Here is a 115,343-nt window from a genome sequence, read left to right as displayed (position 1 = left end):
CGCACATCTCGTTCTAGCCTGGTATCTGACTCAGTCGTCCATTGATGCGCTCATTCCTGGTGCCAAGAAACCGGAGCAGGTCATCAACAATCTGAAAACACTGGATGTTGAGCTCACAGCTGAGGAAATTGCAGTCATTGATCAAATATTTCGTTAAATAGTTCTGGTGAATCGGGAAATGCTAACAGGGAGTTTACGTTTGAAGATAAAGAGAGGACATAAACATGAACCTGAAGGCAGCCCGATGCATCGGATTGTGTGCGCTTGTTTTTTTGCTTGGAAGTAGCTCTGCCTACGCCAAACCTGTGCAGAAGAATCGACAGTATTATGAGGAACGGGGAGAGATTGTGTGGGAGGTTCCCACACATGATAAACTCATCGCACTTACCTTTGACGATGGGCCCGATCCGGTCCAGACCCCGCAGATTCTGGCTTTACTCGAGCAGTATCAGGCCAAAGGCACTTTTTTTGTGCTTGGCAAATGGGCGGAAAAATTTCCTGATCTGATAAAGCAGGAGCAACGGGAAGGACATGAAATCGCCAATCATACGTATGCACATACGTACGCGGTCAGGTCAACAAGGGCGGACAAGTACAGCCACGAAATGAACATAGCGGAGAAATCCATTGTTGGAGCAGGGGCGCAGCGTCCCACGTTGTTTAGACCCCCGGGAGGCTATTACAATGACATGGTCATTCAGGTCGCCAAGCAGCAAGGCTATACGATTGTGCTATGGTCCTGGCATCAGGACACACGTGATTGGGCTTCACCAGGTGTATCCGCCATTGTGAACAAAGTGCTGAAGAACGCACGTAACGGGGATATTGTTCTGTTTCATGACAAGGTGGAGGGCAAGTCCCAGACGGTTGCTGCGCTAAAAACGATTCTGCCCAAGTTGCAGGAACAAGGTTATCGTTTTGTAACTGTATCGGAACTGCTTGCCGTTAAGGCGAGAGAGGCTGCAAAGGATGACAATTCATCCTTACCACAGCATCCATAGTACAAGCCAAAAACCGCACGTCTCTGGATTGAAGAGACGTGCGGTTTTTTATTATTTCGTTTTATCTAAATAGGGTAGGTATGGTTTGCCCAAGGCCATTTTAGCGTTCAGGCTTGACTTTACGAGGACGGGAGCGAGCTCGCCGCAGGAATAATGAGAGAAACAGACCAATGATTGAAATCCAGGTCGCTACAATGAAAGCATCATTAATGCCTTCAATCGTTGATGTCTGAACAGCGATACCATAGAGCTGCTGTAATGCAAGGCTTGAACCTTGTTCAGGCGGCATTCCAGCCGCAGTAGCCATCTGCGTGCCGAGTATACCCACTTGTTCTGTCAGTGCGACATTGGTTGTGGTCACGGTGTTGCTGTAATCCGCCAAATGAATACCTGCACGTGTCGCCATCACGGTGATGAGCAGGGCGGTCCCGATCGAACCAGCGACCTGTCTGACCGTATTGGACATGGCCGTACCATGACTGGTGAGATGAGGCGGCAATTGATTTAGCCCCTCTGTCTGTACAGACATCATCAGCATGGACATGCCGAAGCTACGAAACGTGTATAGCATCATGATGTGACCATAGGGCGTCTCCCCCGTCAATTTGCTAAACTCAAAGGTTGAGATGGCGGTAATGATCAAACCGACAATGGCAAGCGGGCGAGAGCCAATCCGGTCAAACAGCGCTCCTGAGATGGGAGACATAACGCCCATTAGCAATGCACCAGGCAGCAGCAACAATCCGGATTGCAGGGGAGAGAATCCCCTTATATTTTGCAGATAGATCGGTAACAGCAGCATTCCGCCAAAGAGTGCCATGTTAATCGTTGCACTGACCAGCGTTGAGATGGTGAAAATATCGTATTTGAATACACGAAATTCTAGCAGAGGGTTCTTCATGGCCGTTTCTCTGAGTACAAAGAAGACGATGAAGAGCACGCCGATAATCAGTGTCAACAGCACAGTTGCACTGGTCCAGCCTTTATCTCCGGCAGAGCTGAATCCATATAGTAGAAAGCCGAAACCGATGGTGGAGAATAAAGCGCCAAAACCATCAAATTTCGGCGAAGTAAGTTTGGACACATTTTTCAGCCAAATGAAGGCAAACAAAATATCAAGCAAGGCAAGCGGGATGACCATATAAAACAGAATCCGCCATGTATAATGTTCCACGATCCATCCAGATAACGTCGGGCCAATGGCTGGAGCAAACATCATGGCAATGCCCATCGTGCCCATGGCAGTTCCCCGTTTCTCAGGAGGGAAAACAGTCAGAAACACGTTCATAACCAAAGGCATAATAATACCAGCCCCACTGGCTTGTACGATACGACCGATGAGCATCACCGTAAATCCAGGACTGATGGCACAGATCAACGAACCTAACGTAAACAACAGCATCGCAGTCACGAATAATTTGCGGGTTCCGAACGATTCAATCAAGTAGGCGGTAATCGGAATGAGTACCCCGTTCACCAGCAAATAGGCTGTGGACAGCCACTGCACGGTCGTTGCTGATACGTTAAAGTCATTCATCAGATGGGGGATGGCTACATTGAGCAAAGTCTGGTTCAGAATGGCGATAAAGGCGCCGAGCAGCAGGACAGCGATGGTTTTTCCAAGAGGTACTTGATTATCCATCAGCAGCCTTAAATATGAACGCGCACGGTAGCGCTCATGCCGGGAACCACACCCAGTCCTTTATATCCTTCGATCGTAATGATGATCGGGATGACTTGTGTTACTTTAGTGTAATTCGCATTGGTATTGGACGACGGTAGCAGCGAAAAGGAGGACGCAGTGGCAAGTCCGATCTGGTCTACTTTGCCTGTCAATGTCGTATCCGGAAAAGCATCGACATATACATCGACGATCTGACCCGCTTTAATTTTATCAATCGCGGTCTCGTCCACATTGGCCGTCACGTACAGGTTATTGAAATCATAGGCCCGTGCGAGGGGTGTACCCGCAGATACTAGTGAATTTTCGACGGCGGTCTGTTGTACAATGGTACCATCAACCGGCATTGTCACGGATGTTGATTTTCCCGCAGCGGTAACGGTGGCAACGGTATCGCCTGCATTAAATGTTGTACCTACCTTACCTTTCCAGGATCTAAGCTCACCGCCTACTGCGGAAGCCACGGAGATCGGCTGCCCGGCAACAAGCGCATTATCGGTTTTAACGTAACTGGTGGATTGGTTGTAATAGTAGATCCCGGCGGCCCCGGCTCCCAAAATCACCAGTATAACAATGATATTGATCAAAATGGCACGTGAATTCATGCTGATCATTCCCTCCTCAATTCGGTTTTCTGTAAACATTCTCTTCGCTAGGTGTTGAAAGTCTTCTGCTGACAATCCTGTTTGGAGCATTCCCGCTACTTTGTCGCTCTATACGAAACAAGATGAAATATTATTCGCAGAATAGGGCACCAATATATTGATTAAGGCTGCCTACAGGCGGATGATAAGGAGGATGCTCATATGTTGATCATTTTGGCGGTAATCGTTGTTATCGGGGTTGTGTTTCTGATGATATATAACTCCAGATCGTCCCGCAAGGCTGCAGAAGCACGAGCTTCCAAAATAGCAGAAGTGGATGAAGGGCCTGTCCTACTACATGAAGAAGACCAAGCCCGGAAGGAAGACCGAATTTACGCAGAGGCAGAGCATGCAGAGGTTTTGGAACATGCGGATCATAGGCAAACGGAGATTCATCAGATGGATTCTACATCGGAAGTGACCCCTTCACCACAGAAAAGAGAGACGCAGACTACAGATGGTGATCAAGCTTATCGCCAAGCATTGCTTCATTTCCGTAAACCTGCCGAAGTGGAAGACGAAACGGTGCTGACGGAGACAAAAGAACCTGAACAGAGTGCAGATGAAGTCTATCGATCAGCTCTGAAAGTGATGAAAAGCAAATCTTCTGATCCCTCTCCAAAGCGAAAATAACAGTTCAGTTATGTTTTTGAACATGGGACATGGCTTTCGTTTTCAATTCAAAACGTCTACAATAGATGAAGCTTTGTAAATTATGGCTACATGACATGGAATACGTTGAAGAGGAGAGAGAAAACCATGAATGGACAACAACGAGTAAATATCAAACCGGGTCTTGAAGTGGATATCGTGCTCAAGCAAGATCAGCCGACAGGCAAACTGACACGCGGTATCGTGAAGGATTTGTTGACCAAATCGCCCACACACCCGCATGGGATCAAAGTACGTTTGACCAGTGGACAGGTGGGACGAGTGAAACAAGTCGTTACAGGAGCGTCGGAATGAGCCGCTTCCCGAGGTTGTGACATGATTACAACTACGGATGTAATGGCACATCTGGCCTCGGGTAACGAGCGTCAGCAGGATGCGTATAAGGTGTTGCAATCCAGTGGATTGTTCAGCATATTGGCTGCTTACCAGCCTTATCCGGCTGGAACAGTGCCAATTGATATTGATATTCCCGGAAGTGATCTTGATCTATTATGTGAGGCAGCGGATCTGAAGGCGTTCGAAACCTTGGTGTACCAACAACTAAGCGGAATGCAGGGTTTTCGATGCGACCGGGGGGATGGCCGTGCTGGCCAGCGTCCTTATGTGACCTGTAGTATGGAAATTGGAAACTGGCCTATAGAGATTTTCGCTCAATCCCTATCTGTACGCAAGCAGAATGCTTATATTCACATGTTGGTAGAGTGGGAATTATTGCAACTCTGGGGTGCAGCAGGACATCGGGAGATTCGCAAATTGAAGCTGGAAGGCTGGAAGACGGAGCCTGCATTCGCTGCGGTCCTGGGACTTCAGGGAGACCCTTATGAGGAGATGCTTCATCTGGCCTCAATGAGCAAGGATGAGCTTTGGCAATGGGCACGCTTGCGTACGTCTTTTCAGTTCGAATAGCACGGTTAAGCAATTAGATTAGAAAGATAGCCACAATAGTTGTAACGGTTAACCCCAACAGTACAGGTTTCAAATTGCGGCGTGCCAGTTCAAATGGACTGACTCCGCAAATGGCCGCAGCTGGAATTAAGGCCCATGGAATTAAGGTCCCACCGCCTACCCATATGGCGGCGACCTGACCCAGTGCCGTCAATATAGGTGCAGAATCTGCCGATCCTGCAAACATGGACGCAATGGAGCCGACCAGGGATATTCCAGAGAACCCCGAACCATCCATTCCCGTGACCGCTCCGGTCACAGTCATCGTTATAGCACCTACCGTATTATTCAATGGCACTAGCCCTGCAAGAGCAACCCCCAAATCATTCACAATACCGTGTGATCCAGCAGGAAGCGGGTTGTTGAACAGTTCTGTGATCGCAGCATCCCCAAGATAAAAGAAAGCGGCAATCGGGATGACAGGACCAAACACCTTGAATCCGAATTGAAATCCTTCAATTAAATAGTTTGTTGTTTCTTCCGGACCTGTATGACGATGCGCGGCAAGTGATACGGCAATCAGAATGAGCACGGCCGTTCCACCAATTAGTGCTGTGGCATCACCGCCTTGTAATTTAAGTAAAAACATCAGAATGACGTCGACTAAGAATAACAATGGGATGATCAGAGCGAATGCCTTTTGCAAACGTGGGGGAATTGCTTGACGTTGAACGGCTGGCTCCTCGGAAATCGGCGCAGAGTCTGACGAAGGTGGATGAACAGTTACTGCTTCACCAGAGATCGGATCACTGAGTTTAACGTGGGAACCTGACTTCATCTCCTTGCGCAGCATCCAGAATGCCGTTACGGTAGACACCGTCCCCATCACTATGACAAGTGGGACACTTGCAGTCATAACAGCGGTAACGGGAAGGCCAGCTGCATCAGCTGTCAGTTTGGGTGCCCCTTGGATAATGTAATCCCCTGATAAGGCAATGCCGTGACCGAACAGATTCATGGCAATGGCAGCGCCAATGGGAGGAAGTCCGACTCGTACGGCTACCGGAAGAAGTACAGCCCCAACCAGGGCAACGGCAGGAGAGGGCCAGAAAAACAATGATACAATCATCATAATGAATCCAATTCCCCAATAGGCGACCTGTGGAGAACGGATGAACCGGGTGAGTGGTGTCACCATGACTTCATTGATCCCTGTCCGAATTAACACCCGGCTCATTGCAACAATGATCGAGATGATAAAAATGGTGCTGAGCAGCTCCTTGGCTGCGTAGATAAAACTGTTGAAGATTCCGGAAACCGATCCGCTTAATGTTTCAGTTGCCAGGAGTCCAATGGTCATGATACCTGCGACACAAATGATGGTTGTGTCTCTACGCCGTACCATGACAGCGATAATCAAGACGATAAATGCCAGATATACATAATGCAATGGGACGAGTTGAATATTCATCGGACATGCCTCCTTACATCCTTGGTGTCAATCCAAGGAGTGATATATCGTATGCATGTCATCACCGGGCGTTCGTGGAGGATGGAGAAGGATTTTTTTTACAGATGGAGAACTAATTAGAGCATGGGCCCTCGAACACGTACTAAAGCCAAGAAGTGCAAGTCACCAGAGTTGACAGTGACAGGTCACGGAACCACATAGACAGATGCAAGCAAGTATGACTACAATAAACATGCCATTATAAGGAATAAGATGGAAGAAAAGCAGAGGTACAGCATCAGAACACGGAAAAAATCGCTTGATATTGATAGCGGTTACAACGATGTGCAACAGAACTGAAATTCAGATTACACAAAAGGGCGGGAATTCATGAACTTCATCCGTTCACTGCGCTTTAAGTTTATCGTGGGTCTGACATTGATCATGCTGCCACTATTCATGCTGCTATATTACAACAACGTATACGCCATGAAAGTTGTACGTGATCAAGTGTCTCTCACCAATATGAATCATCTTGCAAAAAGTGTGGAGCAGAACGAGCGTGTGCTGCAGGAGACCAATCGTTATTTATACAGTCTGGGCGAGCGAGACCCGGACATTATCTCCCTGTTTTTTCTCAAATACGGCAGCGGCGATTATATTATTGCCAAACAGCGTATTATGAACAAATTCATGACCGATATCGGATTTTATAATCTGATCGATTCATTTTTTCTGTACGATGCTGTGAATGACGATCTGTTACTCGCTACTTCAGGCAATTATGATGTCAAAAAGTCGATTGTGCAGGAGAGCATGCCGGTCCAGATGCAGCAGCTGGAGGGGGAAATCCAGAAGCCAGAGTGGAGCATCGTTCGGGGAGGCACATGGAATGCCTTGGTCAAAACGGTGCGGATCAACGCCCAGTTCTATGCGGGGGCTCTTGTGGACATGAATGCACTGAATCACCCCGAACAATTTACGGAGTCCGGTGACCGGGGAGGCGCAGTCATCGTGGGAGCAGATGGCGGGGCACTGTCCGATTCAGCCCTGAACTCGGCACAAATCAAATTGGCCGCAGCCCATATCAATGGATTGAATAATCCCTACCAGGTGATCTCTGAAGTAACATCCACAGGCAGTGCACGTCAGTATCTGATGCTTGGCATTGCCTCAGCCATGTCTGAGATGAATTATATCGTCCTGCTGCCCGAAGAGGACATGATGCGAAACCTGCCATTTTTTCAACAGATCATTCGCCTGCTTCCAATTGGTGCAGCGGTCATCCTGATCACAGCTATGATTTTTCTCAGGCAGCTCCTATTCCGTCCGATGAATGTGCTCATACGTGGGATGAGGAGGGTTAGCCGAGGAGAACTTGATGTGAGGCTTGAGACGCCAGCTTCATCTGAACTGGAGTTTGTCACGCACAGCTTCAATCAGATGACAAGTGAGATCCAGCATCTGAAGATAGATGTGTATGAGGAGCAATTGCGCACGAGAGAAGCAGAGTTTAAACAATTGCAGATGCAGATCAATCCGCACTTTTACCTGAATTCATTGAATATCATTCATAGCCTGGCTTCGTTGCAAAAGCATGAGTTAGTGCAGCAGATGGCTGGTCATCTGGCAGATTATTTCAGGTTCAGCCTGCGTGCAGGCAAACGTGTCATTCGATTGGATGAAGAATTGGAACATATCAGTCATTATTTGGAGATCCAAAAGCTGCGGTTTCCCAACAAGCTGGATTTCGTACTGGATGTTGGACCGGATCTTGGGCAGTATGTGCTGCCGCCCTTAACGATTCAACCTTTTGTGGAGAATGCCATTATTCATGGCTTTCAGCGTCGCAAAGAACCTTTTGTTATTTGCATAACAGTACGGAAGTCGAAAACGTTATCTGATCCTGAAGCATCTTCGGTTCTTCAACTTTCGATTACAGACAACGGTGTTGGATTTGAGCAAGACATACTGGAGCGCCTGCAGCAAGGGCGATACGCCGAAGATCCGGGTGGACAGCACATTGGCATCTGGAACGTTATCCATCGGCTGCTTGTAAAGTACGGCGAACATGCCGGATTGCAGTTTAGCAATCAGACTGAAGGAGGGGCGGCAGTCCATATTCATATGCCTGCCCAGACGGAAGAAGAAGAAGGGAGAGCCTATGCGGAACCTGTTGATCGTGGATGATGAAGTATACGCCCTGCAAGCGATGGTGGAAGGGGTGGACTGGAGCCTGGCCGGAATTGACCAGGTATTCAGTGCTGGTGATGCGGAAGAAGCGAGAATGCTGATGAAAGCCCATCCCATTGATATTATGATCTGTGATATTGAGATGCCGGGTGAAACGGGACTGGATCTGCAGAGCTGGGTGTTAAAGCATGATCCCGGCATGCTGACGATTTTTCTTACGGGTCATGCCCTGTTCGATTATGCCCAAACGGCAATCAAGCTGAACAGCTTCGATTATGTACTGAAGCCTGCTCCCGCAGACCAGCTGCTCAAGGTTGTGAGCCAGGCAATGGACAAAATCAAGGATGACGAGCAGCGTTCCCGCACCAATGAAGTATATGAGACCGTGTATAAACGCTGGCAAACGCATAAACCACTGTTGACCGAGCGTTTCTGGAAAGACGCCATCTCACAGCGTGTAACCTTAACCCAGCAAAAGCTTCAGGAACTGGCCGAAGTATATGGAGCCGAGATTGATCCGCAAGTGCGCGTGTTGCCGATTGTTATATCCGTCGAAGAATGGGTGAGAGACTTCGATCTGCGTGACGAGGAGGTGCTGGAATATGCGCTCCGCAATGCTGCCAAGGAAATGCTGCTTGGTGACAAACCTGGGGAAGTGTTTCAGGATCACAGTGGACTAAATATTGTGCTTGCATACGAACAGGACGGTATCATACCTACGGCGAGTGAAATGGCACAAGGATGTCAGAGTTATATTCAGGAGTGCGGTACCTACTTTTATTGCCGATTGTCCTGTTACGTCGGAGTCCCGGTAGCAGTTACAGATTTACAGGGGATGCTGAATGAGCTGATGGACATGGAGCGTCGCAATATCAACGAGCTTGAAGGGGTCTTTATCTATGACGAGGTGGGCCGAGATACGGAGGATCGTTTTCTGCCAATACCGTGGTTCTCCGAGTTGTCCATCCTGTTCGAAACGGGAAAGTTTGACGACCTGCGCGAGCGTGTGGACGAAATCTTTGAATTACTGGCTTCACAGGAGCGTTTGTCACCCGAAATTCTGCGCTTGTATTATCATGCAATGCTGCATGTAATCTACCCATTGCTGCATCAGAAAAATGTATCCGTACGCAGCCTGTATCCCGGAGAACGGGAGCCGGAAGAAAACGTTGTGACACGTTCGCTACCTCAATTGAAGCAGTGGACATCAGACCTGATTAGTCGTGCCATCCCGGTATTGTACCCGGACGATCACAGTCCAATGACGATTGTGGACCAGTTATGCATTTACATTGAAAATCATATTGGTGAAGAGCTGATGCGAGAAGAACTTGCATCCTTTGCCGGATTTAATCCAGCCTATCTATCCCGCCTGTTTCGTAAAGAAAAGGGCATGTCACTTTCCGAATTTATTCTCCAGCGCAGAGTAGCCAAAGCGAAGACATTATTGTCCCAGTCTACCGTGAAGGTGACGGATATCGCAGGCAAGGTCGGGTATTACAATTACTCTCATTTTACGAAAATGTTCAAAAAGTGCACGGGCATTACCCCACAGGAGTTTCGCAAACAGTCCCGAACGGTACAGATTTGACGCAGCATGCTGCGTCTTTTGTTTTTTTGTGCCCTAAAGTCATAATTTGATAAGTGAACAGGTCACCACAGCAGATAGTGGACCTGAACGCCCCGCCGTATACTTGAACCACAGGAGACACAGCGGTGTTTCATCCTGAGGATGAAATTCAAGAGGAGTGAGGGAGAACAAGTTATGAAGACACAACCCCAGGCGGGTAAGGCAGCACGTCTATCGGATGGAAGGGACATACCGGTTCGAAAACGAAAGTCTGTCCTGTACAATCTAGGTAAATTCAAGGTTTTGTATCTCATGTTTTTGCCAGGCATTCTATTTCTGCTGGTAAACAACTATATGCCGATGTTTGGCGTTCTGATTGCATTCAAAAATGTAAACTATGCCGACGGTATTTGGGGCAGTCCGTGGAGCGGCTGGGATAATTTTAAGTATTTATTCTCCACCAGCGATGCTTGGGAGATCACACGTAATACGCTCGCTTATAACACGGTATTTATTGCGCTGAATTTATTTGTAGGTGTAGGGCTTGCGATTTTGTTGAATGAAGTGAAAAACAAGGCGATGTCCAAATTGTATCAGTCACTCATGCTGCTTCCGTATTTTCTGTCGATGATTGTAGTCAGCTATCTGGTGCTCGCGTTTCTCGGCAAGGATTCGGGCTTCATGAACTCAACGATTCTTCAGCTCTTTGGCGGACAACCAATTGACTGGTATTCAGAGCCTAAGTATTGGCCGTACATTTTGCCGCTGGTGAATACATGGAAAAATATTGGTTATTATGCCGTCATTTATCTGGCAGCAGTGGTAGGTATCGATGAGGAATATTATGAAGCGGCCGTGCTGGATGGCGCGAGTAAGTGGCATCAGATTCGCTTCATTACCGTTCCGTTTCTCGTACCGCTGATCGTGATTATGACATTGCTGCAGATCGGTCGTATTTTCTACGCAGATTTCAGTCTGTTCTACCAGGTTCCGCTGGAATCGGGCGCATTGTTCCCGGTGACGAACGTTCTGGATACGTATGTGTACCGAACCTTCCTTATTGGCGGCGATATCGGGATGTCCTCGGCAGCCGGGCTGTATCAGGCTGTTGTCGGATTTGTACTTGTTCTCGTATCCAATACCATCGTTAGGAGAATGGACAAAGATAATGCATTATTTTGAGAGGAGGCAAGCCAGCTGTGAAATCACGTGATCCATTAGCCGTGTCGCGGCGTTCCGCGTCTATCATACACGCTATGTTTATATTCTATGCCATTGCCTGCATCGTGCCGATCCTGCTTGTCTTCGCAATCTCATTCTCGGACGAGACGACGGTCATTGCGAACGGGTATAAGCTGATTCCGGAGAAGTTTAGCCTTACTGCCTATGAGTTTCTGTTCAAGGACATGGATCAGATCATCCATTCCTATGGTATTTCCATTATCGTAACCGTGATAGGTACAATAACGAGTGTAGCGCTGACGGCATTGTACGCGTACCCACTTTCCCGGAGGGATTTGCCGTATCGAGGATGGTTCGCCTTTTTCATCTTTTTCACCATGCTATTCAATGGCGGTCTGGTCCCGTGGTATCTCGTTTATGTGAACGTACTGGATTTGAAAAACTCGATTCTGGCACTGATCATGCCGCTACTGTTGTCACCATTCTTCGTGCTGGTCATGCGTACATTCTTCGCTAACTCCATTCCGGTATCGATTCTTGAATCGGCACGGATTGATGGAGCGGGTGAATTGAGAACGTTTACACGAATCGTGCTTCCGCTCTCCCTTCCAGTGATGGCGACCGTTGCACTGTTCAGCACATTGAATTACTGGAACGATTGGTATCTCAGCATGATTTTTATATCTGATAACCGGACGATCAGTCTTCAGTACCTTATGTACCGGACGCTGCTCGATATTCAATATTTAACATCCAACTCCAATGTCTCTTCACAGATTTCCTCGCAGGGCGGATTGCTGAATCTGCCAAATAAAACACTGCAAATGGCGATGGCTGTAGTCGGTATTGGTCCAATCGTACTGGCATATCCATTCTTCCAGCGGTATTTCATCAAAGGCCTAACCGTAGGCGCAGTGAAGGGGTAACTCCGGCCGGTTAGCGGAGAGGGCAACGGATAATTGAAGATGGACCTGAGAGGGCATATACAAAAAGCAGCGAGTACAGACACGCCGGAGGGCCGGCAAGCGAACGGACTTTTGCAGATTGGGGAACATTGCGAATTGGGGCAATCGGTTGCAGGGTCCAACATATGACGGGAGGGGTTCACTTGGTTAGAACGTTTAAGGTATGGCCGCGTTTCGCGGCAGCAGTTATGGCGCTGAGCCTGGTGCTGGCAGGTTGCTCATCAGACAAAGGCGGAACAACACCGGAAGCACAGGGTGGTGGTGCAGCGGAGAGTGGGGGCAAGCCCTATGAAGTGACGTTGTATTATCCAGGGACACCACAGAAAGATGTAGCTCTGGTCGAAGCCGAGATAAACAAAAAGATGGAGCCAAAGATCGGGGCAACTCTCAAGATCAATGCGATCGACTGGGGTCAGTGGGACAACAAGCTGAATCTTATGATCTCTTCCGGCGAAAAATCAGATATTATTTTCACAGCGGCTTGGCAGAATTATACGGTCAATGTAGCAAAAGGTGCGTTCTTGCCGCTCAATGATCTGCTTGACCAGTATGGGCAGGATATCAAGAAGAATCTCGATCCAGCCTTTCTGGAAGGTTCTCAGGTGGATGGCGTGAATTACGGCGTTCCTACCAACAAGGAGCTGGCAGCGACGCGTGGTGTACTGGTGCGCAAAGATCTGGCTGACAAATACAAGCTCGATCTGACCGCAGTGAAAACGTGGGCTGACCTGGAGCCGCTGCTCAAAACGATCAAGGAAAACGAACCAGGCATCACTCCATTCTATATGTCCAATACCAATGGTAACGGTTTGCTGGAAAATCTGGACTGGGATTATCTCGGTGATGCATCCGTTCCAGGCGTCATCTCCAAAACAGCGGGTACAACGACGGTACTGAACGAAGTGGAGACACCTGAATTTAAGGAAGCGGCTGAGCTTGCACGCAAGTGGTATCAGGCTGGATACATTAACAGTGATGCAGCGACTTCCAATGTGTTCCCAAAAGATCAGGCGAAGGCAGGTAAGGCTTTCCTGTGGACCGATGGCATGAAGCCGGGCAAGGATAAGGAAGAAGAAGGGTATGTCGGATATCCTCTGACCCAGATTGAGATGACCCAGCCTACGATTACAACCGGTGATGCTTCCGGTGCGATGCTGGCGATCTCCCGTTCCTCTGAGCAGCCAGAGAAGGCGATGCAAGTCATTAACCTGCTGCATTCCGACAAAGAAATTAACAACCTGCTCAACTTCGGTATTGAAGGCACACATTATGTGAAAAAAGACGGACAGGACAACATTATTACCCTCCCGGAAGGGGTGGATGCGAACAGTCGCACCTACAATCCGGGCGCACAATGGCAGCTGGGTAACCAGTTCCTGAACTATCTCTGGGATAATGAAGATCCGCAGAAATGGGAAAAGTTCAAGGAGTTTAATGCCAAAGGCGTTAAGTCACCTGCACTGGGCTTTACGTTCAATAGCCAATCCGTCAAAAACGAAATTGCTGCGGTCAACAACGTGAACAAACAGTTCAAACCGGGCATGACCTCGGGTGCAGTAGATCCGAACGAGATGATCCCGAAATATTTGGAGAAACTGAAAGCCGCAGGTATTGATAAAATCATTGCAGCCAAACAAGAACAGCTCGACGCATTCCTGTCCAAAAAGTAGACTTGAGTTGCAAAACCCAAGACGTCTTCGGTTAAAAACCGGAGCGTCTTTTTTTATTTGGATCACAAACCATAATAAGGAAAAATATGATATAATCAGGTGGTTGATTAGGGGGTGTTCGTGTGTCGAGAACCAGACTTGTGTTCTCTGCGATGTTATTGCTGTTTGGCATCATTTTTACGTTTAAGCATCACCTTGGTTTCTCAGTGGGGGACACGATGCTGTCTGCTATAGGCATGTCGCCTTATACCACATCCTACGTAAGTGGTGTGCATATCACGTTATTTTTTGGAATGGGCATATTAGCATCCAGCTACTATCTTACACGCAAAGAAATCATGTCATTACATCCTGTTCTGGCTAAACGGCTCTGGCTAATCGTTCTCGCTATCGTTCTCAGTTATTCCTACATGACGGATAAATTAATGTACGTAGCCAAATGGGGGGCTTCCGGTATCAATGGAGTTTCCTATGTCCAAAATGATAGCTCCTGTACCTATGACGTACTGGACAATGGTATTACACGAGTAAACTGTGACCTGACACTCAAAAATTACACCCGAGAGCCTGTAGCAGCTGTTCTCTTGCCTGACTTGGGCCGCAGTTACAAACAACATGATGATCCGCTCTATGAATCCCTGCAGTCTGTCGAGCTCAAACCTGTACATATAGAGATTGAGCCGTATGGAACATTTAAGGGTCAACTGGCGTTTTCCGGATTAGCTGACTCCCCGTTGCAAGTGAATGGAAAGCTAACCGATATTGTTTTGGATGTCGCCGTGGATGGAGAGAATACGGTGTTTGATTACGATATTCCATAATAGATACTGCGTTAGCAAGATAGAATGAATACATAATAAGAGTATTTGGATTAAAAGAGATTAAGCCATATATTGTGTTTAGAAAAGAGCTGACTTTTGTCAGCTCTTTTTTGCGTGGAAGTTGCAATTAGTGCAGAAAAGTTGGTTTTGTCACCTTTATGCATGTATATGGTAACGCTTACGATATATAGATAGCCTCTTTAAAGAGGTTAAGTCAGGAGTAACAGATGAGCTGTGAAGCGAATTCGCCCAGAAAAAACAGTTTATGTTTAACGCTTTCATCGTTAAAATTAGATTCACTGACTAATGAAGGCAAGGTGAGGTAAGAAGATGTCATACCGGACGAATCTATTTTCCAAAATGGTCATTTTAATTCTAATTATGCTGGTTCCAGTCGTACTGCTGTACTGGTATTCCAACCATAAAACAACAGCAGTTCTACGGGATGAACTCAATCGCTCCAACAGTAACCAACTTGAATTTTTTCAAAATCAGGTGAATACGCACATCGAGTTGTTGTCCTCATGGCCGAATCTGCTCATTCATGATCCCGATATTGCGAGCTTTCGGCGGATCTACGCGGATTCCAAATATTTCGATCTGGATACGATCAATTTGGTAAAACGTATTCAGAACAAGCTGAGTATCCAGGAAAGTTCATCCAATTGGACAACGAAATTGTACCTTTATTCGCCGACGCTTGGCAGGGTCGTCTCTGAACGAGATGCCGGTTATTACGATCAGCAAACGCTGCGAGGCAACATATCATCCGGATGGAATGTTCGAAAGACTCAGGAGGGGGAAGATGATAAATTCATCTTCAGCTGGATCACCGTATCTCCATACGGCATTAGCGATCCCGCAGCCAATGCGCAGACCGTTATTAAGCTTGAATTCGATAGTGACAACATTCGAGATATGCTGGACAAATTCAAGGATGATGGTCGCCATGACCCCTTCTATTACCGGGAAGAGACGGGGGTTATCTATAACCGAACCTCGGATCGAGCTCTGACAGGTGAGCTGATGGATAATCTGGCCATTGATAAGCTTAAAGATGTTGATAACCGGACGGTAGTTATCGACGGTGAACCTTACATGGTTAATACGGTAAAGTCCAGCACGACAGGCTGGTATCTGGTTGATTACATGCCACTATCAGCTATTCTGAAGCCGATTCATCAGTCCAATATTCTATTTTATTCGGCCATGATCTGTCTGCTATTGATGAGCTTTGCCGTAGCCTATCTGTTATATGTACAGGTTCAAGTCCCTGTCAAACAGTTGATCCGTGGATTCCAACGATTGAAGCAGGAGGATTATTCAGTCCGAATTACGCCCAAGGGACGCAATGAATTCAGCTTTTTGTCCGAACGATTCAACTCCATGGTGGCGCAGATTCAGCAGTTGTTTGAACACGTGTATCTGGAACAGATTCATGTGCGTGAAGCCCGGCTGAAACAGCTGCAATCTCAGATTAATCCACACTTTTTCTATAATTGTTTCTCATTCATTACGAGCATGGCCAAGCTGAAGCGTGTCGATGCTGTCGTTGCCATGTCGCATAATCTGTCCCGATACTATCGCTATACAACGAGGCAGGAACGTGATGTGGTGCCGCTCACAGAAGAAATCGAGTTCGTCACCTGTTATCTGGAGATTCAGCAGATGCGTATGGACCGAATACGTTTCAACATTGACTTATCCGAAGACATCCTGAGGCAGGAGGTACCACCTCTCATCGTACAACCACTGGTAGAGAATGCGGTTATCCACGGGATTGAAACCGATGCCGAAGCTGGGGAAATACGGGTGTCGGGAGAACAGAGAAATGGCATGATGATTCTTACCGTCGATGACGACGGACAAGGTATGGATGAACTGGCTCGGCAGATGCTGCTCCACAAACTCACAGGAGGTATGGATCAAGAAATGGGTTGTGGGTTATGGAACGTCAACCAGCGTCTTCAGCTCAGATATGGGGAGCAGGCGGGAATTAGCATTATGGAATCACCTCTTGGTGGGCTGCGTGTTACCTTGTCCTGGCCCGCTGACGAAGAACATCTTCTTGAATAGCAGGATAGAACTAGTGTGTTTATATGACTACAGCATAAGAACGATAGATCTCATTGTATAACGAAGCGGATAGGGAGTGACTGTCTTGATTGATATCTTATTGGTGGATGATGAAACGTATGTAACGGAAAGTCTGGAATTGACCATTCCCTGGGGAGAGCTCGGTGTTACGACGGTTTTGCGTGCGGCATCTGGCAAGGAAGCGCTGCGGATATTGGAAGAGAATGCAGTGGACCTCGTGGTGACCGATATTCGAATGCCGGGCATGTCCGGGCTGGAGCTGGTTGAGGAGGTAAGCAGTCGGTGGGCGCATATCCGCTGTATTCTGCTGACCGGACACAGTGATTTTCAATATGCCAAAAAAGCTATTCAACTGCAGGCTGCCGATTATATTCTCAAGCCGGTGAACGATGAGGAATTCATGGCTTCGGTCTCTGCTGCCATCACGTCCCTTCGGGATGATTGGGATGAATTTGATAAATACCATCGGTTGTTATACAGCCGGAAGTCAGATTATAAAATTTTGCGGGAGAATCTGATGCATGATTTGTTATTGGGCCGCGAAATTACAGCACGAGCACTGGGTGAACAGCTTGAAAAGTATGAGATTCTGCTTCAGCCGGATCAACCGGCAGTTATGATGCTAATTCGCCTTACAGGCCGGTTCTCTGCAATGGATCAGCAATCACTGGATTTGATGGAGTTTGCGGTTGGTAATATTGCAGAAGAGGTGTTTGGTCCGCATTTCAACGTGTGGTTTGGACGAGGTCCTCATGAGAGTCTAGTCATGATTATACAGAATCAGGGTTGGACGGAGCTTGCTCAGACCAATGTGGAAGAATTGAAGCAACCAGTTGGGACGTTCCGCGAGCATGTTATTCGATATCTGCAAGGCGATCTGTCCATGGTGGTCACAGCACCGTTTCAATTTGCCGATCTGACGACCGCTTATCGTAAAGGTTTGGGATCACTCGTTCTATCGGGCCCAGAGGAAAATACGATTATTTACATGGATAAAGAGCTGTCGAAACGGCCGGAAAACGATGCGGCTCAAGCGCTTGAAGAGCTCTATAAGCCACCCGTACTGCCTCAGTTGCTTGAAACCAAACAATGGGAGGCAGCGGCACGTAAACTGAATGCCGTATTTGATGCAGCAGAACGTGTATGTCTCTCAAGAGAGCATGTATATGAGATGTATTTATCTGTAACGAATGCCTTTATGTATATCGCGCATAAGCAGGGGCATCTCGTACATGAGATTGATCATGCGGGATTTGATCTGTTGCTCGCGCATCAGTTGATTCAATCACCTGACAAACTTCGCCGCTGGGCGACTGAGATGCTTGCCAAGTTGCAGGAGGAGCTGTCGGATCAGGAAGGCGTACAGAGCCGCAGACACGTCATCAAGCAGGTTCAGGAGATGGTAACGAGAGACGCAGGACAGGATCTGTCCGTGAAGATGATCGCAGACAAGGTGTATTTGCATCCGGTCTACTTGTCCAAGATCTACAAAGCAGAGACCGGTGAGGGGTTGGGCGATTATATGATTCGCATGCGGATGGAGCGTGCATTGTATTTGCTGAAAAACACCAACAAAAAGATATACGAGATTACGAGTGAACTGGGGTACCAAAATCCGCAATATTTCAGCAAAATGTTCAAAAAGCATTATGGGATGACACCGAATGAATATCGGGATCAGGCATAATTTCAACATCATTCCAATATATAGGTTGCCAAAGGTGCAGAAATCTTGTTTTCGTGACATAGGCTGAAAGACCCGGCAGGCCTATAATGAAAGGGTAACCAAAATGATTGAAGGGGGAACAACATTGAGAGCGAAATCCACGAAAAAGAGATTACTGTCGCTTCTCGCAACGGCGGTGTGTCTGACCGGCGTCCTTGCAGGCTGTACAGGAGGAAATAGCGGAGGAGATAGCGAGGCATCAAGTGCGCCAGCTGTTGAAAACGAATACAAAGAAAAATATGATCCTGCAGTTACTATTACAACGGCATGGGGAATTGACCCTGAGCTAAAATTCAAAAATGGCGAATCGATGGAAAATAACGTAGCAACCAAGTGGGCCAAAGATCAATTCGGAATCGACATCAAATCCTTGTGGTCTGTGACGGATACGAACAACGCATTCGCCACAAAACTTCGTCTTGCGATGTCATCCGGGCAGGAGATGCCTGAAGTGGTAGTGGTAGGGGACAACCTGCTTGCACAGGATCTGATTGATTCTGGCATGTATCAGGAAGCGGGTCCGCTGTTCGACAAATACGCTTCCGACACCTGGAAAAAAGCGATGGAGCAGGATCCCAATGTATGGAACCAGTATAGTCGTGACGGTAAAAGAATGGGTATTCCCGTGCTGGACTATGCGTACAACAATGATTACCTACTGTGGATTCGCCAAGACTGGTTGGACAAGCTGAATCTGGAGGCGCCAAAAACGATTGATGAACTGGAAAAAGTCATGGATGCGTTCAAAAATCAAAATCCGGATGGCTTAGCCCCAGACAAGGTCATTCCACTCAGCATCGGTTTCAAAACATCCATGAACACATGGATGGGTGATCCATCCTGGATTTTCGGTGCATACGGAACACTGCCATTCCAGTGGAATGTAGCTGAAGATGGCAAGCTGGAGTATGGTTCCATCAATCCTGGCATGAAGCAAGGTCTGACCAAATTGAGCGAATGGCTCAAAAAAGGTTACATCCCGCAGGAAGCAGCATTATGGGATGAAAACAAAACAGCAGAGCCAGCAGTGGCAGGTACAGCGGGTATTATCCCAGGTCCATACTGGATGAGTGGGTGGCCGCTTCTGGATACAGTGAAAAATGTGCCAAGTGCCGTTTGGAAACCGATTGAAATCCCGACCGGTCCAGAAGGCAAAGCTATGCGTCATGGTACACAGTTTGTTAACGGCGTCATTCTGATCAAGAAAGACATGGAGCACCCTGAAGCATTCTTCACGTATGAGAACTACCTGTTCGACAATTATGCAGACCCGGCACCAGGTAGCCAATATGATAACGGTCTATTTGCAAAGTATGACTATCAATTGGATGCCAATGGCAAACAAATGCCGATTGACCAAATTGAAGGCGGTTATGTGAACGTTGTACGTTATTTGCTCGTTCGTGACGGCGCCCGTATTCCGGATGCTCAGATGAAAGCCCTGCTGAATCTGGCAGATGGCAAAGAGCCGGAAACTAAGTTGGAGAAAGACGTAGCCGTTAACTATGGGCCAGAAACCCCTGCTGCTGCAAAAGTTTTGCTCAGTCAGGAAGAAATATCGTTCAAAAACATGTTCACAGGTCCTACAACAGCGACAATGAAATCCAAGCTCGACTACCTGAACAAAATTGAGAATCAAGCATTCAACGAAATTATTTATGGCAAAAATCCGGTAGATGCGTTCGATACATTTGTACAAACGTGGAAATCGGGTGGCGGTGACCAAATCACACAAGAGGTCAACGAATGGTATGACAGTGTGAAAAAATAAGGATCTAAGGGCGTGCAGACCAACCAGGTCTGCACGCTTTTTTTGTCGTTATGAGAGCCTGATTTGCTTGGGAAAGGTGTGGGTCAGCAGTGGATGAATGATTGAAAAGACAGCGAGTCCAAACTGGTTGCTTTTGTGCCATTTATATTGCTTTTATGTGCTGTTTGACCTATGCAAACGGTTGATATAATCGCAGTATAAGCCACTCAGGGAGCACTTGAGTAGGAAGAATTACAGGGGGAGCAATCATGAGAACTTTAAAACGAACTTGGCCATTTCACGTAATGCTGCTGCCAGCCATCATCTTTCTGATTATATTCAGTTATGTGCCTATGGGCGGAATCGTTATGGCATTTCAGAACTACAAACCATGGCTCGGCATCAGCGGCTCGGAGTGGGTCGGGCTAGATAATTTTAGATATTTGTTTGAACGCGAGGACAGTCTGCAAGTCATTTGGAACACACTGATCATTGCTGTGCTCAAACTCATCTTTAACTTGTTTGTCCCGTTTGTGTTCGCAATTTTGTTGAATGAAGTTCGCAAGATGGCGATCCAGCGAACGATCCAAACCTTGGTGTATCTGCCTCACTTCTTGTCTTGGGTTATCCTGGGCGGAATTTTGATTGATCTGTTATCCACTGGTGGACTGGTGAACCGGGTACTCGGAACATTCGGACTTGGGCCATACTTCTTCCTTGGAGATAACAGCTGGTTCCGACCAACAATTATTCTAACGGATGTGTGGAAGGAATTCGGCTATAACATGATTGTCTTCTTGGCTGCCCTTGCCGGCATTAACCCGGCACTGTATGAAGCAGCAGAGATTGACGGAGCGGGTCGTTGGAAGCAGACGCTGCATATCACCATCCCGTCTCTTGTACCGATGCTAATGGTGGTTGGAACACTGGCATTGGGTAACGTGCTTAACGCCGGGTTCGATCAGATTTTCAATCTGTACAACCCGCTTGTATATCAAACGGGTGACATTATTGATACATTCGTTTATCGCTCGGCGCTGGAAAATGGAGAGATGGGCTTCGCGACCGCAATTGGATTATTTAAATCGGTCATCAGCATGGTCTTGATCCTTGTATCATACAGCCTAGCCAAAAAATACGCCGGATATCGCATATTCTAATCGAATGAACAGAGAAAGAAGGGACCACGATGTATCATAAATCAATGCCTTACCGCGTGTTCAATGTCATCAATATTTGTTTTCTCATTTTGGTTGCCATTATGTGTATTGTACCGATGATTCACGTTCTGGCTGTATCCTTCAGTAACAAGGCTGCCGCAGATGCCAATCTCGTCAATCTCTGGCCGGTAGGGTTCTCACTTGAAGCATACAAAAAAACGATGAATAATCCGATTTTCCTAAACTCTCTCTGGATTTCCTTGTTGCGGACAGTCATTGGTACAGGAATTACGTTGCTGATTACCTTTTTGGCGGCGTACCCGTTGTCGAAAGAAAATAGTGAATTTAAAGGCAGAACCGTATATTCATGGATTTTTGTTTTTAGTATGATCTTTAATGGGGGACTCGTTCCTTTCTACATGGTCATTCAGAAGATCGGCCTGATGGATTCCTTCTGGGTGCTGGTGCTTCCGGGAGCTGTCAACACCTTCCTCGTCATTCTGATGCTAAACTTCTTCCGGGGCATTCCGAAAGAGCTTGAGGAAGCGGCGCTGATGGATGGTGCCAATCACTTCAGAACGTTGTTCAGTATCTTCCTGCCGATTTCCATGCCATCTATCGCAACGATTGCACTGTTCAGCATGGTGTTTCACTGGAACTCATGGTTTGACGGATTACTCTACATGAACAATGCCAAGGATTATCCGCTGGCTACTTTCATGCAGACCGTAATTATCAAACGTGATATGAGTACGATGGCCATGAACCCGAAAGAGATGGAAACCATTTCTCAAACCACAGTAAGAGCGGCACAGATTTTTATCGGAAGTGCGCCAATCCTCATCGTGTATCCATTCCTGCAGCGCTTCTTTGTCAAAGGTATGACCTTGGGTTCGGTTAAAGGCTGAGCCTGCATCTAAATTAAACGGAGGTTGATGAAGTGAGCAATTTAAAGGAAGAGGCATTCATTCTCGGAATGGATGTGTCATTTATGGATGAAATTGAGCAGCATGGTGGGAGCTATCGTGATGAGCAAGGGCAGCAGGCGGACCTGTTAACCCTTCTCAAGCTGGGTGATGCCAATGCAATCCGATTGCGAATCTGGAATGATCCTGTAGGCGGATTCTGTAATCTGGAGCGGACGGTAGCGGTAGCCAAACGGATTAAGGAACAAGGCTTGCAATTTTTACTGGATTTTCATTATTCCGATCGTTGGGCTGATCCAGCCAATCAATGGAAGCCAAAGGCGTGGGAGAAGCTCTCCTATGAAGAACTGCAGCGTGAGGTATGTACCTATACGGCAGATGTACTGAGAACACTCAAGGAGCATGATGCGTTACCGGACATGGTGCAGGTGGGCAACGAAATAACACCGGGCATGTTATGGGATGAGGGACGTGTGAGCGGAGAAGAGCATGATACGGATGAACAATGGGAACGTTTTGCCGGACTTGTGAAGTATGGGATAGCTGCGGTTAAATCCATCGATCCTGATATCAAGATCATGATTCATATAGACCGCGGTGGTGACAATGCAGAGAGTCGCAAGTTCTATGATCGGTTTGAGGCGCTAGGTGTGGAGTTCGATATCATTGGGCTCTCCTATTACCCTTGGTGGCACGGAACACTGGATGCACTGCGGGATAATCTGCATGACCTGGCTCAACGCTACGGCAAACCAATCAATGTGGTTGAAACCGCTTATCCTTGGACATTGGAGCAGCCTGAAGGCCACGAGTGGATTCTGAATCAGGAAGACCTGTTGCTGCCAGGATATCCGGCAAGTGTGGAAGGACAGACACGTTATCTGAAGGATCTGCTGCAGATTATTCGTGAGGTTCCCGGCGGTCTCGGAGCGGGATTCTATTACTGGGAGCCTGCCTGGATTCCTAGCAAGGAAGAGTGGTCTGTTGGACATCCGAATAACTGGGGCAACCTGACGATGTTTGACTTCAAGGGTCAGAAATTGCAATCGTTTTCAGCGCTGAAGGCTGGAGAGGAAAATGACACTACATTGGATGAGCAGCCGAGTGCTGCATTGATCAAATAGATTAATTAAAATGAAATGAATAAGGAGTTGTCAGCATGACATACAAATATCCACCTGTAAGTTCCAAAGCACCTCATATGTTACATGGTGCAGACTATAACCCGGAGCAATGGCTCCGCTATCCTGAAATTCTCGAAGAGGATATCCGCCTGATGAAGCTTGCCAAATGTAACGTGATGTCCGTTGGCATCTTCTCATGGGTATCCCTTGAACCAGAAGAAGGTGTATACACGTTTAACTGGCTGGATCATATTTTGGATACGTTTGCAGCGAATGGAATCTATGCATTTCTGGCTACCCCAAGCGGTGCAAGACCTGCCTGGATGTCGGCCAAGTATCCTGAAGTGTTGCGTGTTGGGGCCAATCGGGTTCGCAACCTGCATGGCTTCCGTCACAACCATTGTTATACGTCTCCGGTATACCGGGAGAAGGTTACGGCAATCAATACAAAGCTTGCAGAACGTTACTCGGATCATCCCGCAGTCATTGGCTGGCACATTTCCAATGAATTCGGCGGGGACTGCCACTGTGATTATTGCCAGGATGCTTTTCGTGGCTGGGTGAAAAACAAATACGGCACACTGGATGAGTTGAATCACTCCTGGTGGACGACATTCTGGAGCCATACCGTGACAGACTGGAGTCAAGTGGAGTCTCCTGCCCCGCACGGAGAGACACAGGTCCATGCGATGAATCTGGACTGGCGCAGGTTTGTCACCGATCAGACTGCTGATTTTATCGTGCACGAAACGAAACCGCTGAAGGCCAAAAATCCCGATCTGCCGGTAACGACCAACCTGATGGAATTTTATGAAGGATTGAACTACTGGAAGTTCGCTGATATTCTGGATTTCCTGTCATGGGACAGTTACCCGACATGGCATGATGCGGATGAAGAAGATACGCTGGCATCCAGAGTGGCGATGATGCATGATATCGTTCGTTCCATCAAGGGCGGGCAGCCGTTTCTATTGATGGAAAGTACACCAAGCTCAACCAACTGGCAAGAGACCAGCAAATTGAAACGTCCGGGCATGCATTTGCTGGCATCTCTGCAAGCTGTAGCACACGGCTCGGACAGTGTACAGTACTTCCAGTGGAGAAAGAGTCGGGGGTCCAGTGAAAAGCTTCATGGAGCAGTTGTGGACCATGTTGGACATGAACATACCCGTGTGTTCCAGGATGTTACTGACGTAGGAACGGCGCTGGAAGGAATGCAGGCGGTGGTTGGAACGTCCGTTCCGGCTGAAGTTGCCATCATCTTCGACTGGGAAAACCGCTGGGCAGTAAAGGATTCCCAAGGACCGCGTAACATCGGAGTGAAGTACGAGCAGACGGTAGAATGGCATTATGATGCCTTTTGGAAAAAAGGTGTGCCTGTAGACGTTATCGACATGGATGCTGATCTCTCCAAGTACAAACTGCTCATCGCACCTATGCTCTATCTGGTACGTGAAGGAGTCGGCGAACGCATTGAGCGATTCGTAGAAAATGGCGGTACATTTGTAGCCACTTATTGGTCAGGTATCGTAAATGAGAATGATCTATGCTTCCTGGGAGGATTCCCTGGACCGCTTCGCAAGACGCTGGGAATTTGGTCAGAAGAGATTGACGGCTTGCATGACCGTGATCTGAATGGGGTTGTGCCTGTGAAGGACAACGAGCTTCAACTGAATGCCGAGTATGATGCTTTCGAATTATGCGACCTGATTCATCTGGAAGGTGCAGAAGCGCTAGCGACATATCGCTCCGACTTCTATGCTGGACGGCCTGCTTTGACCGTTAATCGTCTTGGTTCAGGTAAAGCTTATTATATGGCTACACGTTTCAAAGCTCCATTTTACGATGATTTCTATGGCAGTTTAATCGCTGATCTGGGTATTGAGCGTGCTCTTGAAACTCAGCTTCCTGCTGGAGTTACAGCACACATTCGTACTGATGGAACAGCCGATTATGTATTTGTGCAGAACTACACACCGGAGCCGAAGCAAGTACAACTGGACAACCAGTCCTATCGTGATCTGCTGAGTGATGATGCTGTGGAGGGCAGCCTGGATTTGCAGCCATATGACATCCGGGTACTGCGCAGAGCGGCTGAGCGTAAATAAAATAATATTACTCAATTGACTGGAAAATCTGGGGATAAAACGAGTGGAAGGTTGTTCTGTCATCAGAGTGGCAAGTGTAAATATTCTTAGTTCAACTTATATATAGCACGCAGAAGGGTCACCCTTAACGTCTCGATCAGACGGAGAGGGTGGTCCTTTTTGTCGTATTTAGATCACGTTGAGTACTTTTTCTGGGCAAGATAAAGGATAAACGTGTCCGCGCAGCGAAGACAAACAGGTAACATTGCAACTCATGACTTTCAGTCTGGGAGGAATTGGAATGAATCAAAGGAATTTAGACGGTAACAGCTTTATTATTCGGCTGGAAATGACAACAAAAGACATCAAGTTTGGCGAAGTGGCTTCGGCCATCTCGGAAGCCGGCGGGGACATCATCGCCATCGACGTAATTTCGACCAATCAGGATGTTAGTGTGCGCGACTTAACTGTCGCTGTAACGGATGCACAAGATAACAACAAAATTATAGAAGGGGTGCGTCAGCTTAAAGGGGCATCCATCATAAACGTATCGGACCGGACGTTCCTGCTGCACTTGGGCGGCAAGATCGAGGTTACTCCGAAGGTCCCGATTCATAACCGGGAAGATCTGTCACGCGTATATACACCGGATGTGGCCCGGGTATGTTCGGCTATATCAGAAGAGCCTGGAAAGGCATTTTCGCTGACAATCAAGCGGAATACGGTTGCCGTAGTATCGGATGGCAGTGCAGTGCTCGGACTTGGCAATATTGGACCACGTGCCGCGATGCCGGTCATGGAAGGTAAAGCGATGTTGTTCAAACAGTTTGCAGGAGTGGATGCTTTTCCAATCTGCCTGGATACACAGGATACCGAGGAAATCATTCGAACTGTGAAAGCGATCTCACCGGCATTTGGCGGGATTAATCTGGAGGATATTTCTTCACCACGTTGCTTCGAAATTGAGCGTCGCCTGAATGAGGAACTGGACATTCCAGTATTTCATGACGATCAGCATGGTACAGCAGTTGTATTGTATGCAGGTCTGATTAATGCGCTCAAGCTGGTTGGCAAGTCCATCACGGATGTAAAAATAGTTGTCTGTGGTATCGGTGCAGCAGGTGTGGCATGCAGTAATATTCTGCTGTCCGCTGGTGCGAGTCGGGTTGTCGGCGTCGATCGTGAAGGTGCATTGGTACGGACGACTACCTATGAAAATGAAGTATGGAGCGACTATGCAGCGCGTACCAACCCGGAACTGGAGACAGGTTCACTTCGTGACGTGATTCGCGGAGCAGACGTCTTCATCGGCTTGTCACGCGGTAATCTGTTAACCCGGGAAGATGTGCAAACTATGGCCGCTGACCCGATTGTCTTCGCCATGGCGAATCCTGTACCGGAGATTATGCCATCTGTGGTAGAAGACATCGTGGCTGTCATGGCGACAGGCCGCTCGGATTATCCGAATCAGATCAATAATGTATTGTGTTTCCCGGGGATGTTCAGAGCCGTTCTGGATTGCCGTGCCAGTGAGATTAATGAGGAGATGAAGCTCGCGGCAGCTCAGGCGATTGCTTCAGCCATTTCGGATGAAGAGCGCACCCGTTATTATATTATTCCGAGTGTGTTTAACGATAAAATTGTCAAATCGATGCGCAATCGCGTGATTGAAGCAGCGGTCAAGACCGGTGTGGCAAGACGTATACCACGTGAACAAACTCGCGAAGGCGGGGACGTGTAAGATGCAAGAGAAATCCCCTCAACATCTGAACCTAGGCACGCAACAATCAGGGTATGGGGATCAGGTTGATGGAACGTTAACAGGAGAGGCTATTCTTCGGGCGGCTCGTGCTTTTGTACAGGGAGATGCGGCCGCACATACAGATGGTCATGACTGGCCTCATATCGAGCGGGTGACCGCACTTGCGGTCGAGCTTGCACACCGTATGGGTGCCGATCCCTTTATCTGTGAACTCGCTGCATTGCTTCATGATGTACCGGATGAGAAGTTGAACGAAAGTCTCGAAGCCGGGATGGCGAAGCTGAATGCATGGCTGGATACCCAGCCGCTTGAAGCGGGTACACGGGAAGCTGTGATACACATCATTAGTTCTATTTCCTATGCAGGAGGACAGCGCCCTGCTGTTTCATCCCTGGAAGCTCAGGTCGTGCAGGATGCGGATCGCCTGGATGCGTTGGGCGCCATTGGTATTGCGCGTACATTTGCTTTTGCCGGTGCGAGAGGTCGTGAGATGTATGATCCTGCCCTTCCGCCACGAGAGCAGATGACGCGGGAGGAATACCGGAATGGACGCAGTACAACGATCAATCACTTTTACGAAAAGCTGTTTAAGCTAAAAGATCTGATGAACACGTCCTACGGCAAGGAACTGGCGGAGCAGCGTCATGACTTTATGATGCAGTTTGTGGAGCAGTTCAAGCGTGAATGGGAAGGAAGGTTTTCATAACTTTCTCCGTTTGAGTTAAACATACAATACCCCCTACTTCCGAAAGTGGAGTGTGGGGTATTGTTTTGTGTACATAGAAGTAGTAGAAAATTGAATTTAACTCATCAACAGGATACAAGGCATGGTAACCCAAAGGCTTCCATGATACAATAAATCGTTCTCCTGAATTGATTCGGGCAAAAAAAGAAATATGGGGTAATAATGATAATGATCATCCAACGAATGAAATCAGTTTCGAAAAAGAGGAGGGGTCACCATGTCATTTGGTGCACGTGTACTTAAGACAGGGATTGCGGTCACGCTGGCCCTGTACCTTAGCAGCATGTTCCTGAACCCGCAATCTCCCGTTCCCGCCGCGATTGCGGCCATCTTTGCGATGCAGCCATCCATTTATCGTTCCTGGAAGTATTTCCTCGATCAGCTGCAAACCACCACACTTGGGGCAATTGTGGCCTTGCTGGGAGGCATGGTGCTGTCCAATGAGCCGATTGCCGTCGGGTTAATTATTGTGCTGGTTATTATGATTTGTCTTAAATTGAATATGGGCGAAACGGTTGGTCTGACGCTGGTAACCGTTGTATCGATTATGGAAGCGTCGGGTGACTGGCATTTTGCATTGAACCGTTTCCTGCTGACACTTGTCGGCATTGTATCTGCGTTTCTTATTAACATTACGGTATTTCCACCCAAGCCGAAGATTCAGTTCGTGAAGCAGATTCAGAGTGTGTTCAGTGGCATGTCACTGTTACTGCGTACTTCGATCTCGGATGAGATCAAGGAAGTAGTGTTCCGGGATGAGAAAAACAATCTGGGCGGTTCGATTAAATCTTTGTCAGATAAATATAATTTGTTTGAAGAAGAACAGAAGAAGATGAAACGTTCCAAATTCAGTGAGACCCGGCAGATGGTCGTATACAAACAGATGCTACTGAGCCTGCAAAAAGGATTCGATGTGCTGGATTCGGTAGAACGCCATTATTTTCAGGCACAGCGCACGCCCGAAATGGATCAGTTCTTTGATACACATCTGGAGCTTGTAATCAAATTCCATGAACATGCGCTGCTCAAATTCGAGGATAAGCTGAAACCGAACGGAGAAGAAGCGGCACAGTTCATTTTGGATAATGATCGTTTTATGGAGCAGGCCATATCCCAGTTTGATATCGATCAGGAAGGGATGCTGAGACTGTCCATCGTTGCAGCTGCAATCTACGATTATGGCTATCAGCTGGAACGATTAAACCGGCTTGCCGAACATGTGCATAGTGCCAGTGAAGACAAGGAGTCACAGGATAAAATTCTGAATTGGCTTAAATGGCCGTAAACATGGTAATACGGTTTGCGGTGATGTGGTTTGTCATATACAATGGAACCACAACCAGCCCGGACAGCGTGTCCGGGTTGTTTTGTATACATAGCGCAAACCTTGCGCAACCAACCCAATCGAACCGAGGTAGATACGTATGAATGTAACACAGCTTAGCACTGAATGGATGGAGTGGTTCAATGGACAGGATCTGGAGCAGAAGCAGCACGAAGCGATGCAATTGCTCACTGTGTCCGAAGATGGCTGGCCGCATCAGGCGATGATCAGTATGGGTGAAGTCATTGCTATTGCGCCCAACTTGCTGAGACTGGCTTTATGGCCGGGAACACAGACAAGTATGAATATGAGTCGAACAGGTAAGGCTACCTTGATTGCTGTCCATCAGCAAAGCTTGTTATCTATTCGTCTGGATGTGACTTCACTGCCACAACTCATAGAAGCTGTGCATCCGAGAGATCGTTTTGAGGCTCAGGTGTTAAACATTCGAGTAGATCATGCACCCTATGCGGAGATTACTTCAGGGATCACATTTCAATTAAAAGATGAGTCTGGGGCAATTACACGTTGGAGAGAGACCATTGAAGAATTACGACAATAGAATGGTAAACGTTCTATATTCACCCCATTCGAGGGTAATAATAGAATGAAAACAACAAAAAACGCCTCCGCTTGCATCGGGACGTTGTCACTGGTACAATAAAAAATGGTTTTCAGAAAATTAGAACTAATTAACATAAAATAAAAATGTTTACTTTCTAATTAATTATACCATAGCCTTTTCGGGCTTGTCAAATGGGCTTTTGAGGACACAATCCGGGGAAAGAGGGGCGTATTAACATATGAGTACAGACCAGCAATGGAGCGAGGAGCAACAGCGGGTCAACGTTGTAACGGAACAGATTAATCTGAAAATCGACATCCTAGAAAAAGAGGTAGGTTCCTTCAGGGACGAAGTTGTGGGGATGAGAAAAGACTTCTGGGACGAAGTCACCATGAACTTCAGCGAAGCGGATGACGTGGGTGAGACCTCCACCAGTATGAGGCAGCAATCGCAGGTTCTATCGGATCGGGAGCGCAGTCATCTGAATACGGCAGCAGCGCTGGACAAAATGAAACGGCTGCATCATTCACCGTATTTTGGACGCATTGATTTTAAGGAAAATGGCTATCCAAATGCAGAGCGAATCTATCTGGGGATCGCATCATTGTTGGATGAGAAGGAGGAATCCTTCCTTGTCTATGACTGGCGTGCACCCATATCAAACCTGTATTACGATGGTGCGCCAGGTCCGGTCACGTATCATACACCTAGCGGTGAGATAAGTGGCGATATTGAGATGAAGCGGCAGTTTGTCATTCGGGATGGACGTATCCGCTTTATGTTCGACACCGGAGTTACCATTGGGGACGAACTGTTACAGGCCGTTCTCAGTCGAACCTCAGATGCACAGATGAAAAGTATTGTGGCGACCATCCAGAAGGAGCAGAACCGGATTATCCGTAATGACCGGACTCGCATGCTGATCGTGCAGGGAGCTGCTGGCAGTGGTAAAACATCTGCTGCACTTCAGCGTGTGGCGTACCTTCTCTATAAATACCGCGAGCATCTGCAAGCGGATCAGATGGTTCTTTTTTCGCCAAACCCAATGTTCAACAGTTATGTTTCCACCGTACTGCCTGAGCTTGGGGAGGAAAATATGCTGCAAACGACCTTCCAGGAATATCTGGAACGCCGTCTGGGCCGTGAATATCAGCTGGAAGACCCATTCATTCAGCTTGAATACGTACTGACCGGAACAGAAGATCCTGAGTATGAAGCGCGTATGTCTGGCATTCGATTCAAGTCATCCGAATCCTTCCTGAAGGTGATAACGCGTTATAAGGACAGCATGATGTCTGAAGGTATGAAATTCAAGCCAGTTCGTTTCCAGGGACGGGCTGTGGTTACAGCTGAGGCCATGGCGGAGAAATTCTATAGCTTCGAGCCATCCGTCAAACTGGTGAATCGATTGGAAATCCTGCGGGACTGGATGCTGAAAGAGTTATCGGCCTTTGGCAAAGGTGAATTGGAAGCCCCTTGGGTAGATCAACAAATGGATCTGATGGAGCCGGAAGATCTGCAGCGGGCCTATCAGCGTCTCAAGCGAAAGCAAAAAGGGAAGGCAGACACGTTCGATGATTTCCAGCAGGAAAGGGAGATCCTTGCCCGGATGGTGGTCAGTGATCGGCTCAAGCCTTTGCGCAAATGGATCAAATCGTTACGTTTTGTCGATGTCCGTCAACTGTACGCCAACTTATTCAACGACCGGGCTCAGATGGTTCGCCTGTTGGGAGAGGAAGCACTGCCTTCACACTGGGAAGAGATTGGTGAGATGACACTTCGCAGATTAAAAGTACAGGAGCTGGCCTATGAGGATATCACACCATATTTGTATTTGCGTGAGTTACTTCTCGGCTTCCATATTAACTCCAATATCCGCCATGTGATCATTGACGAGGCACAGGATTACTCTGCCTTCCAACTGGCCTTTATGAAGAGATTGTTCCCGAGATCCAAAATCACCGCACTTGGAGATTTTAATCAAGCTATCTATGCACACTCTTCGGTATTAAGTGGGACGGGGCCGCTGACCAACTTGTATGGACCAGAAAATACGGAAGTGATCGAGCTGACGAGAAGTTATCGTTCAACACAGGAGATCGTGGAGTTTACACGCGGGATGGTTCCGGGTGGAGAAGAGATTGTTCCATTTAATCGGGGTGGGGAGAAACCGAAAGTGATCGTTTCCTCCAATGAACAGAAGCATCTGAATGTTATTACAGCCGATCTCAAACATCTGATTCAGGAAGGATATGAATCGGTTGCGGTCATCTGTAAAACCGCGGAAGAGAGCAAGGACATCCATGAAGCGTTAAGCAAAGTACTGCCTACGGCACCGAAGCTGATTAAGAAAACAACGTTAGCCTTTGAACGGGGTGTGCATGTCATCCCAGCATATCTGGCCAAAGGTGTGGAGTTTGATGCCGTTTTGATCTATGACGGATCTGCATCGCAATATGCGCAGGAACATGAACGCAAGCTGTTCTATACGGCATGTACCCGTGCCATGCATTTGCTGCATGTCTATTGCATGGGTAAACCGAGCCCATTCATTACGTCCCAGTCCGAGGAATTGTATGATATGGGTAAGGTGTCTGCGGTTCAAACCGATTGATTTTGTCTTTCATGTTCATGAAGAAGACTTCCGTTCGAAGGGACGGGAGTTTTTCTATGTATTGCGGAATACGATGTGGGGAATAAGAAGCTCCATGAGGTTGGGCTCTGCTGTGAGTGGTACGAAGTAGATCACTGGACATAGATAATTGCATCTCTTCTGACATGAGATCAGAAGGATTAGGTTTTATGGATAAAAAATGATCCATCCTTTGTGTGCATGCACAATAGGTGTGAATTTTCTTTACACATGACGGCGAGACTCATATAATCGTAACAATCTATTTTTTTGGATCGTTTATTTAATGAAGGAGGCAGCAGCATGAATACACCATCTTTTGAACGCCCATTAATGGCGGATTGCGTACCGGATATGGTGGCAACAGCACGGGGAGACTTGCCTGCGACCTTGGTCATTCGGGGCGGAACACTGGTTAATGTGGTTTCGGGTGAAATTATACCGGGCATGTCTGTAGCGGTACAGGGAGCCCGGATTGCATATGTTGGCAAAGATGTAAGCCATACGATCGGTGAGCATACACGTATTATTGAGGCAGAAGGCAAATATATTGCTCCCGGATTGCTGGATGGGCACTGTCACATAGAAAGTACACAAATGAAAGTAACCGAGTTTGCAAGAGCCGTTCTGCCTTCCGGTACAACGGGAGGATTCTTTGACCCGCATGAAATCTCGAATGTGCTTGGACTCAAAGGTTTGCGATTGATGCTGGATGAAGCTCGGACGACACCAATGGCTGCTTATATGCAGGTGGCTTCCTGTGTTCCTTCCACACATCCTGGACTCGAGACAACAGGCGCTTATATTGGACCGGAAGAAGTGGCCGAAGCCCTCTCCTGGGGTCCGGATATGATTGGTCTAGGTGAAGTAATGAACTTCCCTGGGGTCGTGTACGGGGACGAGACGATGATCGGTGAGATCCAGGCGACGCTCCGAGCAGGGAAGGTGGCAGATGGTCACTTTACCTGGGCAGCGGATGACTGGCGTCTGCCAGCCTACGCTGCAAGCGGCGTTACGGGGGATCATGAATGTGTTACGAAGGAAGATGTGGTGGAACGTCTGCGGCTTGGCATGTATGCCAAAATGCGTCAGGGCTCTGCATGGCATGACGTGGCGGAAACGATCAAAGCCTGCACAGAACTTGGCCTGGATACACGTCGCATGATGCTGGTGACGGATGACCGGAGCTCTGAATCACTGCTCAAAGAAGGTCATATGGACTTTGTTGTACGTTTGGCCATTTCTCAAGGGGTGAAGCCGGTTACCGCTTTCCAGATGGCGACGATTAATACGGCTGAACGTTTCGGCGTAGCACGCGACATTGGTGCGGTTATTCCAGGGAATATCGCCGACATTATTTTGCTGGATGGACGCTTGGCTGATGTCCATGTAGGCATGACGATTGCCGCAGGGCATGTCGTGGCAGAGAACGGCAAAATGACAGCAGTCTGGGACAGCTTCACATACCCGGAAGAGGCATTGAACACCGTGAAACTGCAAGCCAACATCCAGCCGAAGGACATGGAGCTGTCTGCGCCGATTACCGAAGGTACGATTGGAGCAAAAGTCATTCACGTGACGGAGAATCATGTGGATACCAAAGAGAAGCATGTTAATGTCATGGTGGAACATGGCAATGTCGTCGTCTCAACATCGGGTGGAATCTGCAAAATTGCGGTGTTGGAGCGTCACAAACAAACGGGCAATCGCGCGGTTGCTCTTGTTGGGGGAATTGGCTTCACAGGTCCTGCGGCCATTGCGATGACCGTTGCACATGACAGCCACAATCTGCTCATTATCGGTAATGATGACGCATTGATGGCCGAGGCGGGCAACCGGGTCGTTGGGATGCAGGGAGGCGTAGCCGTCGTGACTGCCTCTGGTGTGACCGAATTTCCGCTGCGCATTGCAGGCCTGATGTCCACGGAATCTTTTGAAGTGGTAGCAGCTCAATCTGCAGCTATAAGTGAAGCGTTACGGTCTGCTGGTTGTACGTTAAATAACGCATTTATGACGCTGTCTTTGCTGGCGCTTGTCGTTATTCCGGAATTGCGCTTGTCTGATAAAGGCTTGGTACGCATTTCGGCAGAAGGCATTGAGCTGGTATCTCTGTTTGATGACATAGTGGAGAATACACCGGCTGCTCCGGCAGGTAATTAACGAATTAAAGAATAATAGCGTGTCCATTCTTCCTTGAACCGGGAGAGAAGTATAGGTCGCCTTTGGGCGGCCTTTTTTTATTTTCACAGGAAAACGCTTACTAGGTCTTGAGTCGTCTGTTGTACATATGCAAAAAATGACCCATGTTAGGGAGAAATTAGGATAAAATTAAAAAGTTTTTCTTAAATGAGACTTTAGAACTATAAATACAGAAGTGTGAATACCCGAAATAATGTTATATGATTCTTTCGTCGTAAGTCTAAGAGATGATGTTGCATATAAAAGCAATGTAAATAGTCGTACATCGAAATTGTATCCAATGAATGAATATAAAACGACAGAATTTCATCGAGATTTGCACGATAGAGCTGCATAACATCAAAGGGAGTGTACAAATATGAAAAGCAAAAAGAGATACCAATTCATTTTGTTAATTAGTTGTTTCATGCTGTTTACGGGAAATACTTATGTTTGCAAAGCCACTGCACTTGGCTCAGTCGACAGTTATGAAACCATCCATGGAACGGTTCAGGGATCGGTAAGAGCAACCTGGGTATGGGATACCACACAGATTCAAAATAACCCTCAGCTAGTGCTGAGGTTTGCCACAACGAACAAAATCAATACGATCTACCTACAAATGAATCGGGATGTAAAACTTCCGTACTATACATCTTTCATTCGTCAAGCCAGAGAGAAAAATATTGCCGTGGACGTTATGGATGGAAGACCTGCTTGGGGACTGACGGAGAGTCGGGGTCAAATTGCAGATTTTCTGGACTGGGTTGAAGCGTATCAAAATCAAGTAGAGCCTAATGAGAAATTTGCCGGCATCCATCTGGACATTGAACCTCATGTACATCCAGAGTGGAAAACCAATCAGGCCAGTGTGATCACGCAGTGGCAGGGGAACGTTGAATACATCGTCGATCGGGCCGCACGGATGAAGATGCCGGTAGCCGCTGACCTGCCTTTCTGGCTGGATGGTTACAAGATTCCGGGTTCCACGATGAATGTAAGCAGCTGGATGATCCGCAAGTTTGACTCGATTACCATTATGGCTTACCGGGATACGGCTGCGGCCATCTATAATGTGGCGAAGGATGAACTTGAGGAAGCGTCACTTTTGGGTAAAACGGTATCGATCGCTGTGGAGACCAAGCAAAGCAAAGAAGGCGATTTTATTACCTTTTATGAAGAGGGTACAGCATATATGGAAGCACAGCTCAAGTTGGTAGAGAAAATGGCAAGTGTGCATTCGTCTTTTAACGGATTCTCGGTGCATGAGTACAGCTCATGGGAGACATTGAAAAAGTAAAATGAAATTCCAATACATCAGAAAGATAAAGAAGGTGCTACGGCCGAACGGGCTGAAGCACCTTCTTTGCATCTGTTAACTCATATAAAAGTGGAGAACAGTGAAGTATCATCAGTTCAGAGTGCCGAATGCTCGTCCTGAAAGATGTTTAAGCTTAGACCAGTGCAGGTTCCATCGCCACTTTCTCATAAAACATTTTGCGATATTGGGACGGGGTAATATTCTTGTGTTTCTTGAATGTTGTAATGAAGTAGCTCAAATGCTCGAACCCAACGTCCATGGCAATATCCACAATTTTGTGATCGGTATTCTCAAGCTGAACACAGGCCTGCTGGATGCGATAATAGTTGATATAGTCGACCGGACTTTTCTGCACCATCTGTTTGAAAAAGCGGCAAAAATGTCCTTCGCTCATATTGGCCTCATCTGCCAGTTCTTTTAGCTTGAGTGGTTCGGGGTAACGCTTGTGAATATAGCTTAACACTGATTTCAGACGCTCCACTTTATCATGACTGCCTGACGGAATGGTCCCTTTGAGTGCAGCAGGTCTCATATGTTCAAACATTTGTGCAAATATTAAATAGAGGTAAGCTTTGGTTGTCATCTCGCAGGTTGGTGTCCCGGCGGCATGATCGGCGAAAATCCGTTTCAAATGTAAAATGATTTCTTGGCCCCACGCTTCATCAGTTTGGATATGGTAAGGGGGGAGAACCGTTTTGTGCACCAGTGGGCCAACGAATTTCTCCTGTACAGCATCGAATGTACGGCTGCCTAATAGCTCCGGGTTAAATACGATGGATGAAAAAACACAAGGGACATCACCTTTCAGATAGCCGGCGTGAATTTCGCCCCGATTGATAAAGATGGCTTCTCCCGCTTGGACTTCTACCGTATTCATATCAATTTGAAAAACAGCACTGCCCTGAGTCACCATGGTGAACTCCATCTCATCGTGCCAATGGCAATCGAGAATGCTGTCCCCATTCAATTGTTGAATATCCGGGTATACACTGACTGGATACATGGCATTGCCGTGAATCCGGTCTTCCCGTAATCGTTCACGTTCCATATGAGAATCTCCTTTTGCATCATTATTAATGTAAACGTTCCCATAGATTGGTGGTGTTTATAAAGAATCGGATAAGAAATATCAGAATCGTGATATATTTGGTCAAAATATGAGAAGAAATTCGTTATTAATGTCAATATTATTATAGTATAACCGAAGGGGGAAAGAAAACATGAAATTTACTGATGGATTCTGGATGACTCGTGAAGGGTACCACATTCAAAACCCGACTGACATTCGTGATATTGTGCAAAAAGAGGATTCTTTGACCGTATATGCGGCAACTAAATATATTCGCACCAAAGGCGACACGTTGAATGGTACATTGCTTAAAGCAACGTACAGTTCACCTATGCCTAACGTTATTCGTGTAACTTTGAATCACCATAAAGGCGGAGTGAAAAAAGGGCCTGTATTTGAGCTTAATACTCAAGATGCAAACGTTGACATCTCGAAAAATGAACAAGGTGCTGTTTTGAAAAGCGGCAATCTGGAAGTTCAAATCGACAAAACGAACGGTTGGGACGTCAGCTTCCTGTATGGAGGAAAACGGATTACAGGTAGCGGTCAAAGAGCGGCTGGTTATATTACTGGTCCAAGTAAGGAAGCGTACTTCCGCGAGCAGCTTGATCTCGGCATTGGTGAATACGTATATGGACTCGGTGAGCGCTTCACGCCGTTTGTTAAGAATGGTCAAGTGGTTGACACTTGGAATGAGGACGGCGGTACAAGCAGTGAGCAGTCATATAAGAACATTCCTTTCTACTTGTCCAACAAAGGATATGGCGTATTTGTAAACCATCCTGAACGCGTATCGTATGAGATTGCATCTGAGAATGTATCTAAAGTGCAGTTCAGCGTAGAAGGGGAGACTTTGGAATACTTCATTATCGGCGGTGACAATCCAAAGGATGTACTTGATAATTATACGAAATTAACAGGTAAACCAGCGCTTCCACCAGCATGGACGTTTGGTCTGTGGCTGACCACATCATTCACAACGGATTATGATGAAGCAACGGTTAACCATTTCGTGGATGGTATGGCTGAGCGTGATCTTCCGCTGTCTGTATTCCATTTTGACTGCTTCTGGATGAAGGAATACCAATGGTCTGATTTTGTATGGGATGAAGCGATGTTCCCAGATCCGGAAGGCATGCTTGCACGTCTGAAAGAGAAAGGACTCAAAATCTGTGCGTGGATCAATCCATATATTGCAGAAAAATCCTACTTGTTCGATGAAGGCATGGAGAACGGTTATCTGGTAAAAACAGCCGATGGCAGCGTATGGCAATGGGATATGTGGCAAGCAGGTATGGCTCTGGTTGATTTCACGAATCCGGATGCTGTTAATTGGTATAAGAGTAAGCTGGAAGTTCTGCTTGATCAAGGTGTTGATTCATTCAAAACAGACTTCGGTGAAAGAATTCCGACAGATGTCGTTTACTTCGATGGCTCTGATCCGGTTAAAATGCACAACTATTATACACAGCTCTATAACAAAGCTGTATTTGAATTGCTCGAAGAAAAGATTGGCAAAAACGAAGCTGCCCTGTTTGCACGCTCTGCAACAGCAGGTGGTCAACAGTTCCCAGTTCACTGGGGTGGAGACTGCTCTTCAACTTATGAATCCATGGCTGAATCACTTCGGGGCGGTCTCTCGCTTGGACTTTCCGGTTTCGGATTCTGGAGCCATGATATCAGCGGATTTGAAAGTACAGCAACCCCTGACGTATACAAACGCTGGGTACAATTCGGACTTTTATCTTCTCACAGCCGCCTACACGGAAGCACTTCGTATCGTGTGCCTTGGCTGTTCGACGAGGAATCCGTGGACGTTGTTCGTGACTTTACCAAACTCAAAATCAGCTTGATGCCATATCTCTACAATTCTGCGGTGGAGTCGACTGTAAAAGGTATTCCGATGATGCGCGCTATGCTGCTGGATTTCCCAGAGGATCCAACAACATTCAGCCTGGATACACAATACATGTTTGGTGATTCGATCCTGGTGGCTCCAATCTTCAACAAGGAGGGTGATGTTCGTTATTACCTGCCTGAAGGTACATGGACCAACTATCTGACAGGTGCTAAAGTTGAAGGTGGACGCTGGATTAGCGAAAACCATGACTTCAAAACACTGCCAATGATGGTTAAGCCAAACAGCCTGATTGCTGTTGGTGCTGTGGATAGCAAACCGGATTATGACTTTGCGGATAATGTGTCCCTTCACTTGTTCGAACTGGCTGACGGCAACTCCGCTCAAGCGGTGGTTGTAAACCAAAGTGCTGAGCAGGAGCTGGTTGTTAACGTATCCCGTAACGGCTCTGTTCTGGAAGTTCGTGCTGAAGGTGCAGGCAAACCATGGAATATCGTGCTGCGTGGCATCGAAAGTGTATCCGGCGTAGAGGGCGGTTCCCAAGCGTCTGGTACAAATGGTGTTGTCGTTACGGCAGCAGCAGGTGCTAGCTCGCTTACAATTCAACTGTAAAATTTATTGGATAAACAGAAGGACGGTGCCGCAAGGTTCCGTCTGTTTGTCTACTGTCGTGCCATTGGAAGATATGGTTATAGAAAAGAAATGGTAGTATCATTTATAGATTGAACTAAACTTTTACATGATCGGAAGGTTGTTCTGTCATCGAGGTGGAAATGTAAATATTCTTTAGTTCAATTTATAAAGCGACAGATAAAGATAGGGGATTATATCTAATGAGTACAACGAATTCAGGTTTACACCAAACCATTACTGCCGAGATGCTGTATAAGTTGGTAGAGAACACTTTTGGAACCGCTACCATTGTGAAGAGTTTTGCACTTTTGCAGGGTGGACTTTTTAATACAACGTATCGAATTCAGCTTGAACATGCGTCATACGCGGATGTGATATTACGTTTGGCTCCAGAGCGGGTAGAGATGCCGCTCGGCTCTGCTGGCGATCCGTTATTTTCATTTGAACGTACAATGATGTCTGCTGAACCTGTTGTTTATGAATATTACCGTAAAGCAGGCATTCCTGCTCCGAACATTATTGCCTGTGATGACAGTGGATCGATCATTCCGAGAACCTATATGTTTATGGAGTTCATACCCAGTAAGCAGCTGGATCATTCATCGATTTCGGAAGCGGATAAAGAACGATTATATCATCAGCTCGGCGCTTATACGGCTGTAATGCATCAGATTAAGGGTGAATCGTTTGGCTGGCCGCAGGGCGATGGGACGATTAAAGGCTCGGATCATTGGTCCGAGGTGCTGCACGCTTTTGCAGGAGAGACGGCACTCAAAGCGTCACAAGTCGGCTATATGCCAGGTGTGGGAGAAGCAATCGCAGATATGTTCATAACAAATAAGGATTTATTTGATCAGGTGACTGTTCCGGTTCTTGTTCATAACGATCTGTGGGAAGCTAACGTGCTTGTTCATGAGGAGAACGGGCAGCCAAACATAGCCGCCATCATTGATGGGGATCGTTCCATGTTTGCGGACAGGCAGTTTGAGGCTATTTTATCGACAGAATCATCAGCTGGTTTTCATGAAGGCTATGGCCAGTCACAGAATATGACAGATGAGGGTCAGGCACGCCTTTTGGCCTACCGCATACTTTCCTCTTTCTTTAACGCATATGTGCATGAACATCAGGTTGATCAGCCGGAGGCAGGCCAGAAGTATCGCGAGCGTACACTGGATCTATTGGAAGAATGGAAGGGACTCAAACTTAACGAATAAGTAGGAGGGGTTAGTATGAAAGAGTATACTCAATATCCGATGTGGGACGCAACATTGCCATTGGAAGAACGATTAAATGACTTGATTGCGCGTCTGACAACGGAGGAGAAAATCCGATTAATTCCTACACGCGAAGCAGCAGTACCCCGATTGGGAATACCCGGCTACAATGTGGGTGGCGAAGCGGCTCACGGGGTTGCCTGGATAGGTGAGGCTACCGTTTTTCCGCAGCCGCTCGGTCTGTCGAGCACCTGGAATACCAAGCTCATGCGCGAAATTGGTTCCGTCATCGGAGATGAAGCCAGAGCATACCACCATCGTGCACCCGAGCGTCACGGCTTGACCTTATGGGCGCCAACCGTCGATCTGGAACGAGATCCGCGTTGGGGCAGAACGGAAGAAGGTTATGGTGAAGATCCCGTACTGACAGGTGAAATGTCAGCTGCTCTTGTGAAGGGCATGCAGGGTAACCACTCTTTCTATCTTAAAATGGTTGCGACGCTTAAGCACTTTTTTGCCAATAATAATGAGAAGGACCGGTTGAATTGTTCATCCAGCATCGATCCGCGTAACTTGCGTGAATATTATTTAAAAGCCTTCGAGACGCCTTTCGTAGAAGGTGGGGCCTTGTCCATGATGACAGCCTACAATTCGATCAACGGTACACCCGCCATTGAAAGCCCATATGTGAATGATGTGGTCAAGGGTGAGTGGGCCATGCCTGGATTTATCGTGTGTGACGGGGGAGATTTGTCCCAGACGGTCAATTATCACGGTTATCATGCCACGCATGCAGAATCGGCGGCAGGGGCTTTAAAGGCAGGTGTGGACTGTCTGACGGACGAGGTTGACTTAGTCGTATCTGCCTTGGAAGAGGCGCTTGAGCGAAACTTGCTGGAGGTCGAGGATCTTGACCGGGCCATTCGAAATATTTTTGGCGTGCGGATGCGGCTTGGACAACTGGATCAGACGGGACTTAACCCGTATGCTTCGATATCGGAATCTGTATTGTGCGCGCCTGAACATGCCAAATTAAGTTATAGAGCAGCAGCAGAATCTATCGTTTTACTTAAAAATAATGGACTGCTTCCTATCCAATCGGAAAGATTGCAGAAGGTTAGCGTAATCGGTCCCCTTGCGGATGTAGTCTATACCGATTGGTACAGTGGCACACTGCCTTATCGTGTTACCGTTTTGGAAGGGCTGCGTAAGAAGCTTGGCGGTGCGGAAGTATCTTTTGCAGATGGGAATGATCGCATCAGTCTGAAGACAGCCGATCGCAAGGTAATCACGCTTGGGGCGGAAGGAAAGCTTGTTGCCGTGCCGGAAGGCAGTGCAGAAGCTACTGAATTCATTCATCAGGACTGGGGCTGGGGAAGTCACACGCTTCGCAGTGTGAAAAACAATCGCTATGTCTCGTTAACCGAACAGGGTATCTATCAGGCGAATGCACCGGAGATTGGTGGTTGGTTCGTCAAGGAAGTGGTACAGATTGATTCACAGCCGGATGGAAAAAGTACGCTGCGAACGTGGAACGGACTGCCACTAAGGTTGGATGAACATCAGGGGCAACTGGTGCTATCCCCAGCGACGGAACAAACAGACGAAGACCTGATTTCATCTGGTAATCCGGACGCCGTAGAAGGGAAGAAGCAACCTGCTGTGTTTAAGCTGGACGTTGTTGCTAACGGAATAGAACAGGCGAAAAAAGCTGCACAGAATAGCGATGTTTCTGTCGTTGTTGTTGGTAATAGTCCCTATATTAACGGTAAAGAGGAAATTGATCGCCCAAGTCTACAGCTTCCGCCTGAGCAGGCCCGACTGGTAAGAGAAGTCTGCCAAGTGAATCCTAATACGGTCGTTGTCATTGTTGGCAGTTATCCATTCGCACTGCAAGATTTAAAAGACGTGGCTCCGGCAATCGTATACCTTACGCATGCAGGCCAGGAACTGGGGAATGCGGTTGCGGATGTTCTGCTCGGAAACTATGCTCCTGCTGGTAGACTGAACATGACATGGTATGAGGATGAATCGCAGCTTCCAGACATCATGGATTATGACGTTATTCATAACAGTACAACCTATATGTATCATGAAGGTCCAGTCCTGTATCCCTTTGGTCATGGATTGACCTATTCCGATTTTGAGTATAAGGCGATTCGAGTGGAGCGGGCAGAGGGATCTTCTGGAGATGATGTGCTGAAGATTGAAGTGCAGGTTGAGAACAAAGGGGAACGTGCCAGCGATGAAGTGGTGCAGCTGTATGGGCACGCCCAAACTTCACGGGTGAAACGCCCACAACGTCAGTTGATCGGCTTTCGGCGGATTCATCTTGCTTCCGGCGCCGTGGAAAATCTTTCTTTCGAGATTCCTGTTCAGAAACTGGCTTTCTGGGATGTCACTCGAGACAAATATTGTCTTGAAACCGCCGCCTGGTCGATCATGGCTGGACGTTCCTCAGCAGATATTCGTCAGACCGCAGAAATTCTCATCGAGGGTGAAACCATTCCTCAACGAGCATTGAACCTACCTACGTTTGCGGAAAATTACGATGCTTATGCAGGCGTTCTGTTGGATGAGTGTCTGGAAGGCCGTTCAGCCATCCGTGCCATTGTTCCAGGTGAACCGCTGTATAATGAAGGTCGTTCTTCCTGGATTTCATTCCACGACAATGCTTTCCGGCAAGCTAGTGGGTTTGAAGGTCGTGTGGCAGCCTTCGGAGTAAGTGGCGAATTGGAGATTCGGGCTGAAGGTCCAGAAGGCCCGCTGCTCGGCACTTGTGTCGTTCCCGGTTCTGCTGGAACAGTCAACGGAAAGGATCTTCAGTGGAGCACAGTTCGCTGTTCCCTGAAGGTAGAGCGTGAGATTGAACAGCTCTGCATCGTTTTCAAGGGCGGTGCAGCTCTTCAGCAATTTGTACTGAAATAAATGTTGATTTGTTGATCTTCATAATGATAGTGAAAAGGCTGTCCCGACACTGAATTTAGTGCGACAGTCTTTTTGCGCTGTCATCCCAAGTGACCTTTTTTACATAAGCCGTATATTCAACTGCAGAACAACCCACAATAACGTTGTTGTTTTCTGATTCTGTAAAGGTGGTTGAGGCATGAACGATAAAAAGTGGGACCTCGTCGCACTTGCTTCCATTCCGGTAATAATGACGCTGGGCAACTCCATGCTGATTCCCATCCTACCGCAAATTGAGCGTGAATTGAAAGTGTCCTCATTTAAGGTCAGCATGTTAATTACGGTTTATGCGGTCGTCGCAATCCTGCTCATTCCACTTGCAGGATATCTGTCGGATCGTTTCGGCAGAAAAGCCGTCATTATTCCCAGTCTCATCATTGCAGCTGTAGGAGGCGCGGTAGCAGGTGGAGCAGCCTGGATGCTGAATGGAAATGCGGCATACTGGGCCATTCTTGGTGGCAGACTTTTGCAAGGGATAGGAGCAGCCGGAGCTTTCCCGATTGTCATACCATTGGTTGGTGACATGTTTGATGATGAGAACGAGGTGAGTAAAAGCCTTGGCATTATTGAAACTTCGAACACCTTTGGCAAGGTACTAAGTCCGATATTGGGTGCAGCTCTGGCTGTGTGGATTTGGTATTTACCTTTTATGGCTATTCCGGTACTCTGTGTGCTTTCCCTGGTTCTGGTTATTTTCTTAGTGAAAACACCGAAGCGGAAGGAAGAACCAAAAAGTTTTCCCGAGTTTGTGGCTTCCATCCGCAGTGTACTCAAAGAAAAGGGCCGCTGGCTGTATGCGATTTTTGCGATCGGCGGTATTTGTATGTTTGTTCTCTTTGGTGTGCTCTTTTATCTGTCGGAGACATTGGAATCAGAGTTCAAATTAAAAGGGGTACTTAAAGGACTTGTACTTGCCATACCACTGGCTGCCTTATGTCTGGCGTCTTTTTTTGCTGGAAAATGGATAGGAAAGAACAAGACACGGATGAAATGGCTTGGGTTTATCGGACTTGCTGTTTTAACGGTATCCCTCGGTATAATCGGACTTTTTGACAACATCTATGTAGTCGTCGGTTTGTTCACCCTTGGTGGAGCAGGAATAGGTGCTACACTGCCATGTCTGGATGCTATGGTTACTGAAGGGGTGGACAAGGAACAACGGGGCACCATCACGGCGTTATTCAGCAGCATGCGTTTTATCGGCGTGTCTCTCGGCCCTCCTGTCGTGTCATTGTTGATCTCTTCCCACCATTTCCTTTTATTTGGTATTCTCGCCGCGTCCGGAGCGGTGGGAGGATTGCTCACGTTATTGGCAGTCAAGCCAGACCAGGGGAACCAGCCCACATCAGGTAGTGGTCAAAATAATCATGAATTTGAGTATGATGAAGTAAAACAACCCAGTGGTTATCTGCCAGGGAGACGGAAGAAAAGTCCATTCTGAATTATTTTAAGATAAAAAACGCGTTTACTCTGAGGAATGTATTTTCCCTCACAGAGTAAACGCGTTTTTAATGAATTGAAATACAGCAGTGTAGTTGCATCAACTATCTTTTTGCTGAGTAGTTGTGTTTTTTTCGGTTGCAGTCTCAGTAAGCTCATGCCGATCGGAATCCTGCGCAGCGATATGTGTATGAGTCAATAACGGATGCACAGGTACCGCAAAACCTCCATTACGTTTCCCTTGAATCAGGTATATCAGGAGAAATAGAATCATGAACACAACGGAATAACGGTACATATCGGTATAACTGGTTATAGATGCAATAGCGCCCAGCAGAAGTGCTCCCAGAGCAATCCCCAGATCCAGCGTATTCAGAAACATGCCGTTAGCCATACCGCGCTGTGAAGGGGAGACAATCTGAATCATCCAGGTCTGCATGGAAGACTGGATCGAACCATATCCGATTCCATATAAAAATGCAGCGACAAACAAAATGGACATCGACGAGGCGTATGAGAGCATGATCAGTCCAGCAGCGATGAATATCGCTCCGGGAATCAGTAATGCTTTGGGACCTTTACTGTCATAAATCCGTCCTGCAAACGGTCTGACCAGCAGTACAGCGAGAGCATTAAACAAGAAGAACAGTGCAGGATTAGCCAGGTTGGCTTCTTTTCCGTACAAAACGATGAATCCGACCAGTCCGCCATACGTGATGGATAATAAACAATTCAGTATACTTGGCAGAATCAATTTGCGGTTGAAAGGTGTCTTTACTTTGGTACCTGATATCGCAGCTGTTCCAACTGGTGGAGTGGGGACCACCTCATCATTGAGCCTGCGAGCTTTCTTGCGTGTCAGTGAATAGCTGAGCGGATAGATGACCGCGATAACACCTGCCGTACATAACATGAGTGTGACGAAACCGGCACCTTGAAGCACGGTGACCCCAATAATGGGACCCATGGACATAGCGAGACTTGTGGAAAGGCCGAAATAGCCCATGCCCTCACCCATTCGTTTCACAGGCACAATATCCGATGCCATTGTGGGGAAAGCCGTGCTACTCATACCGAATCCGATACCGAACACCATGCGCAGCAATAAAAGGACAGCAATCCCGGCGGCAAAGTAATATCCGAGTGTAGCGAGTAAGGCAATTGTCAGGCCAATATAGATCATGGCATTACGAAGACCCTTCTCCAATGCTTTGGCTGAATAGAGCCGGGCAGCAATGGCGCTAAGGGCAAAAAGACAGGTAAAGAGGCTGACTTCAAAGGCATTGGCGTGAAAACGGTCCTGCACATAAGAAGGCAGTGGGGATACAATCATGTGAAGTTGCAGAAAGAGTAGAAAGTTACATAACATGAGCAGAATAAAATCGGTGGTCCATAGTTTGACTTGTGCTGATTGTGATTTCATTAGTTGTTCATTCCCCCTGGTGTTAAAGTTCGTTACAAATTGCTGTTCATGAGGGAAAGAGTATGCCTAAATGCTTCCATCTGGTCTTCGGGAATACCTTCAATCAGATTTTTATTCATTTCTCTTTCGAGCGGAACAAGCTGGTCGAGCAATTTTTTTCCTTCTTCGGTCAAGTAGAGCAAGTAGGCTCTGCGATCCTGTTCGCTGGTCCGACGATCGACCCAGCCTTTCTTTTCCAACAGATCAATAATACGGGCAGTTGTGGGCTGATCTTTATAGACGCGAGTAGCGACTTCCTTTTGATTTACGCCTTCGCCTCTACCGATGTTGAACAGAACGGAAAATTGCTCTGTTGTAATATCATAGGGCTTGAAACGTATGGCTAGTAAAGCCGACGCCTTGCGATGTGTCATGCCCAGCATGAATCCAATGGATTGATCGAGCGAATAGTCGTTCCCCATATAATCCTCTCTTTCTTTAAGCAAAATAGCCTTAACTCATTTACTTGTTATAACAACTATATGCTAAACAATTAATTTTGTCAAAACGGATTTATGAACATCAGCGCAGTGATAAGATCCGTTCATATGTGAATTCACATTGGAATAACCGTTATGCGAACATTGAAATATGCAAACGTTGGAAATTACTGATAAAATGGAAGTGCCGCTGTATCGCGGTAAATGGGCTACATGATGGTGAGGTTACGAAGACGAATCTGCTCCAGCTAATTCTGGAGCTGACTGAGGAGAGCTGAGTATGCTGAAGAACATTCCCGCAATAATACCTCCGGAACTGCTAAAGATCATGTCTGAAATGGGCCATGGAGACGAGCTGGTACTGGCGGATTGCAACTTCCCCGCAGCTAGTCATGCCCAGCGGCTGATTCGCTGTGATGCGCTCGGTACAGTGGAGTTACTGGATGCCATTTTAAGCTTGTATCCACTGGATACGTACGCTGAGCGGCCGGCAGCCGTTATGCAGGTCGTCAAGGGGGATCAGGTGGTGCCCATCATTTGGGAAGATTACCGCAGGCTGATCCTTGACCATGAGGGTATCACGGAAGCATTTGATCATGAAGAGCGTTTCGCATTTTATGAAAGAGCTTCTCGCGCCTATGTCATTGTTGCAACCGGTGAACGTGCGCAGTATGCCAATTTGATTTTGAAAAAAGGGGTCATTTTCCCAGATACAGATCCTTACCCACAAGCGAAAAAAGTTGAACTGAACTGAATCCAAAGTCAAGGCGACGGGGCGGGAGAAGCCTCGCTCGTCTTTTTGCCTTTCCCGAAACGCAGCCAGTAAACAACAACATACAATATAGGCATGCATTCGATAAGCACGCCATATGTAGCAATGGCGAAAGAACGAATGGCTAATTCGTAAGAAGCCGCGTCTTTTGCATACTGAAGTACATATGAAGCCGCTGTTCCTGCCAGCAGATAGACGACCGTTCTATCCTTCCGGACTCCAGTAAGTTTAGCAAGACAAATGGATGCGACGTATAACAGAAACGAGCTGCGCGTGAACATGGTCGTAGACCAGATGGCAATCAGGAAGGGATCCAGGTTATCCAGAAAATCGCCGTAACGGGCAAAACGTATCATCTCCAGCAAAGGGTAGCGAAGACTGCTGGCTTCGTAAGGTCCAAAATTCATTAAAGTAAACATCCAGAACACGATAATGAATAATGCAAGTGTAGAGCCTGCAAATAACATACTTCGTAGAAGCGGCCGCCTGAAAGCAATGGCAGGGGCGAGGAACAGGAACATCATCCATTCTGAAAACCAAGGCATGGTTGAAATCGAGCCTGTCAATATTTCTTTCAGATCATGATGAGTTACCATGGCAAGAAGTACGTCAGGATTTCCTCCACCCATTACAGCAGGCATGAGAAAAGTAGATGTGAAGACTTGCACCAGAAATATCCCTTCTGATAAATAGACAATGGTAATTAAACCCGAGCGTGCTGAAAGGCTGATACATAAAATGGTTATAGTTGCTGTCAGCCATATTGGTGTCTCGGGTAGATACATGGATTGCAGAAAAACGATGAAATTCTCTACGTCAACTGATATCAAATACAGGCACAGCAACACGATGAGACCGAGGAACAGCTTGTGAACAACCTTGCCCACAATTTCTTCACCAAAATCAATCCAGGGTCGATCCGGGTGAACCGCTCCCAATCTGTATGTGAAAAAGAGAAGGATCAGACTGATTGCAAACCCACCAAGGATGGATATCCACCCTTGATACCCGCTCATTTTGAACAAGCGCTGCAGAAGAAAAGCAATGGGTTCGGAGTAAAGGTAGACAAACATAAAACGGTACGCTTGTCCGGCTGACAATTTGATCATGGCGTGTTCCTTTCTTAGCCAAACAAGCGGTCTGCCCAGCCAAAGACCAGCCTGATGACATCATTGGGATTAGGCCAGCCCGGTACAGAGACAGCCAACGTATTCCACAGCAGAAATATTCCCAGCAGAACGAAATAGGTCTTTTTCATTCCCTTTTTGCTGGACTTGATCATGGGCCACTCCAGTATGTACAATACGGCAAACAATACAACAGCAATCATTGGTTTACCTCCTAAAGTGGCCTGATGCTTCCTCTGTTCCTGTTAGTAGCTGGATTCCGAACCTACAAACTGGATGTTAATCTGGGCATGCACCTTAAACTGCAATTCGTTTTTGACATAATCATTCCAAACGGGACGTAACTGTTCCCAGATGCGAGGATATGCCCATTCCAGGCGATAACCGAGCATCAGAATATCAGCTTTTTTACGTTGGCCGGTTCGTATGGCGTCTGTCAGATGGGCACTTACTTTTTCATTAGCCTTTTGCTCGATCTGTTTGACACCCACAATATCTTTTACCTTGAGAATCGGAATTACGGAATTCAGTTCTGCTTGCCCCCGTAAAGTGATATCAAAGAAAGGCTGTCCATTTACAAGTCTAACCTTGATTTTGGAACTTGTATTATAGACCGTCATACTTGCTTTTTCATCCTCGGTTTCCACGGAGACAGCCAAGGTATCCAATTTACGATTGGCCCAGGCTATACCCCTTGTTTCATCGGCAGAGATTGAATCGACCATTTTCATCTGTTTGAAAAGAGCACCCCCTACCTGGCTGGTCCATTGCTTTCGTCTATTATCCTCACTTGCCATCGCGGTTGATTTTGATTCCAGTAAGGGAGCGACGAAGCCCTGATTCATTTTGTCAGCCATAAGTACACTGAGCATTTGCGTCTTTAACATGTTTTCTTCGGTTGCAAATTCCCTTAACACATCACTGGGTGTTTCTTCGAAAACCGGTGTCAGATCAGCCACGTCTCTGGCTCTGCCTTTGGCAACCATGACGTAACTGCTAAGATGGAACAAAGGTTCACGTGAGATCCATTCCATCGCATCTTGAATTCCCTCTCTGGCGTATGCCTCACCGAATACCACTACTCGTGTGTGCCCCCAGGAAATCTTTCGTGTGAGATCGGTTTGAATTCTCTCCATGGCATCAGCGATGGTGGATGCGGTAGCCGAAACGAGAGCATATGGGTTTTTTCCGGGTCCTCCCGTTCCTTCCGGAGAGATGCGGTTCGGCAGTGGCATACTTAGTGAAATATCAATTTCGCCCGGCTTTTCCCCTTTATCCACATACATGGTCGTAATAAATGTACGTTCATTTATCTCCACTTTGGACCAGCAGCCACTGCACAGTAAAACGCACATCAAAGCGACAATCAGTTTGGGTGTAATCATTAACCTTTTCATGTCTTTTGCCTTTTCTTATTAGCATCTTCGTAAGCTGCTGGTCGCTTCTTCATTAGGAACCAGGGCACACGAACGATCGTATCTTTGATATCACGCAGCACGAGGGGGGCAAATGGCTGCATATATGGCACGCCAAATGAACGGAGACTAACCATATACCAATAAATCATAAAGATTGAAATCACGATGCCGAACAGACCCAGCGTTCCACCCATAAAAAGCACCGGAAAACGAAGCAGCCGGAATGCCAGTCCGAGCTCGAAGTGCGGGATGATAAAGGCGGCAATCCCTGTGATGGACACCACAATGACCAGTGGAGCTGAGACTATTCCAGCCTGTACGGCTGCCTGACCAATAACAATCCCGCCAATAATGGACACCGTTTGCCCCAGCGGCTTCGGAATACGAATCCCCGCTTCGCGCAAACCTTCGAAGGTCACTTCCATAATGAGCGCTTCAATCAGGGCAGGGAAGGGAATGTTTTCTCTCGCAGAAGCGATCGTAATCAGCAGGTTGGTCGGAATGATTTCCGGGTGAAATGTAGTAACGGCGACATAAAAGGATGGAAGCAGAAAAGCTATAAAGGCAAACAAGAGACGAATAATCCTGATAAAAGAGGCAGAATAAAATCGTTGATAATAGTCTTCCGAGGACTGCATTAAAGAGAAAAAAGTAACCGGAATGAGCAGGGAGAAAGGTGTTCCGTCCTGCATGACCCCGATCCGCCCTTCAACCAGTGCAGCTGCAACCGTATCGGGACGTTCGGTATATTGATATTGTGGAAAAGGAGAGAGGGGATGGTCCTCCAGAAATTCAGATAGATAACTGACGCCCAAACTACTATCCATATCAATATTACCAAGGCTCTCCAATACATTTTCCAAAATGTCTGGCTTGCATAATCCTTGGATATAGACTACAAACACCTCGGTTTTGGTATATTTTCCAACTGTGAATTTGATCATCTTCAAATCAGGGTGTTTAATTTTGTGCCGAAGCAGAGACATATTCACATGAATATCTTCAATAAAGGCTTCCTGAGGGCCAACAATTACAACTTCGTTGGTTGATTCCGCTACGGAACGCCTTTGATAATTTTGAAGTGCAAAATGAATCATTCCCGAAATGCCTTCGATGTATAAGGCTGCATTGCCCGATACGATATCAGTAACGATAGCTTCTGGTGAATTCGAGTGATGGCTGTTCAGTGTGAAAAATGATCCGGTCACGACACGAGTAATGAATTGATGATCTATTTCATTTCGAGAGGCTTCCTCAAGCAATGGTTTAACGATGGCTTCTCGCATAGTAGGGGTATCCACAATGGACTGAATATAGATGAGTTCACAATGAAAAGGTCCAATTTGAAAAGGCTGATAGATCATGTCGGCAACACCCAACAGACTAGCTCTAACCTGTTCATAGATATTGTCTTTTTCCATTTCAGTTTCGCCTCCCTATGCTGTAATGCTGAGCCTGTAATCTGACTATAGTGTGCGACGCTTCCAATGAAATATACTTTTAAGTTTAGATTATCGAAATATATTACAAACTTTGATGCAGAAGATGAATGGGGAGATCGTGAAATCTGCTTTAAAATAAGAGGGTGGAATTAAGCAGGGAGACGTTTTATATAAGGAGTTGAGTTAAAGATGGCGTATCGGATTAGACGTGCCGAGCTTAGCGATGTTAACGGAGTAGCACAGTTGTTCAATGAGTATAGGATGTTTTACGATCAGCTTACTGATTTGAACGGAGCGAATGAATATATTAGAGAACGTATGGAACGCAATGAATCCGTTATTTTAATTGCAGAATCGGAAGTGGAGACAGAAAAGGAAGAGGAGTGCAGTTTGACGGATAAACTTTTAACGGGTGATTTTGGTGGATTTGTACAGCTGTATCCCAGCTTTAGTTCAGTGTCCATGAGGACAATCTGGGTACTTAATGATCTGTACGTACATGCGGATTATCGACAGAGGGGAATTGCGCGTAAGCTGCTGCAAGCTGCAAGACGATGGGGAAATGAGAGTGGAGCTGTGCGAATAGTGCTCTCTACGGCGATCAGCAACAAGAAAGCTCGGGCATTATATGAGTCGGAAGGCTATACGCTGGACACCAAGTTCATGTATTATGAACTTCAGATATAAGAAAGACTTGGAGAACCCTGAAGTTCAGGATAAGCAGGAGGGATTAACACAAAATGATGCAATGGATAGCCATGATCACGATGTTGATCGATCATATAGGGGCCGTCTTTTATCCACAGGTGGGGGAGCTAAGAATCATAGGGCGGATTGCTTTCCCAATCTATGCTTTTGCCGTTTATATCGGTTATAAACATACTCGCAACGTACAAAAATACATATGGCGGTTGTTCTGGATAGCAGTGATCTCTCAATTACCTTTTATGGCGGCTTTTAATCATTTTTCGCTGAATGTGGTATGGACATTATGGTCTGCTCTGCTTGTATTGCTTGTGCTCGATAAACTTCCGGTCCGTTTGCTGGGAATTCCGATTGTGATCGTGGCTGGTTTGGTCATGGAGATGACCCACATGGATTATGGTATGTATGGCCTACTGCTTGTCTTGCTATTCCGTTACTTCCAGGGCCCAGTACTGGTAATGGCTCATCTGCTCTTAAATGTGCTGTATATTTATCTGCACAGCAGCTCTATTCAGATGTATAGCGTGATTGCTACGGCAGGAATTGCAATGGCCCAGTATTATAACGCAGGCTTCCGCCTGAAGGGTCCGCGTTGGATTTGGCGTTATTTCTATCCTGCACATTTGGCTGTCATTGCTTTGATCCGCTTGATTTGAGATTTCTTTACGTAGAAAAGAAGCCACCTTATCCGTCATCATTGACGTTGAGGTGGCTTCTTTATATTCATTAATGGATGCAATATATGCATTCACTTTATTGAATTTATTCCATCGTTGGAGAAGTGCCAAACTGCGGTCGAACGGCCTTAGGGAAATAACCAATCTCGATGGCATGTTCCAGCATTTTTGAGATGAAACGGTCATCTGTTTTTGCACATATAATGCCGGCTGGTTCCACATAAGCAGTTGTTACAGGAGAGGCATACACGTATGCAGAATCCTTTGCACCGTCTCCTTCAAGCTGGGCGATAGCCAGTTGAAGCGCCTCAGGGTCCTTGCTGACACTGCCATCGAACAACCAGTTGGTATACTCTGCAAAAGGCAGAGTCTCCACTTCATAACCGGCCCGATTCACAGAACGAATCAGATCATCGTAGCTGATAGGCTCCGGATTACAGATGTGGAATACACGTCCTGCTGTATCCTGGCGTAATGCCAGATGTACAATGGCCTGACTTGCATAATTAATAGGTGTAAAATCAACCATCCAGTCGGCTGCCGGTGCTTTACCCAGCAATAACATTGCTTTAATCATACGATAAAAGGCATTACTATCGATATTAGATTGGAAACGACCCGTCTCGGAATGACATGTCAGGTTACCTGCACGATAGATGCTCACAGGTACACCTTCTTCAGCAGCAATCATAAGCACTTTCTCAGCTTCAAGCTTGCTGTCGGAGTATAGGTTTTCCACATGCAAGTCGGCTGGGAAGCGATCGTATTGCAATGAGGATTCCCACTGTCCACTGAGTGCAAGATCTTCCGGTATGCCCATCGTGGATACATGGTGGAAGGAGGCACCTGGCTTGCTACGAACGAGCTTAAGCAATGCGGTGGTTCCATCCACATTGGTTTTGGCGAATTGTGCTGCATCCCCGAAATGTCGTACATCCGCAGCACAGTGTATTACACGGTCAATTCGTTCTTGTACGTAAGTTGTCTGCTCGACTGAAAGACCGAGATTCGGTTGCTCCAGATCGCCTTCGATAATCTCGACGCGGGATACGAGGAGGGGTAGCAGTTCTGGTCCAAAGTAACTTTTCATAACGCTGCTCAGTCGTTCCATCGCAGAGCTTCCATCTGCTGGGCGGCGAACAAGAGTATAGATGCGTGTATTCGAAGTTAGAATCAACTGTTGCAGCACATGGGATCCAAGATATCCGGTAGCCCCGGTCAGGAGTACATGCTCGGGATTCAGAATTTCAGGATATCCAATCTGGGATTTCAGCTCTACAGGATGTTCAGACAATTGGGTAATTACGCCGTTATTCCCTGAGGAATGGGCAGTTTCTTCTGTAGTTTGAGCCAGCTTCTCCACGCGTTGCGCCAAGGCACGAATCGTCTTCTCGGCAAAAAAGTCGGCAATTTTCAGCAACGGATAATGCGGTTTAAGAATGACCAGCACATGGATGACCCGTAGAGAGTCACCGCCAATGGCGAAGAAGCTATCCTCCACACCAAAGTCATCGTGCTGAAGAATTTCTTTCCATGCTTCCAGAATAATCGCTTCGGTTTCCGTCTCTGGCAGTACCCGATCAGGTCGATCTTCATGACGCTCTACGTGAGGCAGAGCTACCATCGCTTTGCGATTGATTTTGCCTGTCGGTGCAATCGGCATTTCATCAAGCTGGCAGATCCATTTGGGTACAAAATAGGAAGGAAGCTTCACCGTTAGCTCCGCTTTAATGTCCGCAACGGAAAGTGTACTGCCATCTTTAGAAGTAAAGTATCCTACGAGCATGTTTTGACCATCAGATTCCTTCTTGGGAATCACGGCAACATCCTGAACCTGATCCAGACGGGCAAAATGATCCTCGATCTCTCCAATCTCAATCCGGTGACCCCGGATTTTTAACTGAGAGTCGCTGCGTCCTACATATTCCAGCAGTCCGCTATCGAGCATTTTGGCAATATCGCCAGACTTATAGATTTTCTCATCAATTGCAAATGGATTATCAACGAATGCCTGTTCTGTACGCTCCGGCTGGTTCAGATAACCTTTGGCTAGAGCGGGTGTTGCTATATATACCTCGCCAGGAACGCCTACCGGGCATAACTGCTGTTCTTCATTAACGATATACACTTTATAGTTATGAATCGGTCTGCCGATTGGAATGTTAACAACACTTTCCGGAACTTGCTCGCTAATTCGGTGAGTCGCTGTTGCTACTGTACATTCCGTAGGTCCGTATACATTGACGATATCAATTTGGTTGCCGAATTTGCGCTGGAAGGCGCGAACCTGCTCACCATACAGTGCTTCTCCAGCCACGGTAATGATTTTGACTTTGGCCAGCTTGTGGAAGCCTTCATCAGACAGGAAGGAAGCAAGCTGGTTGAAAAAGATGGTAGGCAGTATTGTAATAATCGTTGTACCTGTGCGCTCAATGGCACTTGCAAATTCTTCAACGGATACACGTTCTTCCGCCGACAACAGGTACAGTTCTGCTCCGTAGAACAAGGCGCCAATCGTATCCCACACTGATGCATCGAAGCTGTATGTAGCAAACTGGGTTAATACGTCACCTGGCTGAATATCGCAATCCCGTTGCACCACACTACCAAGATTGGCAACACCTCGATGGGCGATAAGTGCACCTTTCGGTTTGCCAGTAGATCCCGAGGTATAGATGATATACGCCAGGTCGTCTGGTTGAATATCCAGATTGGGATTGCTTGCTGCGAATCCGGCAAGGCGTCCATCCACGGCCAGGATTTGGCGAACGGTAGTAATTCCTGAGAATAACCGTGAAGCTTCAGGTAAAGAGGACTCTTTGGTTAGGACAAAGGATGAAGCTGTATCTTCGACAATATAACTGTTGCGTTCTTGTGGATGCTCAGGATCGACAGGGACGTATACTCCGCCAGCTTTGAGAATACCGAGCAAAGATATAATCGTTTCCAGACTCCGCTCCATAAAGATGCTGACGAATTCTCCTTTTTGCAATCCGTTGGATAACAGCACACGGGCTACCTGATTGGCACGTTCGTTCAATTCTCTATAGGTGTACCGGCCAGTTGGTGAAGTAATTGCTGGAGATTCAGGATATTCGGCTGCTGTTGCTTCGAACCAGCCATGAATTGTCTGATGCTCTGGTTCGAGAACGGCGGTATCATTCATTTCTCGGTATAGCAATCGGTCTGAGGCGGATAAAATGTCCACTGTACCGATGGCCTTGTCTTGGTCACGCAGCATAGCCAAAAGAAGAGTCTGATAATACTCTGCATATCTTGTGACCGTAGATTCATTTAGAAGTGAACTGTCATAGAACAGATCCAGTGTGAGCATATCCTGATCATCACGGATATTCCAATTTAACAATTGAGGAGCTTTAGGCAGCTGTACACTGTTATACATGAACAGCGTTTCCGGATTTCCTCCCGCTTGGAGCGTGTAATGAAGCTGGAGTTGATCGGAAATCTGATGAATCAGTTCATTAAAGGTTAATTTACCTTGAATTTGCAATAACACAGGGGAAGCTGCCTGATCGGGAGCCAGCGTGCCGATGGCAAGTTCCTGCTCAGCTGATAAACGGAACAACAGGGCTGCGTAGGCAGACAATAATGCTGGATACACACCCTCTGACCCGAATTTTTGTTTCAGTTCCCGACCCAGGGACGATTCCAGTGAAAGATGAGCAGACTCATAAGTGAATGATTGTTGACGGCGCCCAAAATCCAGTGGAATCTGAAGAACCGGCAGGCTAGATTCCACTGTTTGGGGAGATGATGATTGATTTTCGACCACTTCAGTTGTTCCTCCTTGGTTCAAACCGTTCAAGTTGTGGGTTGAATTATTGTTTACTTACATTAAAATGCGAAATCAGTTCTTGCAGTTCCTCAGACATGCTGTTCAAACGGGTAGAGGAATCAACAAGTGTAATCAGTGATGCTTTTTGTTCATCAACAGATGAAGAAATCCGTTCACTATTATCAGCTGTCTTACTCACACTCGCAGACAAATCATCCGCAGTTGCGGTCATTTCTTCTGTACCTGCAGATATTTCTTCTGTAGCACTGGATACTTCCTGGATCTGATTCGATACTTTCTTGGCTGCTTCCAGAATCTCTTCGAACAACTGACCCGTTTGATCAGCTACGCTGAGCCCTGTATCCACTTCAGACGTTCCTTGTTCCATCGCACGAACGGCTTGTCTAATTTCAGCCTGAATCTCCTGGATCAGTACGGCAACCTGGCTCGTGGATTCTTCAGACTGCTCAGCAAGCTTACGTACTTCACCTGCTACAACCGCGAATCCTCGACCTTCTTCACCAACACGTGCTGCTTCAATCGATGCGTTGAGTGCAAGCAAGTTCGTCTGGCTGGAAATGCCTGAGATGATACTTAGAATATCGCCAATTTCCTGCGAGCGGCTCTCCAGAACCTGAATGGCCGATGCGGTGTTTTTAACAGATTCCGTAATCAGATTCATCTGTTCGGATACCTGACGAACCACACTGTTTCCTTGTTGGGATCGACGTTCCATCTCATAGGCCTCGTCAGCTACACTCGCTGAACTGCTGGCAATAGTCTGAATGACGACAGCCATCTCGGACATCGCACGGGCACTATCGCGGGTCGCCTGTTCCTGCGCACGAATGTTGGATGTAATCTGAGTAACATTACTATTAATAGTATCAGCATTCTCGCTGTTTCTCTCGGAGACTTCATACAGTTCCTTGGCAGACTCGTTAACTTCTTGCGAAGTGATTTGTACTTTGACGATGGTATCGTTGATCTTGCGAACCATGGTATTGAACTTTTCGTTCACAATGCCCAGATCGTCTTTGCCTGTCGGAATTTTGACATTCAAATTACCCCGGCTTACGTCATCAATCCCTTTGATCAGGTGACGAATAGGGGAGAGCGTGTTTTTGACAACAAGATATTGGATAATCAGGAACAACAGCAGGAACGCTACCAGGATGATTATTCCGTTCTTAAGCAATTTGTTCAGTCCGGCAGGTACTGCTGATGCGTCTGCATCGACTGCAAAGTAAGAGTAAATCTTGCCATTACTATCCTTGATCGGATAAGCAATGGTTGTCCAGGTTCCGAAGTCGTCGGAATAAAATGTGGTGAACGTTGGGCGATCCGTATTCACCATTTCTTTCAGTGCATTTGCCACAACGACAGGCTGTTCATACATGTCGCCGATATTTACATTTTCACTCTGGAAGGCTTCCTTCAGATTGGTTGGCATGGCAACCAGGGAAGTTAACCGCTTGTTATCTCCACCCAGCTCTACACCAAAGATGTAGGCTTGTGCAATGTTGGGATAATATTGTTGCATTTCATCGAAATAGGCACGCAATTTGGTTTGTGCTTTTCCATCGTAATTGGCTTCTGTAATAGCAGCCTGTACTTCGGTGGAATCAATGCCCTCTGCCCATTTTTTGGTGATTTGTTCTACTTGACCATGTAGCTGGTCAACGAGAATCGTTTTTTGAAAGTAATAGCTGCTGGCAATAAGTGCCACGCCGATAATAATGATGTTAGTAAATGAAAGTAACAGATTTTTGGAGAAAAAAGACATGCTTTTCCAACTTAATGATTTCACTAAAGTCCACTCCTGATCTTCTTTGAATTGATAATATGCTGAAGTCTTCATGATGCAAATTAAGTCATTCCCGTATCCCCTCCAAAGGTATAATATGCGACCATGGTCTTGGGTTTCTAGTCGCTATGTAGAGATATTTTTACCTAGATACCCATGGGTGTCTAATTATTAAAACACATCTATACTTAATATGTCGTATAAAATGTCGTCAAATTGAATAGTTTTGTTAAAACTTTTTTAATATTTTACGTATTTATGGACATATGAAGGAGTGATTTAGGTATTTAGAACTGTTTATTTAAAATAATTCCCATTTTTTAGTTTCATTCTGTATTCTATAACATGGTGGGTTAAAAAACATCCTAAAACATTGAAAAAATAGTGAAAACGACAGAAAACGGACTTTCTTCTGCCACACAAATCAGATATCAGGGAGGAGAAGCTAACCAAGAATGTACATAAGCAACATCAATGATACATGTGAAGCGGAGAAACAGGCCAAGTTTTCCAGTTCAACAAGTCATGCACAGATATACATCGGAAGCGGTTTTATCTATAATAACTACAGTATGCATTTCTCAAATCATGAGCAGGCGGGGGTTTATAGATGAATCTTAAACAGATAGCAGCTGAACGCGCGGCAGAATATGTTCAAGATGGAATGAAGGTTGGATTGGGTACAGGATCAACGGCGTATTACGCTATTTGTCGAATTGGTGAGCGAGTACGTGAAGGGTTGAACATTCAGGCTGTAGCTACTTCGGAAGCATCGGACAAGCTCGCCAAAGAGTGGGGAATTCCGATCGTTCCATTTGATCAAATTGGACGTCTGGATCTTACCATTGACGGTGCAGATGAAGTTGATCCTGAGTTTAACCTGATCAAAGGTGGCGGCGGGGCGCTTTTGCGTGAGAAAATTGTAGCTGCAAACAGTGACAAACTGATTATTGTGGCGGATGGCAGCAAAGCCGTACAAAAGCTGGGGAAATTCCCGTTGCCAGTTGAAGTGGTTCCGTTTGCTTCAGAATGGACCTTCCAGGCGCTGGAGAAACTCGGATGTCATCCGGAATGGCGTATGGATGGGGATCAACGTTATCTTACGGATAATGGAAACCTCATTGCAGATTGCCGCATGGAAGCCATAGAACATGCTGCGGAGCTTAACGTTCAGTTAAATATGCTCCCAGGTGTTGTCGATAATGGATTGTTTATCAAAATGGCGGACACCGTCATTCTTGCGAAGGATGATGGCAGCATCGATGAGCGTCATCGTTCATGAACGGAAAGTGAGGTCATTGCATAGATGAGGGAAAACCCGTTAGTGGATGGTGAGATTGTTCTTCGATGTGTGGAGAAAGAAGATCTGACTGAACTCTATGAATTGATCTACAGTGAAGACGTACCGGAATGGAAGCAATGGGATGCGCCATATTATGCCCTTGAACATGAGAGCTACGAAGACTTCGAACGGAGCATGTTAAGAAGACTTGAAGCAACTCAGAGCAATGTTGATCCGGACTCCATTCGAATTATTGAGCTGAATGGACGAATCGTCGGTACAATCAGCTACTATTGGGAACATCGTCCATCCATGTGGCTGGAAATGGGAATAGTGCTGTATCGTTCAGCCCAATGGGGGCACGGGATCGGCACGCGAGTACTTCAGATATGGTCCAGCTACTTATTCGAGAAATTGTCCTTGGCCCGGGTTGGGTTGACGACCTGGTCAGGCAATGAACGGATGATGCGTTCAGCTTCGAAGGCGGGACTGCAGGTAGAAGGACGCATGCGCAAATGCCGCATCGTGGATGGCAAGCATTATGATTCGATTCGTATGGGAATGCTGCGCGAAGAGTGGGAGCAGATACGATCTTCAGGCGCAGCTCGAAATGTAAACAAGTGATGGAGGATTAAGAAATGCCGAACAACGAGGACAATCGGGAACTGTCTTTACAATTATTTGTGGTTCTCGCTCGCGCATATAATTCCGTTACATCCAGATCCAATCGGGATATCCAGAGTCATGGACTGAATACAACAGAATTTGGCGTGCTTGATTTGTTATACCATAAAGGGCCGCAGGCGTTGCAAAAGATCGGTGAAAAAGTGTTAATGTCCAGCGGCAATATCACGTATGTTGTGGACAAGCTTCAGAACAAAAATCTGCTGATTCGTCGAGCATCCAAGGAAGATCGGCGTGTCATATACGCTGAATTGACGGAGGAAGGAAGACATCTGTTCACACAAATCTTTCCTCAGCACCACCAGGTGATCATTGATGCGGTGGATGGGCTGGAACCTTCGGAAAAGGCGGATGCGATTCGTTTGTTAAAAAAGCTTGGTCTCGCCGCAGAGGGGAAAACTGACTTGCGTTAATAACGCAGGTCAGTTTTTTTATATGAATGTATGCCATTCGTCGTTCATGTATAATGAATAAATAGGTTGTATTTGAACGGGGACGATCGAGGCTGCTGAAGCTGCTGCAAGAGATTGAGAAAGCCTTTGTATAAGCAGTAGGGCTTAATTCGCGATTAGGAGAGTGATCATGTGATGTCTAATGAACATGGAGAGAAGAACTCATCGCACAAAACGATTGAACCGTTATCCAATCAGATGGTTCACGGCAAGGGGAGCCAAGAGCAGAGTTGTATATCTCTTCCGATATCAATCTTGCTTGCAGATGATAACGCCATCAATCGGCAAGTTGTGAAGATGCAACTCAAAAGGCTGGGCATGACGCAAGTGGATACCGTCTCTAATGGGGAAGAGGCTAGCGAGGCCTTTCTTAGCAATAAGTATAGTATGATCCTGATGGATAACATGATGCCTGTAATGGATGGACTGGAGGCTACACGTCATATCAGAGCCATAGAACAGGATAAGATGTGGCACCCTATTCCGATTATTGCGATGACAGGAAATGTGATGGATGGAGAGAAAGAGAAATGTTTTGAAGCCGGGATGAATGATTTTATTGGTAAACCCTTCACGCTTGAAGCTCTAAACAACGTGATTCAGAAGTGGCAACAAGCATCACAGCCCAGAGAAATTACGAAATGATAGATAGTATACATACTTGTTTCACGTGGAAGATCGACTGAAAGAGAGGGGGATGTTCATGTTATTATACAGCCTTGCGGTTCTGGTGCTGATCGTTCTTGCCTTACTATGGTTAGGTGGACTTTACTTCTTCAAAACCGCCATTCGGCGTGCTCCAAAATCATTTCTGGTTGACAATCCGAATCTGATGCCCGAACCGGATAACGAAATAATAAGCAGTGCGTCTGACTTGACGTGGCTTGATACGCAGCCAATCGAAGATATATATGTTGAATCCCATGATGGATTAAAGCTGCATGGAACATGGCTTCCTTCCCCCAACGGATCGCAGCATCCAACGGTTATCCTGGCGCATGGTTATTCGGGAAAAGGCAGAGAGATGGCGGGCTTTGCCCGCTTTTATGCTGAAAAGCGGGGCTACAACGTGCTGATGCCGGATGATCGGGTTCATGGTCAAAGTGAAGGCAATATCATCGGATTCGGCTGGCTGGACCGTAGAGATTATGTTCAGTGGGTCCATTGGGTTCTGGGCAAGGTCGGCACAGAGACGGAGATCATCTTGCATGGAATTTCGATGGGAGGCGCTACAGTATTAATGACAGGTGGTGAAGCTCTCCCTGATCAGGTGAAGGCCATCGTATCGGATTGTGCGTATACCTCAGTGAAGGATGAACTGACCTTCCAGCTCAAGCAGCTATACAAGCTGCCCGCATTTCCATTTATACCCGTTACCAGTCTTATCTCTAAATGGAAGGCAGGTTACTTCTTTGGGGAGGCATCGGCACTCAATCAACTCACCAAAGTTCAAGTTCCTGTTCTTTTTATTCATGGTGAGGCAGATAGGTTTGTTCCGACAGAAATGGTTTACAGACTATATGAAGCTTGTCCGACAGAAAAAGAACTGTTGACTATCCCCCGTGCGGGTCATGGAACAGCGTTTCAAGTGGATCGTCCCCGATACGAGGAGGTGCTGGAATCCTTTTTGACAAAGAACCTATCGAATTCTTCTGCAGTATCATCATTCATCTGATTGCAATAAAGCAACCTGGGTATTAAGTAGAAGATGTCCTTAAGGGGAGGTGCAAGATGCCATATACACCTAGAGTTTGTTCATATTGTCATGAAAAAATGGCAGAGAATGAGTTCAAATGCAAATCTTGCGGCAATCTGGTTACTACCAAAACGGTTCAGCCTGAACAACCGCACATGATTGAAAATGATGAATTGATATTGGATCGATATTCAATTGTGTTGCTTGTTCTGATGACACTGTTTCTTCCTCCGGTAGCCATGACCATCGGCGGCGTGATGTTATTTAGTGACAATACGTATAAGCAGGATACAGGTAAATTACTCGTAACTGGGGCATTTGTAGTGATGGTCATTCTCACCATTATTCTCTTTGCAGTTTCGGGGACATTGACGATTAATATCTAATCTATGGAGGTGCTTTTATGGCAAATGAACAATTTGAGGCTGCACGGAAAGCAGAGGCAGGTTACCATTCTAACTTCTATCAGAATAATGAATTATTCGCGTCCGGTACCTGGATGGCGAGGCCCATGCCTATGGTTATGGATATGTTGGAGCGTCTGCTTGCCCATAAGACGGAACTGCGAGTTCTCGATTTGGGATGTGGTGTAGGCAGACATACGATACCCATTGCACAGCGTCTCGGGCAAACAAACAGTGAAGTTATCGGGGTGGATTTGCTGGATGAGGCTGTAGATGGACTTCGCAAATATGCGAAAGAATATCAGGTTGATCATATCGTGCAAGCAGAGAAAGCAGATGTTGAGCATTACGCTATCGAGCCGGATCATTTTGATTATATTGCTGCTTGCTCTTGTCTGGAACATGTATCAAATAAACAAGCTTTAGTGGAAGCTATTGAACGTTTGCAAGCGGGAACCCGTACAGGCGGCATTCATTGTATCACGATGAGTACAAGTGTAGAGGAAAAGGAAATCAACACAGGACGGGAGCTTGAGCCGTTGATTGAATTGAATCTGCCCACAACGGAGGCTATCGCATTACTGGAGAAGGCTTATACGGATTGGAATATCCTTCTTCAGGAACATGTAACACAGACGATCGAAGAGGAAAAATATGATGAACCGACACAGTTCCGTTGTGAACTGCTTCGTTTCGCTGCACAGAAGCAGTAGCAGCCTGCCGGGATCGCGTAGTAAGGTCCCGGCAGTTCGTATTACTCGGTAGCTTAATAGGAACATCACGAGAAGCATCATGGGACAGGGGACATCATCACACCAGAACATGGGGGATCAGAATGAGTACATATGTGATTGGGATGGATGGCGGGGGAAGCCATACACGTGTAGCATTAGCCGATGAGAACGGAAAGGTTTTGACTTATGTGCAAAAAGGCGGTTGCAACCGCTATCATGATGCCAATGCAGAGCAGAATGTATTGGAGGGCATTGCTGAAGCCATTCGCGGAGCTGGGTTAGAAGTGAATCAGATTGCTTCTATTCAGGCGGGGATGGCAGGCCTGGATCGGCCTGAAGATACAGTCTGGGCTGAAGCGTTACTCGCCCAAACCGGTATATTAGGCAGAATCAGCGCAGTAAATGACACACATATTGCACATACGGCAGCTTTTGGCGGTGAGCCAGGCATTGTAGCTATTGGAGGCACAGGCTCTCTGATTCTGGGTAAAACGGAACAAGGGACCTGGCTCCGCAATGACCAGTTTGGCCACTATGCGCCAACAGCAGCTCGTTTTTTGGCTTATGACGCGGTGCATTCCATCCTTGCGGGACGTTATGGTCCGCAGGACCAACCCTGGATCGAACAGCTATTAGCCTATTGGAATGTAACTTCGATTCCGGAGCTTGCTGCACTGGGCGTATCAGGTTTTGCTGAAAATAGACAGGCCATCAATCGGATATTTGGTCAAATGGCTCCTTTAGTTACCGAAGCAGCAGCCGAAAATATTCCCCTTGCGGTCAGAGTATGTGATTCAGCAGCGGATACGGCCGTTGTGGGTATTCTCATGCTTGCATCATGTTTTGAAGATCAACAGGTGCGCATGACGCTTACAGGAAGTTGTCTGAGTACACCTTATATGGTGGAGGCCGTTCGAAAGGGGCTGGATGCAGCCTATACACCGGGTGGACAACAGATTCATTACATTACCAGCCATGTGCCGGCAGTCGGAGGTGCGCTGCTGGATGCATATCATTTGGCAGGAATTCAGGTGCCGGAAGGCATCACGTCTGATCTCCAATCGGAACTGAAACGGCATACGACTTGAACTTTTAAAGGCTAACGACTACAATACGATAACGGAATCAAGCAAGGTATAGGAGGAATCAGGGTGTTAATTCAATTGAAATCACGCATACAGGAGCCGGAAGTACAGGAGCTGTTGTCCTACTCGGTCTTTCCCGACCCGGATCACCTGAATCGTGCGTTACAACAGTATGTTGATAAGGAAGAGCTGCATTTGGACGGTTATGAAGACGAAGGCCAGCTGATCGGTCTGATTGGATATGAATCTACAGGAACGAGTGAGATCACCATTCATCATATTGCAGTTCTGCCTGAGAATCGTTTTAAAAATTATGGTCGTGGCATGATATCACAGGTGCTGGCCAAATATAACCCCGACAGACTGATCGCAGAGACCGATGTGGAAGCTGTGGAATTTTATCGAAATACCGGATTCGTAGTGTACAGCCTGGGTGAGCTGTATCCGGGTGTGGAGCGATTCCGCTGTGTGCTGGAAAAAGACGAGGAGCAAGACGAAGACTAGTAACTGTCTACTACTGTGTAACGTAAAGAGAGCATAATCATAACAGGATGTTGGATTTGGCGAAGCAGCTGAGTCGGACGTCCTGTTTTTTTGTCGTTTGTTTAAAAAAAATAGGAAAAACGTATTGCTTTGCAATATAGTTTCATTATAGAATAGTTTCATTGGAGAATAGTTCTATAAGTGAACTATATTTTGAGGGAAGGAGAATGAAGAATGAACACACCAGATGCTAGAAGTTTGGTTAACCGCTATTTGGATGCTTCTTTCCTGGTAACCAAACGGTTTGATACCCAGATACGTGAACGCTTGGGGCAAACGATTACTACTGATCAGTTCTGTGCACTTCGTTTGATCGAAGAGAAGCCGTTATGCACGCCCTCTGATCTGGCAGAGCTTTTATGTGTGGGCAAGAGCAGTATCACTGCTCTGGTTAACAAGCTGGTGGATCGGGATCTGGTCCATCGGGCCGGGGATGAGCGCGACCGTAGAGTGGTCTATTTGACTCTGACAGACAATGGACGTGAAGTATACAAGGAAACGGAACAGGAAATACAGCAGCTTCTGGAGCCGTATTTGGTCCATTTCAAACCGGAAGAGGTTCAGAATTTCATTGAATCTTTTGAGAAGCTGGCAGCTCTACTAACGCATGAAGGAGGACAGGAGAACGAATGAGAACGATTTTGAAAGCGCGATGGTGGTTGATGGGGCTATGGGTTGTTGTGGCTGCTGTATTAATGTTCACCGCCCCTAACATGAGTGAATTGATTCGGGAAAAGGGGCAGTTTTCGGTTCCTGAAGGACACTCTTCCACCCAGGCAGCGGCGATTTTGGAAGAAGCTGCAGCACAAAAGGGTGAGCAGCAGGGCAGCCAGTTGGCTCTTGTCTTTTATAATCCGGATGGTTTGGGTGCCGAGGGTAAAGAAGAGGCAGAACAGGCCGTTAAGAAACTGGAGGCAGAAAAGGAGAAGCTTGGCATTCTGTCCATACTGGAGCCTTTCTCTCAGCCTGAATTATCAGACAAAATGATCTCTGCGGATGGCAAGACGATCTTGACGTCGCTTTCTATTGATCAGGGAGACCGTACAGTCAAGGAAATGCGCGAAGACCTCAATGAAGCTTTGTCATCGGTCAATGTGGAACATTACATAACCGGTAAAGGTTTGATTGATGAGGATACGGTGGAAAGTTCCCAAGAAGGACTCAAAAAATCGGAGTACATTACTGTAGTATTTATTTTGCTCATCTTGTTTCTTGTATTCCGCTCTTTTGTCGCTCCATTTGTTCCACTGCTTACGGTGGGGATCAGCTACATTGTTTCACAGCAGATTGTCGCGTTCCTTGTGGACGGACTTGACTTCCCTATATCGACGTTTACGCAGATCTTTATGGTGGCAGTCATGTTCGGGATCGGTACGGACTATTGCATCCTGTTGATTAGCCGGTTTAAGGAAGAATTGGCTCATCATGAAAATACTTGGGATGCCATTATTGCAACGTACCGCACAGCAGGCAAAACGGTATTCTTCTCAGCACTGGCCGTGCTGGTTGGATTCATTGCCATTGGTTTTGCGCAGTTTATGTTGTATCGTTCCGCGGTAGCAGTTGCTGTCGGTATTGCGGTGATGATGCTGGCATTAGTCACGATTGTTCCATTTTTCATGGCAGTACTGGGCAAAAGGTTGTTCTGGCCTTCCAAGGGTTCACTGGAACATGCCGAGAGCAAGATTTATGGTGCAGCCGGCCGTTTCTCCCTAAAACGTCCATGGGCAGCTCTGCTCATCGTTGCAGCGGTATGTGTGCCTTTGCTGGCAACTTACGATGGCAAACTGTCGTTTAACAGTCTCGATGAGATTGGTGAGAAATATGATTCGGTCAAAGCATTCAATATCATTTCGGACAGCTTCGGTCCGGGTGAATCCTTACCTGGTCAGGTCGTGATCCAGAATGATGAAGCTATGGATAACGCCAAGTACATGGCGCTCGCTGAAAAAATCAGCCGGGAAGTGGAGAAGGTGCCAGGGATCTCTGGTGTCCGCAGTATGACACGTCCAACCGGTGATGAGATCAAAGATTTTGAAGTGACACAACAAGTAGGGACATTGTCTGATGGTTTGGGCGAAGGTAAAACGGGTCTGGATAAAATCCGTGATGGCCTGAGCGAAGCCAGCAGTCAGTTAAGCAAAAATGAACCACAACTTAAAGAAGCTGCGGATGGGGCTGGAGAACTGACCAAAGGTACTTCCCAACTGCAGTCTGGTATTACACAGTTGTCGGAAGGACTTCAGCAGATTGAAAAAGGAATTCGTGACGGCTCCTCGGGCGCCGGTGATCTAAAAGCAGGTCTGCAAAAAGCCAAAACGAGTGCAGATCAACTTGCACAGGCCAACAATCAGCTGCTTCAAGCCTATCGTCAGGCAGGAGCAGGTGTCGCAGCGCTGGGTGATGGTGTAGGTGAACTGCAACAACAACTCAAAGGTGTATCTACAGCGTTGACCAGCTTGAATGAATCGTTCACAGCGCTTGAAGAGCGCTATCCTGATTTGCTGCAAGACGCCGATTATCAGCGGGTCAAAGGCACCCTTGGTGAAACAGGTACCGGCACGGCACAGCTTGCTCAAGGTTTGGGTCAAATTCAAACCAAGCTGGGAGAAGCCGCGGCTGGAATTAATCAGGCGAACGTTGGCTTTGCCTCCGCAACTTCCGGACAGAAGGCACTTGCCGATGGTCTGGGTCAGATTGTGACGGGAATCAGTCAGTTGCAATCCGGTCTCAAACAGGCCGCTGACGGTCAAGGTAAAGTGATTAGTGAAATTCCTTCAATTCAGAAAGGACTTGGTCAGCTTCAGGGCGGCCAAGAAAAAATTCAGCAAGGCTTCTCGGATCTGAGTGGTCAACTGACTCAATTGACAGATGGTCTTAATCAGAGTGTAGATGGAATCGAACAGGTTTCAGGTGGACTCGATTCAGCACAGGACTACCTGACACAATTGCAAAACTCTCCTGATTCCGATCTGGCAGGCTGGTATGTTCCTGAAGAAGCACTGAATAGTAAAGACTTTACACAGGTATTCGATACGTATCTGTCCAAAGATCGGAAAACGATGACGATTGACGTTATTTTTGCGGAAAATCCATATGGAACTGAAGCGATTGATCGTGTTCCGGATATTGAAGCTGCTGTACATCGTGCCGTACAAGGTAGTGCACTCGAAAAAGCGGATATTGCAATTGGTGGGGTAACCAGTACCTTTGCAGATCTGCAGGAAGTCTCCAACAACGACTACACGCGCACAGTTATGCTGATGCTTGCAGGAACGTTTATCATTCTGGTTCTGCTGCTCCGTTCAGTTATTATGCCGCTGTATCTGATCGTCTCGTTGCTGCTGGCGTATTTCACATCGATGGCCCTGACTGAAGCGATCTTTGTGAATATACTTGGGTTCTCGGGTATCAGTTGGGTTACGCCGTTCTTCGGCTTTGTCATGCTGATTGCACTGGGAGTGGATTACAGCATCTTCCTGATGGACCGTTTCAATGAGAACAAAGGTATGAGAGTCCAGGATGCCATACTGTACGCCATGAAAAACATGGGTACGGTCATCCTGTCTGCAGCCGTCATTCTGAGTGGTACCTTTGCCGCAATGTATCCATCGGGAGTTCTTTCGATGATGCAAATTGCGACGGTTGTACTCAGCGGACTGATCTTGTATTCTCTGCTATTCCTGCCATTCTTCGTTCCTGTAATGGTGAAAATGTTTGGCCGTGCCAACTGGTGGCCATTCCCGAACAAGGAACAGGCAGATTCCGTTGATTCGGATCGTAATATAGGCATGTAATGTAAAATGATATATGAAAGCCCCGCTGGATCCCCGGCGGGGCTTTCTGTGTTGTTTTGAACAATCTTTTATGAAACGGACAAATAAATGTGTATGCCTACGGACACCATCCCGCGCCTTGTCTCCGTTACTCTCATACGATATATAGGAATTGTATATGGAGTGGTTTATAACACAGCAGAGAGGGGCGGCGGGATGGTATATCGATATGTGGCTATAGGAGATTCATTAACGGTAGGTACAGGAGCGCTGCTGGGCACCGGCTTTGTTCCTTTATATCGGAGAATGGCAGAAACGAATGTGCGTACGTTTGTATCCATGGAGAATTTGGGCGTGAATGGACTTACGTCAGGGGAAATGCTGCAGATGATATCCAACAATCCAAGAGTACGCCAATCACTGCGTGAGGCGGATATTATTACGTTGTCCATTGGTGGGAACGATCTCATTCGTACATTCAAAGCAAGTGGCGGGATCCCGAATGCAAGTAAAATGACACAGGTGCTTGGGGATACTCGCAGTAACGTGTCCCAGATTATGAGGCATATCCGGCAGTTGAAAGGAAACAGTGTATATATGGTCCGTACGATTGGGTTGTACAACCCGTATCCGCAAGCGGCGGAAGCTGCATATTGGGTGCGGCAGTATAATTCCTTTCTGAATAGTGCAGGATCGGGGAACTATGCCTGTGCTCAGGTCTATGACCGGTTTGAAGGGCGTGAACGTGAACTGTTATTTTGGGACAGGGTTCATCCAAATGCAAAAGGCTATCGCGTGATTGCAGAACAGCTGAATCGTACAGGGTACTATCCATTTGCCTGATCAGCAGGCAGTTAAGCTTAGAATGACTATTCACTTGGAGCTGACTAGACCGTAAGAAATACTTCCGTTAAGATGAGGACATATAGAGGTTGTATTATGTGAGGTAAAGGAGTTATTTTTGGTGCACATCATCGATTCAGGTTCCCTAAATGATTCAGAACAGCAGCTCATATCCACCGTTTTATCCTCATATGGCTTCACGTCCAACTGGAAAGCTCAGCGTGGAAAGGGAGGCATGAACAACTCTACCTTCATGGTAGAGATAGACGAAGAATGTTACGTGCTGAGGCAGTATGAAACGCATAATGATCAAATGAAAATTGCTTTTGAACATGAGGTGCTGTCTGCCTTGTCACGTTCAGAGTTTGAGCTTCATGTGCCTGCGCCCGTTAGCCTTCCTGATGATAAGCATGCAACATTTCTAGCTGTGCAGGATCGTTCCTCGGGCCGGAGCAAAATTGTGACGTTGTTCCATTATCGTGAGGGACATAATCCCGTGTGGAATACACCAGAGCAGCTGCGCGGACTGGGCAGGGCGGCTGGCATGCTGTCTTCCGTTATGGCGCACCTTCCCATATCCCTGGCTCCCGTTTATCCGCCCTATTATCAGATTCAGGAGGCTTACCCGCTCTGTTCACCGGAGAAATTGTTACAACTATGCACCTCACCCCCGGATACGCTGATGGCATGTGCAGATGATCTGCAGAAGCTGAAAGTTGTATTGCCAGACTTATTCAATACGCTGCGAGGTATGGAGCTTTTGCCACATCAATTGGTCCATGGGGATTTGAATGCATCCAATGTATTGGCAGACTCTCAGGATATCATATGTGCTATTTTGGATTTTGAATTTGCCACATGGGATCTGCGGGTAATGGAGCTTGCTGTGCCCATGTCTGACCTGCTGACGATGGACAAGGAGCAGGCATGGATGTGGGAGGCTTTGGAGGGAATGATTCAGGGATTCAGGCAACAGGTCAACTTAAAACCAGAGGAGCTGGACGTGATTCCAGCGCTTATTTTACTTCGAAGTCTGGATGTGGTGATGCATTTTATCAGTCGATTGTTCGAAGGTACAGATGGGCCTGAAGTGGCTGTGCAGCAAATCAGGAAGCTGAGGGATCGGATAGACTGGATGAAAGGTAATGAGGAACGGCTGCGTAAGCTGCTGATTTAACTCTGCAACATGTGGATGTATAACAAAAGAGCACTGATTTCTGCCTTGAGGCAAGAATCAGTGCTCTTTTTATTTGGTGAAATTTTTATCACGAATGAATGGAAGGGATGCGTTCATTGCAAATTCACGACGTCGAATCCAATGTCCAATCTAACGTAATCAAGTACCCTTACAGTCCACGCTTGCGGAACCAGCTGCGAACAGCCCAGCGACGTTCCTGGCGCTTCTTATATTTTGGCAGGGAGCGATACACGTTCAGTGATTGCTCATAGGCTTGCTTGGCATCTGCGGTACGTCCAAGGGAGCGGTACACCGAGCCGAGCAGATAATACGCTTCACTGGATGAGGAATGAATCTCTTGGAATTGCTGAACGTATGCCAGCGCTTTGTCCCGGTGGCTATCCTTGAATGCACCTGCAAGTGTCAGATAAGGACGTCCATATTTCACCCTTGGATTAATATCCAGTGCCTGCAAAATATGACGCTCGCCTTCTTCCGTTTGGCCCAGATGGAGTTCAGTTGTGCCTAGCGCCTCCCAATATTCGGCTGATTGTTCATAAGGACGCTCCAGTTCCAGCAGCAAGGCATGAGCTTCGCTATAACGTTTGCGTTCAATCAACAGACGGGCCAGATCCAGCTTGGAAGAGACTTCATTCGGACTCATGGCAAGCTGCTGCCGGAGCCGTGAGATGTTACGCATACGTTTAAGTGGCTTCATGAAGCTTGGCATCACCCCAACATAGCGACGATCCAGGAAATACAGAATGATGAGGAAAATAATAACCGCCAAGAATGGATTGCCTACAATCCGCCACAGCAGGCCAAAGATTAGAAATTTAATCAGCACGACAAAGTCAACTCCATTTATGATGTAATCGCATTTCGAACACTTAAAATATATTTGGATTGGTCCAGCGGGTTAACTCCTCTGCGCTTCCGCGTATGGGTCTGATCCGAAGGGCAATCCTGGTACCCGGCAAAAGAAGTCGTGAGTACCCCGCGTCCGCTCGTCTCTGAACGCAGCTTCACCGGATAATCCATGGAGCTTGCCAGAGGCATACGTCCTTCAACGATGCATCGTCCGCCTCCGATGATCGGCGCTTCAAAGGTTGCTCGCATATGTACCAGATCACTAAGCGCTTTGCCGCCGTACTCCTCCGGAACCGTTAACCGGAAATTCAGGATGGGTTCCAGCAGGGTTGTACCTGTGTTTGCCAACCCATCCATAATTCCCATCGGCGTAGCTACTACAAAATCCAGGGGATGGGTATGCCAGACATGGTGCTCTCCTTCGATTAGCGTAATGCGCAGGTCGGTAACTTCCCACCCCAACAAACCCTGAGATAGCGCTTCGGGAATACGGCGTTCTACTTCATTCTGATAACGGAGCAGGAGATGATCTGTCCGGACAGTGGATGAGTAGATCAGACCGCTGCCACGTGGCAAAGGCTCAATGCTGAATCGAAGAATGGCCCAGCAGGGCTTGGGCATCGTATATGCGATGAATCCTTCCCCGGAAGAACGAGGGGTTTCCTTATAGATGACGGACGGTGGGTCAAATACGACATCCAGTCCGAAACGACTCATCAACAGGCTGGACAGAATCTCAAGCTGAATGGTTCCCATGACTTTAAGATGCAGTTCCCGTTCTTCAGGCAACCATTGCAAATCGAGTAGAGGATCTTCATCCGTCAGCTCTTGCAATGCCGCTACAAGGTCAGGATAACGAGCTGTGTCTTTACCATGGACCTGCACGGTCAACAAGGGAACAGCCAGCTGGGGTACAGGAGGCACACCTTCGGGGCTGCCAATAATATCACCAACATGGGTTTCGCTTAGTCCGTACAGTGCGGCGATCTGTCCGGCATGAACAGCACCGGTATCCGCCCATTTCCGACCATCCATTCGGCGAATCTGTGTCACTTTCTCTTCCAGCTTCCGAGTGGAGTTATAGATCGTATCCCGATTATGCACGCTGCCACCATACATGCGAACATAGGCTGTACGGCCCATCGTTTTATCCCGTTCAATTTTGAATACAACCCCGGATACTGAAGGTTCTTGAGGCTGTGCAGGTGCTGGAAGAAATTCGATGATGGCATCCAACAGTTCGGTTACGCCGATCCCTTTGCCAGAAGCACCATAACAAATGGGGAACACTTCGCCCTGATGCACCTTTTTGCGAAATGCTTCATCTAGCTGGTCAGCAGGTAGCGTTTCACCATTAATGTAGGCTTCCATCAGATCTTCGTCCAGTTCGGCAAGTAATTCAAAAAGGCCAGGGATAGATGAAGAAGAACCCTTCACTTGCGTTTGGCTATCATTCCATAAGGAGTCAATGCCCTCAAATACATCTTCATTCATACGAAAGGATTGGACCTCGCATACGAAAGGAGATAGGCTGGAGCGGATCTGATCAATAACCGTCTCAGCAGAGGCACCAACCCGATCCATTTTGTTCATATAAATCAGGGTAGGAATTCCAAGCGAGCGGAGAGCATGCCAGATGGTCTCGCTTTGGGATTGGACCCCTTCCACGGCGGACACAATCAGTACGGCTCCGTCCATAACACGCAGGGCTCGCTCTACCTCAGAGCTGAAATCGATATGTCCCGGCGTATCAATCAGATCAATAATCGTATCTTTCCAGATCAAAGAGGTCATAGCTGCCTGCACGGAAATGCCTCGTTCCTTTTCAATATCCAGAGAGTCTGTGGCTGTAGTTCCGTCATCTACGCGACCTGGACTGCGTACGACACCGCTTTGAAATAACATATGTTCTGTCGTTGTTGTTTTCCCTGCATCGACGTGTGCGAAGATGCCGATATTTCTGCGATTCAATTCGTTTAACATGGGATGTAAGGCTCCTCTGGCAGCAGAAACGCATCGTTTCCGACATTGTAATTCAGTATTATAACATACCACACGAATAGTATGGAAGAATATGTTACACACAGACAAATCTCTACATTTCAGGATGTCGTGACAATCACGTTTGATCCTGATTCTTCATGGTTTTACGGTAGGCAGCGGGTGTGGTACCCGTCAGTTTCTTGAATTGTCTATAAAAATGGGGCAGGCTCTCAAAACCGCAAGCATCGGCAACAACGGCCATCGTCTCATCACTTCGAAGCAGATGCTCTTTTGCCATAATGACCCGGCGGGCCAATGCATAGTCAGTTAGCGTCATGCCGGTATATCTTTTGAAGGCACGGCTGAAGTGCGCCGGGGATACGGCTGCCTGCCGTGCCAGTTCCGGCAAGGAAAGGCCACTGCGCAGCTCTTCATCCATATGAATCAGCGTAGAGGAGAGCCAGCTTGGTCCAGGAACAGTTCTGGCAGGACTTGCAGGACCAACTGCCTCCAATCGCTCCAGATATATAAGTAAGAGCTGCAACCGCAGCAGAGCGGCGTGGGCACTCAGGTGATGTTCTAACTGGAATTCTGCATGAATGTCGTCAATTAATGCAGCCACCTGTGCTTGCTCCGTGGCTTCTAGATGCCTCTTGTACACCCTGCGTTTGCGGCAGCGTTCAAATAGAGAGAGCATGGCTGACGCACTGCCTCCCGCTGTGGAGGCCAGTAATCCTGGACTGAAGAACAAGGCCGACGAAGTCACCGGATTCCCGGCATCCGGTAATGCGCGGTGTACCGTGCTGCCAGGAATGATAAACAAATCGCCCTCCTGCATGTCTTCAAGACTAGTATCAATGAAAATGGTGCCCTGACCCCGATATACATAAATAATTTCATGCCAGTCATGAAGATGATCCGGCAACTCGTTCTGGGGGGACTTGGTATCTGCATACACCAGACGAAAGGGAATCCCCGATTCCGCCTGAATGGTTGTACGAACGGGCGAACGTTCCATTCGATCTCCTTTCAAAACAGTGCTAACAAAAAAGTGCTTACATCTGATCATGAAAGAGTACATTTACCGCAATATAAGCAATTAAATTTCCTTTTATTGATGATACAATGAATTTAAAGCGTTTTCAATGGAAGTGTAAGCAGCTGTTTCTGTGCAGCGTGACATCTGATATTGACAAATAAAACGATGAGGTGAGTGTTCATGTCGGCGAGCACGAAAAGGCCACGGCTAAAGCTGAATCTGCTTGGAAGTGATAACCAGCGCAAATGCAAAGAAGTGATGGAACGTCCCGTAAAGGTACTACAGATTGGGGAAGGCAACTTTTTGCGTGGGTTTGTAGACTGGATGCTTCATGAGAGTGCCAGACAAGGCAAATTCCATGGCAGTGTTGCCGTGACCCAACCTCGACCTGGGGGAAAGGCAAAGCTGGAACAAATTCGTGATCAGGATGGATTGTACACGATGATTACCCGGGGACTGTCACAGGGAAAAGCAGTGGAGCGTACAGAAATGATCTCGATTTTTTCACAGTGTATTAATCCGTACGAAGAATGGCAGGATTTTCTGAAACTAGCGGAATTGCCCTCCCTAGAGTTTGTCATCTCCAATACAACCGAATCGGGATTGAAATATACGTATTCAGAGTACACGCAGGGTGAGCCGGTACAATCGTTTCCAGGTAAACTGACAGTCTTCTTGCATCAACGTTATCTGCGGTTTGATGGGGACCCTTCCCGAGGATTGATTCACCTGCCGTGTGAGTTGCTTGAGGGCAACGGGGATGTACTGCGCAGTTGTGTGCTGCGGCATAGTGAGGATTTTGGTTATTCTGAAGGCTTTCGTTCATGGATTGAGAACCATAACTTGTTCCTGAACAATCTGGTTGACCGGATTGTCACGGGTGCACCGACTACGGAAGAAGCCGATTCCCTGACCAATCGCTGGGGATACGAGGATCAACTGGTCAATACGGCTGAGCCATATCATTTCTGGGCCATTCAGGCAGATGAAGTACTAGACAAGAAACTCCCCCTGAAACAGGCGGGGCTCAACGTACATTGGGTGAAGGATTTGAAACCTTTTCAGTTGCGCAAAGTTCGTATTCTGAATGGTGCTCATACTCTCATGTCATCGCTCGGCATTCTGCAAGGCAAGGAATATGTGAGAGAGACGATGGAAGACCCAGAGTTTGGCTCTTGGGTCAGAGAAGCGGTACATCAGGAGATCGTGCCTGCACTGGATATGCCGGATCATAATCTGGATCAGTACGCAGGGGAAGTGTTTGAACGTTTCCTCAATCCGTATATTAATCACAAGCTGCAGGATATTGCATTAAATACAGTAGGAAAGTTCAAGGTCCGTGTGCTGCCTACACTTTTGGCCTATGAGCAAAATCAGGGAACCTGGCCTTACCGGCTCGTAAAGGGATTTGCGGGATTATTGTGTCTGTATCGTCCAGTGAACACGCCGGATGGTTATATGGCACAGCGACTGAACGGTGAATCTGTCCTGCTTCGGGATGATGCGGATGTACTGGCTGCACTCGCCAAGCATTGGGATAGTTATGATCCTTTGAAGCGGGATAAGCAGCAATTAGACCAGAGTGTCGCTGCTGTATTATCTGATGTATCGATCTGGGGAGAGAATCTGGATGATCGAGAGGGGCTTCGCGAAGCACTCGTTCACGAAATTGGTTTGCTGGAAGGTGAGAGTTAATGAACACAACACGTACAGTTAATGACTGGATCGCGATTCAACCGCAGGATGATGTCATTATAGCTCTTCGGGATTATGTAAAAGGGGAACATATTACCCTGCCAGACAGCACTGCTTTTACATTAAGGGAAGACGTACCCAAAGGCCATAAAATTGCTGTGCATACCCTCGCACCGGGTGAGGATGTGATGAAATATGGTTTTTCCATTGGGATAGCCAAGGAACAGATCGAACAGGGTAGCTGGATTCACAGTCACAATCTAAAAACAGGACTTCACGGTTTACTTGAATACCAGTATCAGCCGGGACCACCTGTCCAGACGGACATGCCTCCTGAACATCTGCGTTCATTTGATGGATATCTGCGCCCTAACGGTGAAGCAGGTATTCGTAATGAAATCTGGATTGTAAATACGGTCGGCTGCATTAATAAAGTGTGTGAGGCTTTGGCTCGGATGGGCCAGTCTCAGTTCGGCAGCAGGGTGGATGGCGTATATCATTTCCCACACCCGTTCGGCTGCTCGCAGCTTGGAGATGACCTGAAATATACGCAGCAGGTATTGGCTTCCCTGGTAGAACACCCGAATGCTGGCGGCGTGCTGGTCATTGGTCTGGGTTGCGAAAATAATCAGGTAGACCAGTTCCGTGAATGTATCGCACCGGAATATCAGGGGAAAGTCCGTTTTCTCAAAGCGCAGGAAACTGATGACGAACTTGAGGAAGGACTTCGTCTGATGGAAGAGCTCGTGGAGCTCGTCGAACATGAACAGCGTCAGCCGCTACCTTTGAGCAAGCTCAAAATTGGATTGAAGTGCGGCGGTTCGGACGGTCTGTCCGGGATTACGGCGAATCCGCTCGTAGGCTCCGTTGCGGATATGCTGGTTGCTGCCGGAGGTACGGCTATATTGACCGAAGTTCCCGAGATGTTTGGTGCAGAGACCATTCTGATGAATCGGGCGGCCAATGAGCAGGTATTTGATGATTTGGTAGACTTGGTGAACGGTTTCAAACAATACTTTGTGAACCACGGTCAGAATATATATGAAAATCCTTCACCAGGGAATAAAGCAGGCGGGATTACCACGCTGGAAGAAAAATCTTTGGGATGTACGCAAAAGGGAGGACGTTCTTCCGTAGTTGATGTACTTCGTTACGGCAAACGTGTCACTCAAACTGGCCTGAACATTGTGGAAGCTCCGGGGAATGATCTCGTGTCTGTTACAGCACTGTCAGCTGCGGGTGCGCACATTGTTCTTTTCACGACAGGTCGCGGAACGCCGTTTGGAGGCCCGGTACCTACCGTCAAAATTGCAACCCAATCTGACCTCGCAAATCGGAAAAAGCACTGGATCGACTTTAACGCAGGTCAACTGCTGGAAGGGAAGACGATGGAGGACGTGAAAGTGCAGCTGTTCAGCCAACTGATCGATATTGCTTCAGGACGGGCGCATACACTCAGCGAGCAGCATGGATTTCGGGAAATTGCGATATTCAAGGATGGAGTCATCCTGTAATTGTATTCGTTCGTTGCTTTATATCTGTTGCATGTATGGTAAAAGTATATACAATAAATCCCGGTGGCCCTCTTCGGCTACCGGGATTTGTTGTTCAAAGGGCGTTTCAATTACTTTATGGCAAAGGATTTTTTGATTTTGATCAGTGCGGCAGCAGAAGTGTGTTTCTCCAATTGTTGTACCAGAAGTTCGCTCGCATCTGCAACGCTGCCCTCAAACGGTTCAATACCTTGACGCTTCATCCAGCAGCCTGAGGTCTCATAAGCAGAGCTGTTCCAAGCCACCTTGCCTTCAGCGAGGCCTTCTTTTTCTTTGGTGCCGCAGATGACAATGGCACACATGCTTTGAAGGTCCAGCAGCCCCTGATCAAATGCTTTTTTGTCCTCTTTGGCTCCAAAACCTGCCAGTGAACGTAATTTCCGTCCATCAATCCCCTCCTGCTTCTCGATTATCTCATACAGTTTGAATGCTTCTCGAGAGAGGAGACCCGCGTCATATTGTTCTTCCATGACTCTGGAGTCCGCTAGCAGACGGTGCACCCATGGGAAATATTCGCGTGAGACAAGAACGGCTTTCTTTTTGAGAAATTTGCCGTAGGCAGCGATCCCTTCCTCAGCCAGACGTGAACGCCACAACCAAGGATCAAGCTCGTTATCCTTGTGCCAGTTTTCTTGAGGCGTTATAGAGGACAATGAAGGGTATTCAGGAAATAAAGGGGCGAGTGGGAGCAGTCCCACAGCCTCTATTCGCTGCACAGCTTCTTCGTAAGTAACGATCGATTCATGCTCATTCATCATGATTTGGCAGGCTCCTTTTTAGCGTGTGTTACAACGATTATTGTTGGAAGTAAGATACTTCTGGTAGACTTCCTCGGCATGTTTGCGAATATCGCAGCGGAGGTTCTCGGGTTCAAGTACTTCTGCTTCACGTCCAAGTCGATAAAAGAATCGTACAGCCCAGGCCCACTCACCAGGAGGGCAAAGAAAGGACAGTTCCCAGACATCCGGAGCAATCTCGGTCATCCGTTCTCCAATATGCTTGTCCTGTTCTGCCTCGATCATTCCGCTGTAACTCAGACGTGCGGTAACACGGGTCGGAGAAGGATCGGGAGATTTCGGTTTGCTGCGCTGTCGCTTTGCCTTTTCTGCCAGCTGTTGTGATTCAAGCAGCTCAACTGGCGTAACGTCCAGAATGCGGTCTGCCCTGAACAGGCGCTGTTCACCGTGCTCCTCCGAATACGCTTCACAATACCAGAAACCGGCTGAAGCATAGACTCGAATGGGGCAGATTGTTAGCCAGCGTTGACGGGAAGCAGAGCGGTACAACATACGCAGCCACCCCTGTTCCGGGATACAAGCCAGAAGCGGTTCCAGATGATGAAGGATGTAGTTTCGCTCGGGAACATCATGCTGCAGTTGTTTGAGCATGGGGTCCATCCTTGCTTTGACATCATCCGGAATAATGCTTTTGATTTTGTCCATTAATGTCCAGCGCTTCTCTTGAAAAGGGGTATCTGCATAATGGCTTAGGCCTTCGAGAGCAAAGATGAGAGTAGCTGCTTCAACCGGGTCTAATTGCAGTGGGGGCAGTACATACCCCTCCATAAGTCTGAAGCCGCCTCCGGGACCGGAGATAGCAATGATCGGGACATTCATCTCTGAGAGAGATTGGATATCCCGCAGGATGGTACGGCGGGAAACTTCAAACTTTTCTGCAAGTGAATGTGCCGTTTCGTGACCGTGCTGCAATGCCATAACGATGGCGGCAAGCCGATTTGTTCTATTCATGTCAGCCACTCCGTTTCGAGGGTTGCGCCGCCGGAAAGGATGCTGGAGTGTTCCTCTCATTGTAGCAGTGTATAAGTGACATCATGATTGTCACCAATATTTCGCAGCATTATATTATTTATTTTTTACAGTGCAGCGCCTACTTTAGGAGGGTCGCTTCCTTTTCCCGGCGGGGCGTCGTTAAATTGTGTGTCTCGTCCAATTCGCTTCGCTTCTCGGTATTTCCTTCTAACCGATAGCCTCACAAATAATGACAAAAACCCGTATCCGGTCTAAACGGATACGGGAAGTAGCAGATTGAAACAAGTTCAATCATATAATACTTTAAATTTTAACAATTGACACGTTTTTAAGCCACGGATAGTGATCGGTGCGATTTCCATGTAACATGTTGTATCATTAATTTTCGAATATTATTTCATTTCAAGCAGCTGCACACCACGTCCTTCAATCTCGATCGTACCTGAAAGTGACCGATCTGTGAGCAAATCATGAGCCTTAGCTTTGCCCAAATCATAGGATTGAGTGGTAGCATTGTGATTCATGACAAACAGGTACTGTTGTCCATCCTTGGTACGAGCAGTCACTTCAACACCTTCTGGAGTATCCAGAAGAGAAGCAATATTTTTGTTTGCAGCCAGTTGTCCCAGCAAGCCGTCCAGGAATCGATCTTCCGGATCGGAAGCTACATACCAGGCTTCACCTTGACCAAAGGTGTTACGGGTTACCACAGGCATGCCTTTGTAGAAATCGTCCCCGTACTCGGCAATGATATCTGCACCTTCACTGTGCAGCAAGTCACACAACATGCCGCAACCAAATTCTCCTTCAAGATCCCCATAAGCCTCTTTCATGACAATACGGTTTCTTTGCTCAGGCAGCAGTGCATCAATTTCTTCGACCCAGATACCGAGCAGTTTGCGAAGTTCGCCAGGATAACCACCGGTTGTTACGATGTCACTCTCATTGACGATACCACTGAAGAAGGTTGTCAGGAATGTACCGCCTGCTTCAACATACTTCTCCAGCTTGGCAGCAAAGCCTGGTTTAACCATATAGAGTACCGGAGCGAGCACGATGTCGTATTTGCTGATATCGGTATCCACACTAACGATGTCCACCTGAATGTTGCGGCGGAAGAAGGCAGCGTAGTATTTGTGAATTTGATCTACATAGTTCAGTGCAACCGTAGGCCCGCTGGATTTCTCGATTGCCCACCAGTTATCCCAGTCAAACACAATCGCCACTTTGGCATCCACGGTAGCATCCAGCGTTTTGTCTCCCAGCAACTGCAATTCCTTGCCCAGCTCCGCGACTTCACGGAATACACGGGTATGTTCATGGCCGACATGTTCAATAACTGCACCGTGATATTTCTCGCAGGCGCCAACCGAACGGCGGAGCTGGAAGAACATGATCGTATCCGCGCCATGAGCAACGGACTGGTAGCTCCACAGGCGCATAACGCCTGGGCGTTTCAATGAGTTATAAGGCTGCCAGTTTTGCTGGCTTGGTGTCTGCTCCATGAGCATGAACGGCTGTCCGTCCTTCAATCCACGCATCAGATCATGAGCCATAGCTGTGAAACTTACCGGAGTCGCAAGACCCGGATAGCTGTCCCAGGAGACGATATCCATATATTTAGCCCATTTGAAATAATCCAGCTGTTTGAAGAATCCCATCAGATTGGTTGTAACGACCGAATCCGGGATATGTTTTTTGATCGCATCATATTCCAGACGGTAACAATCAAGCATACTGTCGGAGTTGAAGCGGGAGTAATCAAGCGAGATGCCCTGGAAGGTGGAATTGTTGTTTCCCCAGTGCTCACTCAGATTGCTTGGCAGTACAATCTCATCCCAATCGTAGAATGTGTGCCCCCAGAAATTGGTGTTCCATGCCTTGTTGAGCTGCTCCAGGGTCTGATAACGTTCTTTGAGATACACGCGGAACGCTTTCTCGCAGTTATCACAATAACAGTCGCCGCCATATTCGTTGGAGATATGCCATACAAGCACAGCCGGGTGATCCTTGTAACGATCCGCCAGCTTGTCTGCAATTTTCTCGGAGTATTTGCGGTAGGTTGGGCTATTCGGACAGGAGTTATGCCGTCCACCGAATTTGCGTTTGCGTCCATCGGCATCCACACGCAGTACATCCGGGTATTTCTTCGCCATCCATGCTGGATGGGCAGCAGTGCTTGTCGCGAGACAAATGTAAACACCGCTTTCATAGAGACTGTTAATTAACTGGTCGAGTCCTTCAAAATTATAAGTAACTTCATCAGGCTGAATCAGTGCCCATGAAAATACGTTGATGGTCGCAATATCAATACCTGCCAATTGGAACATGCGCAGATCTTCAAGATGTGTCTCATGATCCCATTGTTCAGGGTTATAGTCGCCGCCGTAGAACATTTTGGGTAACTTGCTGCTAATCAAATGTGTTCACCTCTTGTATAAGAATAAATCTATACTATATGATGGATATGACTTTTAAAATATAAGAAAAGTAATGAAACATATAAGAATATGGAACTGTAATTTTGGTTTTTGTTCAAAGGAGAGAATCCCTATGCTCATCACACCCGATCATCGGCGCTATTTTATGACCCCACGCGATCAGCCGCTTCCGCTCTACATCGAAAGTATAGGGTATAACGGCAATCAGGAGAATGTGTACAGACCTGCCGGATATCCTTGTTATCACTGGCTTCAGACGGTGAAGGGAGCTGGAGAGTTTAAGTTTGCAGGTTCCACTGTACTGCTGGGAGAGACTTCCGGCATTTTGCTACCGCCGAATGAGCCGCACGAGTATGTACGCTCGCAAGGAGAATGGGAGACACTTTACATTACATTTGGAGGCGGCCAGTGCCCGGCCATTACAGAGTCGCTTGGTTTGGGGGAGGCAGCCCTTCACCAGTGGGATTCAGAGAGCCCGCTTGAATACTATGGGAGGGAAGTGCTGGGTTCCATCAGCAGTGACCAGGATTTATCCGGGTTGGAAGCGTCAGCGGACATGTATCGATTTCTGATTTTGCTCAAAAAACATGGCATGACGGGCAGTCGTTCTTCGATTTCCCATGCCGTGGAACGGCTGGCTCCGTTAATTTTGTTTATGAATGAACACTATGCCGATCCCGAAATCGGTCTTGAACAGATGGCCGCCATACCCGGCATTACGCCTAGGCATCTGAATACTCTTTTTAAACAATCTTTTGGCATGACCGCCTACAGTTATTTCATTCTCCTCCGTATTCGTAAATCGAAAGAATGGATGACAGGGGACAGCAAACTGACCGTCAAGGAAACGGCAGCGAAGGTTGGTTTTCGGGATGCGAGTCATTTTGTGGCTACATTTCGGCGGATTGAAGGCGTAACTCCAGAGCAGTATCGAACGTTATATTAATCCGTCTGAGGTACAAATGTGCTATAAAACACTGTTCAAGCATGAGGATTCCGTGTAACCTGTTACAAATTGAACAAAAAGTGATGCCAGGAAGGTATTGATGCGCAAGGGTGCTACCCGTTATGATGATATCGATTCCTTAGATTGGAAAATGACTATACGGATCAACGTATCCGTTCAACTTAGAGAGGATGATTGAAGTGACATCAACTATACCATTGTGGGACCATGCAGCACCTTATGCGGCCAAGGGTCATGAGGATGAAATGCCCCATCTGATTCCATTTATTCAGCCTGGTTCCGAGAGCGCTGTCATTATCTGTCCGGGTGGAGGCTATGGATTTTTGGCCGATCATGAAGGAGCTCCAATCGCTGAATTGCTGAACCGTGCGGGAATTAGTGCATTTGTGCTGAAATACCGTGTGGCGCCTCACCAGCATCCGGCACCCATGACAGATGGTCAGCGTGCGATCCGTTATGTACGGGCTCATGCCGAGCAATATGGTATTCAGCCTTCCAAAATTGCCGTGCTTGGTTTCTCGGCGGGTGGTCATCTTACAGCCACGTTGGGAACCTTGTATGACGAGGGTCAACCAGATCATGAAGACCCTATTGAACGGGAGAGTTCGCGTCCGGATCGGGTTATTCTTTGTTATCCGGTAATTACGATGGACTCCTATGGACATGCCGGTTCTCGTGAAAATCTGCTTGGGTCAGATGTGTCTGCTGAACAGATCAAGGCTTTCAGTGCGGAGCAGCAGGTGAGAGCCGACGCTCCTGAAGCATTCATCTGGCATACGAGTGATGATCAGGCGGTCCCTGTAGAGAACAGTTTGCGTTACGCGCTTGCCCTGGGTGCACACGGCATTCCTTATGACTTGCATGTATTTGAAAAAGGTTCACATGGTTTGGGATTGGCAGAGGATGACCATGCCGTTCGGGCCTGGTCTGATCTGTGCCTGACCTGGCTTAAGAATCAAGGGTGGTAACCCGGCACCTGGCTGATCTATGTCTTTCCTGAATATGAAATATGAATACGAGTGAACTCACATATTTTAACGCTTATGAGAGCGAAGGAGAAAACGATAATGAAATTGCAAAAGAATGATAAGCTGCTTTTTATCGGAGATTCAATCACGGATTGTGGCCGTGAACATCCTGTTGGTGAAGGTAGTTCTGGACTGGGGCATGGCTATGTGGCGCAAGTGTATGCCTTGCTGCGTTCCATCTACCCGGAATTGATGTTACGGATTCAGAATGTGGGTAATAGTGGGAATACGATCCGTGATTTGAAGCAGCGTTGGGACCGAGATGTGCTAGATCTCAAACCAGATTGGCTAACAATCATGATCGGGATCAATGATGTATGGCGTCAATTTGACAATCCGTTATCCACAGACTCGCAAGTTTTTCTGGAAGAGTATGAATCCACACTACGAGATCTGGTTGCTTCTGTTCGTCCTGGGTTGAAAGGACTTGTTCTGATGTCTCCTTATTATTTGGAAGCCAATCCGGAAGATCCGATGCGGGCTACGATGGATATATACGGTGAGGCTGTTCGTAGAGTGGCCGCTGAATATGACGCCATTTTCGTGGATACACAGGCTGCATTTACTCCATTCTGGGATCATTTCTATACGTCTGTGCTGACTTACGATCGGGTTCATCCCGATGCAACAGGCCATATGGTGCTTTCCAAAGCGTTCTTGGATGCTATTGGTTTCGAATGGTCAGGCGACGTCAAATCTTAAAAAGGACGTGATGGCATGAGCGATTTGAACATTGCAGTACATACCCCGGCACTGCTGGGAGAAGGTCCAAGCTGGGATGCTGAACACAATCGATTATTATGGGTGGATATTGAAAGCTATAAGATCCATGTATACGTTCCGGCTACAGGAGAGGATCGAACTTATGATGTTGGCGAGCATGTAGGTGCGGTTGTGCCATACCATGATGATGAGGTTGTCGTTGCTTTGCGAAGTGGCTTCCACACCTATAACTTGCTCACGGGAGAGTTACAGCCGATTGAAGATCCGGAGAAAGGCAAGGACAACAACCGTTTCAATGACGGGAAGTGTGACGCTCTTGGACGCTTCTGGGCAGGGACGATGAGTATGAACAATGAAAGCAAGGCGGGGGCATTTTATTGCCTGGAGGAAGGACAGCCTGTTCGAACGTTGTTCAGGGATGTATCCACATCCAATGGTTTGGGCTGGAGCCCGGATCAACAAAATATGTATTACATTGATACGCCGACACGATCCATTGACCGTTTTGATTTTGATTTGGCTGCTGGAGAGATAACAAACCGGACAAGTATAATTGCTATACCGGAAGAATTTGGCTATCCGGATGGAATGACTGTAGACAGTGAGGGAATGCTGTGGGTTGCCCACTGGGGCGGAGGAAGAGTCACTCGTTGGAATCCGCATACAGCAGAGCTGATGCAACAGATTGAGGTACCTGCAGATCAGGTGACATCCTGCTGTTTCGGAGGACCTGAATTGGAGGACTTATATATTACGACTGCTCGCATTGGTATTCGAGAAGAGCGGCTGACAGAGACGCCGAATGCTGGATCTCTATTTGTAGTCAGACCGGGTGTGAAAGGGCAGAAAACCTACGCATTTGGCGGGGGAGCAGCAAAGTCGGATACGAAATGAGAGAAGGACCGTGTTACTAGAACGTTGTTCTTCGTCTATAAAATATTTATCAATGAAGAAGGATGCTGTTTTAAACAGCATCCTTTTTTTATATTTTTAAAAGCGATACGCAGAAAAAATCACAAAAAATAAATTGGAGCAGAAGGGGATTTTTAATTGCCATCGAATGTTATTTATTGCAAGTATAATCCAATGGATGGTAATCGTAATTTGATTTATGAAAGCGTTTTATAAAATTGGAGAGGAGGTGGGGCTGGTTGTCTGATCCAATGCATTAAATGTCTGACACTGCACTCATCAACATGATGACACAGCGGGGTTTACCGGATGCGATGAACATATTGAAGAGGAGGCTAAGTAATTATGAAAACGTTTTTGGGAAAGCTGCGGGTGATGAGCCTCACGGTTGCTGTTGCAGCAGTTTCGTTGGGAGTACTCGCAGGAACAACACATGCGGCACCTAGTGATCCATACCAGTGGAAAAATGTCGCGACCGGGGCAGGTGGAGGTTTTGTACCGGGGATTATTTTCAATGAGTCAGAGAAAGATTTGATCTATGCCCGGACGGATATTGGGGGAGCCTATCGCTGGAATCCTGCGAATGAGAGTTGGATTCCACTCACCGATTTTGTCGGCTGGGATGACTGGAACAAAAACGGAGTCGATGCGCTGGCAACAGACCCGGTTGACCCCAATCGAGTGTATATGGCTGTCGGCACGTACACGAATTCTTGGGACAAAAACAACGGTTCCATCCTGCGCTCTACGGATCGCGGTGATACTTGGCAGACAACAACTCTTCCGTTCAAAGTCGGAGGTAACATGCCGGGACGTTCCATGGGGGAACGCCTAACCGTTGATCCGAATAAAAATAGCATTTTGTATTTTGGTGCACGCAGTGGCAACGGACTCTGGAAAAGTACGGATTACGGCGTAACGTGGATCAAAGTAACGAGCTTCCCGAATCCGGGTACGTATGTGGAAGATCCGTCTTATGAGTATACGAGTGACATCGTGGGTCTTTCTTGGATCACATTTGACAAATCAACAGGTTCTGCTGGACAGGCAACACAGACCATCTATGTCGGGGTAGCCGACAAAAATCAAAGTATATACCGCAGTACGAATGGAGGCGCAACGTGGACTGCTGTTGCTGGACAGCCTACAGGGTATTTGCCTCATCACGGAGAACTGGATGCCAATGGAAATCTTTATATCTCTTACAGCGATGGTGCGGGCCCTTATGATGGGGAAAAGGGAGACCTCTGGAAATTAAATACAACTACAGGAGTATGGACCAACATTAGTCCAGTACCAAGCAGCAGCACGGACAATTACTTTGGATACGGCGGACTGGCTGTAGATGCTCAGCATCCTGGTACACTGATGGTGGCAACCCTCAACTCCTGGTGGCCTGATGCCAATCTGTTCCGCAGTACGGACAGTGGAGCTACTTGGACCCGCATTTGGGAATTTGAAGGATATCCAAACCGTAAAATGCGCTATACACAGGATATTTCGGCCGCTCCTTGGTTGACCTTTGGGACGAATCCTGCACCGCCTGAAGTTTCTCCAAAGCTGGGCTGGATGATTGGCGATCTGGAGATTGACCCGTTTGACTCTGACCGCATGATGTATGGAACAGGTGCGACCATCTACGGAACGAAAAATCTGACAGACTGGGATGACGGGAACAAAATCAATATTTCAGTAATGGCCAAAGGGGTCGAGGAGATCGCAGTTCTGGATCTGATCAGCCCGCCAAGCGGAGCACATTTGTTAAGTGGGGTAGGGGATGTCTCGGGATTCCGTCATAACGATCTGGATCAGGCACCAGCTACGATGTTTACCAGTCCCAACTACTCTTCTACGGAAAGTCTGGATTTTGCAGAATTAAGTCCCAACACCATGGTTCGCGTAGGGAAAGCAGACTACAGTGCTGATCCGAACGCAAAATCTATTGGTTTATCCAGCGACGGTGGGACCACGTGGTATAAGGCGAACGCAGAGCCTGCCGGTACAACCGGAGGAGGAACCGTAGCTATCTCTGCAAATGGTAACCGACTTGTATGGAGCACGTCAGACAAGGGAGTGCATTATTCTACTGGCGGCAACTCATGGACAGCGAGTTCAGGTATACCTGCACAGGCAAAAGTGATCTCTGACCGCGTAAACCCGAACAAATTCTATGGATTTGCTGCCGGTAAAGTCTATGTGAGCACCACTGGTGGTGCCTCCTTTACTGCATCTGCGGCTACCGGGCTTCCGGTAGAAGGAAATGCAGATCTGGACGCTGTTCCAGGTACGGAAGGCGAACTTTGGTTTGCAGGTGGCAGTGAAGAAGAAGGGCCATATGGTCTATGGCATTCCACCGATTCAGGAGCGACCTTTACCAAGCTTGCAAATGTGGAGGAAGCGGACAGCATCGGTTTTGGTAAAGCGGCACCTGGGAAGAATGTGGTCGCGCTGTACACGATTGCAAAGATCGACGGAACACGTGGATTTTTCCGTTCCGATGACGGTGGGGCGAATTGGGTACGGATTAACGATAATCAGCATCAATATGCACGTGTGACCACGATTACAGGTGATCCACGTCTATATGGAAGAGTGTATCTGGGTACAAATGGACGAGGCATTTTATATGCTGACCGCATTGGTGGGAACAATGGTGGTGGAGAAGGTGGTGGCGAGACTCCGGTGACCAGTTCGGCCATCACACCAGTGAATGCGGAATTTGACAAGAATACAGGCAATCAGGTAGATATTCCTGTAACGCTGACACTGAACGGAAATACGCTTAGTGCAATACGTAATGGCAATACAACGCTGGTTTCAGGTACGGATTACACATTATCGGGCAATCAGGTTGTGTTGAGTAAAAACTATTTGGCTTCGTTGTCCAAGGGAAGCGCAGCGTTAACCTTTCATTTCAGTGCAGGCAATGATGCGATCCTAAATCTGAATATTAAGGACACAACGGCTGTACCTGCGGGAGCTATTCGAATTGAGATGTTTAATGGAACGACTTCAGCAACGGGTAACTCCATTAATCCCAAGATCAAATTAACGAATACAGGCACTTCGGCCATTAATCTTTCCGATGTCAAAATTCGTTACTATTATACGATCAATGGCGCTCAAACCCAAAACTTTTTCTGTGACTGGGCAACAGCTGGAAACGACAATGTTACAGGCACGTTTAGTGCGTTGCCGACCCCAGTAACCGGAGCAGATTTCGTGCTGGAGATTGGCTTCAAAACTTCTGCGGGTTCATTGGCAGCGGGGCAAAGTACTGAAATTCAGGCACGGTTCTCCAAAACAGACTGGACCAACTACACTCAGACGGATGATTATTCGTTTGCTCCAAGTCACACAGCCTATACTGACTGGAACAAGGTAACGGGATATATTGCCGGAAGTCTTCAATGGGGGATCGAACCTTAGACCTGAACTTAAGTAAAGTTGGAGTTAATCTAAACGTACATTGATAAAAAGTCCTGGCTCGCCGAAAATGATTCATGGCGGACCGGGGCTTCTTATTTTGTCGAAATATAGTGTACACTAAAGAGAGTTTCCATTGCTTAAACGTTCGTTTTGAGATATAAAAAGAAGTACAAAACTTTTAAATTAATGTAACCGCTAACACGGGGAGGCCATTCTATTCGATTCATGATGGTGTAACCTGCACAGACATAGAAGAGAGATTAGACAAGGGGGTCAAGGGTCATGAACCGGTTGTGTAAGGTGCTGATTGTTGACGATGAGTTTCTTGTAAGGCAAGGCATTAAGCACCATATGAACTGGGAAGCTGAAGGTTTTCAGATTGTAGGTGAAGCTTCCAACGGGGAAGAAGGGCTTGCACAGGTACAATCGTTACAGCCGGATATTGTCATTACGGACATCGTGATGCCTGTGATGGATGGGGAAACATTTGTCCGGACGTTAAAAGCCAGTCACCCGCAGATTGAGGTTATCGTACTTAGCAGCTTCAGTGAATTTGAATATGTACGTTCAACGCTCCAAAATGGAGCAGCAGACTATATTTTGAAACCTAAACTGGATACCAATGAATTATTACAAGTACTTCAGCGTACGGCTGGCAAAATTCCCGAATTGCAGTTTGAGCCTTCACATGATGGGTGGAAGCTCGGACAACTGATGGAGAAGATGCTGTCCGGTTTTACGTTGGATGAAGAAAACGAGATGCATATGATAAGGGAGACGTTTCCTCACCGATGTTTCCGTCTACTCGTATATAAGCCGCAGGATACGCAAGTACATGTGCACAAGTTGGATAACGAGCAGTTGGAGTCCAGGTTACGAGACCTGCTCCCTGATGTGGAGTGCGCAATCGTTCCGGCCGAAGGCACGTCGCCAGTGGTGCTTCTTAATGTTGAGCCTGCGAAGGATGAATGGATGGTGCAGCGAATTAAGGAGTTGGCGAGCGAGAATAAGGATGGGCAGGACGGACCTTGCTGGGTGCTGAGCGACAGTTTCTCTTCATTTGAAGAGATGGGGGACGTATATCGAACACGTCTGATCAAGCTAATGGAGTATCGCTTTTATTATGAGGACCGATCTATTCTGGTGTATGGCGAACTTCCGCCTCTTCACCCTGCCGGGTATCAGTTCAATGTGAACATGTTTTTGCAGCATGTGAAGCGAAATCGAACCGAAGCGGCAAGAGAATATTTGCAGGAGCATGCCCTTACGTTGGGGCGGGATTATATTGCGGATGTGTTTGAAATTAAGTCCTTTCTGGGCAATCTGATTTTTAACGTAACCATTACGTTGGCGGATATGGATGTGCAATCTGCTGCGTTGGAAGAGAGCAAGTATGCCTATTTCAAACATGTGGATGGTGCTTCAAGTCTGACAGAAGCGATGAACGTACTTGATCAGTTTATGGCTGAGGTACAGGAGTGCACGACTGGAGAGGGCGCAAAACGAAGTGATCCGAATATGAAAATGCTACTGGAATATATGCATCAGCACTTTGATCAGCCGCTCGGACTTGCCGAAGTAGCCAAGCATTTTCATTTTAATCCATCGTACTTGTCCAGTTATTTCTCTTCACACAAAAAAGAAGGCTTTAACGAATATTTGAATAAAATTCGGATTGAAAAGGCAGAGGAACTTTTGCGCTCGGACGATGTCACCATCTCCGAAATTAGCAGTATGGTGGGGTATTCCGACCACAGTTACTTTTGCAAGGTGTTCAAAAAATTTACCGGACTGTCACCGAGCCGATACCGGCGAAAATTCTGGGCATAACGTCAGAAGGAAGAACTAAATGAAGAAATGGATGAATGCATTTTCAAGGCTAGGACTTTTCCCTAAACTGTTCCTCGTTATGTTCGTTAGCATCATTCTTGTCTCCGTGCTCATCCTATGGACATCGATTCATATGTCGACCAAGCTGTTTACCGAGACGTTCAGTATTACGAACTCCAAGGTACTTAGCCAGATCAAAACGAACTTTGAATCTTTTAACGATGCGATTGCTGCTGTATCCAATAATGTTAGCCAAAGCGGAGCAATTCGTGGTTATCTGTCTGAGGGGGAGGGGGACTCCCTCACGATGGCAAAATCCTACTATAATATGAGGGAAACGATGGACCGGATTCAGTCGATTACAGAGTCCTATGAAGTCGGTATAACGATTAGCGGTATTAATGGGCGTACGTATTCCACCGATCGGTCTCATCTTCGTTTATCAGCGGATGAATTGAAAGAACAACCGATTACGCTGGAAGCAGCGGCCAGTCCGAATCGCATCATTTTTGACGATTATCAGACGAATGATGAGACTGCCCAGCAGATGATCTCAGCGACCAAGGCATTGACGGATCGTGCCCAAAACCGACTCTATGGTACGTTGTATGTCACTATGAGAGAGAACGCATTTCGTCAGTTCTACAGCAGCTTCACGAGCAGAGGCAATGATGTGGTTATTCTGAATGATGCAGGTGAGATTGTATCGTCCAACCGTGAAGAATGGATCGGTACCACTCAACTCGAATTGCTGACCTATGCCAGAGAAATGAACAACGAAAGTGTAAAAGGTGTAAATGCACGGGTCATGGATCAGGACAGTGTGGTGCTGTCCGAGTACTTGCCCTTTTATCGGTTTTATATCGTAAACGTCGTCGATAAGGATCTCGCGATGGGGCAACTGATTGACATGAAGACGATTGCCCTGATCTGTGCAGCCATTGTAGCCGGAGCGCTCATACTCGTGTTCCTTATTACGAATCAGATCACCAAGTCGCTGCGCCGACTTGTGAAGCAGATGTCCAATATAACCAAAAGTGATCTGGACAACTATATTCCAGTCAGTGGGAGTTATGAGAGTCGACAGTTAGGTCACGCCTATAACTACATGCTGGACGAACTTCATGACTATGTGGATCAGCTGGTACTTACACAGCGGGAGCAACGAAATGCCGAGCTGGCGGCGCTGCAAAGCCAGATTAATCCTCATTTCCTGTACAATACCCTGGCTTCCGTGAAAGTCCTGGTTCAGCAAGGCAACAAGGATAGGGCTGCCGAAACCATTAATGCGCTGATTTCCTTATTGCAAAATACGATTAGTAACGTGAGTGAGACGATAACGGTGGAGCAAGAGGTCGAAAACCTGAAGAACTATGTATTCATTAATCATGTCCGATACGGAGGGCGTATTAAAGCAGCCTTCTACGTAGCTCCGGATTGTACGCATTATCATGTGCCCAAACTGGTGATTCAGCCTTTTATCGAGAATGCTTTCTTCCATGGATTCATTTCCAAGGAAACTGGCACCATTCATGTAATGGTCTCCAGAGCCGGAGAGTCATTGATATGCGAGATTATGGATAATGGGGACGGGATCGAAGGATTCTCCATGGGGGAGTCGCTGCCTAATCCGAAGAATAATCGGCAATTGTTTAGTGGCATCGGTATTCGGAATGTACATGATCGCATAGAGCTTTTGTATGGAGCACCTTATGGTGTAACCATAATGAGCAAACCGGGAGAGGGGACAAGAGTTACTGTTACACTCCCGTTGATTACAAGCTGAGCAATAGGATTGGATTGAAAGCAAGCTCGTTATTTTTATGAAAAGATGACTTTAATAGAAGGTCTTCCTAGGTTGTCGATGACAACACGGGAAGACCTTTTTGGTGCTCAGAACGTAAGAATTCAGCCAGGCTTGTAAAATATTCAGATCAAAAAAATACAAAATCAAAAGAAATTACAAAAAAACAAATTTAATGCAAGCGGTTTCTGTAAAGGTTTTCATTGAGGCAATAAGATGACAAATCCACACAAAATTATTACTAACGAATGAAGATTTGGGAATGATAAGATGACTATATCGAAAGCAACCGCTTTCAGAAAACGCAAACAAATTACACATAAAGAGGTCGAAGGGGAGTTGAATCTTTTGAAAAAAATGTGGGTACTTATGCTCGTTACTGTCCTGCTGTTGTCGGCATGTTCTTCCGGTGGTGGAGGGAACACGGCAAGTGAGGGTGAAAAAACCTCCAATGAAATTACGATTTGGGCTTGGGATAAGGCGTTTAACGTCGCTGCGTTAGAAACAGCAAAAGAAGCTTATCAGAAACAAAACCCTGATCTGAAAATCAACATCATTGAATATGCTCAAGCTGACATTATCCAAAAGCTGAACACAGGTTTGAACTCAGGAACAAGCAGCGGTCTTCCGAACATCGTTCTGATTGAAGATTATCGTGCGCAAAGTTTCCTGAACGCTTACCCTGATGCGTTTAAAGATATGTCTTCTACCATTAAAGCTTCCGATTTCGCGGAATACAAACTGGGACCAACTGCTTTTGATGGCAAACAGTTCGGTGTTCCGTTTGACTCTGGTGTAACAGGTCTCTATTACAGAACAGATCTGCTGGAGCAAGCAGGCTATAAAGCAGCTGACCTTCAGGACATCACATGGGATGATTACATCAAAATCGGTAAAGATGTGAAAGCCAAAACAGGCAAAGATCTAATCACACTTGATCCTAACGACTTGGGTCTGATCCGGATGATGATCCAATCCGCAGGTTCATGGTATTCCAAAGAAGATGGCAAAACACCTGATCTGGCTGGCAATGCAGCACTGAAAGAAGCATTTGTAACTTATAAAGCAATGATGGATGCAAATGTCGTTAAGCTGAACTCCGACTGGAGCCAATTCGTGGCAGCATTCAACAATGGTGATGTGGCTACCATTCCTACAGGAAACTGGATTACTCCATCTGTTCGTCAAGAAGCATCCCAATCCGGCAAATGGGCGGTAGCTCCGCTTCCTAAAATGGCTGGACAATCGAATTCTGTACACGCATCCAACTTGGGTGGTAGCTCTTGGTATGTCATGAATAATGTTGCTGGTGCAGACCAAGCTGCTGATTTCATGGGTAAAACATTCGGTTCTGACAAACAATTGTATCAAGATTTGCTGAACAACATTGGTGCGATCGGCACGTACAAACCGGCAGCAGAAGGTGAAGCGTTTGATAAAGCCGACGAGTTCTTCGGTGGACAAAAAGTGTTTGCTGATTTTGCAAAATGGACGCAAGAAATCCCTAGCGTAAACTACGGTATCAACACATATGCCATCGAGGACATTCTGGTTGTTGAAATGCAAAACTTCCTGAACGGCAAAGCGATTGATGACGTTCTGGCTGATGCACAGAAACAAGCTGAAGCACAATTAAACTAAGATGATCCACGGTAACTTATAGAACCCAAGGAAGCATCGGAGCCGTTCCACTGTCTGGCACAAGCAACAGCCGACCCGGACATGGTAGAGGCTCCCTGGGTTCTATCCATGTTACACGGAGAGAGAGGAGCCACACTGTGAAAGCCAAAGCCATGAATACAGGAGACAGTCTGCAAAAGAAAAATAATTTGACTGGATGGGCTTTTATATCGCTCGCTGTTATCGGGATCGTTGCATTTTACTTTTATCCGATGCTGCAAGCGCTGCTCTTATCGTTCAAGTCGGGTGTAGGAGCCAATCTTGAATTTACGGGCCTAGCTAACTATAAAAGATTATTCATTGATACAACGTTCCGTACTGCCGTATCCAATACATTTCTGTACTTGATTATTCAAGTGCCTGTCATGATTATTCTCGGTTTGTTTATTTCCGTTTTATTGAATGACAGTACGTTGCGCTTCCGCAGCTTCTTCCGTACTGCCATCTTCCTGCCTTGTGTAACCTCATTGGTTGCCTACTCTGTCGTATTCAAATATCTGTTCTCTTCTGACGGAATGGTTAACCAATTCCTGATGAATCTGCACGTGATTGCTGAACCGATTCAATGGATCACTGACCCGTTCTGGGCTAAAATTACGATTATAATCGCCGTTACTTGGCGTTGGACCGGATATAACATGATTTTCTATCTGTCATCTCTTCAGAACATTGATCAGTCGATCTATGAAGCTGCACGGATTGATGGCGCGAATGCTTTCACGCAATTTTTCAAAATTACCGTTCCATTGCTCAAACCGATTATCCTGTTCACCTCCATTACATCGACGATTGGTACATTGCAAATTTTCGATGAGATTATGAACATTACCAAAGGTGGTCCGGGTAATGCGACGATGTCCATCTCCCAGTACATCTATAACCTTTCGTTCAAATATTCGCCGGACTTCGGATATGCGGCAACCGTTTCGTATTCCATCGTGCTGATGATTATCGTATTGTCCATTATCCAGTTCAAAGTGGCAGGTGAGAGAAATGGCTAAAGCAAAAGCAAAACGTATATTCACATATGTCTTTCTGTCCATCGTTGCATTTGTGTCCATCTTCCCGTTCTTCTGGATGCTTGTCAGTTCGACCAATGCTTCTGTAGATGTCACCAAAGGCAGACTGCTTCCTGGATCGGTTTTCCTTGATAACTTCAACAAATTGCTGGATTCAACGAATCTGGTACAGGCTCTTGGAAATTCGGCGATTGTTTCTGTTATTTCCACGATTCTTGCCCTATTGATTGGCTCTCTGGCCGGTTATGGATTCGAAGTATATCGGACGAAATCACGTGATATCGTATTTAACATTCTGTTGCTGTCCATGATGATTCCTTTCGCAGCGCTGATGGTTCCCTTATACCGGATGTTTGCTACGATCTCTGGTTTTGCACCGTTCATTGGAATCAACACCATGGCCGCAGTTATTCTGCCGACCATCACAACGGCGTTCCTGATCTTCTTCTTCCGTCAGAACACCAAAATGTTCCCGAAAGAAATGCTTGAAGCAGGCAGGATTGATGGTTTGAGCGAAATAGGCATCTTCCTGAAGATCTATATGCCTACGATGAAAACAACATATGCAGCTGCTGCGATCATCACCTTCATGAGCAGCTGGAATAACTACCTGTGGCCGCTCGTGGTGCTGCAAACGCCAGACCAACAGACAATACCGTTGTTAATCTCGAACCTCGGTTCCAGTTATTCACCGGATTATGGTGTCATCATGACCGCCATCGTCATCGCAACATTACCGACAGCCCTTGTATTCTTCATTATGCAAAAACACTTTGTGGCAGGTATGGTTGGTTCCGTCAAATAATGCATCATCAACAAACCGTCTGAATGGACGTCAATGCAGAAAAGAGAGAGGAGGGCGCCTGAATTGGTGTTCCTCTGTCTTTCTGTTTGTTTATGTTTGTTTCGTAAAAGGAAAATAAGAATCTGTACTGAATAAGTAATAAATATATTTGTTTTAAGAGGGAGAGAGAGCCGAATGAAAGCAACACATGCAGATATTAACTGGCTGGGCGATGTGAGCGTATTTGAAGTAAACCGCCTTAACGCTTACTCGGATCATCGCTATTACCGTACTATGGAAGAAGCGAAAGCATCCGGTGCAATGGCTATGCGCTACAATCTTAACGGAACGTGGAAATTTAATTATGCGATCCGACCGGATTGTCGCCCCGAAGCTTTTTACAAGCAGGAGTTCTCCAGTGCCGGTTGGGATGATATTGAAGTGCCGGGGCATATTCAGCTCCAAGGGTACGGTCAGATTCAATACGTAAATACACAGTATCCTTGGGATGGGTTAAACGATCTGCGTCCACCTGCATTGCCGCAGGACCAAAACCCGGTAGGCAGTTATATTCGCACTTTCCATTTGCCAACAGGCTGGCAGAACAGTCCGGTATATATTTCATTTCAGGGTGTGGAATCTGCATTCTATGTATGGCTTAACGGACAATTTGTTGGATATGGAGAAGACAGCTTCACGCCATCCGATTTTGATCTGACACCATTCCTCCAGGACGGAGAGAATAAACTGGCTGTGGAAGTGTATCAACGCAGCACGGGAAGTTGGTTGGAGGATCAGGATTTTTGGCGGTTCTCCGGCATTTTCAGAGACGTATATCTGTATACAGTGCCAGCTGCGCATATTCGCGATGTGCGGGTTGTGACGGATCTGGACAAGTCTTATACCAATGGTACATTAAACGTAGATCTTAAGCTTGAAGGGAAAGCTACTGCCGGAGCCAAAGTGGAGGCTGAACTGCGGGATGCTGAAGGCAACACGGTGAAAACATTTGGTGGTATTGAAGTTACCAATGGTCTGGTGAGTCTTCGTGAGGAGATTGGCCAAGTAAACTTGTGGAGTGCGGAGATTCCTTATCTGTATCGTCTGTATATTCAAGTATATGATGCAGCGGGCGAACTGGTGGAAGTTGTACCTCAGGCCGTTGGCTTCCGTACATTTGAAATGATCGATAAAGTGATGCACATCAACGGTAAACGTATTGTCTTCAAAGGGGTAAACCGTCACGAATTCAATCCACGTCGCGGACGCGCTGTAACCAAGGAAGACATGCTGTGGGATGTTCAGACGATCAAACAAAACAATATGAACGCTGTTCGTACATCTCACTATCCAAACCAAAGCCTATGGTATGAACTGTGTGATGAATATGGATTGTATGTGATTGATGAAATGAACCTGGAGACACACGGATCATGGCAGAAACTGGGTGCAGTTGAGCCTTCGTGGGTTATTCCTGGCGACCGTCCAGAGTGGCATGATATCGTTATGGATCGTGCGGTGTCGATGGTAGAGCGGGATAAAAACCATCCGTCCATTCTGATCTGGTCTTGTGGTAACGAGTCCCATGGTGGTGAAGTGATCTATAAAGTGTCTCAGTACTTTAAAACAGCAGACCCGACTCGTCTCGTCCACTATGAAGGAGTCTTCCATGATCGTCGTTTTAACGATACGAGTGATATGGAATCACGCATGTATGCCAAACCGGCGGACATTGAGGAATTCTTGAACGCAAATCCGGAAAAACCATATATCAGCTGTGAGTACATGCATGCCATGGGTAACTCCATTGGCGGTATGCATAAGTATACGGAACTCGAAGACAAGTATCCGATGTACCAAGGCGGCTTTATTTGGGATTACATTGATCAAGCCATTTACAAAAAAGATCGTTACGGCAAAGAGTTCCTTGCTTATGGTGGAGATTTCGGTGATCGTCCTTCGGACTATTCGTTCTGTGGAGACGGCATTGTGCACGCAGACCGCAGAGTGTCTGCCAAGATGCAGGAAGTCAAATTCCTGTATCAAAACATCAAGCTGTTCCCGGATCGGGAAGGTGTGAAAATCGTTAACGGTAATTTGTTCGCGGACACGTCTGAATTCGAACTGGTATACAGTCTGGACCGTGAAGGTCATGAAGTGCTGCGTGGAACGCTGGAGGTAAATGTGGGCCCACAAAGCGAAACCGTTGTGAAACTTCCACTTGATGTGGAATCTCTTGCTGGTGGGGAATATGCAGTGAATACCGCGTTTGTATTAAAAGCAGCAACATTGTGGGCAGAAAAAGGCGAGGAAGTTGCCTTTGGACAGTTTGTATTTGCTCAGGAGAAGTCGGAAACTGCGGTGTCGGATCTGAACCTGACAAATGAAATTCAGGTTGTTGAAGGGGACGTTAATATCGGGGTAAGGGTAGGCCAGACCCATGTCCTGTTCTCCAAGGCTTTTGGAACATTGGTATCCCTGAAGCTGTCAGGTCAGGAGACGATTTCACAGCCTCCAATGCCGTTGTTTTGGCGTGCGACCACCGATAATGATAAGGGTACTGCCATGGGCTTCGAGCTTGGGGCTTGGTATGCTGCAAGTCTGCTGCCTAGATGTGTGAACTGGAAAGCGGAACAAAACCCGGATCAATATCGGATTGAATTCACATACAAACTTAATATTTCGGCAGATGTACAAGTGAAAGTGGCTTATACCGTGCGTGCAGATGGTAGTATGCATGTGCATAATACGTATAAAGGAGCGGCAGGTCTGCCAGATCTTCCGATTCATGCGCTTTCCTTCAAGACATCACCGGAGTTTGAAAATGTAGAATGGCTGGCGATGGGACCGGAAGAAAATTATGCGGACCGTGCATTTGGAGCTCGTCTGGGTATCCATGACAGCAAAGTAACTGATACCGTTGCTCCATATCTTGTACCCCAGGAGTCGGGCAACCGTACGGGTGTACGTTGGGCCAAATTGACCGACAACGCAGGACGTGGGTTCAAAATTGAATCTGCTGCCGCTCCAGTCGAGCTGAATGTATCACCATATACGGCATTTGAGCTGGAGAATGCACAACATGCGTATGAGCTGCCTCCGGTGCATTATACGGTTGTAACGGTAGCCGGCAAACAAATGGGCGTAGGTGGTGACGATAGCTGGGGCGCACCGGTTCATCCAGAATATCGCATTGCCTCGGACGGCGAACTGCAATTTGAATTTGTCATTCGTGCACTGTAATAGCGCTGTATAAGATGTAGCTAAGGATAGAGGTCTCCAACACTGGGGGCCTCTGTTTGCTGTTATCAGATGATGATCTATGAAACCGCTACCGTATCTGTCTCGTACTGTACTGGACATGGATAAAGGAGGGGCTTATTTTGAGCAGAAAAGCAAAGACAGGTGTATGGGTAACGATTCTCGTCATACTAGGCATCATCGTAGGATGCTTAATCTGGTATTTCAACACGGCTTCAGGTGAACGTGCGCTAAAAACGATGCGATCCAACAACTCCGGGGGTCTGGAGCGTGTGGTCAACGTATACAGTAATTCGGGAGAATTGATTCATACGTATGAGGGTAAGATTGATTTGCAAGATACGGAGTATGGAAATAAGGTGCTTTTTGATCTGGATGGCAAACGGATTGTGATCTATAACGCGACAGTGATTAGTGAAGAGAAGTAAATGAGGGGCGGTGCAAGAGTTCAGGCAGGAGCATTCCGATGACACTCTTTCGCTCTTATGGTAAAATTAAGGGGATTAAGTTGAGTGGAGTGAAGGAGGGAAAATCTTGGGCAATGCTGCTTTAATCATATTCATTGCCATTCTCGGAATGGCTGTTTTCTATAGTACCGTTGCCTATTTCCTGATTCGGATGATTTCCAAAAAGGCTTTCAAAAGGAATTTGGACAGATACCAGATTATACAGATCATTATGCTGATGGCGATTGGTTTGATGATCATTCAATCCGTGAGATATCAGTCCTGGAATATGGCCTTGCCTGCCCTGGGTTTATTGATGCCGCTGTTGAGTTTGAATGTATCCATGCGCAGGAGAAGAGAATCCAATAAGGTGGATTGAGGGAAGAAACATGTCTCTACTGCCTGACGTTGTGTGCATCGAAATTAGCTAGAAGAGAGGGCATGTGCCATGATACTGGATAAATCAACCGACACCTCTGGATTAACGCAGGTAGCCGCACTTTCGGATGAATTGCTGCCTGTGTTTGATAAAGCAGAAAGTAAGTATCAAGCGTGTGGCATTGAGCTGTTCTTTGTTTTCAGATGTTTGCCTGAAGAATATGAGAGGAAATCGACGGTCAGATACGCTAAGAAGGACAATACGATTTACTTTGATATGACAGTCAGTGAGGATCAGTATAAAACGTTTAGCAAAAGCAGACAGCGATATGAGCTGAGTCATTATTTCTATGATTTTCTGAGCGACAAACTGAAGAAATATAAGATCGAACACTTGATTCATACGGAATTTATGAATGACATGGAAGAATGGCTTAAAGATATTGGATGGTTACAGACCGAATTCGAAGCCAGTATGAATGAATATAGGGAATAGTGTTGTCTGAGGGCAACGGTTTTATAATTGGTCAATGCGGTTATGGTACATAATATTGGATAACAAAAAGAAGCCCTCTTTCGAGAGCTTCTTTTTCATGGGAGAGGAGAAACCGGACGAAGAGCTTATGGGGAAACGTAAGTCTTCTCCGCGGTTGTCTACGACACTTGTGATGTCGATAATTACAGGATGGCCGGAAAGTTTCCTTTTTATACATATGCGTCAACAATTCGTCAACAATATTTCGACGAGAAAGCAGACGGACTATTTTTCAAACTGAACCCGATTGTGGTACGATAGCTTTATCAATAAACTTACATAGAGAGAAAAGGTGACTCATCAGTGAGAGTGGTATCTGGGAGTGCGAAAGGCAGACCGCTGAAGGCTGTTCCTGGCACAGGGACGCGGCCGACCACCGACAAGGTGAAGGAAGCGTTGTTTAGTATGATTGGCCCGTATTTTGAGGGCGGTACAGCATTGGATCTGTTTGCAGGCAGTGGTGGTCTCGGTATTGAGGCACTGAGCCGCGGCATGGACAAGGCTGTTTTTGTTGACTTGGAATCGAAAAGTATTGAAGTGATCCGTGCAAATCTGAAAGCAACCAAGCTGGAAGATCAGGCGGCTATATACCGGAATGATGCCAGTCGTGCATTGAAGGCGCTCGCCAAGCGAAGCACAAAATTTGATCTCGTATTTCTTGATCCGCCCTACCGTATGAAAAATGGGGACGAGTTAATGCTTACAATGCATGAACTGGATCTGCTTGAACCGGAAGCGACCATCGTGCTTGAATATGAATCCAAATATAGTTACCCTGAGCAATTCGGCCCGTTTGAACAAACGCGCAAGGCATTGTATGGGGAGACAGCTGTATCCATCTATTATTATGCACCTGCTGCAACAACAACAGAAGATGGAGAACCTAGCACAGCGGAAGAGGAGGCTCCTCATGAGTGAAATGATACATCGTCAGGAACGAATTGCCGTATATCCAGGCAGTTTTGATCCCGTAACTATGGGCCATCTGGACATTATTGCCCGGGCGTCGAAGCAGTTCGATCGCGTCATCGTGGCTGTATTGAATAATATGAGCAAAAATCCATTATTTACGGTGGAAGAACGCAAGAGTCTTATTACGGAAGTCACGAGTCATCTGCCTAATGTGGAGGTGGACAGCTTCCGTGATCTGACGGCAAATTATGTACGGCAAAAAGATGCTCAGGTCATTGTCCGTGGTATCCGCTCGGTGACAGATTTTGAATATGAGCTTCAGCTGGCTTCGACGAACAGCAAGTTAAATCCGGATGCGGAAACCATTTTTATGATGACCAATCCGAAATATTCTTATCTGAGCTCCAGCATCGTCAAGGAAATTGCCCACTACCATGGAGATGTCACCGATCTGGTCTCACCTGAAGTGGAAGCTGCGTTGCGTCAGAAAATTAGCGAGAAAACCGGCGGTTAAACCAGAAGGTCAGCCCGGATAGGCAGATCATGACGGTGAGCAGCAATGCCAGACCGATACAGGCAGCAGGGAAACCAATCCAGACGGCATCGATGATGTCGGAGGTGTTCATGCCTACCAGGGACTGCTTGGTTAGAAATGGTTCCAAACCATTGCCCGAATTGTTCTGAAACGTGGCCCAGACTTCGGAGCTGTAACGGCTGAAAGGCAGCCACAGCAGCAAGCTGATGAAAAATGCAACCAATGCATGAAGCAGGCGGATTCCGGAAAAATACAACATGGATGTTGCGGCAAGACCAGCAGCTTTCAGCACGGCGGAGACTTGCAGATGAGAGCATAGACCTCCCCAGCCGAGAACAGCTGCAAGCAAAGACATTAGCAGAACGGGTGTCAGTGGGCTCTGACTCAGATGATAAGTTCCGAGATGCAGTTCCAGAAGTGAGGGCCAAAAAGCAACTGAAGTACCGGGGGTGATATAGAGGGTGAGCAGCCTAACAAACACGGCAAACACAATCATATATCCTCCGGTCATCATTAAGGTTTGCACAGCTTGGGAGACCGTGTCACCAAGCAATTTGCCGAACCCGCGTCCGTCACGTTCCTGGGCTTCACGCGCTGCAAGCATCATTTGTGACCATAGGCTCCGTCGTTTATACGAAGAAGGGGTTGCAGTTGAGGATTTTTTTCCTTTTAATTCCTTGGGTAGGAGTCGTACTCCGATCATGGTGGCAATCCAGCCACTAACCCAGTGAACAATCAGAAGGAAATATCCGGCAGCAGGCTGATGAAGAAAAGCTGCACCGATGACAAGTATAATCATCAATGGATTGGCGAAATGAGATGCTGCTGCGACAATACCCGCCTGTTTGGCGGTAATTTGTTGATCCTGCACTAAGCGGGAGGCGGTATCTGCTCCTGCCGGAAAACCGCCGCACATGCCGACAACAATGGCAAGTCCGGCTTTGCCCGGCAGACGGAACCAGCGCTGCATTAATGGCCCTAATAAGACGCCAAGTGCGTGGGTAAAGCCGAATGCAGTCAGCATTTGGGATAACATCAGGAATGGAAGCATGGCTGGAAAGATGATTTTCCACCAGATATCCAAACCTTGAATAGAGGCATCGAATGCATCTTTCGGAGACACAACTACTGCAATTACCAGCAATAAAGCGCCTGTACTCATAAGTACCGTTCGTAACGGTCCAGAGCCCGTAACTTCGCTCTGCATTGTCATTGTTTCACCTCATATGGATCGTGCCGCATACACTCGGCCAGGATTAGTTGTGGACGGCCGAATGACGTCCGTGGACGCTTCGGCCTTGACCGGATAAGCGACTGTAAACAGCGGCCTATCCGGCCTGTACCATTGTATGCAAAAGCATGAGAGTGTTAGACTTATAATTATTGAAAGATACGCAAAGAACGGGGGCTCATGCAATGAATCAGATTCGGAAATCTGGCGGATTCAGAGCTTCGATCTTTGTGATCGTGGTGGCTCTGGTCGTCTATGTTGCGGTGTATATGCCAACGCCATATATCATTTATATGCCTGGTAGTGCCGACGAAGTAAAACCCATGGTTACAGTGAAAGAGGGGGATAAGGAAGAACGCGGAGTTTTTATGATGACGACAGTGTCGGCAACATACGCCAATGTGTTTTTGCTAGGAACCTCCTTGTTTAATCGAAATGCTCAAGTGGATAAAAAAGAAGATCGGCTGCGCGGCAAAAGTGAAGCGGAATATTCTGCCGAACAGGTCTGGTTCATGAGTGATTCACAATCCTCGGCCATGGAGGCAGCTTATGAGCAGGCGGGAGTGAAATACTCCATTGTTCCTGAGCATATTTTTGTATTTGGGTTGTCTGAGGATCCCAAGCCTAAGGGAGATATTGAGCCCGGTGATATTATTTTGGGTGTAAACGGAACGGCAACTCCGGACAATACGGTGCTGTCTGAGCAGTTAAAGAACAAAAAGGTCGGAGATACGGTTGAGATGCAATTGGAGCGAGGCGGAGAAACGATCAGCCGCGACGTTCAACTGATTGAAGTGAAAGATAGCAAAACGGGTGAAGTTCGCCCGGCACTGGGTGTCATGATCGGAGCGGTTCAGAAAGTGAAAGCAGAAGATCCGGATAAACAGATATCCTTTACGGATACTCAGGTAGGTGGTCCATCTGCCGGACTGATGTTCACCCTGGAAATTTACAATCAGTTGACCCCAGGAGATTTGACGAAAGGTCACCGGATTGCTGGCACAGGCACCATTAACAAAGAAGGTGTGGTTGGCGCTATTGGTGGCGTTGTGCACAAAATTGTTGCGGCAGATCGGAAAGAAGCAGAGTTTTTCTTTGTGCCGAAGGACAATTATAAAGAAGCTGAAGCCAAGGCTGAACAGATTGGTACCAAAATGAAACTTATTCCTGTCAGCACGGTGGATGATGCGCTGGCTTATCTGAAAACCTTGTCTGTCAAATCCTAAAACGATCCTTATTAGTGATTAGCATGACTAAAAGAATACCAGGATGATGTAAAATCCCCCTATTGCAACGATGCCGAATCGGTGTGCAATAGGGGGATTTTGTGTGAGTGATCGATATAAAATAACGCATGATCAACGAGAGTCCGATCGATTTTATAATAATAGATCAGGATTGCATCAATCGATGGTTAAGCGTTGGCTCCAGCAATAGCTTGTGAGTCGATATATTGAACTTGTGTTTCGAAATCGTTTATGTTGAACCAGCTTTGGATAGGACTGAACGTAGAGTTAGAGCCTCACAGGCGGGTCATAGTAGTCGCTGTACATCATACGTGTATCGGTGTGTTCGCAGGCGAGTGCATATGCTGCCTGAGCCTGTACATCCAGCTCCAACTGATTATGGACAAAGGTTGATGGTTTCAGCAGAACGGGCAAAGAAGCTGTCTTTTTCATCTGTTTCAACAGGCCCTGTCCTTGTGCATTAAACCCAAGCACTCGAAGATATGCGGGCCCTTCAGCCAGCTTCTCGGACGAACATTCGGCCTTGGTATGATTCAGCAGGATATGGGTCAGCATGCGCTGTAGTTTTGTGCGTGTGTACCGTTTCGTTTTGAGTGCGTTCAGCAACGCCTCGACTGAAGGCTCCGGGAGCTGAGCAAGTGTACGGCTCAGCCTGTGTTCGAGTCCTTCCGTGACCTCGGCGATCTGCTCCAGTTCGGAGGCACGGCGTGTGGCCGCGATGTGCAGCAGCGGCTGTGCAAAGCGCTCCCAGTGCACGGGAGCGCGTCCTTCCTGCCATTCGCGCTGCAGAATGGCAAGGGTTGCCGCCGGCACGTATGGCGCGGCGGCTTCGGGCCCGTCCGCCATCAACAGGCGGCGGACGGCAGTTGCACTGGCGATCGCCCCCGGTCCGGGCGTCGCATCATGATACGCGGCACCGGTACGCGCCGCCGTAAAGGGCTTGATCGCGCTGCCCAGCCGCTGCAGCGCGATCAGGTAATGCAGCCCAAGCGAATTGTTGGGCTGCCCCAGCAGTGCAGCGGCGTCGTTCGCATCGACGCCGCCAGGCGCCAGCGCTGCCGCCGCACCTGCGTATGCGGTGGGGTAGCTGGCGCCTTCCCGCAGGCGGCGCGCGATATCTTCGCGCAGCCCTGCGGGCTCCACAGCCAGCACGCGCGCAATGCGCTGCAGGCTGTCCAGGTCGCCGGACTCGCTGCCAAAGCAGAGCGAGTCCACAACGCCTGTGCGGTGCAGCAGAGACACCGCACCATAGGCGAACCACTCGGCCGGTTGTACAGCATAGGCAACCGGCAGTTCAATTACAAGATCGGCGCCAGCATGCAGCGCCATCTCAGTCCGTGCCCTTTTGCCCACGATGGCGGGTTCGCCGCGCTGGAGGAAAGGGCCGCTCATCACAGCTACAACAACGTCTGCTCCACTGAGCCGTCTGGCTTCGCTTAGATGATAGACATGTCCGTTATGTAAAGGGTTATATTCAACAATGACGCCAACGGCTTTCATATGAGAACGCGCTCCTTTCGTTAAATATTCAATTGCGGTTCAATCCTTTACTCCTAGCCCGATTATATCCGAGCTCATCTTGTTCCATAATAGGACATGGGTATACCTTTGTTCAAATCATATCGCAGTGTATACCCGAAAAAGAAAAGAATCCTTTTCGTCGATATAGCCCGAACCTACCTTCAAAATGCATGACTTGTAGTTTAACTTATAGTAAGCCTATAATGTATCAGAGATCGAAAGCGGATTAGGATCCTCATTTTTAAAAAGGGTGTAAAGTTAAAAGTGTTGACAAACGTCTTGAAAAATCGGTATAATGATTTTTGTTTGTTAAGTCAATTTCATAATACTTTTAACGAGGAATCGTCAGAATACATACAGTCAGGAATATGATGTGTTGCAAGAGTCAGGCTTGACCTGTATAACTGTCGTAAGGCGTTTAACTTTAATTATGAGATTGGTTTCGTTTGGAGTGATGGGAAATGTTAATGCCATTTCGCAAAGTGGCTACCAGTGACCGACCCCTGCAGTTTAATGAACAGTGGGATATCAAGGAACTGGTTTCTAACCGACAGGATATCACAGCCGTTACCCCGCTGACTGCGGATTTATCTGCAGAATACAGAGAGGGCGACGTTGTGGATGTTCATGGCAAACTGACAGTAGGAGTGGACATGTTATGCTCCCGATGTCTTAAGCCGATTAATGAACATTTTCATATTGATTTTCATGAGCAATTCAAGCAGGGGAAACAGCCAGAGGAATTGCCTGAAGACGACGATACTTTCTACGTGGATGGAGAGAGCGTTGATCTGAAAGGTTATGCCGAGGAAGCTTTTCTGCTGGATCTTCCGTTTATACCGCTATGCAGCGATACATGCAAAGGGTTATGCCCCAAGTGTGGCCATGAGCTGAACGAAGGTGACTGCGGTTGTGATAACCAAGTTATCGATCCGCGGCTTGCAGGGCTCAAGGATTTTTTTAAATGAGCATGAGTGAAAATCGAACATTGTAACAACTACCTGCAAAGGTTGATTTTGATAAGGAGGTGGGAATAATGGCAGTACCTCAACGGAGAACGTCCAAGACGCGTCGCGACAAACGTCGCACTCACTTTAAATTGGCTGTACCGGGCATGGTGAAATGTGAACAATGTGGCGAACTTAAACTTAGTCACCACGTGTGCAAAGTGTGCGGAACGTACAAAGCAAGAGAGATCATCTCTCAATAATAGCTAGACATCAAGTAGCACTTCATTTCGATGAGGTGCTACTTTTTTTAGACTATAGCATCGCAAAAAAGACCCTTTCTACCTGTACTCTATCTTCTTGAATAAAGTTCAATATACGTATTTGATATTTTAGTAAGGCTCATTACGGGTTGTATTCAGGACTGTGAAGCCAGGCTCCGCAAGGCAGGATTGTTTTTGTTCAGCCAGCCTTTCTTTTTGACACGGGATGAGATATACTATAGTTTAGTACCAGGTTCTAAGATTTGACGTTACATAAACATGAACCATAATATGTGTGAGAACGACCCTGCTGAACAGGGATGCAACTATAGAAGCAACGTGAAAGAATATATTGAACTGACCGGATTAGGCGGTTCCTTAAACGATACAGCGGGGGGTGTCAGGCATCGAACGTGTACCGAAGAGACAGAGGCAGCAGCAGTTAACCAAAATGATCGAAGACAACCCGTTTGTGACGGATCAGGAACTTACACGCCAATTGAAGGTGAGTATTCAGACGATTCGTCTCGACAGACTGGAGCTTGGGATTCCCGAGCTTCGGGAGCGGATGAAACTGATGGCGGAGCGTTCCTATGATCAGGTGCGCTCCTTGCCCCTGCATGAGATTATCGGTGATATTGTGGACTTGCAACTGGACAAGAGTGGGATCTCCTTGTTTGAGATTAAGGAAGAACACGTATTTTCGAGAACGGGCATTGCTCGTGGACACTATGTTTTTGCACAGGCCAACTCATTGGCTGTAGCCGTTATTAATGACGAGATTGCACTGACGGCTTCCGCAGACATTCGTTTTGTTCGTTCGGTCCATTTGTCTGAGAAATGTATTGCGAAGGCTTATGTGAGATCGATATCGGGTCAAAAGGGCAAAGCCAAAGTGGAAGTGTTCACTTATGTGGGTGAAGAAATGGTGTTTCAAGGCAACTTTGTAATCTACCGTTCAGGTGGAGAAGACAGCGTAGAAGGAGGTCATTTGGGATGAAAATCGTCATTGATGCCATGGGAGGCGATAACGCACCTGCGGCAACAGTAGAAGGTGCGATCGCCGCGGCAACGGAATGGGCGGATACACAGATCGTCCTGGTCGGCGATGAAGCCAAGCTGGAACCTCTTCTGAGTCAGTCAGGTGCCAAACCTGCTAATCTGACTATTCGGCATGCTTCCGAAGTGATCGGTTCGGATGACGAACCGGTGAAGGCAGTCCGTCGCAAGAAGGATGCCTCCATGGTGGTTGCAGGTCGTATGCTTAAGGAAGGCGAAGCAGACGCCATGATCTCAGCGGGCAATACCGGAGCGCTGATGACAGCCGGCTTGCTGGTGGTAGGCCGTATGGAAGGTATTGAGCGCCCGGCGCTTGCGCCCATGATTCCAACGATCGATGATGTGGGTGTACTTGCACTTGATCTCGGCGCGAATATGGATGCCAAACCGGAGCACCTCGCACAATATGGTCTGATGGGAAGCTTGTATCGGCAAAAAGTGCAGGGAATCGCGTCACCAAGAGTGGGTCTGCTCAATGTGGGAACGGAGCCTGGTAAGGGGAATGAGTTAACCAAACATGCTTATCCATTGCTCGAGCAACTTCCAATTCGTTTTGTTGGTAACGTAGAGGCCCGTGACGTGCTTACAGGCGCATGTGATGTGCTTGTATGTGATGGATTTGCCGGGAATATATTGCTCAAATCCCTCGAAGGCACAGCGGGTGCCATTTTCGCTCTGCTTAAGGAACAATTCTCATCGTCGCTCAAAAGCAAACTGGCTGCTGCTGTGCTCATGCCTGAGCTGCGCGGTTTGAAGCGGAAACTGGATTATACCGAGCATGGTGGTGCACCACTCCTCGGTTTGAGCAGACTTGTGGTGAAAAGTCATGGATCGGCTGATGGCAATGCCATCAAAAATGCTGTGCGCCAAGCACGGATTGCAGTACAGAACCAGCTGGTGGAGAGCATATCTAAGGAAATTAGCGGGAAGTGAGTGACGACATGAATAATTTGCGCCCGGTAGGGGTTATCGGTACAGGTAAATATGTACCAGAGAAAATTTTGACAAACAGCGATTTGGAGAAAATGGTCGATACGAATGATGAGTGGATTGTCAGTCGTACAGGAATCAAGGAACGTCACATCGCTGCACCGGATCAGGCGACTTCGGACCTGGCATACGAGGCAGCTATTAAAGCACTTGAATCTGCTGGCATGACTGGCAGTGATCTTGATCTGATTATTGTGGCAACTATTACACCGGATTCTTCATTCCCTTCTACTGCTTGTATTTTGCAAGATAAACTTGGTGCCAAGGGCGCTGCGGCATTTGACTTGTCTGCTGCCTGCTCCGGATTTGTATACGGTCTGGCAACAGCAACGAGCTTTATCCAAAGCGGCATGTACAACAATGCACTTGTTATTGGTGCAGATTGTTTGTCTCGTATTACTGACTATACCGACCGTAATACCTGTGTGCTGTTTGGCGACGGAGCGGGCGCGGTTATCGTTGGTGAAGTGCCGGAAGGCCGTGGATTTAAATCATTCGATCTCGGAGCTGAAGGTGCGGGTGGAAGCCTGCTTCAAATGGAGGGCGGCGGTTCCCGTCTGCCTGCATCCGTAGAAACAGTTGAGAACAAAAAACATTACATTTACATGAATGGCCGTGAAGTGTTTAAATTTGCAGTACGGGTGATGGGTACAGCGACAATCGAAGTACTGCGCAAGGCTGGCCTGGAGCGTACGGACGTGGATCTGTTTGTTCCTCACCAAGCCAATATTCGGATTATCCAATCTGCAATGCAGCGACTTGAGCTTCCAGAAGAGAAAGTTGTAGTCAATGTGGATAAATACGCGAACACATCTGCAGCCTCCATTCCGCTTGCTTTGGTAGAAGCTGCTGAAGAAGGCCGCATGAAAGCCGGAGATACCGTGCTTATGGTTGGTTTTGGTGGCGGTTTGACGTGGGGCGCATCGGTACTCGTTTGGTAAATTAGACAGCTGGGAGAGATGAATTGGATGGGTAAAATAGCATTTGTATTTCCCGGACAGGGATCGCAGACTGTGGGCATGGCCAAGGACGCATATGAGTCTGTGCCTGCGGCAACAGAAATTTTCCGTACAGCCGATGAGACGCTGGGTTTCTCGCTGAGCAATCTTGTTTTTGAGGGACCAGAGACCGAGTTGAAACAGACATCAAATACGCAACCGGCTCTGCTGACAGCAAGTATTGCATTGTTTGAGGCTTTTAAAGAAAAAGGAATTCAGCCTGATTATATGGCTGGACACAGTTTGGGTGAATACAGTGCACTGGTCGCGGCGGGCGTTCTTTCGTTCGCGGACGCGGTAAGCATTGTGCGGGCACGCGGTCAATATATGGAACAGGCTGTTCCTGGTGGACAGGGTGCGATGGCTGCGGTATTGGGTGCGGATCGGGAAGCGCTGGGGGTGCTTTGCCGGGACGTATCCGAAAGTGGTCATGCAGTTGAACTTGCTAATATCAACTGTCCGGGACAAATCGTGATTTCCGGTGTGAAGGAAGGGGTAGCTGCTGTCGCTGAACGGGTTAAGGAAGCAGGCGGCAAACGTGCCATCACACTTGAAGTAAGCGGTCCGTTCCATTCTTCCTTAATGAAGGGTGCAGCAGAGAAGCTGGCTGAGAAACTGAAAACTGTTTCGTTCTCACCCGGAGCGGTCCCTGTAGTCGCGAATGTGACTGCAAGACCTGTGGAGGACGGTAAGGTTCAGGATTTATTGACAGCTCAGGTCTATTCTCCGGTTTTATGGGAAGACAGTGTGACATGGCTTATTGAGCAAGGTGTAGATACTTTTATCGAGATTGGCTCTGGCAGTGTGTTAACAGGTTTGATTAAAAAAACAGATAAAACCGTTAAACTGTACAATGTAAACAGTCTTGAGACGCTCGAAGCAACGGCAGCTGCACTAATTTGATTAACAATGATTAGATTTGGGGAAAGGAGGAATGATTATGTCTAAACCATTACAAGGCAAAAATGCGCTCGTTACTGGTGCGTCCCGTGGTATCGGGCGTAGTATTGCACTCGCTTTAGCCGAGGCAGGTGCCAACGTGGCCGTGAATTATGCGGGCAGTCAAGCGGCAGCTGAGGAAGTAGCGGAAGCGATTCGCGCCAAAGGTGTCCAGGCAATTACGATTCAAGCGAATGTGGGCCAGATGGATGAAGCCGAACAAATGGTCAAAGCAACGATTGAAGCGTGGGGCAATGTTGATATTCTTGTCAACAATGCTGGAATTACCCGTGATAATCTGATCATGCGTATGAAAGAAGAGGAATTTGATCAGGTAATCGAAACCAATCTCAAAGGGGTGTTTAACTGTCTTAAGGCGGTTACGCGTCCAATGATGAAGCAACGGTCTGGTAGAATTATCAATATCTCCTCTGTTGTGGGTGTGCTCGGAAATGCTGGACAAGCAAACTATGTTGCTGCCAAGGCAGGGGTCATCGGTTTGACGAAGGCATCTGCACGTGAGCTTGCCTCCCGCGGCATCACAGTTAACTGCGTTGCACCAGGATTTATTGAGACCGATATGACGAAGGAATTGTCCCAGGAGATCGTGGACAACATGTTGAACGGTATTCCGTTGTCCCGTCTGGGCCAGCCGGATGAAATCGCCGGTGTTGTCACGTTCCTGGCTTCAGAAGCTTCATCTTATATGACAGGGCAGACACTGCATGTTGATGGTGGCATGTACATGTAATTCTTCCCGGACTTGAACAATAGTCGGGGAACAGGCGCTGGACGATCCGAAATGCCGGAAAAAGGCCGGGTTCCCCGGCCGGGAGCCGCATATGTCTTCTATGGCATTTTGCCTGCGATTCTCGTATAATACCAAGGAGGAGGTGAACCGGATGTCCGATGTATTGGAGCGTGTAAAACGCATCGTCGTCGACCGCTTGGGCGCAGACGAAGCTGAAGTTACACTTGAAGCATCTTTCAAAGAAGATTTGGGTGCTGATTCTTTGGATGTAGTGGAATTGGTCATGGAATTGGAAGATGAATTCGATTTGGAAATCTCTGATGAAGATGCAGAAAAAATCACGACCGTAGGTGAAGTTGTAAACTACATACAATCTCATACCTAAAGTCAATTCAGTCCCGCACCTGTTTTCGAACAGGCGGGACTTCTCATCATTCATTGGTTTTTCTCATTCCGCAAGCGGCGCAGGTCAAACGGATCTTCGGGTCCTGCTTGGCTAGACGTCTGCTTGCGGATATTCCCACAAAATACTTGCGTAATGCAGTCGATATAGAGGTGAGTCGGTTTGAAACAAAGAGTTGTAATTACCGGAATGGGCGTAATGACATCGCTCGGAAAAGATTTAGAAACGTTCTGGGGCAGTTTAATGGCAGGCAAGTCCGGAATCTCTCAGATTGAGGCGTTTGATGTAAGTGAATACACCACTCAAATTGCAGCCGAGATCAAGGATTTCAACCCGGAAGAATACATGGATCGCAAAGATGCACGTAAAATGGACCGTTTTGTTCAGTTCGCTGTAGCAGCTGGCTTCAAGGCCGTTGAAGACAGTGGTCTGAAAATTGACGAGAACATTGATGCAGAGCGTTTCGGTGTGTCGATCGGATCGGGTATCGGTGGATTGGGTACTTGGGAGGACCAACATAATGCATTGCTGCAAAAAGGTCCTAAACGCGTAAGCCCATTTTTCATTCCGATGATGATATCTAACATGGCTTCTGGCCAGATGTCGATTTCTCTCGGGGCGAAAGGTCCTAACATCAACGTGGTAACGGCATGTGCTACAGGAACACACTCCATTGGAGATTCCTTCAAGCTGATTGCAAACGGTGATGCGGATGCGATGATTTGTGGCGGTGCGGAAGCTACCATTAGACCAACTGGTCTGGCTGGGTTCTGCGCAATGCGTGCCATGTCTACACGTAACGATGATCCGGCTAAGTCGAGCCGTCCTTTTGATACAGAACGTGACGGGTTTGTTATGGGCGAGGGCGCAGGTGTTCTAATTCTTGAATCCCTAGAACATGCTCAAAAACGTGGTGCTCGTATTTATGGCGAAGTGATTGGTTACGGTCTCACTGGCGATGCACATCACATGACGGAGCCTGATCCGGATGGAGCAGCTCGTTGCATGAAGATGGCTCTTCGTAATGCGGGTATCGAACCAGAAGAAGTGGACTATATCAATGCACATGGTACATCAACACCTGTAGGTGACAGATCCGAAACGCTTGCGATCAAAAAAGCGTTTGGTGATCATGCGTACAAGCTTGCGGTGAGTTCAACCAAATCGATGACAGGTCATATGCTTGGTGCTGCTGGTGGCGTGGAAGCCGTAATCTGCGGATTGTCGCTGACACATCAGACACTTGCTCCAACGATCAACCTGGAAAATCAGGACCCGGAATGTGATTTGGATTATGTTCCAAACGTTCCACGTCAAACTAAAGTCAATATTGCCATGTCCAATTCATTTGGGTTCGGCGGTCACAATGCCACCATTATTCTCAAAAAATTTGAAGCATAAGGGGCTAGTTCGTTTGAGTGAAGATCTGAAGCAGTTACAACACAAACTTCAAATCAAATTTGACAACAGGCAGCTTTTAAAACAAGCGTTTACCCATGCTTCTTATGTAAACGAACACCGGTTCAGTCAGCATCAGGATAACGAGCGTCTGGAGTTTCTGGGCGATGCCGTACTGGAACTGACTGTGTCGGAATACTTGTATCATTTGTTTCCTAACCGGCCGGAAGGTGAATTAACTAAGCTGCGGGCATCCATTGTCTGCGAGCCTTCCCTCGTCAAATTTGCTGAAGCGTTGGGTTTTGGGCAGTATGTACTTCTTGGTAAAGGTGAGGAACTGACGGGAGGACGAACTAGACCGGCTTT

Annotated in this window: 94 protein-coding genes (2 of these 94 cut by a window edge); 74 read left to right on the top strand and 20 right to left on the bottom strand. The window is 47.1% G+C overall.

Annotated features, from left to right (window positions below; all coding sequences use genetic code 11):
- Together MHB84_RS02170 and MHB84_RS02165 are read left to right on the top strand one after the other, a co-directional pair.
- Nucleotides 1–157, top strand: partial view of an aldo/keto reductase gene (locus MHB84_RS02170; protein ID WP_076289410.1) — the final stretch only. 782 nt of this gene lie to the left of the window's left edge; 157 of the gene's 939 nt are visible here — the last part of the coding sequence; its start codon lies beyond the left edge, outside the window; it ends in the stop codon at nucleotides 155–157.
- 67 nt (nucleotides 158–224) lie between these two features.
- Nucleotides 225–1,001, top strand: a complete 777-nt coding sequence (locus MHB84_RS02165) for a polysaccharide deacetylase family protein (RefSeq protein WP_076289411.1) — start codon at nucleotides 225–227, stop codon at nucleotides 999–1,001.
- 100 nt (nucleotides 1,002–1,101) lie between these two features.
- On the opposite strand, the gene MHB84_RS02160 is transcribed toward MHB84_RS02165, so the two are convergent.
- Entirely contained in the window at nucleotides 1,102–2,643 is a 1,542-nt protein-coding gene (locus MHB84_RS02160) for a DHA2 family efflux MFS transporter permease subunit (protein WP_076289412.1), read from the bottom strand.
- Nucleotides 2,644–2,651: 8 nt separating this feature from the next.
- On the bottom strand, nucleotides 2,652–3,287 hold the full coding sequence (locus tag MHB84_RS02155) for an HlyD family efflux transporter periplasmic adaptor subunit (protein WP_076289413.1): 636 nt from the start codon (nucleotides 3,285–3,287) through the stop codon (nucleotides 2,652–2,654).
- Nucleotides 3,288–3,488: 201 nt separating this feature from the next.
- Between MHB84_RS02155 and MHB84_RS02150 the strand changes: the two genes are divergently transcribed.
- From MHB84_RS02150 to MHB84_RS02140, 3 genes are all read left to right on the top strand, one after another.
- The gene (locus tag MHB84_RS02150) at nucleotides 3,489–3,959 is read left to right on the top strand and encodes a hypothetical protein (protein ID WP_076289414.1); all 471 of its coding nucleotides are present in this window, start codon (nucleotides 3,489–3,491) and stop codon (nucleotides 3,957–3,959) included.
- Between the two features lie 126 nt (nucleotides 3,960–4,085).
- A complete protein-coding gene (locus tag MHB84_RS02145; RefSeq protein WP_063564738.1) occupies nucleotides 4,086–4,292 on the top strand; it encodes a YwbE family protein in 207 nt (68 codons plus the stop codon).
- 21 nt (nucleotides 4,293–4,313) lie between these two features.
- Nucleotides 4,314–4,904 carry a DUF4269 domain-containing protein gene (locus tag MHB84_RS02140; RefSeq protein WP_076289415.1) on the top strand — a complete coding sequence of 197 codons (591 nt, stop codon included), beginning with the start codon at nucleotides 4,314–4,316 and terminating at the stop codon, nucleotides 4,902–4,904.
- A 13-nt stretch (nucleotides 4,905–4,917) separates the two neighbouring features.
- On the opposite strand, the gene MHB84_RS02135 is transcribed toward MHB84_RS02140, so the two are convergent.
- A complete protein-coding gene (locus tag MHB84_RS02135) occupies nucleotides 4,918–6,354 on the bottom strand; it encodes a hypothetical protein (RefSeq protein ID WP_076289416.1) in 1,437 nt (478 codons plus the stop codon).
- 369 nt (nucleotides 6,355–6,723) lie between these two features.
- Between MHB84_RS02135 and MHB84_RS02130 the strand changes: the two genes are divergently transcribed.
- The 20 genes from MHB84_RS02130 to MHB84_RS02035 all read left to right on the top strand — a co-directional run bounded on the left by MHB84_RS02130 (nucleotide 6,724) and on the right by MHB84_RS02035 (nucleotide 36,110).
- Nucleotides 6,724–8,523 (top strand): sensor histidine kinase, encoded by a 1,800-nt coding sequence (locus tag MHB84_RS02130; RefSeq protein ID WP_076289417.1) that lies wholly within the window; start codon nucleotides 6,724–6,726, stop codon nucleotides 8,521–8,523.
- Nucleotides 8,498–10,117 carry a response regulator transcription factor gene (locus MHB84_RS02125; RefSeq protein ID WP_076289418.1) on the top strand — a complete coding sequence of 540 codons (1,620 nt, stop codon included), beginning with the start codon at nucleotides 8,498–8,500 and terminating at the stop codon, nucleotides 10,115–10,117. Before MHB84_RS02130 ends, MHB84_RS02125 begins: the two co-directional genes overlap by 26 nt.
- Nucleotides 10,118–10,291: 174 nt before the next feature.
- The gene (locus tag MHB84_RS02120) at nucleotides 10,292–11,278 is read left to right on the top strand and encodes an ABC transporter permease (protein ID WP_063564733.1); all 987 of its coding nucleotides are present in this window, start codon (nucleotides 10,292–10,294) and stop codon (nucleotides 11,276–11,278) included.
- Between the two features lie 17 nt (nucleotides 11,279–11,295).
- Nucleotides 11,296–12,204 (top strand): carbohydrate ABC transporter permease, encoded by a 909-nt coding sequence (locus MHB84_RS02115; protein WP_053783705.1) that lies wholly within the window; start codon nucleotides 11,296–11,298, stop codon nucleotides 12,202–12,204.
- Nucleotides 12,205–12,386: 182 nt separating this feature from the next.
- Nucleotides 12,387–13,913, top strand: coding sequence for an ABC transporter substrate-binding protein (locus MHB84_RS02110; protein WP_076289419.1), 1,527 nt, complete (start codon nucleotides 12,387–12,389; stop codon nucleotides 13,911–13,913).
- 122 nt (nucleotides 13,914–14,035) lie between these two features.
- Entirely contained in the window at nucleotides 14,036–14,734 is a 699-nt protein-coding gene (locus tag MHB84_RS02105) for a hypothetical protein (RefSeq protein ID WP_076289420.1), read from the top strand.
- A 330-nt stretch (nucleotides 14,735–15,064) separates the two neighbouring features.
- The gene (locus tag MHB84_RS02100; protein ID WP_076289421.1) at nucleotides 15,065–16,810 is read left to right on the top strand and encodes a sensor histidine kinase; all 1,746 of its coding nucleotides are present in this window, start codon (nucleotides 15,065–15,067) and stop codon (nucleotides 16,808–16,810) included.
- 85 nt (nucleotides 16,811–16,895) lie between these two features.
- The gene (locus MHB84_RS02095; protein WP_076289422.1) at nucleotides 16,896–18,518 is read left to right on the top strand and encodes a response regulator; all 1,623 of its coding nucleotides are present in this window, start codon (nucleotides 16,896–16,898) and stop codon (nucleotides 18,516–18,518) included.
- A 124-nt stretch (nucleotides 18,519–18,642) separates the two neighbouring features.
- Nucleotides 18,643–20,328 carry an extracellular solute-binding protein gene (locus tag MHB84_RS02090; RefSeq protein ID WP_076289423.1) on the top strand — a complete coding sequence of 562 codons (1,686 nt, stop codon included), beginning with the start codon at nucleotides 18,643–18,645 and terminating at the stop codon, nucleotides 20,326–20,328.
- 248 nt (nucleotides 20,329–20,576) lie between these two features.
- On the top strand, nucleotides 20,577–21,467 hold the full coding sequence (locus MHB84_RS02085; RefSeq protein WP_062321959.1) for an ABC transporter permease: 891 nt from the start codon (nucleotides 20,577–20,579) through the stop codon (nucleotides 21,465–21,467).
- Between the two features lie 29 nt (nucleotides 21,468–21,496).
- On the top strand, nucleotides 21,497–22,375 hold the full coding sequence (locus MHB84_RS02080; protein ID WP_076289424.1) for a carbohydrate ABC transporter permease: 879 nt from the start codon (nucleotides 21,497–21,499) through the stop codon (nucleotides 22,373–22,375).
- Between the two features lie 32 nt (nucleotides 22,376–22,407).
- Nucleotides 22,408–23,517 (top strand): glycoside hydrolase family 53 protein, encoded by a 1,110-nt coding sequence (locus tag MHB84_RS02075; RefSeq protein WP_083678912.1) that lies wholly within the window; start codon nucleotides 22,408–22,410, stop codon nucleotides 23,515–23,517.
- Nucleotides 23,518–23,552: 35 nt separating this feature from the next.
- Nucleotides 23,553–25,625 carry a beta-galactosidase gene (locus MHB84_RS02070; RefSeq protein WP_076289425.1) on the top strand — a complete coding sequence of 691 codons (2,073 nt, stop codon included), beginning with the start codon at nucleotides 23,553–23,555 and terminating at the stop codon, nucleotides 25,623–25,625.
- Nucleotides 25,626–25,905: 280 nt separating this feature from the next.
- Entirely contained in the window at nucleotides 25,906–27,345 is a 1,440-nt protein-coding gene (locus tag MHB84_RS02065; RefSeq protein ID WP_076289426.1) for an NAD-dependent malic enzyme, read from the top strand.
- Between the two features lies 1 nt (nucleotide 27,346).
- Nucleotides 27,347–28,072: an HD domain-containing protein gene (locus MHB84_RS02060; protein ID WP_076289427.1), complete on the top strand. Its 726-nt coding sequence runs from the start codon at nucleotides 27,347–27,349 to the stop codon at nucleotides 28,070–28,072.
- Nucleotides 28,073–28,328: 256 nt separating this feature from the next.
- Complete coding sequence (locus tag MHB84_RS02055) at nucleotides 28,329–29,396, top strand: FUSC family protein (RefSeq protein WP_076289428.1); 1,068 nt, start codon at nucleotides 28,329–28,331, stop codon at nucleotides 29,394–29,396.
- 139 nt (nucleotides 29,397–29,535) lie between these two features.
- Nucleotides 29,536–29,997: a hypothetical protein gene (locus tag MHB84_RS02050; protein WP_076289429.1), complete on the top strand. Its 462-nt coding sequence runs from the start codon at nucleotides 29,536–29,538 to the stop codon at nucleotides 29,995–29,997.
- A 241-nt stretch (nucleotides 29,998–30,238) separates the two neighbouring features.
- Nucleotides 30,239–32,614, top strand: a complete 2,376-nt coding sequence (gene helD / locus MHB84_RS02045; protein WP_076289430.1) for an RNA polymerase recycling motor HelD — start codon at nucleotides 30,239–30,241, stop codon at nucleotides 32,612–32,614.
- A gap of 321 nt (nucleotides 32,615–32,935) precedes the next feature.
- Complete coding sequence (locus tag MHB84_RS02040; protein ID WP_076289431.1) at nucleotides 32,936–34,792, top strand: adenine deaminase; 1,857 nt, start codon at nucleotides 32,936–32,938, stop codon at nucleotides 34,790–34,792.
- A 397-nt stretch (nucleotides 34,793–35,189) separates the two neighbouring features.
- Entirely contained in the window at nucleotides 35,190–36,110 is a 921-nt protein-coding gene (locus MHB84_RS02035; protein ID WP_076289432.1) for a hypothetical protein, read from the top strand.
- 154 nt (nucleotides 36,111–36,264) lie between these two features.
- On the opposite strand, the gene MHB84_RS02030 is transcribed toward MHB84_RS02035, so the two are convergent.
- The gene (locus MHB84_RS02030; protein WP_076289433.1) at nucleotides 36,265–37,179 is read right to left on the bottom strand and encodes a helix-turn-helix transcriptional regulator; all 915 of its coding nucleotides are present in this window, start codon (nucleotides 37,177–37,179) and stop codon (nucleotides 36,265–36,267) included.
- A 172-nt stretch (nucleotides 37,180–37,351) separates the two neighbouring features.
- Between MHB84_RS02030 and yicI the strand changes: the two genes are divergently transcribed.
- The 4 genes from yicI (at nucleotide 37,352) to MHB84_RS02010 (ending at nucleotide 45,316) form a co-directional block, all read left to right on the top strand.
- Entirely contained in the window at nucleotides 37,352–39,670 is a 2,319-nt protein-coding gene (yicI, locus tag MHB84_RS02025; protein ID WP_076289434.1) for an alpha-xylosidase, read from the top strand.
- Nucleotides 39,671–39,891: 221 nt separating this feature from the next.
- Nucleotides 39,892–40,908, top strand: coding sequence for an aminoglycoside phosphotransferase family protein (locus tag MHB84_RS02020; protein WP_076289435.1), 1,017 nt, complete (start codon nucleotides 39,892–39,894; stop codon nucleotides 40,906–40,908).
- A gap of 15 nt (nucleotides 40,909–40,923) precedes the next feature.
- Nucleotides 40,924–43,836 carry a glycoside hydrolase family 3 C-terminal domain-containing protein gene (locus MHB84_RS02015; protein WP_076289436.1) on the top strand — a complete coding sequence of 971 codons (2,913 nt, stop codon included), beginning with the start codon at nucleotides 40,924–40,926 and terminating at the stop codon, nucleotides 43,834–43,836.
- 178 nt (nucleotides 43,837–44,014) lie between these two features.
- On the top strand, nucleotides 44,015–45,316 hold the full coding sequence (locus MHB84_RS02010) for an MFS transporter (protein ID WP_076289437.1): 1,302 nt from the start codon (nucleotides 44,015–44,017) through the stop codon (nucleotides 45,314–45,316).
- Between the two features lie 99 nt (nucleotides 45,317–45,415).
- On the opposite strand, the gene MHB84_RS02005 is transcribed toward MHB84_RS02010, so the two are convergent.
- Both MHB84_RS02005 and MHB84_RS02000 read right to left on the bottom strand, forming a co-directional pair.
- Nucleotides 45,416–46,738: an MFS transporter gene (locus tag MHB84_RS02005; RefSeq protein ID WP_076289438.1), complete on the bottom strand. Its 1,323-nt coding sequence runs from the start codon at nucleotides 46,736–46,738 to the stop codon at nucleotides 45,416–45,418.
- Nucleotides 46,739–46,770: 32 nt separating this feature from the next.
- Nucleotides 46,771–47,199, bottom strand: coding sequence for a MarR family winged helix-turn-helix transcriptional regulator (locus tag MHB84_RS02000; RefSeq protein WP_024630121.1), 429 nt, complete (start codon nucleotides 47,197–47,199; stop codon nucleotides 46,771–46,773).
- Between the two features lie 298 nt (nucleotides 47,200–47,497).
- Between MHB84_RS02000 and MHB84_RS01995 the strand changes: the two genes are divergently transcribed.
- Nucleotides 47,498–47,971, top strand: coding sequence for an RbsD/FucU family protein (locus MHB84_RS01995; protein WP_076289439.1), 474 nt, complete (start codon nucleotides 47,498–47,500; stop codon nucleotides 47,969–47,971).
- Between the two features lie 8 nt (nucleotides 47,972–47,979).
- Here MHB84_RS01995 and MHB84_RS01990 read toward each other — a convergent pair whose 3' ends face one another.
- Genes MHB84_RS01990 through MHB84_RS01975 form a run of 4 tightly spaced genes read right to left on the bottom strand, consistent with a single transcriptional unit; the run spans nucleotide 47,980 to nucleotide 51,955 of the window.
- Nucleotides 47,980–49,098: a GerAB/ArcD/ProY family transporter gene (locus MHB84_RS01990; protein ID WP_076289440.1), complete on the bottom strand. Its 1,119-nt coding sequence runs from the start codon at nucleotides 49,096–49,098 to the stop codon at nucleotides 47,980–47,982.
- Nucleotides 49,099–49,112: 14 nt separating this feature from the next.
- Nucleotides 49,113–49,319 carry a hypothetical protein gene (locus MHB84_RS01985; RefSeq protein WP_076289441.1) on the bottom strand — a complete coding sequence of 69 codons (207 nt, stop codon included), beginning with the start codon at nucleotides 49,317–49,319 and terminating at the stop codon, nucleotides 49,113–49,115.
- Nucleotides 49,320–49,361: 42 nt separating this feature from the next.
- Complete coding sequence (locus MHB84_RS01980) at nucleotides 49,362–50,501, bottom strand: Ger(x)C family spore germination protein (protein WP_341142995.1); 1,140 nt, start codon at nucleotides 50,499–50,501, stop codon at nucleotides 49,362–49,364.
- 8 nt (nucleotides 50,502–50,509) lie between these two features.
- Nucleotides 50,510–51,955: a spore germination protein gene (locus tag MHB84_RS01975; RefSeq protein WP_076289443.1), complete on the bottom strand. Its 1,446-nt coding sequence runs from the start codon at nucleotides 51,953–51,955 to the stop codon at nucleotides 50,510–50,512.
- Between the two features lie 210 nt (nucleotides 51,956–52,165).
- Between MHB84_RS01975 and MHB84_RS01970 the strand changes: the two genes are divergently transcribed.
- A complete protein-coding gene (locus tag MHB84_RS01970; protein ID WP_076289444.1) occupies nucleotides 52,166–52,663 on the top strand; it encodes a GNAT family N-acetyltransferase in 498 nt (165 codons plus the stop codon).
- A gap of 53 nt (nucleotides 52,664–52,716) precedes the next feature.
- On the top strand, nucleotides 52,717–53,337 hold the full coding sequence (locus MHB84_RS01965; protein ID WP_256716828.1) for a TraX family protein: 621 nt from the start codon (nucleotides 52,717–52,719) through the stop codon (nucleotides 53,335–53,337).
- A gap of 106 nt (nucleotides 53,338–53,443) precedes the next feature.
- Here MHB84_RS01965 and MHB84_RS01960 read toward each other — a convergent pair whose 3' ends face one another.
- Nucleotides 53,444–57,151, bottom strand: coding sequence for a non-ribosomal peptide synthetase family protein (locus MHB84_RS01960; RefSeq protein ID WP_076289445.1), 3,708 nt, complete (start codon nucleotides 57,149–57,151; stop codon nucleotides 53,444–53,446).
- Between the two features lie 46 nt (nucleotides 57,152–57,197).
- Complete coding sequence (locus MHB84_RS01955; protein ID WP_076289738.1) at nucleotides 57,198–58,940, bottom strand: methyl-accepting chemotaxis protein; 1,743 nt, start codon at nucleotides 58,938–58,940, stop codon at nucleotides 57,198–57,200.
- 631 nt (nucleotides 58,941–59,571) lie between these two features.
- Between MHB84_RS01955 and rpiA the strand changes: the two genes are divergently transcribed.
- The 13 genes from rpiA to MHB84_RS01890 all read left to right on the top strand — a co-directional run bounded on the left by rpiA (nucleotide 59,572) and on the right by MHB84_RS01890 (nucleotide 71,637).
- Nucleotides 59,572–60,243: a ribose-5-phosphate isomerase RpiA gene (rpiA, locus tag MHB84_RS01950; protein WP_076289446.1), complete on the top strand. Its 672-nt coding sequence runs from the start codon at nucleotides 59,572–59,574 to the stop codon at nucleotides 60,241–60,243.
- A 24-nt stretch (nucleotides 60,244–60,267) separates the two neighbouring features.
- Nucleotides 60,268–60,867 carry a GNAT family N-acetyltransferase gene (locus tag MHB84_RS01945; protein WP_076289447.1) on the top strand — a complete coding sequence of 200 codons (600 nt, stop codon included), beginning with the start codon at nucleotides 60,268–60,270 and terminating at the stop codon, nucleotides 60,865–60,867.
- Nucleotides 60,868–60,881: 14 nt separating this feature from the next.
- Nucleotides 60,882–61,340, top strand: a complete 459-nt coding sequence (locus tag MHB84_RS01940) for a MarR family winged helix-turn-helix transcriptional regulator (protein WP_024630132.1) — start codon at nucleotides 60,882–60,884, stop codon at nucleotides 61,338–61,340.
- 174 nt (nucleotides 61,341–61,514) lie between these two features.
- Nucleotides 61,515–62,024 (top strand): response regulator, encoded by a 510-nt coding sequence (locus MHB84_RS01935; protein ID WP_076289448.1) that lies wholly within the window; start codon nucleotides 61,515–61,517, stop codon nucleotides 62,022–62,024.
- A 58-nt stretch (nucleotides 62,025–62,082) separates the two neighbouring features.
- Nucleotides 62,083–63,054 carry an alpha/beta fold hydrolase gene (locus tag MHB84_RS01930; protein WP_083678913.1) on the top strand — a complete coding sequence of 324 codons (972 nt, stop codon included), beginning with the start codon at nucleotides 62,083–62,085 and terminating at the stop codon, nucleotides 63,052–63,054.
- Between the two features lie 56 nt (nucleotides 63,055–63,110).
- Nucleotides 63,111–63,461 (top strand): hypothetical protein, encoded by a 351-nt coding sequence (locus tag MHB84_RS01925; protein WP_076289449.1) that lies wholly within the window; start codon nucleotides 63,111–63,113, stop codon nucleotides 63,459–63,461.
- Between the two features lie 17 nt (nucleotides 63,462–63,478).
- Nucleotides 63,479–64,192 carry a class I SAM-dependent methyltransferase gene (locus MHB84_RS01920; RefSeq protein WP_076289450.1) on the top strand — a complete coding sequence of 238 codons (714 nt, stop codon included), beginning with the start codon at nucleotides 63,479–63,481 and terminating at the stop codon, nucleotides 64,190–64,192.
- Nucleotides 64,193–64,314: 122 nt separating this feature from the next.
- Nucleotides 64,315–65,301, top strand: a complete 987-nt coding sequence (locus MHB84_RS01915) for an N-acetylglucosamine kinase (RefSeq protein WP_076289451.1) — start codon at nucleotides 64,315–64,317, stop codon at nucleotides 65,299–65,301.
- Nucleotides 65,302–65,364: 63 nt separating this feature from the next.
- The gene (locus MHB84_RS01910; protein ID WP_076289452.1) at nucleotides 65,365–65,802 is read left to right on the top strand and encodes a GNAT family N-acetyltransferase; all 438 of its coding nucleotides are present in this window, start codon (nucleotides 65,365–65,367) and stop codon (nucleotides 65,800–65,802) included.
- A gap of 213 nt (nucleotides 65,803–66,015) precedes the next feature.
- The gene (locus tag MHB84_RS01905) at nucleotides 66,016–66,474 is read left to right on the top strand and encodes a MarR family winged helix-turn-helix transcriptional regulator (RefSeq protein WP_076289453.1); all 459 of its coding nucleotides are present in this window, start codon (nucleotides 66,016–66,018) and stop codon (nucleotides 66,472–66,474) included.
- Complete coding sequence (locus MHB84_RS01900) at nucleotides 66,471–69,638, top strand: MMPL family transporter (protein WP_076289454.1); 3,168 nt, start codon at nucleotides 66,471–66,473, stop codon at nucleotides 69,636–69,638. The genes MHB84_RS01905 and MHB84_RS01900 overlap by 4 nt, the downstream gene beginning before the upstream one ends.
- A 210-nt stretch (nucleotides 69,639–69,848) precedes the next feature.
- Complete coding sequence (locus MHB84_RS01895) at nucleotides 69,849–70,460, top strand: GDSL-type esterase/lipase family protein (RefSeq protein ID WP_341142994.1); 612 nt, start codon at nucleotides 69,849–69,851, stop codon at nucleotides 70,458–70,460.
- A 121-nt stretch (nucleotides 70,461–70,581) separates the two neighbouring features.
- Nucleotides 70,582–71,637, top strand: a complete 1,056-nt coding sequence (locus MHB84_RS01890) for a phosphotransferase (RefSeq protein ID WP_083678914.1) — start codon at nucleotides 70,582–70,584, stop codon at nucleotides 71,635–71,637.
- A gap of 169 nt (nucleotides 71,638–71,806) precedes the next feature.
- Here MHB84_RS01890 and MHB84_RS01885 read toward each other — a convergent pair whose 3' ends face one another.
- The 3 genes from MHB84_RS01885 to MHB84_RS01875 all read right to left on the bottom strand — a co-directional run bounded on the left by MHB84_RS01885 (nucleotide 71,807) and on the right by MHB84_RS01875 (nucleotide 75,508).
- Nucleotides 71,807–72,484: a tetratricopeptide repeat protein gene (locus MHB84_RS01885; RefSeq protein WP_076289456.1), complete on the bottom strand. Its 678-nt coding sequence runs from the start codon at nucleotides 72,482–72,484 to the stop codon at nucleotides 71,807–71,809.
- A gap of 17 nt (nucleotides 72,485–72,501) precedes the next feature.
- Nucleotides 72,502–74,490: a GTP-binding protein gene (locus tag MHB84_RS01880; protein ID WP_076289457.1), complete on the bottom strand. Its 1,989-nt coding sequence runs from the start codon at nucleotides 74,488–74,490 to the stop codon at nucleotides 72,502–72,504.
- Nucleotides 74,491–74,626: 136 nt separating this feature from the next.
- Nucleotides 74,627–75,508 carry an AraC family transcriptional regulator gene (locus MHB84_RS01875; protein ID WP_076289458.1) on the bottom strand — a complete coding sequence of 294 codons (882 nt, stop codon included), beginning with the start codon at nucleotides 75,506–75,508 and terminating at the stop codon, nucleotides 74,627–74,629.
- Nucleotides 75,509–75,709: 201 nt separating this feature from the next.
- Between MHB84_RS01875 and MHB84_RS01870 the strand changes: the two genes are divergently transcribed.
- Both MHB84_RS01870 and MHB84_RS01865 read left to right on the top strand, forming a co-directional pair.
- Complete coding sequence (locus MHB84_RS01870) at nucleotides 75,710–77,224, top strand: tagaturonate reductase (RefSeq protein WP_076289459.1); 1,515 nt, start codon at nucleotides 75,710–75,712, stop codon at nucleotides 77,222–77,224.
- On the top strand, nucleotides 77,224–78,738 hold the full coding sequence (locus tag MHB84_RS01865; RefSeq protein ID WP_076289460.1) for a UxaA family hydrolase: 1,515 nt from the start codon (nucleotides 77,224–77,226) through the stop codon (nucleotides 78,736–78,738). The genes MHB84_RS01870 and MHB84_RS01865 overlap by 1 nt, the downstream gene beginning before the upstream one ends.
- Nucleotides 78,739–78,848: 110 nt before the next feature.
- Here the strand turns inward: MHB84_RS01865 and MHB84_RS01860 are convergent, their stop codons facing one another.
- The 3 genes from MHB84_RS01860 to MHB84_RS01850 form a co-directional block, all read right to left on the bottom strand.
- On the bottom strand, nucleotides 78,849–79,535 hold the full coding sequence (locus tag MHB84_RS01860) for an AlkZ-related protein (RefSeq protein ID WP_076289461.1): 687 nt from the start codon (nucleotides 79,533–79,535) through the stop codon (nucleotides 78,849–78,851).
- A gap of 18 nt (nucleotides 79,536–79,553) precedes the next feature.
- Entirely contained in the window at nucleotides 79,554–80,525 is a 972-nt protein-coding gene (locus tag MHB84_RS01855) for a helix-turn-helix transcriptional regulator (RefSeq protein WP_076289462.1), read from the bottom strand.
- 413 nt (nucleotides 80,526–80,938) lie between these two features.
- Nucleotides 80,939–82,966, bottom strand: a complete 2,028-nt coding sequence (locus tag MHB84_RS01850) for a beta-galactosidase (protein WP_076289463.1) — start codon at nucleotides 82,964–82,966, stop codon at nucleotides 80,939–80,941.
- A gap of 133 nt (nucleotides 82,967–83,099) precedes the next feature.
- Here MHB84_RS01850 and MHB84_RS01845 point away from each other — a divergent pair, with 133 nt between their 5' ends.
- The 16 genes from MHB84_RS01845 to coaD all read left to right on the top strand — a co-directional run bounded on the left by MHB84_RS01845 (nucleotide 83,100) and on the right by coaD (nucleotide 103,209).
- On the top strand, nucleotides 83,100–83,933 hold the full coding sequence (locus MHB84_RS01845; RefSeq protein WP_076289464.1) for an AraC family transcriptional regulator: 834 nt from the start codon (nucleotides 83,100–83,102) through the stop codon (nucleotides 83,931–83,933).
- A 200-nt stretch (nucleotides 83,934–84,133) separates the two neighbouring features.
- Nucleotides 84,134–84,922 (top strand): alpha/beta hydrolase fold domain-containing protein, encoded by a 789-nt coding sequence (locus MHB84_RS01840; RefSeq protein ID WP_083678916.1) that lies wholly within the window; start codon nucleotides 84,134–84,136, stop codon nucleotides 84,920–84,922.
- A 99-nt stretch (nucleotides 84,923–85,021) separates the two neighbouring features.
- Complete coding sequence (locus tag MHB84_RS01835; RefSeq protein WP_076289465.1) at nucleotides 85,022–85,684, top strand: SGNH/GDSL hydrolase family protein; 663 nt, start codon at nucleotides 85,022–85,024, stop codon at nucleotides 85,682–85,684.
- Between the two features lie 15 nt (nucleotides 85,685–85,699).
- Nucleotides 85,700–86,599, top strand: coding sequence for an SMP-30/gluconolactonase/LRE family protein (locus MHB84_RS01830; protein ID WP_076289466.1), 900 nt, complete (start codon nucleotides 85,700–85,702; stop codon nucleotides 86,597–86,599).
- Nucleotides 86,600–86,962: 363 nt separating this feature from the next.
- Nucleotides 86,963–90,046 carry a X2-like carbohydrate binding domain-containing protein gene (locus MHB84_RS01825; RefSeq protein WP_076289467.1) on the top strand — a complete coding sequence of 1,028 codons (3,084 nt, stop codon included), beginning with the start codon at nucleotides 86,963–86,965 and terminating at the stop codon, nucleotides 90,044–90,046.
- Between the two features lie 282 nt (nucleotides 90,047–90,328).
- Nucleotides 90,329–91,876: a response regulator transcription factor gene (locus MHB84_RS01820; RefSeq protein ID WP_076289468.1), complete on the top strand. Its 1,548-nt coding sequence runs from the start codon at nucleotides 90,329–90,331 to the stop codon at nucleotides 91,874–91,876.
- A 19-nt stretch (nucleotides 91,877–91,895) separates the two neighbouring features.
- Nucleotides 91,896–93,662, top strand: coding sequence for a cache domain-containing sensor histidine kinase (locus tag MHB84_RS01815; RefSeq protein ID WP_076289469.1), 1,767 nt, complete (start codon nucleotides 91,896–91,898; stop codon nucleotides 93,660–93,662).
- Nucleotides 93,663–94,028: 366 nt separating this feature from the next.
- Nucleotides 94,029–95,321: an ABC transporter substrate-binding protein gene (locus MHB84_RS01810; protein WP_076289742.1), complete on the top strand. Its 1,293-nt coding sequence runs from the start codon at nucleotides 94,029–94,031 to the stop codon at nucleotides 95,319–95,321.
- A gap of 152 nt (nucleotides 95,322–95,473) precedes the next feature.
- Nucleotides 95,474–96,361 carry a carbohydrate ABC transporter permease gene (locus MHB84_RS01805; RefSeq protein ID WP_072733438.1) on the top strand — a complete coding sequence of 296 codons (888 nt, stop codon included), beginning with the start codon at nucleotides 95,474–95,476 and terminating at the stop codon, nucleotides 96,359–96,361.
- Nucleotides 96,354–97,184, top strand: coding sequence for a carbohydrate ABC transporter permease (locus tag MHB84_RS01800; protein ID WP_076289470.1), 831 nt, complete (start codon nucleotides 96,354–96,356; stop codon nucleotides 97,182–97,184). Before MHB84_RS01805 ends, MHB84_RS01800 begins: the two co-directional genes overlap by 8 nt.
- A gap of 174 nt (nucleotides 97,185–97,358) precedes the next feature.
- Complete coding sequence (locus tag MHB84_RS01795; protein WP_076289471.1) at nucleotides 97,359–100,406, top strand: glycoside hydrolase family 2 TIM barrel-domain containing protein; 3,048 nt, start codon at nucleotides 97,359–97,361, stop codon at nucleotides 100,404–100,406.
- Nucleotides 100,407–100,546: 140 nt separating this feature from the next.
- Nucleotides 100,547–100,852 carry a hypothetical protein gene (locus MHB84_RS01790; protein WP_076289472.1) on the top strand — a complete coding sequence of 102 codons (306 nt, stop codon included), beginning with the start codon at nucleotides 100,547–100,549 and terminating at the stop codon, nucleotides 100,850–100,852.
- Between the two features lie 106 nt (nucleotides 100,853–100,958).
- The gene (locus MHB84_RS01785; protein WP_076289473.1) at nucleotides 100,959–101,249 is read left to right on the top strand and encodes a hypothetical protein; all 291 of its coding nucleotides are present in this window, start codon (nucleotides 100,959–100,961) and stop codon (nucleotides 101,247–101,249) included.
- Between the two features lie 69 nt (nucleotides 101,250–101,318).
- Complete coding sequence (locus tag MHB84_RS01780) at nucleotides 101,319–101,744, top strand: hypothetical protein (protein WP_076289474.1); 426 nt, start codon at nucleotides 101,319–101,321, stop codon at nucleotides 101,742–101,744.
- A 342-nt stretch (nucleotides 101,745–102,086) separates the two neighbouring features.
- Nucleotides 102,087–102,701, top strand: a complete 615-nt coding sequence (gene rsmD, locus MHB84_RS01775) for a 16S rRNA (guanine(966)-N(2))-methyltransferase RsmD (RefSeq protein ID WP_076289475.1) — start codon at nucleotides 102,087–102,089, stop codon at nucleotides 102,699–102,701.
- 1 nt (nucleotide 102,702) lies between these two features.
- Nucleotides 102,703–103,209 carry a pantetheine-phosphate adenylyltransferase gene (coaD, locus tag MHB84_RS01770; RefSeq protein WP_090807427.1) on the top strand — a complete coding sequence of 169 codons (507 nt, stop codon included), beginning with the start codon at nucleotides 102,703–102,705 and terminating at the stop codon, nucleotides 103,207–103,209.
- Here the strand turns inward: coaD and MHB84_RS01765 are convergent.
- Nucleotides 103,187–104,443, bottom strand: a complete 1,257-nt coding sequence (locus tag MHB84_RS01765; RefSeq protein WP_083678917.1) for a nucleoside recognition domain-containing protein — start codon at nucleotides 104,441–104,443, stop codon at nucleotides 103,187–103,189. The two genes, coaD and MHB84_RS01765, sit on opposite strands and share 23 nt — an antisense overlap.
- A 203-nt stretch (nucleotides 104,444–104,646) precedes the next feature.
- Between MHB84_RS01765 and MHB84_RS01760 the strand changes: the two genes are divergently transcribed.
- Nucleotides 104,647–105,687, top strand: a complete 1,041-nt coding sequence (locus MHB84_RS01760; RefSeq protein ID WP_076289476.1) for a SepM family pheromone-processing serine protease — start codon at nucleotides 104,647–104,649, stop codon at nucleotides 105,685–105,687.
- 288 nt (nucleotides 105,688–105,975) lie between these two features.
- Here the strand turns inward: MHB84_RS01760 and MHB84_RS01755 are convergent, their stop codons facing one another.
- The gene (locus MHB84_RS01755) at nucleotides 105,976–107,208 is read right to left on the bottom strand and encodes a nucleotidyltransferase (protein WP_076289477.1); all 1,233 of its coding nucleotides are present in this window, start codon (nucleotides 107,206–107,208) and stop codon (nucleotides 105,976–105,978) included.
- Nucleotides 107,209–107,690: 482 nt separating this feature from the next.
- Here MHB84_RS01755 and MHB84_RS01750 point away from each other — a divergent pair, with 482 nt between their 5' ends.
- From MHB84_RS01750 to rnc, 10 genes are all read left to right on the top strand, one after another.
- The gene (locus MHB84_RS01750; RefSeq protein ID WP_076289478.1) at nucleotides 107,691–108,197 is read left to right on the top strand and encodes a YceD family protein; all 507 of its coding nucleotides are present in this window, start codon (nucleotides 107,691–107,693) and stop codon (nucleotides 108,195–108,197) included.
- Nucleotides 108,198–108,265: 68 nt separating this feature from the next.
- Nucleotides 108,266–108,439 (top strand): 50S ribosomal protein L32, encoded by a 174-nt coding sequence (gene rpmF, locus MHB84_RS01745; protein ID WP_017689233.1) that lies wholly within the window; start codon nucleotides 108,266–108,268, stop codon nucleotides 108,437–108,439.
- A gap of 451 nt (nucleotides 108,440–108,890) precedes the next feature.
- Nucleotides 108,891–109,439 carry a transcription factor FapR gene (gene fapR, locus MHB84_RS01740; protein ID WP_205525006.1) on the top strand — a complete coding sequence of 183 codons (549 nt, stop codon included), beginning with the start codon at nucleotides 108,891–108,893 and terminating at the stop codon, nucleotides 109,437–109,439.
- Nucleotides 109,436–110,431 carry a phosphate acyltransferase PlsX gene (gene plsX / locus MHB84_RS01735; RefSeq protein ID WP_064639094.1) on the top strand — a complete coding sequence of 332 codons (996 nt, stop codon included), beginning with the start codon at nucleotides 109,436–109,438 and terminating at the stop codon, nucleotides 110,429–110,431. Before fapR ends, plsX begins: the two co-directional genes overlap by 4 nt.
- 8 nt (nucleotides 110,432–110,439) lie before the next feature.
- Nucleotides 110,440–111,429 (top strand): beta-ketoacyl-ACP synthase III, encoded by a 990-nt coding sequence (locus MHB84_RS01730; RefSeq protein WP_063564927.1) that lies wholly within the window; start codon nucleotides 110,440–110,442, stop codon nucleotides 111,427–111,429.
- Between the two features lie 27 nt (nucleotides 111,430–111,456).
- Nucleotides 111,457–112,389: an ACP S-malonyltransferase gene (gene fabD / locus MHB84_RS01725; protein ID WP_076289479.1), complete on the top strand. Its 933-nt coding sequence runs from the start codon at nucleotides 111,457–111,459 to the stop codon at nucleotides 112,387–112,389.
- A gap of 37 nt (nucleotides 112,390–112,426) precedes the next feature.
- The gene (gene fabG / locus MHB84_RS01720; RefSeq protein WP_063564667.1) at nucleotides 112,427–113,176 is read left to right on the top strand and encodes a 3-oxoacyl-[acyl-carrier-protein] reductase; all 750 of its coding nucleotides are present in this window, start codon (nucleotides 112,427–112,429) and stop codon (nucleotides 113,174–113,176) included.
- A gap of 151 nt (nucleotides 113,177–113,327) precedes the next feature.
- Nucleotides 113,328–113,561 (top strand): acyl carrier protein, encoded by a 234-nt coding sequence (gene acpP, locus MHB84_RS01715; RefSeq protein ID WP_024630176.1) that lies wholly within the window; start codon nucleotides 113,328–113,330, stop codon nucleotides 113,559–113,561.
- Nucleotides 113,562–113,741: 180 nt separating this feature from the next.
- Nucleotides 113,742–114,980, top strand: a complete 1,239-nt coding sequence (gene fabF, locus MHB84_RS01710; protein WP_024630177.1) for a beta-ketoacyl-ACP synthase II — start codon at nucleotides 113,742–113,744, stop codon at nucleotides 114,978–114,980.
- Nucleotides 114,981–114,993: 13 nt separating this feature from the next.
- Nucleotides 114,994–115,343, top strand: the 5' portion of a protein-coding gene (rnc, locus tag MHB84_RS01705; RefSeq protein ID WP_024630178.1) for a ribonuclease III. It continues 349 nt past the right edge of the window; 350 of the gene's 699 nt are visible here — the first part of the coding sequence; the start codon lies at nucleotides 114,994–114,996; the stop codon falls past the right edge of the window.

Origin of the sequence: Paenibacillus sp. FSL F4-0087, from assembly GCF_038020215.1 — a bacterium.
GTDB classification, from domain to species: Bacteria; Bacillota; Bacilli; order Paenibacillales; family Paenibacillaceae; genus Paenibacillus; species Paenibacillus taichungensis.
This window is presented reverse-complemented; position numbering and strand designations above follow the sequence as displayed.

Coding starts and splice junctions, on each gene's coding strand:
- MHB84_RS02165 (WP_076289411.1), top strand. CDS start 225: ATGAACCTGAAGGCAGCCCGATGCATCGGATTGTGTGCGCTTGTTTTT.
- MHB84_RS02160 (WP_076289412.1), bottom strand. CDS start 2,643: ATGGATAATCAAGTACCTCTTGGAAAAACCATCGCTGTCCTGCTGCTC.
- MHB84_RS02155 (WP_076289413.1), bottom strand. CDS start 3,287: ATGAATTCACGTGCCATTTTGATCAATATCATTGTTATACTGGTGATT.
- MHB84_RS02150 (WP_076289414.1), top strand. CDS start 3,489: ATGTTGATCATTTTGGCGGTAATCGTTGTTATCGGGGTTGTGTTTCTG.
- MHB84_RS02145 (WP_063564738.1), top strand. CDS start 4,086: ATGAATGGACAACAACGAGTAAATATCAAACCGGGTCTTGAAGTGGAT.
- MHB84_RS02140 (WP_076289415.1), top strand. CDS start 4,314: ATGATTACAACTACGGATGTAATGGCACATCTGGCCTCGGGTAACGAG.
- MHB84_RS02135 (WP_076289416.1), bottom strand. CDS start 6,354: ATGAATATTCAACTCGTCCCATTGCATTATGTATATCTGGCATTTATC.
- MHB84_RS02130 (WP_076289417.1), top strand. CDS start 6,724: ATGAACTTCATCCGTTCACTGCGCTTTAAGTTTATCGTGGGTCTGACA.
- MHB84_RS02125 (WP_076289418.1), top strand. CDS start 8,498: ATGCGGAACCTGTTGATCGTGGATGATGAAGTATACGCCCTGCAAGCG.
- MHB84_RS02120 (WP_063564733.1), top strand. CDS start 10,292: ATGAAGACACAACCCCAGGCGGGTAAGGCAGCACGTCTATCGGATGGA.
- MHB84_RS02100 (WP_076289421.1), top strand. CDS start 15,065: ATGTCATACCGGACGAATCTATTTTCCAAAATGGTCATTTTAATTCTA.
- MHB84_RS02085 (WP_062321959.1), top strand. CDS start 20,577: ATGAGAACTTTAAAACGAACTTGGCCATTTCACGTAATGCTGCTGCCA.
- MHB84_RS02080 (WP_076289424.1), top strand. CDS start 21,497: ATGTATCATAAATCAATGCCTTACCGCGTGTTCAATGTCATCAATATT.
- MHB84_RS02070 (WP_076289425.1), top strand. CDS start 23,553: ATGACATACAAATATCCACCTGTAAGTTCCAAAGCACCTCATATGTTA.
- MHB84_RS02065 (WP_076289426.1), top strand. CDS start 25,906: ATGAATCAAAGGAATTTAGACGGTAACAGCTTTATTATTCGGCTGGAA.
- MHB84_RS02060 (WP_076289427.1), top strand. CDS start 27,347: ATGCAAGAGAAATCCCCTCAACATCTGAACCTAGGCACGCAACAATCA.
- MHB84_RS02055 (WP_076289428.1), top strand. CDS start 28,329: ATGTCATTTGGTGCACGTGTACTTAAGACAGGGATTGCGGTCACGCTG.
- MHB84_RS02050 (WP_076289429.1), top strand. CDS start 29,536: ATGAATGTAACACAGCTTAGCACTGAATGGATGGAGTGGTTCAATGGA.
- helD (WP_076289430.1), top strand. CDS start 30,239: ATGAGTACAGACCAGCAATGGAGCGAGGAGCAACAGCGGGTCAACGTT.
- MHB84_RS02040 (WP_076289431.1), top strand. CDS start 32,936: ATGAATACACCATCTTTTGAACGCCCATTAATGGCGGATTGCGTACCG.
- MHB84_RS02035 (WP_076289432.1), top strand. CDS start 35,190: ATGAAAAGCAAAAAGAGATACCAATTCATTTTGTTAATTAGTTGTTTC.
- MHB84_RS02030 (WP_076289433.1), bottom strand. CDS start 37,179: ATGGAACGTGAACGATTACGGGAAGACCGGATTCACGGCAATGCCATG.
- yicI (WP_076289434.1), top strand. CDS start 37,352: ATGAAATTTACTGATGGATTCTGGATGACTCGTGAAGGGTACCACATT.
- MHB84_RS02020 (WP_076289435.1), top strand. CDS start 39,892: ATGAGTACAACGAATTCAGGTTTACACCAAACCATTACTGCCGAGATG.
- MHB84_RS02015 (WP_076289436.1), top strand. CDS start 40,924: ATGAAAGAGTATACTCAATATCCGATGTGGGACGCAACATTGCCATTG.
- MHB84_RS02010 (WP_076289437.1), top strand. CDS start 44,015: ATGAACGATAAAAAGTGGGACCTCGTCGCACTTGCTTCCATTCCGGTA.
- MHB84_RS02005 (WP_076289438.1), bottom strand. CDS start 46,738: ATGAAATCACAATCAGCACAAGTCAAACTATGGACCACCGATTTTATT.
- MHB84_RS02000 (WP_024630121.1), bottom strand. CDS start 47,199: ATGGGGAACGACTATTCGCTCGATCAATCCATTGGATTCATGCTGGGC.
- MHB84_RS01995 (WP_076289439.1), top strand. CDS start 47,498: ATGCTGAAGAACATTCCCGCAATAATACCTCCGGAACTGCTAAAGATC.
- MHB84_RS01990 (WP_076289440.1), bottom strand. CDS start 49,098: ATGATCAAATTGTCAGCCGGACAAGCGTACCGTTTTATGTTTGTCTAC.
- MHB84_RS01985 (WP_076289441.1), bottom strand. CDS start 49,319: ATGATTGCTGTTGTATTGTTTGCCGTATTGTACATACTGGAGTGGCCC.
- MHB84_RS01980 (WP_341142995.1), bottom strand. CDS start 50,501: ATGATTACACCCAAACTGATTGTCGCTTTGATGTGCGTTTTACTGTGC.
- MHB84_RS01975 (WP_076289443.1), bottom strand. CDS start 51,955: ATGGAAAAAGACAATATCTATGAACAGGTTAGAGCTAGTCTGTTGGGT.
- MHB84_RS01970 (WP_076289444.1), top strand. CDS start 52,166: ATGGCGTATCGGATTAGACGTGCCGAGCTTAGCGATGTTAACGGAGTA.
- MHB84_RS01965 (WP_256716828.1), top strand. CDS start 52,717: ATGATGCAATGGATAGCCATGATCACGATGTTGATCGATCATATAGGG.
- MHB84_RS01955 (WP_076289738.1), bottom strand. CDS start 58,940: ATGTCTTTTTTCTCCAAAAATCTGTTACTTTCATTTACTAACATCATT.
- rpiA (WP_076289446.1), top strand. CDS start 59,572: ATGAATCTTAAACAGATAGCAGCTGAACGCGCGGCAGAATATGTTCAA.
- MHB84_RS01945 (WP_076289447.1), top strand. CDS start 60,268: ATGAGGGAAAACCCGTTAGTGGATGGTGAGATTGTTCTTCGATGTGTG.
- MHB84_RS01940 (WP_024630132.1), top strand. CDS start 60,882: ATGCCGAACAACGAGGACAATCGGGAACTGTCTTTACAATTATTTGTG.
- MHB84_RS01935 (WP_076289448.1), top strand. CDS start 61,515: ATGTCTAATGAACATGGAGAGAAGAACTCATCGCACAAAACGATTGAA.
- MHB84_RS01930 (WP_083678913.1), top strand. CDS start 62,083: ATGTTATTATACAGCCTTGCGGTTCTGGTGCTGATCGTTCTTGCCTTA.
- MHB84_RS01925 (WP_076289449.1), top strand. CDS start 63,111: ATGCCATATACACCTAGAGTTTGTTCATATTGTCATGAAAAAATGGCA.
- MHB84_RS01920 (WP_076289450.1), top strand. CDS start 63,479: ATGGCAAATGAACAATTTGAGGCTGCACGGAAAGCAGAGGCAGGTTAC.
- MHB84_RS01915 (WP_076289451.1), top strand. CDS start 64,315: ATGAGTACATATGTGATTGGGATGGATGGCGGGGGAAGCCATACACGT.
- MHB84_RS01905 (WP_076289453.1), top strand. CDS start 66,016: ATGAACACACCAGATGCTAGAAGTTTGGTTAACCGCTATTTGGATGCT.
- MHB84_RS01900 (WP_076289454.1), top strand. CDS start 66,471: ATGAGAACGATTTTGAAAGCGCGATGGTGGTTGATGGGGCTATGGGTT.
- MHB84_RS01880 (WP_076289457.1), bottom strand. CDS start 74,490: ATGTTAAACGAATTGAATCGCAGAAATATCGGCATCTTCGCACACGTC.
- MHB84_RS01875 (WP_076289458.1), bottom strand. CDS start 75,508: ATGGAACGTTCGCCCGTTCGTACAACCATTCAGGCGGAATCGGGGATT.
- MHB84_RS01870 (WP_076289459.1), top strand. CDS start 75,710: ATGTCGGCGAGCACGAAAAGGCCACGGCTAAAGCTGAATCTGCTTGGA.
- MHB84_RS01865 (WP_076289460.1), top strand. CDS start 77,224: ATGAACACAACACGTACAGTTAATGACTGGATCGCGATTCAACCGCAG.
- MHB84_RS01860 (WP_076289461.1), bottom strand. CDS start 79,535: ATGATGAATGAGCATGAATCGATCGTTACTTACGAAGAAGCTGTGCAG.
- MHB84_RS01855 (WP_076289462.1), bottom strand. CDS start 80,525: ATGAATAGAACAAATCGGCTTGCCGCCATCGTTATGGCATTGCAGCAC.
- MHB84_RS01845 (WP_076289464.1), top strand. CDS start 83,100: ATGCTCATCACACCCGATCATCGGCGCTATTTTATGACCCCACGCGAT.
- MHB84_RS01835 (WP_076289465.1), top strand. CDS start 85,022: ATGAAATTGCAAAAGAATGATAAGCTGCTTTTTATCGGAGATTCAATC.
- MHB84_RS01830 (WP_076289466.1), top strand. CDS start 85,700: ATGAGCGATTTGAACATTGCAGTACATACCCCGGCACTGCTGGGAGAA.
- MHB84_RS01825 (WP_076289467.1), top strand. CDS start 86,963: ATGAAAACGTTTTTGGGAAAGCTGCGGGTGATGAGCCTCACGGTTGCT.
- MHB84_RS01820 (WP_076289468.1), top strand. CDS start 90,329: ATGAACCGGTTGTGTAAGGTGCTGATTGTTGACGATGAGTTTCTTGTA.
- MHB84_RS01815 (WP_076289469.1), top strand. CDS start 91,896: ATGAAGAAATGGATGAATGCATTTTCAAGGCTAGGACTTTTCCCTAAA.
- MHB84_RS01805 (WP_072733438.1), top strand. CDS start 95,474: ATGAATACAGGAGACAGTCTGCAAAAGAAAAATAATTTGACTGGATGG.
- MHB84_RS01800 (WP_076289470.1), top strand. CDS start 96,354: ATGGCTAAAGCAAAAGCAAAACGTATATTCACATATGTCTTTCTGTCC.
- MHB84_RS01795 (WP_076289471.1), top strand. CDS start 97,359: ATGAAAGCAACACATGCAGATATTAACTGGCTGGGCGATGTGAGCGTA.
- MHB84_RS01780 (WP_076289474.1), top strand. CDS start 101,319: ATGATACTGGATAAATCAACCGACACCTCTGGATTAACGCAGGTAGCC.
- coaD (WP_090807427.1), top strand. CDS start 102,703: ATGATACATCGTCAGGAACGAATTGCCGTATATCCAGGCAGTTTTGAT.
- MHB84_RS01765 (WP_083678917.1), bottom strand. CDS start 104,443: ATGACAATGCAGAGCGAAGTTACGGGCTCTGGACCGTTACGAACGGTA.
- MHB84_RS01760 (WP_076289476.1), top strand. CDS start 104,647: ATGAATCAGATTCGGAAATCTGGCGGATTCAGAGCTTCGATCTTTGTG.
- MHB84_RS01755 (WP_076289477.1), bottom strand. CDS start 107,208: ATGAAAGCCGTTGGCGTCATTGTTGAATATAACCCTTTACATAACGGA.
- MHB84_RS01750 (WP_076289478.1), top strand. CDS start 107,691: ATGTTAATGCCATTTCGCAAAGTGGCTACCAGTGACCGACCCCTGCAG.
- rpmF (WP_017689233.1), top strand. CDS start 108,266: ATGGCAGTACCTCAACGGAGAACGTCCAAGACGCGTCGCGACAAACGT.
- fapR (WP_205525006.1), top strand. CDS start 108,891: ATGATCGAAGACAACCCGTTTGTGACGGATCAGGAACTTACACGCCAA.
- plsX (WP_064639094.1), top strand. CDS start 109,436: ATGAAAATCGTCATTGATGCCATGGGAGGCGATAACGCACCTGCGGCA.
- MHB84_RS01730 (WP_063564927.1), top strand. CDS start 110,440: ATGAATAATTTGCGCCCGGTAGGGGTTATCGGTACAGGTAAATATGTA.
- fabD (WP_076289479.1), top strand. CDS start 111,457: ATGGGTAAAATAGCATTTGTATTTCCCGGACAGGGATCGCAGACTGTG.
- fabG (WP_063564667.1), top strand. CDS start 112,427: ATGTCTAAACCATTACAAGGCAAAAATGCGCTCGTTACTGGTGCGTCC.
- acpP (WP_024630176.1), top strand. CDS start 113,328: ATGTCCGATGTATTGGAGCGTGTAAAACGCATCGTCGTCGACCGCTTG.